The sequence below is a fragment of the Pseudomonas sp. MPR-R2A5 genome (assembly GCF_058793055.1).
In genome coordinates, this window is record NZ_JBXAFK010000017.1 from 1 (window position 1) to 115343 (window position 115343).

The following is a 115343-nucleotide window of genomic DNA, read 5'->3' on the forward strand; positions in this document are numbered from 1 at the left end:
CCTTTTGGTTACTTTTGGGGCTCTTTTCCAAAAGTGACCCGCCGTAAGGGCGGAACCGCCAGCCGCCGTTACCGCAGCAACGGATATGTACACCAACCCGCCAGTAACCATTACCACAGCAACCGCAATCCCCCCCGGTCAAACCAAAAACGCCGCCTCCAAAAGCTGCCGCGTATAAGCATGCTGCGGCTCAGCAAAAATCGCCGACGCCTCCCCCTGTTCCACCACCTGCCCATGCTTGACCACCATCAACTGATGGCTCAGCGCTTTCACCACCGCCAAGTCATGGCTGATAAACAGATACGTCAGGTTGTACTTGGCCTGCAAACTACGCAACAACTCCACCACCTGCCGCTGCACCGTTCGGTCCAGTGCCGACGTCGGCTCATCCAGCAAAATCAGGCGTGGCTTGAGCACCAACGCGCGGGCGATGGCGATGCGTTGACGCTGGCCCCCCGAGAACTCATGGGGATACCGATGCCGAGAGTCCGGGTCCAACCCGACTTCCTTGAGCGCCGCGATAATCGCCGCCTCCTGCTCCGCAGGCGTGCCCATCTTGTGGATGCGCAAGCCTTCGCCGACGATCTCGCTGACGCACATGCGCGGGCTCAGGCTGCCGAATGGGTCCTGGAACACCACCTGCATTTCCCGGCGCAATGGGCGCACTTGCTGTTGGCTGAGCCTGTCCAGTTGCTGGCCTTCGAAGCGAATCCCGCCTTTGCTGGCGATCAAGCGCAGAATCGCCAGGCCCAGGGTGGATTTGCCTGAGCCGCTTTCGCCGACGATGCCCAGGGTCTGGCCCTGGGGCAGGCTGAAGTTGATGCCGTCCACCGCCTTGACGTAATCGACGGTGTTGCGCAAAAAGCCTTTCTTGATCGGGAACCACACCTTGAGGTCGTCGACCTCCAGCAAGGGCGGCCCGATCGCCGTGCCGGCCGGTCCGCCGCTGGGTTCGGCGGCGAGCAGTTCCTGGGTGTAGGGGTGCTGGGGCGATTGGAACAGCGTCTCGCAATCGGCCTGCTCGACAATACAACCCTGCTGCATCACACACACGCGATGGGCGATGCGCCGCACCAGGTTCAAGTCGTGGCTGATCAGCAGCAAGGCCATGCCCAGCCGTGCCTGCAACTCCTTGAGCAGTTCAAGGATCTTCAACTGCACCGTGACGTCGAGGGCCGTGGTCGGCTCGTCCGCAATCAACAACTCCGGTTCATTGGCCAGGGCCATGGCGATCATCACCCGTTGGCGCTGGCCGCCGGAGAGTTCATGGGGCAGGGCCTTGAGGCGCTTGTGCGGCTCGGGGATGCCCACCAGTTCGAGCAGTTCCAGGGTGCGTCGGGTGGCGACCTTGCCGGTCAGCCCCTTGTGCAGGCCGAGCACTTCGTTGATCTGTTTCTCGATGCAATGCAGGGGGTTGAGCGAGGTCATCGGCTCCTGGAAGATCATCGCGATACGGTTACCGCGAATATGCCGGATGGTTTTTTCCTTGAGGGTCAGCAGGTCCTGGTCGGAATACTTGATGGTGCCGGACGGATGCCGTGCCAGCGGGTAGGGCAGCAGGCGCAGGATCGAGTGGGCGGTCACCGATTTGCCGGAGCCGCTTTCGCCGACCAGCGCCAGGGTCTCGCCGCGCTTGATATCGAAGCTGACGTTGTTGACCACGCGGTGGTGATGCTCGCCCGTGACGAACTCGACGGAGAGGTCGCGGATTTCGATCAGATTGTCCTGATTCATCTCATTTCCTCGGGTCGAAGGCATCGCGAGCGGACTCGCCGATAAACACCAGCAAACTCAGCATGATTGCCAGCACGGCAAACGCGCTCATGCCCAGCCACGGTGCCTGCAGGTTGGACTTGCCCTGGGCCACCAGTTCCCCCAGGGACGGCGAACCGGCCGGCAGGCCGAACCCGAGGAAGTCCAGGGCGGTGAGGGTGCCGATGGCGCCGGTGAGGATGAACGGCATGAAGGTCATGGTCGAGACCATGGCATTGGGCAGGATATGGCGGAACATGATCGCGCCATTCTGCATGCCCAGCGCTCGGGCCGCGCGTACGTATTCGAGGTTGCGCCCACGCAGGAACTCGGCGCGTACCACGTCCACCAGGCTCATCCAGGAGAACAGCAGCATGATCCCCAACAGCCACCAGAAGTTCGGCTGCACGAAGCTGGCGAGGATGATCAGCAGGTACAGCACCGGCAAGCCGGACCATATCTCCAGGAAGCGTTGCCCGGCGAGGTCGACCCAGCCGCCATAGAAGCCCTGCAGGGCTCCGGCGATCACGCCGATGATCGAGCTGAGCACGGTGAGGGTCAGGGCGAACAGCACCGACACGCGGAAGCCGTAGATCACCCGCGCCAGCACGTCGCGGCCCTGGTCATCGGTGCCCAACAGGTTCATCGACGAGGGGCGCGCGGGGGCGGGGACTTTCAGGTCGTAGTTGATGCTCTGGTAACTGAAGGGGATTGGCGCCCACAGTGTCCAGGCGTCCTTGGTCTTGAGCAGTTCCTGGATATACGGGCTCTTGTAGTTGGCCTCCAGGGGGAATTCACCGCCGAAGGTGGTTTCCGGGTAGCGCTTGAGTGCCGGGAAGTACCAGTCGCCGTCGTAATGGACCGCCAGCGGTTTGTCGTTGGCGATCAACTCGGCGCCCAGGCTCAATACGAACAGGATCAGGAACAGCCACAGCGACCACCAGCCACGTTTATTGGCCTTGAACCGCTCGAACCGGCGGCGATTGAGGGGGGATAGGTTCATCTCAATGCTCCCGGCTGGCGAAGTCGATGCGCGGATCGACCAGGGTGTAGGTGAGGTCGCCGATCAGTTTCACCACCAGCCCGAGCAGGGTGAAGATAAACAGCGTGCCGAAGACCACCGGGTAATCGCGATTGATCGCCGCTTCAAAACTCATCAGGCCCAGGCCGTCGAGGGAGAAGATCACTTCCACCAGCAAGGAGCCGGTGAAGAAAATCCCGATAAACGCCGACGGGAAGCCGGCGATCACCAGCAGCATGGCGTTACGGAACACGTGGCCATAGAGCACACGGTGGTTGGTCAGCCCCTTGGCCTTGGCGGTGACCACGTACTGTTTGTTGATTTCGTCGAGGAAACTGTTCTTGGTCAGCAGGGTCATGGTGGCGAAGTTGCCGATCACCAGGGCGGTAATCGGCAATGCCAGGTGCCAGAAATAATCGAGGATCTTGCCGCCCCAGCTCAGTTCGTCAAAGTTGTTGGAGGTCAGCCCGCGCAGGGGGAACCAGTCGAAGTAACTGCCGCCGGCAAACACCACGATCAGCAGGATCGCAAACAGGAACGCCGGGATCGCGTAGCCGACGATAATGGCCGAGCTGGTCCACACGTCGAAGTGGCTGCCATGGCGCGTGGCCTTGGCGATCCCCAGGGGGATCGACACCAGGTACATGATCAGCGTGCTCCACAACCCGAGGGAGATGGACACCGGCATTTTTTCCTTGATCAGGTCGATGACCTTGGCGTCACGGAAGAAACTGTCGCCAAAGTCCAGCCGGGCGTAGTTCTTGACCATGATCCACAAGCGTTCCGGCGCCGACTTGTCGAAGCCGTACATCTTTTCGATTTCCTTGATCAGCGCCGGGTCCAGGCCCTGGGCGCCGCGGTAGCTGCTGGAGCCGGCAACCGACACCTCCGCACCGCCGCCGGCAATGCGGCTGGTGGCGCCTTCAAAGCCTTCGAGCTTGGCGATCATCTGCTCCACCGGGCCGCCTGGGGCGGCCTGGATAATGATGAAGTTGATCAGCAGGATCCCGAACAGCGTGGGGATAATCAGCAACAGGCGGCGAACAATATAGGCCAGCATTTAATCGCCTCCGCTCGCCGGATCGGCGCTCGTATTCAGGGGGATCGCAGGTTTTTTGTCGGGTTTGGCCCACCAGGTCGAGGTGCCGACGTCATAGCGCGGCGAGACTTTCGGGTGGCCAAGATGGTCCCAGTACGCCACGCGGAAGGTCTTGATGTGCCAATTGGGGATCACGTAGTAGCCGAACTGGAGCACGCGATCCAACGCCTTGGCGTGGGCGATCAGGCTTTTGCGCGAGTCGGCGTCGATCAACTCTTCCACCAGTTGGTCGACAGCCGGGTCCTTGAGCCCCATGTAGTTGCGGCTGCCGGGCTTGTCGGCGCTGGAGGATTTCCAGAATTCGCGCTGTTCGTTGCCAGGTGAAGTGGACTGCGGAAAGCTGCCCACCAGCATGTCGAAATCCCGCGAGCGGATACGGTTGACGAACTGGGAGACGTCGACCCGGCGGATCACCAGGTCGATGCCCAGGTCTGCCAGGTTGCGCTTGAACGGCAGCAGGATACGCTCGAATTCAGTCTGGGCCAGCAGGAACTCGATGGTCACCGGTTTGCCCGTGGTGTCGACCATCTTGTCGTCGACGATACGCCAGCCGGCCTCCTGCAACAGCTGGTAAGCCTCGCGCTGTTGGGCGCGGATCATGCCGCTGCCGTCGGTTTTGGGCGGTTCGAACGCCTGGGTGAAGACTTCGGCTGGGATCTTGCCGCGCAGCGGTTCGAGGATCGCCAGTTCGTCCGGGCCGGGCAAGCCGGTGGCCGCCATTTCCGAGTTTTCGAAGTAGCTGCGGGTACGGGTGTAAGCCCCATTGAACAGCTGTTTGTTGCTCCACTCGAAGTCCAGCAACAGGCTGATGGCCTTGCGTACGCGCACGTCCTGGAACATGGGCTTGCGCGTGTTGAACACGAAGCCCTGCATGCCGGTGGGGTTGCCGTTGGGGATTTCTTCCTTGATCAACCGACCCTCGGCCACTGCGGGAATGTTGTAGGCGTTGGCCCAGTTCTTCGCGCTGAACTCCAGCCAGTAGTCGAACTGCCCGGCCTTCAACGCTTCCAGGGATACCGTGCTGTCGCGGTAATAGTCGGTGATGCGGTTATCGAAGTTGTAGAAGCCTTTGGTGACCGGCAGGTCCTTGGCCCAGTAGTCCTTGACCCGCTCATAGCGAATCATGCGCCCGGCCTTGACCTCTGCCACCTTGTACGGCCCGCTGCCCAGCGGAATTTCCAGGTTGCCCTTGGTGAAGTCGCGGGTCGCCCACCAATGTTTGGGCAATACCGGCAATTGGCCGAGGATCAGCGGCAATTCGCGGTTGTTGGTGCGCTTGAACTTGAACAGCACGCGCAGTGGGTCTTCGGCGACCACTTCGTCGACATCGGCGTAGTAGGTGCGGTAGAGCGGCGAGCCGTCTTTTATCAGGGCCTGGAAGGTGAACACCACGTCTTCGGCGCGGATCGGATGGCCATCGTGGAAGCGTGCTTCCGGGCGCAGGTAGAAGCGTACCCAGCTGTTGTCCGGGGCCTTCTCGATCTTGCCGGCCACCAGGCCGTATTCGGTGATGGGCTCATCCAGGCTTTGCATGGCCAGGGTGTCGTAGATCAGCGGCAGGTTGTCCGCTGGCACGCCCTTGCTGATGTAGGGGTTGAGGCTGTCGAAACCGCCCATCGCGGACTCGCGGAAAGTACCGCCCTTGGGCGCATCCGGGTTGACGTAGTCGAAGTGCTTGAAGTCGGCGGGGTATTTGGGTGGTTCGTTGTAGAGGGTCAGCGCATGTTGCGGGGCGGCATTGGCCGCAGTGCACAGCAACAGGCTGCCGAGCAGTGCAGTACGCAAAGACATCATTGGGCTTTCTCCGAAGCTTTCAGCCACCACGCGCTCAGGCCCAGGGTATAGGGCGGCGTGGTGACAAAGGCGAACCGGTTGCGGTACGCCAAGCGATGATAGTTGAGGTACCAGTTGGGAATGCTGTAGTGCTGCCAGAGCAGGACCCGGTCCAGGGCCCGGCCGGCGGCCAGTTGTTCTTCGCGGGTCTGCGCGGCCAGCAGTTGTTCCAGCAGATGGTCGACCACCGGGTTGGCGATGCCTGCGTAGTTCTTGCTGCCCTTGATCGTCGCCTGGCTGGAGTGGAAGTACTGCCACTGTTCGAGGCCGGGGCTGAGGGTCTGGTTGAGGGTGATCAGGATCATGTCGAAGTCGAACTGATCGAGGCGTTGCTTGTATTGCGCTCGGTCAACCGTGCGCAGGCGTGCATCGATGCCGACACTGATCAGGTTCTCGACATAGGGCTGCAGGATGCGCTCCAGGTTCGGGTTGACCAGCAGGATTTCAAAGCGCAGCGGTTGGCCATCCTTATTGAGCAACCGTTGGCCGGACAGCTTCCAGCCGGCTTCGCCGAGCAGGGCCAGGGCACGGCGCAGGGTCTCGCGCGGGATCCCGCGACCATCGGTCTGGGGCAGGCTGAACGGTTGGGTCAACAGGTTGGCTGGCAACTGGTCGCGGTAGGGCGAGAGCATCAGCCATTCATGCCCGACCGGAACGCCGGTGGCCGAGAATTCGCTGTTGGGGTAGTAACTCAAGGTGCGTTTGTAGGCACTGCTGAACAACGTTCGGTTGGTCCATTCGAAGTCGAACATCAGCCCCAGGGCTTCGCGCACCTTGGTCTGGCTAAAGGTCGGGCGCCGGGTGTTCATGAACAGGCCCTGGCTTTGGGTCGGGATCTGGTGGGCGATCTGCGCCTTGATCACGTCGCCGCGGTTGACGGCCGGGAAGTTGTAGCCATTCGCCCAGTTCTTGGCCTGGTGTTCGATATAGATATCGAACTCGCCGGCCTTGAACGCTTCGAAGGCCACGTCACTGTCGCGGTAGAACTCGACTTCGACCTTGTCGAAGTTATAGAAGCCCTGGTTGACCGGCAGGTCCTTGCCCCAGTAGTCCTTGACCCGCTCGAACACCAGTTGCCGCCCGGGGGTGACCTTGCTGATGCGGTACGGCCCGCTGCCCAGCGGTGGCTCGAAGGTGGTGGCCTTGAAATCCCGATTTTTCCAGTAGTGCTGGGGCAGCACCGGTAACTCGCCCAGGCGCAGGATCAGCAATGGGTTGCCGGCGCGCTTGAACACGAAGCGAATGCGGTGACGATTGAGGATGTCGACCCGCGCCACTTCCTGCAGGTTGGTGCGGTACTGCGGGTGGCCTTCGGTCAGCAGGGTGCGATAGGAAAACGCCACGTCATAGGCAGTGATTGGCTTGCCATCGTGGAAGCGTGCCTGGGGGCGCAGGTTGAACACCACCCAACTGCGGTCCTCGCTGTACTCCAGCGATTGGGCAATCAGGCCGTAGCTGGAGGTGGGCTCATCGCCGGATGGCGCGTATTGGCCAGTGCCGACCATCAATGGCTCGTTCAGCTCATTGACGCCGTATTGCAGGAAGTTGGGCGTGGAGACCGGGCTTGAGCCCTTGAAGGTGTAGGGGTTGAGGGTATCGAACGTACCAAAAGCCATGACCCGCAACGTCCCGCCTTTCGGCGCTGCGGGGTTTACCCAATCGAAGTGGGTGAATTTGGCTGGGTACTTGAGCGTGCCGAACTGCGTGTAACCGTGACTCTCGGTAATCGTCGCATTCGCAGCAAAGCTCAAGGCCAGACTTATTAGTAGAAGGAGGGGTCGCTTCAAGTCAGAGATCCGTTCCAGGCGGCTTGGGCTTTAAGCTCGGTACAGTAACAGCTTGTTCCGGTTGGAAAAAGCCGGTTGGAAACACTGGAGAACCAATGTGGGAGGGGGCTTGCCTCCGATATCGGTGGATCAGCCAATGAATCGGGTGGCTGACACACTGCTATCGGGGGCAAGCCCCCTCCCACATTGGTTCTACAGTGTTCTTGAGGTATCAGCGCGGCCCGGAAACCACCAGCATCTGCCCCGGCTTCAGCGCCTGGCCAGTGCGTGGGTTCCAGCGCTTGAGATGTTGCATCTCGACGTTGAAGCGCTTGGCGACGATGTACAGCGAGTCGCCTTTCTTGACCTTGTATTGCACGGGCTTCTTGCTGTCGACCTTGGCGACCAGCTTGCGCGTGTCCTGCATCACCAGGGTCTGGCCGACCTTGAGGGCCTGGCCATTGAGCTTGTTCCAGCGTTGCAGGTCGTGTACGTCGACCTTGTTGGCCTTGGCGATCAGCGTCAGGTTGTCGCCCGTGCGTACCTTGTAGGTGCGGGTACGGCCGGCCACCCGTGTGCTCTCGACTTCGTCGAACACCTGCTTCTTAGGACGCATCGCCAGCAATTCTTCCGGCTTCATCGTCGAAAGCGTGCTGGTGAGCAATTGTGCCTTCGAACTGGGTACCAGCAGATGCTGCGGGCCATCCAGGGTGGTGCGTTGCTTGAGCGCCGGGTTGAGCTGGAACAGTTCGTCTTCGTCGATCTCGGCCAGTGCCGCGACCCGGGACAGATCCATGCTTTGCTTGACCTCAACCACTTCGAAATACGGCGTGTTGGCGATCGGGTTCAGGTTGACGCCGTAGGCCTCCGGGGCCAGCACCACCTGGGACAGCGCCAGGAACTTGGGCACGTAGTCCTTGGTTTCCTGGGGCAGGGGCAGGTTCCAGTAGTCCGTCGGCAAACCGAGCTTTTCGTTGCGCTCGATGGCCCGGCTTACCGTGCCTTCGCCGGCGTTATACGCCGCCAGGGCCAGCAGCCAGTCGCCGTTGAACATGTCATGCAGGCGCGTCAGGTAGTCCAGGGCGGCGGTGGTGGAGGCGGTGATGTCGCGGCGGCCGTCGTAGGCGCGGGTCTGGCGCAGGTTGAAGTAGCGCCCGGTGGAGGGAATGAACTGCCACAAGCCAACCGCATCGCTGCGCGAATAGGCCATTGGGTTGTAGGCACTTTCAATCACTGGCAGCAACGCCAGTTCCAGGGGCATGTTGCGTTCTTCAAGGCGTTCGACGATGTAGTGAATGTAGAGACTGCCGCGTTCGCCGGCGTTCTCCAGGAAGGAAGGGTTGCTCGCGAACCACAGGCGTTGCTGTTCGATGCGCGGGTTGACGCCCAGGCCGTCCTGCAATTGAAAGCCCCGGCGCATGCGCTCCCAGACATCCTGGGGGGCTTCGGGGCTGGGCTTCTCTGAAAGCCAGATAGGTTTTTGCTTGATCTTGGCAGCAAGATTCGGTTTGGGTTGCACGGTGGATTGTGCAGCGAAATTTGTCGATTGGCAGCCCGCCAGAGTTGCGGAGACAGCCACCGCCACGGCTTGAGCCAGGCGGGTCAATGCGTCTGAATGGTTGGATTTACGAGTAGATGACGACATTGGCTGGAAGTAAGTTCCGGGCAAAAATGTCGGGCGATTCTAGAAAGCGCTTTGGTTCCGGTCAACCATTCAGAAATTACGTATCAGATTGCGTTGGCTTAGAACTTATCTTTCCATGCCCTCAAGCTAGCAAATACCTCGGCCCCAGAGCGGTTGTCGCGACCATTCCGTTCGTCCGCTTTTTGTTTAACGGATGTTTCAGAGGTGCGCAGGAAGGGGTTGGTACGCTTTTCCAGGGCCAGGTTGGAAGGCAGTGTGATCTCGCCACGGGCGCGCAGTTGGTTGACGCTTTCCACTCGTTCGGCGATATCGCGGTTGTGCGGTTCCACGGCCTGGGCAAACTTGAGGTTGCTTTGGGTGTATTCGTGGGTGCAGTACACCAACGTGTCGGCGGGCAGGGCCGCCAGGCGCTCAAGCGAGGCGTGCATCTGCTCGGGTGTGCCTTCGAACAGGCGACCGCAGCCGGCGGCGAACAGGGTATCGCCACACAGCAGCACGCCCGGGTGATAAAACGCGATGTGCCCCAGGGTATGGCCAGGCACGGCATACACGTCGAAATCCCAGCCCAGTACGCTGATGCGGTCGTTATCGTGCAGGTCGACGTCCCGCGCCGGGATCTGCTCGTTGGCCGGGCCATAGACCTTGGCGCCGGTCACACGTTTGATCTGCTCCACGCCGCCGACATGATCATGGTGATGGTGGGTGACCAGGATATCGCTGAGGTGCCACTCGGGGTTCTGCTTGAGCCAGGCCAGTACGGGAGCGGCATCGCCGGGGTCGACCACGGCGCAACGGTGGGTATGGGGGTCCTGCAACAGCCAGATGTAGTTGTCGGTGAAGGCGGGTAGGGCACTGATCTGTATCATTCTTTGATTCGCCAAGCTGAACACATTGGTGCATCTTAGAACGTCTAGGCGAGTTGGAGAATGCAATGACTGATAAAGCGTTCGCCCAGGCCGATCCTGAATGGCTGGCCCTGATCAGCGCAGCCCGGGAGTGGCTGTCGGGTCCGATCGGGCAATTTTTGCTGGACGAGGAACGGCGCATGCTCGAGGACGAGCTGGGGCGGTTCTTTGGTGGTTACCTGGTGCATTACGGTCCCTCGGCCCAGACGCCGCCTGCCGCGCCGCAGGTGCAACGCAATGTACGCCTGGGCGCGCCGTTGCCGGGGGTGGAGATTGTCTGCGAGGAACAGGCCTGGCCGTTGAGCGAGCACGCCGCCGATGTGGTGGTGTTGCAGCATGGCCTGGATTTCTGCCTGTCGCCCCACGGCCTGCTGCGTGAAGCCGCCAGCGCCGTGCGTCCAGGCGGCCATTTGCTGATTATCGGGATCAACCCCTGGAGCAGCTGGGGCCTGCGGCATGTATTCGCCCATGACGGGCTGCGCCAGGCACGCTGTATCTCGCCGTCACGGGTGGGTGACTGGCTGAACCTGCTGGGCTTCGCGCTGGAGAAACGCCGCTTCGGGTGCTATCGTCCGCCGCTGGCGTCGACCAAGTGGCAGGGCCGCCTGGCCGGCTGGGAACGTCGGGCGGGTGCCTGGCAATTGTCGGGTGGCGGCTTCTATTTATTGGTGGCGCGCAAGATCGTGGTGGGGCTGCGCCCGGTACGCCAGGTGCTACGCCAGCCCATGGGCAAGCTGGTGCCGATGCCGATGGCCAAGGTCAATCGCAAGCAAAGCGAACCGTAAAACTCTTTTTTGATTTCAGGCCGGGTCACTCGGCCTCGGGATACTGTCGGCCGATGGCCGGCAGCCCGTCTTGATGGATGCAACCGATGACCGATAGCGTAGAACTCTTCACCGATGGCGCCTGCAAGGGCAACCCCGGTCCCGGTGGCTGGGGCGCCTTGCTGGTGTGCAAGGGCGTGGAGAAGGAACTGTGGGGCGGCGAAGCCAACACCACCAATAACCGCATGGAGCTGATGGGCGCCATCCGTGGGCTGGAAGAACTCAAGCGTCGTTGCGACGTGCTGCTGGTGACCGACTCGCAATACGTGATGAAGGGCATCAACGAATGGATGGTCAACTGGAAGAAGCGTGGCTGGAAGACCGCCGCCAAGGAGCCGGTGAAAAATGCCGACCTCTGGCAATTGCTGGATGAGCAATGCAATCGCCATAACATTACCTGGAAATGGGTGCGTGGGCACATCGGCCATCATGGCAACGAACGCGCCGACCAACTGGCCAACCGTGGTGTCGATGAAGTGCGCGGCTACAAGCAGAGTTGAGGCTGGCTGACGTGTTAACATCGCCCACGTTGACTCACACCACACTGCATACCACACCGTTGAGAGCTGAACCCTGATGGCCATCCGATCTGTTGTACTCGATACCGAAACCACCGGCATGCCGGTGACCGACGGCCACCGGATCATTGAAATCGGCTGTGTCGAACTCATGGGTCGTCGCCTCACCGGTCGCCACTTCCATGTGTACCTGCAACCGGACCGGGAAAGTGACGAAGGCGCGATTGGCGTCCACGGCATCACCGATGAATTCCTCAAGGGCAAGCCGCGTTTCGCCGAAGTGGCCGATGAATTCTTCGAGTTCATCAACGGCGCACAGCTGATCATCCATAACGCGGCGTTCGACATCGGCTTCATCAATAACGAATTTGCCCTGATGGGGCAGACGGACCGTGCGGATATTTCCCGGCATTGCACGATCCTCGACACCTTGATGATGGCCCGTGAGCGTCATCCTGGGCAGCGCAACAGCCTCGATGCCTTGTGCAAACGCTATGGCGTCGACAACTCCGGCCGTGAACTGCACGGCGCGTTGCTCGACTCCGAGATTCTCGCCGACGTTTACCTGACCATGACCGGCGGGCAGACCAGCCTGTCCCTGGCTGGCAACGCCTCCGATGGTGCCGGTTCGGCGGAAGGCTCGGGCAACCGCCCTTCGGAAATCCGCCGTCTGCCGGCCGATCGCAAGCCAACCCCAATCATCCGCGCCAGCGAGCAGGACCTGGCCGAGCACGCGGCGCGGCTGGAAGCGATTGCAAAGTCGGCGGGTGCGCCGGCGTTGTGGACCCAGCTGATGTAGGCGCGGGCTTGCTCGCTCCCGCACAGGACGTTCGCAAGATCGTCCCCGAGCTTCTACCCTTGAGTGCATAGCCCTCAGGACTACAAGCCCTCATGTATAAAGACCTGAAGTTTCCCGTCCTTATCGTGCACCGCGACATCAAGGCCGACACCGTTGCCGGTGACCGGGTTCGAGGCATCGCCAGAGAGTTGGAGCAAGAGGGGTTCAGTATCTTTTCCGCGGTGGACTACGCCGAAGGCCGGCTGGTGGCGTCTACCCATCACGGCCTGGCATGCATGCTGATTGCTGCCGAAGGCGCCGGGGAAAATACCCACTTGCTGCAAAACATGGTCGAGCTGATCCGCCTGGCGCGGGTGAGGGCGCCCAACCTGCCGATCTTTGCCCTGGGCGAGCAAGTCACCCTGGAAAATGCACCGGCCGATGCGATGAGTGAGCTCAATCAACTGCGCGGCATCCTTTACCTGTTTGAAGACACCGTGCCGTTTCTCGCCCGTCAGGTCGCGCGCGCGGCGCGTACTTACCTTGATGGCCTGTTGCCGCCGTTCTTCAAAGCCCTGGTGCAGCACACCGCCGACTCCAATTACTCCTGGCACACGCCAGGCCATGGCGGCGGCGTGGCCTATCGCAAGAGCCCGGTAGGGCAGGCGTTCCATCAGTTCTTTGGGGAAAACACCCTGCGTTCGGACCTTTCTGTCTCGGTGCCGGAGCTGGGTTCGCTGCTGGATCACACCGGGCCCTTGGCCGAAGCCGAAGCCCGCGCCGCGCGCAACTTTGGCGCCGATCACACGTTCTTCGTGATTAACGGCACGTCGACCGCCAACAAGATCGTCTGGCATTCGATGGTCGGTCGCGATGACCTGGTGCTGGTGGATCGTAACTGCCACAAGTCGGTGTTGCATTCGATCATCATGACCGGTGCCATCCCCCTATACCTGTGCCCGGAGCGCAACGAACTGGGCATCATCGGCCCGATCCCCCTCAGCGAATTCAGCCCCGCGTCGATCCGCGCCAAGATCGACGCCAGCCCGCTGACCCGTGGCCGCCCAGCGAAAGTGAAGCTGGCTGTGGTCACCAACTCCACCTACGACGGCCTGTGCTACAACGCCGAGCTGATCAAGCAGCAATTGGGCGGGAGTGTCGAGGTGCTGCACTTTGACGAAGCCTGGTACGCCTACGCGGCGTTTCACGAGTTTTTCGCCGGGCGCTACGGCATGGGCACTTCGCGAACCCCCGACAGCCCGCTGGTGTTTACCACTCACTCCACGCACAAATTGCTGGCGGCGTTCAGCCAGGCCTCGATGATTCATGTGCAGGACGGCGGCGCACGACAGTTGGACCGCGACCGTTTCAATGAAGCGTTCATGATGCATATCTCCACTTCGCCGCAGTACAGCATCATCGCCTCGCTGGACGTGGCGTCGGCGATGATGGAGGGGCCAGCAGGGCGCTCGCTGTTGCAGGAAATGTTTGACGAGGCCCTGAGCTTTCGCCGTGCCCTGGCCAACCTGCGCCAGCATATTGCTGCCGAGGACTGGTGGTTTTCCATCTGGCAGCCGCCCTCGGTAGCGGGTATCGATCGCGTCGCCACGGCGGATTGGCTGTTGCAGCCTGAGGATGATTGGCACGGCTTTGGTGACGTGGCTGAAGATTACGTATTGCTGGACCCGATCAAAGTGACGTTGGTCATGCCCGGCCTCAACGCCGGTGGCGCGTTGAGCGACTGCGGGATCCCGGCAGCCGTGGTCAGCAAGTTTCTCTGGGAGCGTGGGCTGGTGGTGGAGAAGACCGGTTTGTATTCGTTCCTGGTCCTGTTTTCCATGGGCATCACCAAAGGCAAATGGAGTACCTTGCTCACCGAATTGTTGGAGTTCAAGCGCAGCTACGACGCCAACATCAGCCTGGCCAGTTGCCTGCCCTCGGTGTTTGCCCAAGGCCCCGCCCGTTATCAAGGCCTGGGTTTGCGCGACCTGTGCGATCAATTGCACGCCTGTTACCGTAGCAATGCCACTGCCAGGCACCTCAAGAGGATGTACACGGTGTTGCCGGAAATCGCGATGAAACCGGCCGACGCCTACGACCAATTGGTGAAGGGGGAAGTGGAGGCGGTTTCCATTGATGCCTTGCCAGGGCGCATCGCAGCCGTGATGCTGGTGCCTTATCCGCCGGGTATTCCATTGATTATGCCGGGCGAGCGTTTTACCGAATCGACGCGATCGATCATCGACTACCTGGCGTTTGCCCGGACATTTGATAGCAGTTTCCCTGGGTTTGTCGCGGATGTTCATGGATTGCAACACGAAGATGACGGCAACGGCCGTTGTTACACCGTCGATTGCATCAAGGGTTAAGGATGTTTATGCAAGCTGTAATGAACCCGAAGTATCCAGGGCTCAGTGTGCGGGTCGCCGACGAAGGCTTCGATGCCTACGTATGGGGCAATGATTTCAGTTTTGAGGTCAGCGCCTATGGTGTGCCCGAGATGGGCAAGCGGGTCGATCAATGGGCCGTGGAGCGTATCTTGCCGTACCGCAAGTGCTATGGCATCGACCCGGAAGAGTTCGCCAGCTTTCGCGATGCGCCGGACAGCGCGATCTTCATGGCCTTCCTGGATGACCGTGCGGTGGGGCATATCGTGGTCAGTACCAATTGGAATGGCTTTGCCCATGTCGACGAGTTGGCGGTGGCCTTGCCCGCCCGCCGTCATGGGGTGGCCAAGGCCCTGCTGGACGTGGCGCAGTTCTGGAGCCGCAAGAAAAACCTGCCGGGCATGATGCTCGAAACCCAGAACAACAACCTCGGTGCCTGCCGGCTGTACGAGCGCTGTGGGTACGTGATGGGCGGAATCGACCACCTGCGTTATCGCGGCATCGACCCACAAACCCGGGAGGTGGCGATTTTCTGGTACCGGTTGTTCAAGCAGTAGGCGCGAACGTGCTCGCGAAAAACACACCGGCGTCGCGTTAAGCCTGACTGCCTGCGCCAGCGTTGCAGGTCTTCGCGCGCAAGCTCGCGCCTACAGGGGTTTTGCCTCGCCAGAGAGAAGGCCTTCGGCTTTCTGCGTGACAATCTCCAGCAATGCATTCAACGCCGGTGAGGTTGCGCCATCCCTGAGTGTCAGTGCGTACAGGTTGACTAGGATCGGCGGCGACACCGGGCAGGTATCGAGCCCGGCCTCCCGCGCACCGAATGCGGTGAACGGATCGACAATCGCCAGGCCTTCACCGGCCTCCACCATGCTGCGCATCATCTGGTAGGTCTGTACCCGCGTCTGCACCACCGGCAGCGGGCGCAAGGCTTGCAGCTTGGCGTCCAGCAGGCGGCTCAGCGGGTCCTGGCCTTCCAGCCCGATCATCGACTGCCCGGCCAGGTCCTGTAGCGCAATGTACTTCTGCTTGGGTTTCAGCCAGCCATGGGGTGCGAGCAGTTGCAGCTTGCCCTGGGCCAATACGGTGCTTTGGATTTGTGGGTGTTCCGGGTCATGCAGGCTCAGGCCCACATCGGCTTCGTGCAGCAACAGGCTTCTGACGATTTCCCGGGTCGGCTGGCTCGACAGGTTGCACGGCGTGTCCTGGAAGCGGCGGCGCAGCACCGCGATGCTTTGCGGCAACAGTTGGTTGGCCAGCGGCGGAGTGCACAGGGCGCGCAGTGTGGGGGCGTGATGGTGCTTCAGGCGGCTGGCCAGGCGTTGTATGGGCTCCAGCGCTTCATAGAGGTGGGCGATTTCGGCCTGCAGTTCCAGGGTTTCCCGGGTTGCCTGCAGGCGCCCGCGTACACTGGCAAACAGCATGAAACCCATTTGCTGCTCGGCATCCTTGAGCGTGGCGTCCACATCGCCCACGGGGAGTTGCAACCATTCGGCGGCCGTGCCGAGGTGTCCGGTCTGCAAGATAGCCTGAATCACTTCGATATGACGTAAACGCATGGCCGGAGTCTAGGGTCAGCCGTGCAGGGATTCAATGGCCTGTCAAAAAACAGCGTGAACGTTGATTCGCGTCGACTAACGTTGGCCTTGCGCAACTGCAACAAGCAGGTCATATAACGAGCGTATCAACCGAGAGACAAGGGGGGCTCACCATGCCTGTAGCAATCGCAGTCGGCAATTTGCGCACCCATCGCGGCTTTACGCGGTGGGCGGTGCTGGTAGTACTGGTCATCATCGGCTTGCTGGCCCTGGCGTTGGGGCCGCGGCTGTTTGGGGAGGTGACCCTGATGGAAATTGCCACGGCCAAGGCCCAGGTCGCCGAGTTGGGCAAGGCTGTCGAACAGTTTCATAACGACACGGGGCGCTACCCGACGGATAAGGAAGGCCTGGAGGTGCTTGTCCAGCAGCCTGCAGGCGAGGTGAAGTGGAAGGGCCCTTACATCGACGAGGATCTGCTGAACGATCCCTGGGGGGTTGCCTATCAGTACCACTTTCCGCCGAGCCAGCCCCAGGTCTCGTTCGATCTGTTCTCATTCGGCAAGGACCGGACATTGGGCGGTGTCGGGGATAACAAGGATATTACCTACGGAGCCAACTGATTCATCTGGCATTACCCATCGACCTGATTAGAATGGCTCGTCTGATCACTAACGACCAATGCCGGTTACCCGGTACTTACAACAAAAACAGGTCTGGTCTCAAATGCCGATGCCCACGAAATTCCTCGGGGTAACGGCCAGGCAACTGCTGGTCATGGTGACCGTGGGGTGCGTGGCCGCTTATCTTTTCAGTAATCACGATGACGCCACGCCCGAAAGCCTTGCACGGGTTGCCTTTATCCGTTCACAGGAACAGGTGAGCGAACAAGTCGGGGCGATATTGGGCGTCACGCTGGTGCGGCAGGTGGTGGCGTATCCCGCGTACGGCTCGCCGGGCTACCAGCGCTTGATGTATGCCGTTGAGGGCGAGAAAGGGCAACTGATGGTGACGCTCAAGCAGATCGAGGGGGATCAGGGGATTGAAGTCACGGAGATTCGCCGTCCGTGATCGCCCGGCCCAGTCAATGCCGTCAATGGCCAGGACTGAGCAGGTACGCTCGGGTGATCAATCTTATGAGGCGAGGGTGGTTTGCGATTCGCGGACGATAATGGTCCCCGACTGGATCAGTTTGAATTCATCGCCTTCCAGTTTCTCTACACGGTCGCCAATGGCCAGCTTGTAGGTGGTGGTGGGTGCCGAGCCAGCCAGGTCGCCTTGCGCCGGGTTGGATTCCTGGAACTCATGCACCGAATACACACGTCCTTCTGCGTCTCTGGCATGAAACTGTCCGACTAATACTGCTGCCATCTGTTTAGAACCTCTGGAGATAAACACTCGATTTTCGGTTCTGTAGACCGTCGTAGAGCGGGGTAGTTTACCTATTGAAAAAAAATACTATTCGCTGATGTTTTCAGATGCGTCCTACGTAAGGAGCTACGAGGCAAACGCCTGGGGATTATCAAAACCCTCTGGTGAACCCGCCGCGAAGACTCTATAACTACAAGCTCCTTTAGTCAGACGTCGGGAAAACCTCAATGAGCAAGGTCTACACGATTGCCGTCCTGGTTGGCAGCTTGAGAAAAGAGTCGATCAACCGCAAGGTCGCCTTGGCCTTGGCCGAACTGGCCCCAGCCAACCTCACATTGAAAATTGTCGAAATTGGCGATTTGCCGCTCTACAACGAGGACATCGACGGAGCATCACCGCCCGCAGCCTACAGTACTTTCCGTCAACAGGTACGTTCATCCGACGCGGTGCTGTTCGTAACCCCGGAATACAACCGTTCCGTGCCCGCCCCGTTGAAGAATGCGATTGACGTGGGTTCGCGCCCTTACGGGCAAAGTGCCTGGAGCGGCAAGCCGGGGGCGATCATCAGCGTCTCGCCAGGGGCAATTGGCGGGTTTGGCGCCAACCACCATCTGCGCCAGTCCCTGGTGTTTCTCGATGTGCCGTGCATGCAGCAGCCGGAAGCCTATCTGGGTGGGGCTGGCAATGTGTTCGATGACGCTGGCGCGGTATCGGAAAAGACCAAGCCGTTCCTGCAGGCGTTTATCGATGCCTACGGCAAATGGGTAGAAAAACAGAGCGCTTGAATCGGCACTGATTATCCAATGTGGGAGGGGGCTTGCCCCCTCTCACAGTACTGGATCAGCGCAACCAGTTGGTCCGCGCCAACTCGATCACCTCATCCCCCCGTCCACTCATGACCGCCTTGAGCATGTACAGGCTGAAGCCCTTGGCCTGTTCCAGCTTGATGCTCGGTGGCATCACCAGCTCTTGCGTGGCGGTGACCACGTCCACCAGCACCGGGCCATCATGGGCCAGGGCGCGGCGCAGGGCCGGTTCCAGGTCTTCGGATTGCTCCACACGAATCCCCAGGATGCCCATGGCATTGGACATGGCCGCGAAGTCCGGGTTTTTCAGCTCGGTACCGGCATCCAGATAGCCGGCCGCTTTCATTTCCATGGCGACAAAACCCAGCGACGAGTTATCGAACACGATGACTTTCACTGGCAACTTCAGTTGCGCCAATGAAATGAAATCGCCCATCAGCATGGCAAAACCCCCGTCGCCCGACATCGAGATCACTTGCCGGCCGCGGAAGGCGGCCTGGGCGCCGATGGCCTGGGGCATGGCGTTGGCCATCGAGCCGTGGTTGAACGAGCCGATCAGGCGGCGCTTGCCGTTCATTTTCAGGTAGCGCGCCGCCCACACGGTCGGAGAACCGACATCGGCGGTGAAGATCGCATCGTCGTCGGCCAGCTCGCTGAGCAAGCGCGCGACGTATTGCGGGTGAATCGGCCGGCCGGCCTTGGACGGTTGCGCCAGGTCATCCAGGCCCTGGCGAGCTTTCTCGTAGTGCTTCAAGGAGGTCTCGAGGAAGCTGCGATCGGTCTTGCGGGCCAGGCGCGGCAGGAGCGCGCCGATGGTCTCGCTCACATCCGCCGCGATGCCCAGGTCCAGGGTGGCGCGACGCCCCAGCGCCTGCGGGTTGCGGTCGATCTGGATGATTTTCGCGTCAGTGGGGTAGAACTGGCGGTACGGAAAGTCAGTGCCGAGCATGATCAGCGTGTCGCAGTCGAGCATGGCGTGGTAGCCGGAGCTGAAACCGATCAGGCCGGTCATGCCCACGTCGAATGGGTTGTCCCATTCCACATGTTCCTTGCCGCGCAGGGCGTGTACGACCGGTGCGCCCAGAGCGTCGGCGAGCGCCACCACTTGGGCATGGGCGCCGGCACAACCGCTGCCGCACAGCAGGGTGACTTTCTGGCTGCTGGCGAGGATTTCGCCGAGGCGCTGCAGGTCTTGTTCCGCTGGCAAGGTGCGGGGTGCATGCAGGGCCGGCCAGGGCTTGAGCGTGTTCTCGACTTCCAGCAATGACACATCCCCCGGAATCACCACCACGGCCACGCCGCGATTGAGGATCGCCGAGCGCATGGCACGGTGCAGCACGTGCGGCATTTGCTCAGGGTTGGTCACCAGCTCGATAAAGTGGCTGCATTCCTTGAACAGCTCCTGGGGGTGGGTTTCCTGGAAGTAGTTCAGGCCAATCTCGGAAGACGGGATCTGGGCCGCGATCGCCAGCACCGGTACATGGTTGCGATGACAGTCGAACAGGCCATTGATCAAATGCAGGTTGCCCGGCCCGCAACTGCCAGCGCACACCGTCAATTCACCGGTGGCCGCCGCTTCGGCACCGGCGGCGAATGCGGCGACTTCCTCGTGGCGAACGTGCATCCACTCGATGCTGTCCATGGTGCGCAACGCATCGGTGAGGCCGTTGAGGCTGTCGCCGGTCAGGCCCCAGATGCGCTTGATGCCCGCCTGCTCAAGGGTGGTCGCCAGTTGCTGGGCCAGGTTGATTTTCGCCATGAAGAACTCCAATCGTCAGTGAGGGTAAAAGCTGCTGATCAGTAGAGGACAGTTCGATCACGGCGAATGCTCCGTCTTTAATGTGAAGATTGCGTCATGGCTGCGCGGTATTGCCGGGTGCGCCGCGCGATAAACCACTGGTCGCGCAGCAGCGCCAGCCAGGGGGCGACCTTGGCATCGGGCAGGCGGCCACGGCTCAGGCGGCGCATCTGGTCACGCACCACGGCCAGGGTGGCGAGGGCGGCCAAGGGTTTGCGCTGCCAACTGACGGGTTTGAGTTGCGGGTTGAGGTCGCGCCCCTCGTGCCAGTGTTTGATCAGTTGCGGTTCCAGGGTCAGGGCGGTAGCAATGCCGGCCATGGCGATACCGCTGTCCAGCACCTGTTGCACGATGGGCAGGCGGCGAATGCCGCCGGTGACCATCAGCGGCATCTTGGCGATGGTCGCCAGCTCTTTGGCAAACTCCAGGAAGTAGGCTTCACGGGCCAGGGTGCGACCGTCCCGCGCTTCGCCTTGCATGGCTGGCGCTTCGTAGCTGCCTCCGGACAACTCCAGCAGGTCGATGGGCAGGGGGTTGAGCATTTCCACCACTGCGCGAGCATCGGCCTCTGCGAATCCGCCGCGCTGGAAATCCGCCGAGTTGAGCTTTAGCCCGACGCAAAAGGACGGGCTGACGCTGGCACGAACCGCGTGGATCACCTCCAGCAGCAGGCGCGCGCGGTTCTCCAGCGAGCCACCCCAGCGGTCAGTGCGCTGGTTGCTCAACGGCGACAGAAACTGACTGAGCAGGTAGCCGTGCGCGCCGTGGATCTGCACCCCGGTGAACCCGGCTTTCTCGGCCAGGCGTGCGCTGGTGGCGAAGCGTTTGATCACGTCCTGAATGTCGTCCTCAGTCATCGCCTTGGGCTTGGCAAACATCTTCGAAAAGCTGCCCAGGTCCAGTGCAATCGCGGAGGGCGCCAGGGCTTGCTGGCCGAGGTTGGCCATGGTCTGGCGACCCGGATGACTGAGCTGTACCCAAAAGTGCACGCCCTTGTCGCGGGCCACGTCGGCCCATTCACGAAAGCTGTCCAGGTGTTGTTCGTCTTCGAGGGCAACGCCGCCGGGGCCGGTCATGGCGCGGCGGTCGATCATCACATTGCCGGTCAGCAGCAGGCCGGGCTCACCGTCCGCCCAGGTTGTGTACAGCTGCTTGAGTTCACGGGAAGGTGCTTGATCGGCGTCCGCCATATTCTCTTCCATCGCCGCCTTGGCGATGCGGTTGGCGAGGACCTGGCCATTGGGCAGTTGCAAGGGCTCAAAGGGTGACATGAGTTGACTCCGGAGTGGGGGAGGCCTCAGGCTAAGCTTAAAGTTAACTTTAATGTCAAGCGGGTGTTTTGATGAATATTGGTGAGCTGGCAAAGCGGAGTGGGTTGGCGGCGTCGCGTATCCGCTTTTACGAGTCCGAAGGTCTGATCAGCCAAGTGGGGCGCCAGGCCAATGGTTATCGACGCTATGCGCCCGATGCCTTGCAAACGCTGCAACTGATCCAGAGTGCACAACAGGCCGGGTTTACCCTGCAGGAACTCAAGGCATTGATGCCTGCGCCGGGGGAGCACAAGCGTGAGGAGTTAATAGAGGCGCTGGAGCGCAAGGTGGCGCAGATCGAGGTGATGCAGGCGCAGTTGGCTCATAGCAAGGCGCAGTTGCTGGACGTAATCGAGGCGGTACGGGCGCAGCCGGAAGGCGTGCCGTGCTCCATGGGACAGAAGCAGGTGCTGGCGTCGATCAAGATCGGTGCCTGAAAAAACTCCGATTTGCACCGCCAGGCAGACCCAAATGTGGAAAATCCCACTACCCCGTGGCGAGCGGGCTTGCCCCGCGTTGGGCTGCGCAGCAGCCCCAAAACACAGCCCCGGAGCTGCCTGGCACACTGCAGCGCTCTTATTGGGGCTGCTTCGCAGCCCAACGCGGGGCAAGCCCGCTCGCCACAGCCACAGCCACAAGAGTGCGGGCACACCGAGCCTGGGTGAGGTGCCGAGTGGTGGGGCAAGCCCCCTCCCACATTCAGCGCGGGGCATCCGTTAGAGAGTCGTCAGCTCACGGCAATCCCACATTTGAAGCTCAGCGCCGCCGGAACAGCGGCAGCGGCTCATCCGTTGCAGCCTGGTACGTCACCGAGAAGTCCTTGAGGCTTTCCAGCGCCGCGTACGGGTCTTTGTCGGCGCGCAAGGCGAAGGCATCGAACCCGCAGCGGTGCAGGTAGAACAACTGGTCGCGCAACACGTCGCCAATCGCCCGCAGTTCGCCTTTGTAACCGTAACGGTCACGCAGCAAGCGTGCGTTGGAGTAGTTGCGTCCATCGGTAAAGGCCGGGAAGTTCAGGGCGATGACCTGGAAATGCTCCACGTCGTCACCGATTTCCTCGGCTTCTTCATCGGCGTCCAGCCACACGCCCAGGCCGCCATCACGGGCCTTGAGGGCGTGGCCGTGTTCGCGCCACAGGGCCAAAGGCACGATCAGGTCGTCGCAATTGGAAATGCTGTCGAAGCTCGTGTCCTTGGGCAGCAGGTGCCAGGTTTCATCGATGACTTCGTTGTTCTTAATGATTCGCTGCATAGACGCGCTCCTTGAACAGGTCAATGCCGATGCGCTGGTAGGTGTCGATGAAACGCTCATCTTCGGTGCGCTGTTCGATGTAGACGTCGATCAGCTTGCCGATCACCTCGGGCATGGCTTCCTGGGCGAAGGACGGGCCGAGGATCTTGCCCAGGCTCGCATCGCGGCTGGCGCTGCCACCCAGGGACACTTGGTAGAATTCTTCGCCTTTCTTGTCCACGCCCAGGATGCCGATGTGGCCGACGTGGTGGTGACCACAGGCGTTCATGCAACCGGAGATGTTCAGGTCCAGCTCGCCGATGTCGAACAGGTAGTCCAGGTCGTCGAAACGGCGCTGGATCGATTCGGCAATCGGGATCGACTTGGCGTTGGCCAGGGAGCAGAAGTCGCCGCCCGGGCAGCAGATGATGTCGGTCAACAGGCCGATGTTCGGCGTGGCAAAACCGCTTTCGCGCAGCTCGCCCCACAGGGTGAACAACTGGCTTTGCTCAACGTCCGCGAGAATGATGTTCTGCTCGTGGGAGGTGCGCAGTTGGCCGAAGCTGTAGCGCTCGGCCAGGTCGGCCACGGCGTCCAGCTGCTTGTCGGTGATATCGCCCGGTGCAACGCCGGTCGGTTTCAGCGACAGGGTCACCGCCACATAGCCCGGCTTTTTGTGCGCCAGGGTGTTGCGGGTGCGCCAGCGGGCAAAGCCTGGGTGCTGCTGGTCGAGCGCTGCGAGCTCGGCGTCCTGATTGCTCAGGGCCTTGTACTCGGGGTCGACAAAGTGCTTGGCCACACGGTGCACTTCGGCGTCGGTCAAGGTGGTCTGGCCACCGCGCAGGTGCTCCATCTCGGCATCGACTTTCTGGGCGAACACCTCAGGGGTCAGCGCCTTGACCAGGATCTTGATCCGGGCCTTGTATTTGTTGTCACGACGGCCGTAGCGGTTGTAGACCCGCAGGATAGCGTCGAGGTAGCTCAACAGGTCCTGCCACGGCAGGAACTCGTTGATGAACGCGCCCACCACCGGGGTACGGCCCAGGCCGCCACCCACCAGTACACGGAAACCCAGCTCGCCGGCCGCGTTGTACACCGGCTCCAGGCCGATATCGTGTACTTCGATGGCTGCACGGTCCGAGGTCGAGCCATTGATGGCGATCTTGAACTTGCGTGGCAGGTAGGCGAATTCCGGGTGGAAGGTGGTCCATTGACGGACGATTTCGCACCACGGGCGTGGGTCGATCAGCTCGTCGGCGGCAACCCCGGCGAATTGGTCGGTGGTCACGTTGCGCAGGCAGTTACCGCTGGTCTGAATGGCGTGCATCTGCACGGTGGCCAGCTCAGCCAGGATATCCGGCACATCTTCCAGCGCCGGCCAGTTGAACTGCACGTTCTGGCGGGTACTGATGTGGGCATAGCCTTTGTCGTAGTCGCGGGCAATCTTGACCATCATGCGGGTCTGGCGCGAAGTCAGTTGGCCATAGGGCACGGCCACCCGCAGCATCGGCGCAAAGCGCTGAACATAAAGGCCATTTTGCAGGCGCAGAGGGCGGAACTCTTCTTCGCTCAGTTCACCTGCTAGGTAGCGTCGGGTCTGATCACGGAACTGCTTGACGCGGTCCTCGATGATGCGCTGATCGTATTCGTCGTATACGTACATATAGGTCCTGTTCTCGGCAAATCTGCGCGCACGGCCGCGCACTCCCAACGGAGCCGGCGCACGATACCAGTTTGCGTTTATGCGCAAAAGTGATGTTTGAGTATATGCAAATAACCAAATTGACTAATGAGAACCGTTATCGAGATACCCACATTTGTCATGCGGGCAATCGTGAACTTTACTGTGATCGTGTTTGAGTGCAATCACCTATAAAACTGACAAGAGGCGATGCAATGAGCAATCCGACAAAAGCCCGTAAACCTGACAGTACCGTTGATGCCTGGGCCATTCTGTTTTTGATCATTCTGGTGGTGGGAACTGCCGTGTTCTGGGTCAGCCACCAATAAAGGACCTTGATTGAGCCTCGATTGGTTTGGGCATTGCCACTATCATGGCGGCCTATTTTCGAGGCTCAAACATTCATGTTGAAGGTGTTGATTACGTGTGTCTGGTTGCTGGGATCGACGTATGGGGTGATGGCTCATGCAACGTCGGTGGTGTTTCTCAATCCGGGCATGTCCACGGAAACCTTCTGGGTCAGCTACACGCAATTCATGCAGGCCGCCGCCAAGGACCTCGGCCTGGAATTGCGCGTGCGTTATGGCGAGCGTAATGCCGACAACACGCTGCTCCAGGCGCGTGAGGTACTGCAAGGCAGCCAGCCGCCCGATTACCTGGTGCTGGTGAATGAGCAATACGTTGCACCGCAGATCCTGCGCATGGCTGAGGGCAGCGGCGTGAAGCTGCTGGTGGTGAACAGCGCGCTGACCCCCGACCAGGTGCAATTGCTGGGAACCCGCAGTAGCATCCGTTTGATCGGCAGCCTGGTCGCTGACGATGAAGAGGCTGGCTACCTGATGCTTCGCGACCTGTTGCGCCAGCATGGCCCGGTTGCGCCCGGTCAATCCCTCGACCTGTTGGCCTTTTCCGGCGTCAAGACCACGCCGGTCGCGCAGTTGCGTGAACAAGGCATGCGCCGAGCGCTGGCCGAGCATCCCGAGGTGCGCCTGCGTCAGTTGGTCTACGGGGAATGGAACCGCGAGCGCGCCTTCGAGCAAGCGACGCAGTTGTTCAAGCGCTACCCGCAGACGGCATTGGTGTGGTCGGCCAGCGATCAGATGGCGCTGGGCGCGATGCAGGCGCTCCAGGCCAGTGGGCGTTTACCGGGAAAGGACACGCTGTTCAGTGCCGTCAACAGCTCGCCGGAGATCTTGCAGGCGCGCCTGGACGGGCGTTTGTCGTCCCTGGTCGCCGGGCATTTCACCGTGGGCGGCTGGGCCATGGTGCTGATCCATGATGATGCAAAGGGCGTGGATATTGGCGCATACGGCGGGCGTGACCGTCAGTTGGCGTTATTCCAATTGATCGATGCCGGCCAGGCGCGGCGCTTGTTGGGGCCGACACCGTCGGTGAATTTTCGCGCGCTGTCTGCCCAGGGCAAGCCGGTGTCCTATCGCTACCCCTTCAGCCTGCGTCTGTTGCTGCGCTAGACGCCGGCCAGGTGCAGCACCAGCTTGACGATCCCAAACAAGGTCAAGGCAAACACCACCGTGAACAGGATGCCCAGAATCACAAAGTGGCTGGGCTTGCCGTGGGTAAAGTCGCGGGCGCGATTCTTGCCGCTCTGTACGCCAAAGGCGGCGGCCAGGACGCTGTGAAGCATCTGTAGAAACGTCGGTGGTTTATTGTTCGAATCGTCCATGAGCTGCCTCACGCACTGGGTTGAATAAGCCATTGCCAGAGCATAGCTCGGCTCTGTATTGGCGGTTAAGTATCTACCCCCAGGCCGCCGAACGGCCGTGATCTTCTGATGTGCTCTTAATGAGGTATCAGGAGTGACACCATGCCGGACCGTTCCAAGGGGCTTCATGTCCCGTTTATCAAGCGTCGTTTGCCTGACTGGACGCAGCACCTTCATAGCGCCCACCTGGAGGACATGACCGACACGCGCGATCTCGCGCAACGCTTTATCAGCGTCTACCCAGACCTGTTCGACCAGGCGTCGCCCATGCTGCGCCAGCGTTTGCTCGACAGCCAGGCCCGCAGCAACACCTCGATCCAGCAATTGGCCAGGACCCTCAAGGACTTCAAAGGCATCACCGAGTTCTGCAAGCCGCTGTTGATCGAGGCCATGCGCAAGAAATTCGGCCAGACGCCGGATGTCGTCAAGACCCATCTATACCATCTGCGCACGTCGAGCCCGGTCGATGCGCAGCCGCTGTTGCAAGCCGCGATGCGAAACTTCGAGGCGAACGAATCATTTGACGAAGTTTCCCTGCAGGAAACCAGTGCACTGGCTCCAGAGGGTTCGTTGGAAAGTGAACGCTATGACGAGACCGATAGGTACCCGTTTGGCAAAACCCGCTACCTCATCCGTAACAAGTTATCAATCAAGCCCGCGGATTTCGCTGGCCTGTGCCGAGAGCTGGATTTGGGCAAGCACTATCAGAACCATCTGCGTGCGGTGTTCCAAACCCCTGGTACGGCCGCCGTCGTGCGTCAGCGGACAATGACGGCAAGCAAGGACCGGCTGCGCGTACAAGCGCACATTGCCAGGATGAAGTTGGACATTGACGAGAGCGTGTACGTTTCGCTGTTGGCGTTCCTCGATGGCACAGGGCAAGCCCGATTTGATGGGAAACCCATGGTTTTCAGTCGCTTGAGTATTCTCGGTTCGACCTTGAGCGACGTGTTCATTATCGGTAACGACTCACGCCAGGCACGAATCGAGTTGCAAAACCCTTGGTACAACCTGATTCCCGGCGTGTGGGTCGCCAAAGGAAGACTGCCTCCCGAGCCCCGATTCGTGGTGTATATCCCTGGGGACCCGGTCAATCCCCTCAAGACTTACGCGTCGGTCAGTGCGTTCGCCAGCGAACTTGGGGTCAAGCTGCGGCACCCCCCTTATCAACGCTTGTTCGCAAGTCTGGTGCCTCATGGAGAGTCGCCAGGATTCCTGCGCCGCCTCAAGAACCAGCTGACGGTTTATCGCTGGAACCCGAATCCGGTCTATCCGGGCCCGCCGTACAATCCCGAAACCTATGCCAACGGGGTCTATGAGCAAGTCTGGAACACCGAGATGAACCTGGCCCTGGAGGAATCGGTCATCGACGGTGAGGTGTTCGGGGCCCGTTATGATTTCCACCTTGCCCGAATCAAATCCAACGCCGGGTTGCTGGCCCGGCCGACCGGTGTCGTAGACCGCGAGGCATGGATAGAGCGACTCCAGCACTACGCTGAATGGGGCATGAACCTGCTGAACGTAGCGGCCTTCTTCGTTCCGGGGCTGGGCGAGATGATGATGGGCGTCACGGCCGTGCAACTGGGCTACGAAGTCTTCGAGGGCGTGGAGGCCTGGAGCGCGGGCGACGCCGACGAAGCCTGGCAGCACTTCAAGTCGGTGTTGCAGAACGTGGCTTACATGGCTGCATTGGGGGCTGTCGCGAGCAAGGGGCCAGCGGTTCTGCCGTCCCGCTTTGTCAACAGCATGTCGAAGGTGACGACGCCATTCGGCAAGGTGCGTCTATGGCACCCGGACCTTGCGGCCTACAAAAGCAGTGCCTCGCTTGAGGGGCTCACCCCCAATGCGTTGGGGCAGTATCGGCTGGGGGGCAAGACCTATATCCGCATGGAGGGCAATGTCTTCGAAAAGACCTTCGATCCCGAGATCAAGCTATGGAGAATCCAGCACCCTACGGTGCACGATACCTACCAGCCCATTCTGAGACACAACGGCTTCGGGGCCTGGCGCCACACCTTGGAGCGTCCGTTGGGGTGGGATCGCGTCGCGTTGATGCGGCGGATGGGGCCGCATATGGAGCCCTTCACCGACGCGCAACTGGAGCAGATCGCCGACGTCAGCGGCGTCAATGACGATCACCTGCGCCGGTTACATACCGATCATCAGCCGCCGCCACCGGTACTGGCTGAGACCGTCCGGCTGTTCGAGCTGGATCGCCAGACGGACGAGGTGATCCGGGATATCCGCCAAGGTGCGTGCCGGGAGGGCCTGTGCCAGTTCATGGTGCCGCTGACGTTGGAGTTGCCGAATTGGCCGGTGGATGAAGTGTTGGAAGTCTTCAGCGGGCCGGAGCCCTGGGGGGGCTCGCAACGTTTCTCTGCGGCGGATGCAGCCGATACGGCAAGGCCCACCATCAAGATCACTCGGGCTGAAGTCGATGCCGGAAAACTGCCAGAGCGCGTGCTGGAAAACCTGGACGACGGGCAAATTGCACGCTTGCTGGGTAGCGAAAACCAGCAGCCGGATGCTGATCGCGTCCAGGTGTTCAGGGATCGTTTGGCCGACCATGCGCAGCGCCGCAGGAAGGCAGTATTCGATAACCTGATGAGCCGGCAAGCCGCCCCGGACGCTGACACGCAGATCCTTCAGCGCAGCTTTCCAACGCTGTCGCCCGAAGCGGCGCGGCAGGTGTTGAGCCATGCCAGCGACGAGGTGCTGGGGCAATTGCGCAGCACCCAGCGGGTTCCCCTGCGACTGGCCACGCAAATACGTGTGCATTTGCATGAAAGCGGCGTAAGCCGGGCATTGATCGGCCTGTCCGTGGAGAGCCTGGCGTCCTCGGCCAGCGATCGCCTGGCACTGCACTGCCTGGAACACCTGCCCGGTTGGTCGGCGGATACACGGGTGGAGGTGCGGTTGCACGGGGTGAGGGGGCCGCTGGTGGACAGCATCGGCGGCGAACAGGCCGCCACGCGCTACTGCCTGGTAAAGGGCGGCGATTTCATTCAAGCGTTCGATGCCCAGGGCAAGGCGTTGAACAGCGTGCCGGCGTCCGGGCGCAATCTGTTTGAATCGCTGCTGGAGGTCGTGCCCGCGCCAGTACGAGAGTCATTACAAGGCAAGCCGAGCGAGGCACTGCGCAAGCAGGTGGTCGACTACGCGCTCAGCCATCGTGACGACATGTCTCGGATCATCAAGCGCGACCCGCTCAAACGCGGCGGCGGGCGATTGTTGCGCCGCCCATCCGGCCGGTTCGGTTATGCGGCCAGCGGCGATGTTGCCGGTTTCGCCGATGAAGCCCTTGTCGCCAGGGTGCGGGCGATCTATCCCAATGTCACGGATCAACAAGCCTTGCAGTTTGTCAGGAGCCGCCTCAGCGCGGGTGATACGGACCAGCAGGTTTTTCATCTGTTGGAAAACCGACGCAGGGAGTTCGAAGGCTTGTGTTCCACATTGGATACCTGGGTTGAAGGTGTCTTGTCGCCTGATCCACGTGGTTCGATACGGACACACCTGCGGGGGATCGCCGATCGGATCATTGACTGCTGGAGAAACGGTCTGTACCGCGGACTGGCGCCAGCGTTCGAGCTGGACATCGCGAGTACATTGTCCGTGCCGAGGCTGGCCGCCGACTTTTCCCATGTGCGCAGGCTGCGATTGACCAGTCTACAGCTTGCCGGCAGCGACCTTGAGCGGATGTTTCCTGCGCTGAAAAGCCTTGAACTCAACATCAGACCCCTGCACATACCGATGTTGGCCGATCAACTTTCGTCGCTCCAGACCCTGACTGAGCTCAAGCTCACCTTTTCTGCCCAGGGCGTGGGCGATTCGCTCGCGTTGTCGCAAGCCTTGCAGGGGATGACGCAACTGGAGCGGTTGCATCTGGTCGGCAATATTCCTGAACTCGATTACAGCACGCTGCCTCGTTTGCGAGCCCTGACGCTGGCGGGGCCCATGGACCAATGGCCGACCGGGGTTCTAGCCCTGCCGGCCCTGGAGTCGCTGGATTTGTCCGGTGTCGCTGTTCAGTCTTTGCCGAACGAACTGTTCAGCGGGCACGAGGCGTTATGGCGCCGATTGCAGTTGAACTGGGGGGCGTTGGAGCCAGAACAATTCACGCGGGTGTTTGACTACGTGCACGATAACCCCGGCCATTTGGTCGAGGAGTCGCAGGTTATTGCACACCACTGTCACCAGCGCCTTGGGGCGTTGGTGCCCAATCATTGGCGCTTTGCTGGCGACGCTTTGGCCGCTTTACGCCGTGAAGGGCTGGAAGGGCGAGGGCTGCTGGATAAGGTTGTGGCATTGGAGCAAGAACACAGCGCTCTGGATGGGGCGCTGGAACAATGGCAGGCCACGCCGGTACGCGTCGACGGGCGGCCAGCATCGGTGCAGGGGCGCAGGGCGTGGGCTGACAGGGTGCGCGCCCTGTGGCGTGACGCGCTGGTTGCTCGCTACGGGGGCGGGGAGCCTGAGGCGGGGCCCTCCCGGCTCTTTGACGAGCCGCGTCGCACCGATCGATGGAGCTTGGGCGATACCAGTGGGCTGGGAGACCTGCCTGCGCTGGGCGATGTTCAGTTCACCCAGATACGTGTCCTGAGTCTGGCAAGGGCCAACCTTTCCACGGCGCAAGCCAATGATTTGCTTCTGCATTTTCCCAACCTGGAAGAACTCGATCTGAGTGGCAACCGGCTGACCGATCTACCCCAGGCCCTGGAGACGCAGCAGCGGCTCACCAAGGTGAACCTGTCTGGCAACGAACTGACGATCACCCCCTCGATACAAGCACGGCTCAATCGCCTGACGTCCCTGCAGGGGCTCGACCTGGCGGGCAATCGCCTCACCGGGCTTAGTGTGAATGCGCTGATGGAGTTGCAGTCTCTGAATGTCAGCCGCACCCAGCTCCGGGCATGGCCGGAAGGGGTGCTGGACCTGTCGAAACTGCGCTTTCTGGATTTGAGTTACAGCGCTATCACGGAGGTGCCCAATGCGCTGTGGACGGACCACGATATCCTCTTGGCGCACACCTCCTTGCGCGGTTGCCGATTGAGCCCGCAAGCCATCACTGCGGTGCAGGCGTTTGCTGACCGTACCGCCCCGGGCACACCGTCGGCGTTCCTCTATAGAAGCCCGCTGGGCATCGACCGGCCCGTGCTCGCTGCCGGCAGAACCGGAGGCGACCCGGAGTTTTTCCCGGAAGAAGTGTCGGAACAACCGGATTTGTTAGTGCCACTGCCTGTAGACGTGCCAGGGCAGTTACCGTTGACGTCGGCCGAACGGCTGCAACGTCTTGATCCCCAGCTTGGCGCGGGCCAAGCCGTTGAGCGGCTGGACGCCTGGTTGGGGCAGGGGGTGAGCGCGACGCAAATCGAGGATGCATTGCGGCTGTGGCAGGAGCAGCAGGTGCAAATGATCCAAGGTTTGAATCGCTGGATTGATAACCCTGCGGTGCGCAGTCGTGATGGGTGGGTCAACGCGCCTGATCGTCGTCGTGCCGCTGAGCGTTTGCTGGCGTGCTGGCGCGAGACCCTGCGCGAGGTGCGCAGCGCAGAGGCGGTCGCGAACGATTATGCCCTTGATTTGAGCGGTTTGACGGTGGGCGACCTACCGGCCCTGCCGATCACATTCAGGCATGTGGGAACGCTGGATCTGAGCAATGTCGGGCTCACGACCGCTTCGGATGCGTTTTTGCGCGCATTCCCCAGGCTGGAGAGCCTGATGCTCAACGGCAATGGCCTGGGCGCGCTGCCCGACGCGGTGACGGGGCTTGAGCGGCTGACCCGGCTGAGTGCCCACCACAATGAACTGAGCGATGCCCCGTTGCTGCAGCGCCAATTGCGCGCCTTGCCGCAACTGCAACAGGTCGACCTGGAAACCAACCACCTGGATAGTTTCGATGTGGCCGGCCTGGACCGGTTGCAGGTCCTCAACCTGAATTACAACAGGCTCAGCGACTGGCCCGCAGGTGTGCTGGAGGCGCCCGCGCTGACCACGCTGGGCCTGCGCAGCAACTACAACATAGAGACCATTCCGGTGGGGGCATTCTTGCCGGAACATAATGCGTTGATGGCTGGAACGGACCTGTCCGACAACATGTTGGAGGAGAGAGAGTTCCTGCGGTTGCAGGAGTATCAGCGCGAAACGGGCCGGGGCTTGGGTTTTACCCCCCACGACATCGACGAGTTGCTTGCAGGCTTCCATTCCGAAGCCGAGGACGATGAGCCTGGTCTTGCGCTTCACCCGGAGAACGAGACGCCGGAACAGGCCAAGGCCCGGTGGTTTACCGGCGGCGCCGCCGACTCCGAAAGGCAGGCGGTGTGGGACACGGTAATGGCACAGGACGCGAGGATGGTTCAGGAGGAGGGGGCGCCCGAGGGCACGCCAGGTGACTTGGCGACTATATTGGGACAACTGCGCCATACCCGGGATTTTCAGCTGGACCGCGCCAATCTCACGGAGCGGGTGTGGAACGTCCTGGAAGCGGCGTATGGCGATCAAGCGCTGCGCGAGCGTCTGTTGGGGATCGCCCGGGCGTCAAGGCATGGTGCGACATGTGGCGATGGCCGGATCTTATTGTTCAATGCGCTGGAGGTCGAGGTGTTTGAGTTCAATGCCTTGCGCGCCATCGACCCCGCCGACAAGGGCCGGGTCCTGCTGAAACTGTCCAGAAAGCTGTTTCGTCTGGCTCAGGTGGAAGCCCAGGCCGAAGCGCGCATCCAGCAGAACCCAGGCATAGATCCCGCGGAAATTCGCCTGGCTTATCGTATTGGCCTGGCCCAGCGCCTGGAGTTGCCGACCCAGCCCAGGAGCATGCTCTACAACAACCTGTCCCGTGTAATGGCGGCAGACTTGGATGCGGCCTATACGGCGATAATCGCCCAGGAACAAACCCCGGCGTTCATCGAGCAACTGACCGTGCGTCAATACTGGGTCAATTACCTACAGGAAAAGTACCCGGATAAGTTCTCGGCGGTGCAACAGACGCTGGATGACGCCCTCTCGACCTTGGAGGATCAATACGCCGAATTCAATCCGGCGTATTTCGAGGCGTTGCAGGCCCTGCAAAAAACCAATGAGTCGGCCCGGCGCAAACTGTTGAACGAGCTTTCAACCGGCGAAATAGCCGATTTGGGCGACTAACTGGTCGTCAGGCACCGGGCCGGGTCAGTTGTCATACCCCAGGTTCGGTGCCAGCCAGCGTTCGGTCACGGCAAGGTCCTGGCCTTTGCGCGCGGTGTAGCTCGCCACCTGGTCCTTGTCGATCTTGCCCACGGCAAAGTACTGCGCCTGCGGGTGGGCGAAGTACCAGCCGCTGACCGCCGCCGCCGGGAACATTGCGTAGTGCTCGGTGAGGAATACGCCGCTGCGGCCGGCGTGCATTTCGCGGGCTTCAGGGTCGAGCAATTGGAACAACTGGGCCTTCTCGGTGTGGTCCGGGCACGCCGGGTAGCCTGGGGCAGGGCGGATACCGCTGTACTGCTCCTTGATCAACGCGTCGTTGTCCAGTTGCTCGTCCTTGGCGTAGCCCCAGTGTTCCTTACGTACCTGCTGGTGCAGCCACTCGGCGCAGGCCTCGGCCAGGCGGTCGGCCAGGGCCTTGACCATGATCGAGTTGTAGTCGTCGCCGGCGTCCTGATAAGCCTTGGCGACTTCTTCGGCGCCGATGCCGGCGGTGGTGATGAAGCCACCGATGTAGTCGGTCACGCCGCTGTCCTTGGGCGCGACGAAGTCGGCCAGGGAGAAATTCGGCTTGCCGTCGGTCTTGATGATCTGCTGGCGCAGGTGGTGCAGCTTCGCAATCGGCTGGCCATCGTCGCCGTAGACTTCCAGGTCGTCGTCCTGCACCTGGTTGGTCGGCCAGAAACCGAACACCGCGCGGGCGCTGATGAGCTTCTCGTCGATCAGCTTCCTGAGCATTTCCCGGGCGTCGGCGTACAGCGCAGTGGCGGCTTCACCGACCACTTCGTCCTCGAGTATGCGTGGGAATTTGCCAGCCAGGTCCCAGGAGATAAAGAACGGCGTCCAGTCGATGTACTCGGCCAGGACGTTGAGGTCGATATTGTCCAGCACCTTGGTGCCGGTGAAGGTTGGCTTGACCGGTGTGTAGCTGCTCCAGTCGAACTGCGGCTTCTTGGCGATGGCCGCCGGGTAGCTCAGGCGCTCGGTGCGCGCGCTGCGGTTCGAGGTGCGTTCGCGTACATCGATGTATTCCAGGCGGGTCTTCTCGACAAAGCCGGCCTTCAACTCCTTGGACAGCAGTTGCGTGGCCACGCCCACCGCGCGGGAGGCGTCGGTCACGTAGATCACGGCATCGTTGCTGTACTTGGGCTCGATCTTCACCGCCGTGTGCGCCTTGGAGGTGGTCGCGCCGCCGATCATCAGGGGCAGGTGGAAGTCCTGGCGCTGCATCTCGCGGGCCACATGCACCATCTCGTCCAGGGACGGCGTGATCAGGCCGGACAGCCCGATAATGTCGCACTTCTGCTCCTTGGCCACCTGCAGGATCTTCTCTGCCGGCACCATCACGCCGAGGTCGACGATGTCATAGCCGTTGCAACCGAGCACCACGCCGACGATGTTCTTGCCGATGTCGTGCACGTCACCCTTTACGGTCGCCATCAGGATCTTGCCCTTGGCTTCCGGCTTGTCGCCTTTTTCCAGTTCGATGAACGGGATCAAGTGCGCCACGGCCTGCTTCATCACGCGGGCGGACTTCACGACCTGGGGCAGGAACATTTTACCGGCGCCGAACAGGTCGCCGACGATGTTCATGCCTGACATCAGCGGGCCTTCGATCACTTCGATCGGGCGCGCGAACGACTGCCGGGATTCCTCGGTGTCTTCGACGATGTGGGTGGTAATGCCCTTGACCAGCGCATGTTCCAGGCGCTTGTTCACGTCCCAGCCGCGCCATTCCTCGGTCTCGGCTTCCTTGACGCTGCCGTCGCCTTTGTATTTGTCGGCAATGGCCAGCAGGGCGTCGGTGCCGTCCGGCGTGCGGTTAAGTACAACGTCTTCCACTGCGTCGCGCAGTTCGGTGGGGATCTGGTCGTAGATCTCCAACTGGCCGGCGTTGACGATCCCCATGGTCAGGCCGTTGCGGATCGCATGCAGCAGGAATACCGAGTGGATCGCCTCGCGCACCGGGTTATTGCCACGGAACGAGAACGACACGTTGGACACGCCACCCGAGGTCAGCGCGTACGGCAGCTCGTCGCGGATATACGCACAGGCGTTGATAAAGTCGACGGCGTAGTTGTTGTGTTCTTCGATACCGGTGGCGACCGCGAAGATGTTCGGGTCGAAGATGATGTCTTCCGGCGGGAAGCCGACTTCATCGACCAGGATGTCGTAGGAGCGTTTGCAGATTTCCTTCTTGCGCGCTTCGGTGTCGGCCTGGCCGGCTTCGTCGAACGCCATCACCACCACCGCCGCGCCGTAGCGCTTGCACAGCTTGGCGTGGTGAATGAACTGCTCGACGCCTTCCTTCATGCTGATGGAGTTGACGATGCCCTTGCCCTGGATGCACTTGAGGCCGGCCTCGATCACTTCCCACTTGGAGGAGTCGATCATGATCGGTACGCGGGAGATATCCGGCTCGCCGGCAATCAGGTTGAGGAAGGTCACCATGGCCTTCTTCGAATCGAGCATGCCCTCGTCCATGTTGATGTCGATCACCTGGGCGCCGGCTTCCACCTGTTGCAGGGCGACTTCCAGGGCTTCGGTGTAGTTGTCTTCACGGATCAGGCGGGCAAAACGTGCGGAACCAGTGATGTTGGTGCGCTCGCCGACGTTGACGAACAACGACTGGCGGTCGATGGTGAACGGCTCCAGGCCCGACAGGCGGCAGGCCTTGGGGATGTCCGGGATCTGCCGTGGCGGGTAGCCGGCCACCGCCTTGGCAATGGCTTCGATATGCCCCGGCGTGGTGCCGCAGCAGCCGCCGACGATGTTGAGGAAACCGCTCTGGGCGAACTCCTCGATGACCTTGGCGGTTTGTGACGGCAGCTCGTCGTACTCGCCGAATTCATTGGGCAGGCCGGCGTTGGGGTGCGCGGAAACGTGGGTGTTGGCCTTGTTGGACAACTCTTCCAGGTACGGGCGCAGCTCGCTGGCGCCGAGGGCACAGTTCAGGCCCACGGAAATCGGCTTGGCGTGGCTGACGGAGTTCCAGAACGCTTCGGTGGTCTGGCCCGACAAGGTGCGGCCGGAAGCGTCGGTGATGGTGCCGGAGATCATGATCGGCAATTCGATGCCGAGCGCTTCGAACACCCCCTGCACGGCGAAGATCGCGGCCTTGGCGTTGAGGGTGTCGAAAATGGTCTCGATCAGGATCAGGTCGGCGCCGCCTTCGATCAGGCCCTTGGTGGCCTCGGTGTAGTTCTCCACCAGTTCATCGAAGGTGACGTTGCGGTAGCCGGGGTTGTTCACATCGGGCGACAGCGAGCAGGTGCGGCTGGTCGGGCCGAGTACACCGGCAACGAAACGCGGCTTGGCCGGGTTCTCGGCGGTCTTGGCATCGGCGATCTTGCGCGCCAGGCGTGCGCCTTCGACGTTCAGTTCATAGGCCAGCGCTTCCATGCCGTAGTCGGCCATGGAGATGCGGGTGGCGTTGAAGGTGTTGGTTTCGAGGATGTCGGCACCGGCATCCAGGTAAGCCTTCTCGATCCCGCCGATCACATCCGGGCGGGTGAGCACCAGCAGGTCATTGTTGCCCTTGACGTCGCTCGGCCAATCGGCGAAACGTTTACCCCGATAGTCTTGCTCCTCCAGCTTATAGCTCTGGATCATCGTGCCCATGCCACCGTCGAGGATCAGGATGCGTTCCTTGAGGGCTTGGTGAAGGGCTTGCAGGCGAGCGCTACGATCGGACATGGGACTACTCTGGTCAGGCATTACGGAGGGCGTGGATCATAACAAACCTGTGCGGATTTGGAGCATGCCAAGGTTTTGCATGAATATCGTTCATGTTGGCGCGGGTGGCGGATCGGTAGAATCCCCAGGTTTTTTTATTTTGGCTTCAGATCGGGACCAGGCTCATGCCGTATCGTTTCCTCATCAGCATTGCATTGATGCTGCTTGCCACTACCACCCAGGCCCAGGATCCCGCCCCGGCGATTTCCTACACCCGTGATATCCAACCGATTTTTACTGAGAAATGTGTGGCGTGCCATGCCTGCTATGACTCGGCCTGCCAGTTGAACCTGGGCAGTGGCGAGGGGGCCGCCCGTGGCGCGACCAAGGTGCTGGTCTACGACGGTGAGCGCAGCCAGGCGACCAAGCCGACGCGGCTGTTCTACGACGCCTTTGGCAAGGCCGCCTGGCAGCGCGAAGGCTTCAGTTCGGTGCTCGACGCCCAGGGCAGCCAGGCGGCCCTGATGGCGCGCATGCTCGAACTCGGCCAGCACCGCGCGCCGCTTGCACCCAATGGCAAGCTGCCGGATGACATCGTGCTGGGGCTGAACCGCGAGAACATGTGCCCCTTGCCCGGAGAGTTCGACGCTTATGCCGGCGCGCACCCCAACGAAGGCATGCCCCTGGCCGTGACCGGCTTGAGCGACCAGCAATACCACACCCTGCAACGCTGGCTGGCCTCGGGTGCGCCGATCGACCAGCAAGGCGTGGCGCCCAGTGCCCAGGAAGCGGCGCAGGTGCTGCAATGGGAGAACCTGCTCAATGCCCCCGGCGCCCGGGAAAGCCTGGTGGCCCGCTGGTTGTTTGAGCACCTGTTTATTGCGCATCTGTATTTCGAAGGCGGTGAGCCAGGGCACTTCTTCCAGTGGGTGCGCTCACGGACGCCCAGCGGCCAGCCGATTGACCTGATCAACACCCGTCGCCCCAATGACGACCCCGGCACTCGTGTTTACTACCGCCTGTGGCCAATACAAGGGGTGATCGTCCATAAGACCCACATCACGTACCCGTTGAGCGCGCAGAAAATGGCGCGGGTCAAAGCCCTGTTCTACAGCGGCGACTGGCAGGTCAGTGCGTTGCCGGGCTACGGCCCTGGCCGCCGCGCCAACCCGTTCGAGACGTTCGAGGCGATCCCGGCGCAGGCGCGTTACCAGTTCATGCTGGATAACGCCGAGTATTTTGTCCGCACCTTCATCCGCGGGCCCGTATGCCGGGGGCAGATTGCCACGGATGTGATCCGCGACAATTTCTGGGCATTGTTCCAGGCGCCCGATCATGACCTGTACATCACCGATGCTCGCTATCGCGGCCAGGCCACGCCATTGTTGGCGATGCCTGGGCAAAATGACGACGTGGGCAGTGTGCTCAGCCTATGGCTCAAGTACCGCGACAAGCGCAACCAGTACGAAGCCCTGCGTCGCGACAGCTATGCCGAACTGCCAGCACCGAGTTGGTCGACGCTGTGGGCTGGCAACGACAATGCGCTGTTGAGCATCTTCCGCCACTTCGACAGCGCCTCGGTCAACAAGGGCCTGATCGGTGAGGTGCCGCAGACGCTGTGGCTATTCGACTATCCGTTGCTCGAACGCACCTATTACCAACTGGTGGTCAACTTTGACGTGTTCGGTAATGTGTCGCACCAGGCCCAGACTCGCCTGTACTTCGACCTGATCCGCAATGGCGCCGAGCAGAACTTCCTGCGCCTGATGCCGGCGAACTCGCGGGATGATTTCCTCGACGATTGGTACCAGAACAGCGGCAAGGTCAAGCTGTGGCTGGACTATGAGTCGATCGACGACGATAAGCCCACCGGCCTGAAGCTTGATGAAAAGGACCCCAAGCGCGACTTCGCCAACCAGCTGCTGGCCCGCTATGGCGACCTCAATGCCGCCCCGGACCCGATCAATCGTTGTGCCGGCGCGTACTGCTCACGGCCGGGGATCGACCCGGCGTTGCGCGACGCCGAGCAGGCCCTGAGTCGCCTGACATCGCGCCCGGCGGCGGGGCTCAAGGTCATTGGGCAACTGCCTGAAGCGACGATGCTGCGCGTCGAAACCCGCAGCGGCCAGCGGGAGGTCTACAGCCTGCTGCGCAACCGTGCCCACAGTAATGTGGCGTTCATGCTGGGTGAGGCTTATCGCTATCAGCCGGGCCTGGATACGCTGACGATCTACCCAGGGGTGCTCGGCAGCTACCCGAACTTCATGTTCAACGTGCCAGCCGAGCAAGTGCCGGAGTTCGTCGCGGCCATGGAGGACGCCAGGGACGCCCAGGGTTTCGAGAAGATTGTCGACCGCTGGGGCATACGTCGCAGTCATCCGCAGTTCTGGCAGTACTTCCATGACCTGTCGACCTACATCCGCGAAACCACGCCGGTGGAAGAAGGGGTGCTGGATATGAACCGCTATGAAAACCTCTGACGTGGCTGTTGAGTCTTTTCCGACAAAATTACTGGGACTTTGTACCTGCGTAATATTTTGGCGTAAACTGCCGGCAAGCCTGTGAGGAGTTTCCATGACTGCCATAACCATTACCGACGCCGCCCACGATTACCTGGCCGACCTGCTGTCCAAGCAGAACACCCCAGGTATCGGTATCCGCGTCTTTATCACCCAGCCTGGCACCCAGTATGCCGAGACGTGCATTGCCTACTGCAAGCCCGGTGAAGAAAAGCCGGAAGACACCGCCCTGGGGCTGAAAAGCTTCACCGCGTATATCGATGCCTTCAGCGAAGCCTTCCTTGACGATGCCGTGGTGGATTACGCCACCGACCGCATGGGCGGCCAATTGACCATCAAGGCTCCGAACGCCAAGGTGCCGAACGTCAACGCCGACAGCCCGGTCAACGAGCGTATCAACTACTACCTGCAAACCGAGATCAACCCAGGGCTGGCCAGCCACGGCGGTCAGGTCAGCTTGATCGACGTAGTAGATGACGGCATTGCCGTGCTCAAGTTTGGTGGCGGCTGTCAGGGCTGCGGCCAGGCCGACGTGACGTTGCGCGAAGGCATCGAGCGCACCCTGCTGGAGCGGATTCCGGAGCTCAAGGGCGTACGCGACGTGACCGACCACACGCAGAAAGAAAATGCCTACTACTGAGTAAGGCGTTCACTGCGAACAAAAAAACGGCGCCCCGTGAGCGCCGTTTTTTATTCTTAAAATTCAGCTATTTACGCAATCTATCTAACGCTGAATATCAAGTGTGGGAGGGGGCTTTCCCCCGATAGCGGTGCCTCAGTCGCCTCATGAGCAGGCTGACACACTGCCATCGGGGGCAAGCCCCCTCCCACATTTTTTGCATTTATTCAGTTAAATCAGTGTGTTGTTGATGATTTGTGAATTAAAAAATCAAATTCGAATGCTGACGCTATCTCCCTGACAAGGAGGGTCAAATGTGGGAGGGGGCTTGCCCCCGATAGCGGTGCCTCAGTCGCTTCTTGAGCAGGCTGACACACTGCGATCGGGGGCAAGCCCCCTCCCAAATTTTTTTGCATTTGTTCATTTAAATCAATGCATTGTTTTAGTTTTATAAAGTGAATTATCAAGGTCGATAAAGGTGCGCATGCCCCGCCCGATACAACGACGACTCACTGAAACTGTCACTCGCCAGCACCCGGCCCACCACGATCAGCGCCGTACGCCGAAAGCCCTTGGCGGCGACTTTGTCGGCAATATCGCTGAGTGTGCCCACCGCCCAATCCTGATCCGGCCAGGTTGCCCGGTGCACCACGGCAATCGGGCAATCCGCGCCATAGTGCGGCAGCAGCTCTGCGACGATCTTCTCCAGGTGGTTGACCCCCAGGTGGATCGCCATGGTGGTGCCGTGGCGGGCCAGGCTGTCGAAGTCCTCGCCGGCCGGCATGCGGGTTTTATCGGCGTAACGGGTCAGGATTACGCTCTGGGCGATGTCCGGCAAGGTCAGTTCGGCCTCCAGCAGCGCGGCACAGGCGGCGACTGCGGTCACGCCCGGAATGATCTGGAACGGGATGCCCAGCTCGCGCAGATGACGAATCTGCTCGCCGATCGCCCCATACAGGCTCGGATCGCCGGAATGCACCCGCGCCACATCCTGGCCGTTGGCGTGGGCGGTCTTGATCAGCTCGATGATCTGCGCCAGGTGCAGTTCGGCGCTGTTGACCACCAGTTGCGCTTGATGCCCCTCCAGCACGGCCGCCGGTACCAGCGAACCGGCATAGATGATCACCGGGCAACTGCGGATCAGCCGTTGGCCTTTGACAGTGATCAATTCCGGGTCGCCGGGGCCGGCACCGATGAAGTAGACGGTCATGGAGGATTCCTGTCGAAAAACGGGCGAGCATGAAGATTGCTCATGATCGGAAGACGCAATTATCGATTTTTCAGCCGGCGCAGGCCAATGCAAAGGTGGCCTGGGCGGTTTTCTTGCGGGTGATCAGCAAGCGGGCAGGGCCTGGGGAGAGCTGTTCGGCCAGGGCCAGGGCGGCGCTTTCGGCGATGCCGTAACAGCCGGTGTGGGCAAAGGCGACCGCTGATTTATGGCTCAGACGGCCTTCATACGCGGCCAACTGTTCGGCGCTGAAGCACTGCAATGGCAGGTTCAACCTATGCGCCAGGGCCAGTAACCCCGGCTCGTCCTGTTTGCGGTCGAGACTCGCCAGTGCGGTGATGTGCTGGCGCTCGATACCCGCTTCGGCGAGGGCCGTGTCAAACAGCGCCAGCAGGGCGTGCAATTCGCAGCCCCGCTGGCAACCGAGGCCGACCGCGAGTTTCATGCCGAGTATTGATCGTCGCGGTTGCGGCGAAACAACCAGGCGCTGATCAGGCCGAGGGCCAGCCAGAAGGCGACGTTGGTCAACTGCGAGGCGATCTTGAATTGTGCTTCCAGTGCCTCTGGCGCCAGCATCGAATGCACTTGCGGCTGCGGGGCGCCGATTACGTGAGGCACCACGAGGATCGCCACGCCCAGCCCTTTAAGCAGCCAGTTGCCACCGAACACCAACAGCGCAATACCGGCCGCAGTGGAGGCGGCCGTGCCGATCCACCAGATCTGGCGTTGCGCCAGGTCGGCGGCGGCCGTGCCCGGCAGCTCGGGCGGCAGGCCCAGGGTCGGCGCCAACACAAAGGTCGCGTAGCCGGCCAGGCCCCACAGCAAGCCTTGGGCCGTGCGGGTCGGTGCGCGCAGGGTATAGAGGCCGGCCAGCATCAGGGCGAAGCCGACGGCGACCACCAGGTTGCCGCCGGTGGTCGACAGCACACGCTGCCAGCCGTCTTCCGGCTCCCAGGCTTCGGCGTCGTGGGTGTGCGCAGCGGCGCCAGCGGCATGCTCGTGCACGACTTCAGTCGCGGCCGGGGCCTTTTCGAAGGTTTCCGCCTGCAGAATCAGCGGAGCGACCCAGAAGCTTTGCAGCAGGGTCAGCAGCAGGGCGGCCAGCAAGCCGGTGAACCCTGCGGTTTGCGCAATACGTTTGATCATGTCGGCAGGTCTCAGTGGCACGGGAACGCGGCGCTGTGGCGAGTATCGTGGGCTGCGTTGTGCACCGCCTCGATATGCGAGAACCCGGCGAAATACACCAGGCACGCGCCCAGGATCGAGGCGCCGATGGCGGCGGTCAGGCGTTGGCTGAGGGTGGCGGTACTGCTGGCGGTGTGCGAAGTGCTGCTGATGATCGACATGGCGCGTCCCTATCGTGTTCAGGGTGAAACGAGCGCATGCAAACCCCGCGAGCCGGGCACGCAGGGTTTTAACAGCGCCCGCCCACCGCGGGTTTGTTATCTGATGTTATTCGGGCCGGTCTCCGGGCTTGCGAGGGACACTGGGTCTATAAAGCGTCGCCTTCCCATGCCGTACAGGCACAGTGGATCTGACGCTTCACTCGCTTACCGTTGCGGGGGCAGCACCGGACTGGTCATAAGGCTATGACTCACCGGTTTCCCGTTTCACCCTGTGAAGGGCACCCGAAACAAGGCGTGTAGGAAAGCATGCAGAGCGACGGTAGTCAAATTGACCGAGCCCCTGTAGCCTTGCACCTTCGAGGTTCTTCGGCCCAGGCCGAAGCTAAGAAGGGAACGCGGTTCAAGCCGCGGCTGCCCCCGCAACTGTGAAGGGTTTATCTGACTGCCACGCCACTGCCATTGCGGCGGGAAGGCGCAGCCAGCGCCGGTCGCAAGACCCGCAAGCCCCAAGCCAGGAGACCTGCCTCGCAACCGATTTTCCAATTCAACCGGGCGGGGTGATCCGGTGACGAAATCTGCTGCTGCGCGCCACGCAGGGCCTATCGTCCCGTATGCCCGCCCCCAAGGGCATCCGATGAAAACACTGGCCAAACTTCCCGTCACTATCGTTACCGGCTTTCTCGGCTCGGGCAAAACCACCTTGCTGCGCCACATGCTCGATAACGCCCAGGGCCGTCGCATTGCGGTGATCGTCAACGAATTCGGCGAGTTGGGCATTGACGGTGAGATCCTCAAGCAATGCTCGATCGGTTGCACCGAGGAAGAAGCCAACGGCCGCGTGTATGAACTGGCGAACGGCTGCCTGTGCTGCACCGTCCAGGAAGAGTTCTTTCCGGTGATGCGCGAACTGGTGGCCCGTCGCGGCGACCTCGACCATATCCTCATCGAAACCTCGGGCCTGGCCTTGCCCAAGCCCCTGGTGCAAGCCTTCCAATGGCCGGAAATCCGCAGCGCCTGCACCGTCGACGCGGTGATCACCGTGGTCGACAGCCCGGCGGTGGCCGCCGGCACCTTCGCCGCCTTCCCGGACCAGGTCGATGCCCAGCGCAAGCTTGATCCGAACCTGGACCACGAATCCCCGTTGCATGAACTGTTCGCCGACCAGTTGGCCAGCGCCGACCTGGTGATCCTCAACAAGTGCGACATGATCAGCCCCGAGGACCTGGCCCGCGTGCGCCTGGAAGTGGCCGAAGAGCTGCCACCCGCGGTGAAGATCGTCGAAGCCAGCAGCGGTCGCCTGCCCCTGGACGTGCTGATTGGCCTGGGCGCCGGCTCCGAAGAGCATATCGACGGCCGCCACAGCCATCACGATCATCACCACGACGGTGAAGACGACCACGACCACGACGCGTTCGACTCCATCTCCATCGACCTGCCCCAGGCCGATGAGGCACTGTTGCTCGACGCGCTGACCCAGTTGGTGGTGCAGCACGGCATCCTGCGTGTCAAAGGCTTCGCGGCGATTCCGAACAAGCCGATGCGCCTGCTGATCCAGGGCGTGGGCACGCGTTTCGACAAGCACTTCGACCGCGCCTGGGGGGCCGACGAGGCGCGTATCACGCGCCTGGTGCTGATCGGCCAGGCGCTGGACGCGGCCGGCCTCGAAGCGCAATTGCGCGCAGCGCTCAACGTTTAACCCATGCACCTGCTCAGGACTCAACCCGGCGGCTTCGTCGCGGACGACAATATCGCCGACCTGGGGCAAACCCCCGCCGAGCTGGTGATTCTGTGCAGCGGCGATTCCAGCCTGGCGCTGCTGGCCGAAGCCGCCCAGCAGTTGCCCGAGGACTACCCGAGCCTGCGCCTGGCCAACCCCATGCAGGTGCAGAACCACGCCTCGGTCGATCTGTATGTCGATGAAGTGCTGCGCCATGCCAAGGTCATCCTGATTTCGCTGCATGGTGGCATCGGGTATTGGCGCTACGGTATCGAGCGCCTGGTGGCGCTGGCCGAGCGCGGCGTCACGTTGATCCTGGTGCCCGGTGATGATCGCCCGGACCCGGAACTCAGTGGCCTCAGCACCGTGGCCGCTGAGGCACGCGACCGCTTGTGGCAGTACCTGCGCCAGGGTGGCCTGGGCAATGCCCTGGATTTTTATCGCTGCCTGGCCAGCGCTTATCTGCAGCGTGACTACGCCTGGGCCGAGCCACACACTCTGCCGCGCACTGCGATTTATCACCCGCATCAAGCCAATGCCCGCCTCAATGACTGGCAAATGGAGTGGCACCCGGAGTTTCCGGTGGCGGCGGTGCTGTTCTATCGCTCTCATTTGCAGGCGGCCAATACCGGCTTTATCGATGTGTTCTGCCAGCGTTTGCAGGCAGCGGGCCTTAACCCGTTGCCGGTGGCGGTGGCCAGTTTGAAAGAGCCCGGCTGCCTGGCGGTGGTCGAGGATTGGCTGGATGAAGTCAATGCGGCGGTGATTCTGAACACCACCGGCTTTGCCCAATCCAGCCCCGAAGCCCCCCATCTACGCCCGTTTCGCCGCAATATCCCGGTGATCCAGGCGATCTGCGCCCAGGACAACCAACCCGGCTGGCAAGCCAGCGAACAAGGCCTCGGCCCGCGCGACCTGGCGATGCACATTGCCTTGCCGGAGCTGGACGGGCGGATTATCAGCCGGCCGATCAGCTTCAAGGACCTGGCCTGGCGCAGTGAGCGCAGCCAGTCGGACGTGGTGTGCTACCGCGCCGCGCCGGAGCGTATGGACTTTGTTGCCGAACTGGCGCGGCGCTGGGTCGAACTGGCGCGGGTGCCGAATGGGGATAAGCGTATCGCGCTGATCCTGGCCAACTACCCGACCCGGGATGGCCGCATCGGCAACGGCGTGGGCCTGGATACCCCGGCCGCCGCGCTGAATATCCTGCGCGCCCTGCACAGCGAAGGTTACCCGGTGCCGGAGACGCTTCCCGACAGCGGCACGGCGCTGATCCATGAACTGCTCGGCGGTGTCACCAACGACCTGGACAGCCTCGACCTGCGCCCCTGCCACCAAAGCCTGGGGCTGGACGACTACGCGGTGATGTTCAGCCGCTTGCCCGAGGCCAACCGCCAAGCGGTACTGGCGCGCTGGGGCTCGCCCGACAACGACCCGATGTGTCGCGACGGCCGCCTGATGATTGCCGGCCTGCGCCTGGGCCAGACGTTCGTCGGTATCCAGCCCGCACGCGGCTACCAGGTGGACGCCAGCGCGGTGTATCACGACCCGGACCTGGTACCGCCGCATGCTTACCTGGCGTTTTACTTCTGGTTGCGCCACACCTACGGCGCCCACGGCGTGATCCATGTCGGTAAGCACGGCAACCTGGAATGGCTGCCGGGCAAGGGCGTGGGGCTGTCGGAAAACTGCTGGCCCGACGCGTTACTGGGCCCGCTGCCGAATATCTACCCGTTTATCGTCAACGACCCGGGCGAGGGCGCCCAAGCCAAGCGCCGCACCCAGGCAGTGATCATCGATCACCTGATGCCGCCGCTGACCCGTGCCGAAACCTATGGGCCGTTGCGCGACCTGGAGCTGTTGGCCGACGAATACTACGAGGCGCAATTGCTCGACCCGCGCCGCGCCCGTGAGCTGCAAAAAGACATCCTCAAGCTGGTGCGCGAAACCCGCATCGACCAGGAACTGGAACTGGACAGCGACGCCGACGCGGCGATCTGGTTGCCGCGCCTGGATACCTACCTGTGTGACTTGAAGGAATCGCAGATACGCGATGGTCTGCATGTGTTTGGCGAGTCGCCCGCAGGCCGCTTGCGTATCGATACCTTATTGGCGTTGCTGCGCATCCCGCGTGGCGACGGGCGTGGCCCGCAATCGAGTTTGCTGCGCGTATTGGCCAAGGCGTTCGAGCTGGGTTTCGATCCGCTGGACTGCGCCTTGGCCGAGCCGTGGACCGGTCGCCGGCCCCAGGTCCTGCAAACGATCGATCCACAGTCATGGCGTACCGCCGGCGACACCCGCGAGCGCCTGGAGCGCTACGCAGCGCGCTTGATCGAGCAGGCGCTGGAAGGCCCGCTCGAACAGTTGGAAGAACCGGGTTGGGAGGCTGTGAAAGCGGTCATCGAAAGCCTGCGCATCGTCGTGGCGCCGCGCCTGGATGCTTGTGGCCCCGCCGAAATGCGTGGCCTGCTGGATGCCTTGAGTGGTCGCTTTGTGCCCGCCGGGCCCAGTGGCGCGCCGAGCCGGGGGCGCCTGGACGTGCTGCCCACCGGGCGTAACTTTTTTACCGTGGACGTGCGTAACCTGCCGACCACCACAGCCTGGCGCATCGGTTTTCAATCGGCCAACCTGATTCTCGAGCGGCATTTGCAGGACCATGGCGACCACCTGCGCCAGCTTGGCCTGTCGGTGTGGGGCACCGCCACCATGCGTACCGGCGGCGACGATATCGCCCAGGCCATGGCGCTGATGGGCGTGCGCCCGGTGTGGGCCACGGGCAGCCAGCGCGTGGATGATTTTGAAATCCTGCCGATCAGCCTGCTGGATCGCCCGCGCGTCGACGTCACGCTGCGGGTCTCCGGGTTCTTTCGCGATGCCTTCGCTAACCTGATCCGCCTGTTTGATGCAGCGGTGCAGGCGGTGGCGGCACTGGATGAGCCGGACGACATGAACCCGCTGGCGGCCAAGGTGCGCAGCGAGCGTGCGGCGTTGCTTGAGTCGGGCCTGGACGAAGAGGCGGCGGCGAAGCAGGCTGGCTGGCGCATCTTTGGCGCCAAGCCCGGTGCCTATGGCGCGGGTGTGCAGGGTGCGATCGACGGCCGCCTGTGGCAAAGCCGCGAGGACCTGGCCGAGGTCTACCTGAACTGGGGCGGCTATGCCTACGGCGCTGGCGATGAAGGCACCGCCGCCCGCGAGCAGTTCGCCCAGCGCCTGAGCCAGGTGCAGGCGGTGTTGCAGAACCAGGACAACCGCGAGCATGACCTGCTCGATTCAAATGACTACTACCAGTTCCAGGGTGGCATGCTTGCCGCCGTGGAAACCCTGAGTGGCGACAAGGCCGCCAGCTACCATGGCGACCACAGCCAGCCGGATTTGCCCAGGGTGCGTACCTTGAAGGAAGAGCTGAACCGGGTGATCCGTTCCCGCGCCGCCAACCCCAAGTGGATCGAAGGCGTGAAGCGCCACGGCTATAAAGGTGCGTTCGAGATGGCGGCGACCGTGGACAACCTGTTTGCCTTCGACGCCACCACCGCGTTGATCGACGATCACCAATACGCCTTGCTCGCCGACGCCTACCTGCTCGACCCCGATACCCGGGCGTTTGTGCAGCAGCACAACCCGGATGCCCTGCGCGACATGACCGAGCGCATGCTCGAAGCCCAGCAGCGGGGCATGTGGCAGGCGCCGGGGGCGTACCGTGAAGCCCTGGAAAACCTGTTGCTGGATATAGAAGAAGACAGTTAGAACACGAGATGCCCTTGCTGTGGCAAGCCAGGCTGTTGTGGCAATCGGGCTTGTTGTGGCGAGCGGGCTTGCCCCGCGTTGGGGCGCGAAGCGGCCCTGACAGGTTCGCCGCGCCCTGCCAGGGATAACGCCGTGTTATTTAGATGGGGGCGGCTTTGCCGCCCCAACGCGGGGCAAGCCCGCTCGCCACAAGGTGCCTGCACAGCAGAATTAATAGAGAGCCCGGATGACTGATATTCCCCATTTCCCGCTGTCCGCCGTGGTCGGCGCCGAAAACCTGAAACTGGCGCTGTGCCTGACCGCCATCGACCCCAGGATTGGCGGCGTGCTGATCGAAGGCCCGCGTGGCATGGCCAAGTCCACCCTGGCCCGTGGCCTGGCAGACCTGTTGGCCAGCGGTCAGTTTGTCACCTTGCCCCTGGGCGCCACCGAAGAACGGCTGGTGGGCACCCTGGACCTGGACGCCGCACTGGGCGAAGGTCGCGCGCAGTTTTCCCCTGGCGTGCTGGCCAAGGCCGATGGCGGTGTGTTGTATGTCGATGAAGTCAACTTGTTGGCTGATCATCTGGTCGACCTGCTGCTGGATGTGGCGGCCAGCGGCACCAACCTGATCGAACGCGATGGTATTTCCCACCGGCATTCGGCGCGCTTTGTACTGATCGGCACCATGAACCCGGAGGAGGGCGAGCTGCGTCCGCAGTTGCTCGACCGCTTCGGTTTCAACGTGGCGTTGAGCGGGCACACCTTGCCGGCCGAGCGCGGGCAGATCATCCGCCGTCGCCTGGATTTCGACAGCGATCCCGCTGCGTTCTGCGCACAGTGGGCTGAACCGCAGGCAGCCTTGCGCGAGCGTTGCACCCAGGCGCGGGCGCGGCTCGACAGTATCCCACTGGATGACCAGGCGTTGGCGCAGATTACCGAGCGCTGTTTTGCCGCCGGGGTCGATGGCCTGCGCGCCGACCTGGTGTGGCTGCGTGGCGCACGGGCCCATGCGGCGTGGCGTGGGGCCTCCGCCATCGCCGAGGAAGATATCGACGCCGTGGCCGAATTTGCCTTGCGCCATCGTCGCCAGGGGCCATCCGCACCGGCCAGCCCACCCCATGAAGGTCCGTCAGCAAGCCACACGGACACCGCACCCGGCCAAGGTCAATGGGGCGACATGCCTGCACCGGCCCTGCCCACAGGCGCTCGCCGAGAAGTACCCACCTGGCCAAAAAAGCCCTAGGCATCCGCCCTCGACCTGGCACGGGGGCGGATGCGCGACCCAAGGCGGGGCGACTGGAGAAAGGCCGGCACGGCAAGGCGCGCGCCGCCAGGCAGGGCACGATCAACTGGCCGGGCACCTTGCTCGGTGGTCGGCCGCAGTGCCGTGACGACCTGCTGTTTCACCTGCGCAGCCGTTCGGCCCATGAGTTGTGGCTGGTGATCGTCGATGCATCGGCCTCCACTCGGCGGCACCGCGCGTTGACCGATGCCAAGGGCTTGCTGGCGCAACTGTTTGATGACGCTTATCGACAGCGCGCACGCATGGCATTGCTGACGGCCAGCGGGCAGTCGCCCAAATGGCAGGTGCAGGGGCTCAAGGCGGCGAAAAGCCTGGCAGGCTGGTTGGAGCAATTGGGGGCAGGCGGGGGTACGCCGTTGCTGGCGGCGTTGACCGAGGCCAGGCATTGGCTGATGGCGCGGCGCAAGCGTTATCCGGCTGAGCAGCAGCGCGTGCTGGTGATCACGGATGGGCGACTCAAGGACATTACTGGGTTGCCGTTATTGGCGTGTGCGGGGTTGCTGGTGGATATCGAGCGCGGGCCGATCAGGTTGGGGCGCGCCCAGGAGTTGGCGGTGGGGTTGCAGTTGGAGTATCGGCATATCGATAGGTTGTAGTGCCTGGGTCGCCGCTATCGGGGGCAAGCCCCCTCCCACATTTGACCGAGTACAGGCATTTGGAATGCGGTCAGTGTGGGAGGGGGCTTGCCCCCGATGAGGCTCTCACAGACACCCCCCAATCTATCCGCCAGCCCCCGGCACATTCGGCCAAAGATCCGCCACCAGAAACAAGCGCTCGGCTTCCTCCCAATCCTCTCCGCTCTGCACCAGCCGTACCAGCAACTGCGCCGGTGCCATCGGGTTGAGGTCCGTCAGCCATCCCTGCATCTGTTCCTCGCTCCATACCTCACTCGCAGGGTAATGCGCCGGCGCCAGCCACGCGTGCCGGGGCAGGGGTTGCCAGCGGCCGGGTGGGCGGGTGCTGATAAAGTCGCGCCAATCGCGCTGGTGCAGCCAACGCCCACGCAGATGCTGGGGGTGGGCGCCGCGGGGCGGTTCGGCCTGGCCCGGCCAGGGATACAGCAGGTAGCCGCCGAGCCATAAATGCGCATCGAACTGCTGGATATCCAACGCCGCCAACGCTTGGCGGCTTTCCGGCCGTGCCGAGATCGGCAATTGATGCTGGGCCAGGTGCGCCAGCTTGCGGTCCAGCCGATCATGACAGCCTGGGCCCAACCATTGCGCGGTGTCCAGGCCATCGCCGTCCTGCGGGCCGAGGTAGAGCTTGATCGCCAGTTCCAAGTGGTGCACGCCTTCGCGGTCGCGCAGCAGCATGTCCAGTTCGCCCAGGGTATGCCCGGCGCGGCGGATCGGCAGGTTGGCGGCGAGCAGTTCCACGCCCGGCGCATGCTGCACGGCGAACTGCCACAGACGCTCGTAGTACAAGCCCAGGCGCCGGGTGCGTGACAGGTTCAACCAATGCTGCAAGGCGCTGCTGTCCTGGTCCAATTGCCGCAGCCACTGTTCGAGGCGGTCGGGCGCCTGCACCCAGTCACTGCCCGCCAGCGGATGGCGTTGCGGCCAAGGCGTTTGCGCGAGCATCGGCGGGGCGAGCATCACCCATGCCAGGTCGCGCACCTCGGGGTGGCGCAGCTGGCGGGGCAGGTTGTGCAAGTCGGGGAACAGAGTCATGGTCCGAGCATAGCCTTTTACGCTGGGTCAGGTGGCTGAGAAGCGTTGTCATCAAGGCTTCACGGCGACAAAGGATTTTGCCTGAAGCAGCCTTTCGCCCATAATCGTTCTTTTTTGCCACACCCCAAGCCCGCAGGAGCCCCATGGAGCAATTTCGCAATATCGGCATTATCGGTCGCCTGGGCAGTACCCAGGTGTTGGACACCGTCCGCCGGCTGAAAAAATTCCTGCTGGAACGCCACCTGCATGTGATCCTCGAAGACACCATCGCTGAAATCCTCCCCGGCCACGGCCTGCAGACCTCGTCGCGCAAGATGCTTGGCGAAGTGTGCGACATGGTCATCGTGGTCGGCGGCGACGGCAGCTTGCTCGGTGCCGCCCGGGCGTTGGCGCGGCATAACGTGCCGGTGCTGGGGATCAACCGTGGCAGCCTGGGTTTCCTGACCGATATCCGCCCCGATGAACTGGAAGTGGAAGTGGCCAAGGTGCTCGATGGCCATTACCTGGTGGAAAACCGCTTCCTGCTGCAAGCCGAAGTGCGCCGCCACGGCGAAGCCATCGGCCAGGGCGATGCCCTCAATGATGTGGTGCTGCACCCCGGCAAGTCCACGCGGATGATCGAGTTCGAGCTGTATATCGACGGCCAGTTCGTCTGCAGCCAGAAGGCCGACGGCCTGATCGTCGCCACGCCCACCGGTTCTACCGCCTATGCACTGTCGGCGGGCGGCCCGATCATGCATCCCAAGCTCGACGCCATTGTGATCGTGCCGATGTACCCCCATATGTTGTCCAGCAGGCCGATTGTGGTCGACGGCAACAGTGAGCTGAAAATCGTGGTTTCCAAAGACATGCAGATTTACCCGCAAGTCTCCTGTGACGGGCAGAACCATTTCACCTGCGCCCCCGGTGACACCATCACCGTGAGCAAAAAGGCGCAAAAGCTGCGGCTGATCCACCCGCTGGACCACAACTACTATGAAGTGTGCCGTACCAAGTTGGGCTGGGGCAGCCGCTTGGGGGGTGGAGGCGACTGATGCTCGATCCCGCGCGTAGCTACGACCTGATTGGTGACGTGCACGGTTGCGCTCATACCCTTGAGCACTTGCTCGACCTGTTGGGCTACCACAAACAGGCTGGCACCTGGCGCCATCCGTCGCGTATGGCGGTGTTCCTCGGCGATATCATCGACCGTGGCCCACGCATTCGCGAGGCGTTGCATATCGTCCATGACATGACCGAGGCCGGCCAGGCGTTGTGCATCATGGGCAACCACGAATTCAATGCGCTGGGCTGGACCACGCCGGCGCCACCCGGCAGTGGCAAACAGTTCGTGCGCGAGCACAACCCACGGCACGAGCGGTTGATCCACGAGACCCTGACCCAATTCGAGCATCACCCCGCCGACTGGCATGACTTCCTCGGCTGGTTCTATGACATGCCGCTGTTTGTCGACGCCGGGCGTTTCCGCGTGGTGCATGCGTGCTGGGACGATGGGTTTATCCAGCCGCTGCGCGCAACGTTCCCCGACGGCTGCATCGACCAGCACTTCCTGCAGGCCGCGGCCGTGCCGGGCAGTTTTGCCTGCAACGCGTTCGACCGCCTGCTGCGCGGTACCGACATGCGCCTGCCGGATGGCTTGACCCTGACCGGCGGCGACGGGCTGACACGTTCGTTCTTCCGCACCAAATTCTGGGAGGACGACCCTAAGACTTACGGCGACATCGTGTTCCAACCCGATGCCTTGCCAGAGCCAGTGGCACGCACACCGTTATCGTCCAGCCAAAAGAACTCCCTGCTGCGCTACGGCGTCGACGAACCCTTGCTGTTCGTCGGCCATTACTGGCGCAGCGGCAAACCGGCGCCGATCCGCCCGAACCTGGCTTGCCTGGACTACAGCGCGGTGCTGTACGGCAAGCTGGTGGCCTACCGCCTGGACCAGGAAACCCGCCTGGATCCAGGTAAATTCGTATGGGTGGACGTTGAGCGACCCGAGGTGATTGTATGAGTGCCGTGCCCGTATTGCGCTTGCCCCTGAGCGTCGACCTGGGCGGTTTCGTCAAACTGCTGCAACGCATGCAGGTGCCCCATCGCGTCAGCGAAGAAGCCGGCGAGCAGGTGTTGTGGGTGCCCGAGACCATCAGCGACGACGTGCGCGTGCTCTACGAACGCTTTCCTGCGGGCGACCCGGACCAGCAATTGGATATTCCTGAGCAGGCGCCGGTTTCGCGCCCAGGCTTTGTCCAGCAATTGCGGCATAGCCCGGTCACCGCCTTGGTGCTGCTGGCAAGCATCATTGTCGGCGCGGTGACCTTGCTCGGTGAAAACCTGCAAGCCATGAGCTGGCTGACGTTCCTGCCTTTCCGGGTGACGGGCGAGTACATCCAGTTCACGCCATTGGCCGATTCATTGGCTTCCGGCCAGTGGTGGCGGTTGATCACGCCAATGCTGATCCACTTCGGCATCCTGCACCTGGCCATGAACGGCATGTGGTACTGGGAGCTGGGGCGGCGCATCGAAGTGCGCCAGGGCGGCATCAACCTGTTGGGCCTGACCCTGTTGTTCAGCCTGGTCTCCAACTACGCGCAATACGCCTATGGCGGCCCTGGCCTGTTTGGTGGGTTGTCCGGCGTGTTGTATGGTCTGCTCGGGCATTGCTGGATCTTTCAATTGCTCTCGCCCAACCCGGCTTATCGCTTGCCCCGTGGGGTGCTGGTGATGATGCTGGTGTGGCTGGTTCTGTGCCTGTCGGGGCTGGTCTCGATGATCGGTTTCGGTGAAATCGCCAATGCTGCCCATGTTGGCGGCCTGGTTATCGGTTGCCTGACGGGTTTGCTGGGCGGCTTGTACAGCCGTCGCAAATCTTCTATTTGATAAGGAAGAGCCTCATGTCCTCTTTTGCTGAAATGATCGAAAACATCACCCCGGATATCTACGAGAGCCTCAAGCTCGCCGTGGAAATCGGTAAATGGTCCGATGGCCGCAAGCTCACTGCAGAACAGCGTGAACTGTCCCTGCAAGCGGTGATCGCCTGGGAAATCCAGAACCTGCCCGAAGACCAGCGCACCGGCTACATGGGCCCGCAGGAATGCCAGTCGAAGTCGACCACCGTGCCGAACATCCTGTTCAAGTCGGATGCGATCCATTGATTGAAATCGGTCGCGGTGCAGTCAGCAAAATGTCGGCGCAACTCGGTGAGCCGACCGTTCAATATGCGTTTCGGCTAGGCGATACCGAGGTGCCGGTCAACCCGTTGATCGGCACCCATGTACGCCTGGAGTATCTCGGCGCCATCCATTGCAGCCATTGCGGCCGCAAGACCAAGACCAGCTTCAGCCAGGGTTATTGCTACCCGTGCATGACCAAGCTGGCCCAGTGCGACCTGTGCATCATGAGCCCCGAGCGTTGCCATTACGACGCCGGCACCTGCCGTGATCCCAGCTGGGGCGAACAGTTCTGCATGACCGACCATGTGGTGTACCTGGCCAATTCGTCGGGGATCAAGGTCGGCATCACCCGCGCCACCCAACTGCCCACCCGTTGGCTCGACCAGGGCGCCAGCCAGGCGCTGCCGATCATGCGGGTTGCAACACGCCAGCAGTCCGGTTTCGTCGAGGACCTGTTCCGCAGCCAGGTCGCCGACAAGACCAACTGGCGTGCGTTGCTCAAGGGTGATGCGCAATCGGTCGACCTCAAGCAGGTACGCGACGAGCTGTTTGCGTCCTGCGCCGAAGGCCTGCTGGGTTTGCAGGAACGCTTTGGTTTGCACGCCATCCAAACCATTGCCGACATCGAACCGATCGAAATTCGCTACCCGATCGAGCAGTATCCGACCAAGATCGTCAGCTTCAACCTGGACAAGAACCCGATTGCCGAAGGTACGCTGCTGGGGATCAAGGGTCAGTACCTGATCTTCGACACCGGCGTCATCAATATTCGTAAGTACACGGCCTACCAGCTCGCCGTGCATCAGTAAAAGGATCCCCTCATGCGCACCGAACAACCGAAGATGATTTACCTGAAGGACTATCAGGCGCCGGATTACCTGATCGAAGAGACGCACCTGACCTTCGAGTTGTTCGAGGACCACAGCCTGGTCCACGCGCAACTGGTGATGCGCCGTAACCCCGAGCGCGGTGCCGGCTTGCCGCCGCTGGTACTCGATGGCCAGCAGTTGGAGCTGCTGAGCGTGAATCTGGGCGACCGTGAACTGGCCGCGGCCGACTACCAACTGACCGATAGCCACCTGACCCTGCAGCCGACCGCCGAGACGTTCACGGTCGACACCAGCGTGCGCATCCACCCGGAAACCAACACCGCGCTGGAAGGCCTGTACAAATCCGGCAGCATGTTCTGCACCCAGTGCGAGGCCGAAGGGTTCCGCAAGATCACCTACTACCTCGACCGCCCGGACGTGATGAGCACCTTCACCACCACGGTGATCGCCGAGCAACATCGCTATCCGATCCTGCTGTCCAACGGTAACCCCATCGCCAGCGGCCCCGGCGAGGATGGCCGCCACTGGGCGACCTGGGAAGACCCGTTCAAGAAGCCGGCCTACCTGTTCGCGCTGGTAGCCGGTGACCTATGGTGTGTCGAAGACACCTTCACCACCATGACTGACCGCACCGTGGCGCTGCGTATCTACGTCGAGCCGGAAAATATCGACAAGTGCCAGCACGCCATGACCAGCCTGAAAAAGTCCATGCGCTGGGATGAAGAAACCTACGGCCGTGAGTATGACCTCGACATCTTCATGATCGTGGCGGTCAACGACTTCAACATGGGCGCCATGGAGAACAAGGGCCTCAATATCTTCAACTCCAGCGCCGTGCTGGCGCGCGCCGAAACCGCCACCGACGCCGCGCACCAGCGGGTCGAGGCGATCGTCGCCCACGAATATTTCCACAACTGGTCGGGCAACCGCGTGACCTGTCGCGACTGGTTCCAGCTGTCGCTGAAAGAAGGCTTTACCGTATTCCGTGATTCGTGCTTTTCCGCCGACATGAACTCGGCCACGGTCAAGCGCATCCAGGACGTGGCTTACCTGCGTACCCACCAGTTCGCGGAAGACGCCGGCCCCATGGCCCATGCCGTGCGCCCGGACAGCTTTATCGAGATCTCCAACTTCTACACCTTGACCGTGTACGAAAAAGGCTCGGAAGTGGTCGGCATGATCCATACCTTGCTCGGCGCTGAAGGCTTCCGTAAAGGCAGCGACCTGTATTTCGAACGCCATGACGGTCAGGCCGTGACCTGCGACGATTTCGTCAAGGCCATGGAAGACGCCAACGGTGCCGACCTCAGCCAGTTCAAACGCTGGTACAGCCAGGCCGGCACGCCACGCCTGGCGGTCAGCGAGTCTTACGACGCCGCGGCAAAAACCTACAGCCTGACCTTCCGTCAGAGCTGCCCGGCCACCCCAGACAAGGTGGAAAAACTGCCGTTTGTGATTCCAGTGGAATTGGGCCTGCTGGACGGGCAGGGCGCCGGTATCGCGTTGCGCCTGGCCGGTGAGGCGGCGGCGAGCGGTACTTCGCGTGTGATTTCGGTGACCGAAGCCGAGCAGACCTTCACCTTCGTTGATATCGCCGAACAGCCGTTGCCGTCGTTGTTGCGTGGCTTCTCGGCGCCGGTGAAACTGAGCTTCCCGTACACCCGCGATCAACTGATGTTCCTGATGCAGCACGACAGCGACGGCTTCAACCGCTGGGATGCCGGCCAGCAACTGTCGGTGCAGGTGTTGCAGGAACTGATCGGCCAACATCAGGCGGGGCAGCCGCTGAAGCTGGATCAACGCCTGATCGATGCACTGCGCAGCTTGTTGAGCGATGACAGCCTGGACCAGGCGATGGTCGCGGAGATGCTCTCGCTGCCGGGTGAAGCCTACTTGACCGAAATCAGTGAAGTGGCCGATGTCGACGCCATCCACGCCGCCCGCGAGTTTGCCCGCAAGCAACTGGCCGACCAACTGTTCGAAGGGCTGTGGCTGCGTTACCAGGCCAACCGTGAGCTGTCCAAGCAAACCCCGTACGTGGCTGCAGCCGAGCATTTTGCCCGTCGCGCCTTGCAGAACATCGCGCTGTCGTACCTGATGCTCAGCGGCAAGCCCGAAGTGCTGGCGGCGACGCTGGACCAGTTTGATACCAGCGACAACATGACCGAACGCTTGACCGCGCTGGCGGTGCTGGTGAATTCGCCATTCGAGGCGGAAAAAACCAAGGCGTTGGCGGTATTCGCTGAAAACTTCAAGGACAACCCGCTGGTCATGGACCAATGGTTCAGCGTGCAGGCCGCCAGCGTCTTGCCCGGCGGGTTGGCGCGGGTCAAGGCGTTGATGGAGCACCCGGCGTTCACGATCAAGAACCCGAACAAGGTGCGTGCACTGATTGGCGCGTTTGCCGGGCAGAACCTGATCAACTTCCATGCGGCGGATGGCTCGGGCTATCGCTTCCTGGCGGACCTGGTGATCCAGCTGAATGCGTTCAACCCACAAATCGCTTCGCGCCAGTTGGCGCCGTTGACTCGCTGGCGTAAATACGACAGCGCGCGGCAGGCGCTGATGAAGGCGGAGCTGGAACGTATTCGTGGTTCGGGTGAATTGTCCAGTGATGTGTTTGAGGTGGTCAGCAAGAGCCTGGCGTAACGCGCGGGTTGGTTGACGAAAACGGCCCACCGATTGCTCGGTGGGCCGTTTTTTTTGCGTGCGGTCGAGTGGGCTGAAGGGCTGTTGGTTTGAATGTGGGCACTGAGTATTGGCTGACACACGCTGTCCAGGCCGCCCCACAGCTTATGGGTCAGTCGGTTTTCTGCAGGGTCAGCACTTCGAACCCGTCCCGTGTCACGGCGACGGTATGTTCCCACTGCGCCGACAGGCTGTTGTCCTTGGTCACCACCGTCCAGCCGTCTTTCAGGCTGCGCACTTTGGCGCTGCCCTGGTTGAGCATCGGCTCGATGGTAAACACCATGCCTTCTCGCAGTTCCAGCCCGGTACCGGGGCGGCCGAAGTGCAGGACCTGTGGCTCTTCATGCATCTGCCGGCCAATGCCGTGGCCGCAGTATTCACGCACCACGCTGTAGCCGTTGGCTTGCGCGTGGCTTTGGATCGCATGGCCGATATCGCCCAGGCGCGCGCCTGGCTTGACTTGGCGGATGCCGGCCCACATGGCTTCGAAGGTCACTTCAACCAGGCGCCGAGCCTTGGGGGGGACGTTGCCAATCATGTACATCTTGCTGGAGTCGGCGATGAAGCCGCCTTTTTCCAGGGTGATGTCGATGTTGATGATGTCGCCGTCCTTGAGGATGTCCTTGGCACTGGGCATGCCGTGGCACACCACTTCGTTGATCGAGGTGTTGATGGAGAAGGGGTAGTCGTATTGTCCGAGGCTGGCCGGGCGGGCCTTCAAGTCGTTGCGGATGAAGGCTTCGACCGCCGCGTCCAGCTCCAGGGTGGAACGGCCGGCGATGACAAAACCATCGAGCATGCTGAACACCTGGGCCAGCAGGCGACCGGCTTCGCGCATCACGGTCAGTTGGGCAGGGGTCTTGATCATTGGCTGCGGCCTCGGATCAGGTCGGGCTTGTCCAGCAACAGTTTGTTGATCAGCTCGTTGTACGGCAGGCTGGGGTTGAGCTCGGCCAGCAGGCCGATCTTGATCCAGAACTCGGCCTGGGCGTTGATGGAACGATCCATCGCGGCGCTGGCCAGGCGCAGTTGTTCGTGCAATTGGTCGGTGATCTTGACGATGCCCATGGTGTTCACTGTGTTGATTGAATATATGAAGCGTATACGTTTCGTATATTATGAGTAAACCCCCACGCGCTAAATGGTGTTGGGCCATTGACTTGCCCTGCACCCGCCGGGTAATTTCGATACATGACATTTCAAACTTTCCGCAGCCAGCCAAGCATTATTACCGCCATTCCTCATTTGGCGGGATAGCGCACGGCTGTACCCAAACCCGCCCTAGAGGCGGGTTTTGTTTTTCCGTCTCCAGGGCCCTTTAAGCAAGCCAGGAGACACCCATGAGCACCTGCACAGCGCCCCACACTGCCGACACGGGATTGCTTGAGCACTATGTGAAGAAGATCCTCGCCGCCCCGGTCTATAATCTGGCGCTGCGCACGCCGCTGCAAGCCGCCCCGGCGTTGTCGGCATTGCTGGGCAACCAGGTGCTGCTCAAGCGCGAAGACTTGCAGCCGACCTTTTCCTTCAAGATTCGCGGTGCCTACAACAAGTTGGTGCAACTGAGCGATGAGCAGAAGGCTCGCGGCGTGGTGACCGCTTCGGCGGGCAACCACGCCCAGGGTGTCGCCCTGGCAGCGCGCGAGCTGGGGATCCAGGCACGCATCGTCATGCCGTGCAGTACGCCGGAATTGAAAGTGCTGGGTGTGCGCTCCCGGGGCAGCGAAGCGGTGCTGCATGGTGCGAGCTTTCCATTGGCCCTGGCCCATGCGCTGCAACTGGCCGAGACGTCCGGTTGCACCTTTGTCTCACCGTTCGATGACCCGGACGTCATCGCTGGCCAGGGCACCGTGGCCATGGAGATCCTGCGCCAGCAGCAGGGCGCGTTGGACGCGATCTTCGTGCCGGTGGGCGGCGGTGGCCTGATCGCCGGGATCGCGGCATACGTCAAATACCTGCGGCCACAGGTGCGCATCATCGGCGTCGAGCCGGAAGGTTCGAGTTGCCTGTTGGCCGCCCTGCGCGCGGGCGAGCGGGTGGTGCTGCCCAGTGTCGACGGGTTTGCCGACGGCACTGCCGTGGCGCAGATCGGCGCATATGGCTATGAAATCTGCCGGGATTGGGTGGATGAAGTCATCACTGTCAGCAACGATGAACTGTGCAGTGCGATCAAGTTGATCTATGACGATACCCGGTCCATCACCGAACCCTCCGGCGCGTTGGCCGTGGCGGGTATTCGTCACTATGTCGGCCAAAACGGCGTGCGTGGGCAGACGCTGGTGGCAATCAACTCGGGCGCCAATATCAACTTTGATAGTTTGCGATATGTTGCTGAAAGAGTGGCTGCGCAGGCGGCTGTTTAATCCGAAGGCCAGGGTTAAACGTTTAATCGAAGCTGTTCGGCGATGATCTAACTCGTGCGATCCGGACTTGCACAAAGTTATACAAAATGGCGCCTTGCTTATGAGGAAAGGTTACAACGGCATTGGATTTTGCCGAGTACGCTTGGAAGTTGTAAGCGTCTGCCAGGGTTGGCAAGACGTGGCAGGCACGCGCCTGCCAGGCCTATAACAATTGTTGGCAGTCTCATAAAAAGGAGAGGTTGGCCATGCTTTCAGATTTAGAACTTCGCAGCATTATTGAAGGAAGTTTTCTGCCTAAACGGTGTGAATGTATCAAAGCCGAAGATGCTTCGTTGACGATCAAGGTCTATGACGACCGCGACCGCGACCGCGTGGACCTGGAAGTCAAAGGTATAAACGCCGACAAACTCGACAGCAGTCGCGCAATTTGCAATCTGATTACTGGATTACGCGAAGACCTGAAGCAGTCACAGGCACCGGTCCTGCAAAGAGCCGCTGGGCGCAGTCACTTCTGATAGTTGGACATGAACGCTGGGCCTGGTGATTGCCAGGCCCAACGCTGTTTATGCCCGCCCATCAATTCTGGAAGTCGCAGGCTTCGGACAGTTTCCGATAGCTGACATCTTCGACTTTGCCCGCCTTGTCCACGAACTTGATATCCGCGTCGATGACCTTGCAGTCATCGGTCGGGGCTTCGTTCATGGCCAGGACCTTGGCGATGTTCATCGGCATGCCGTAATGGTAAGGCACGGGTTTGGCCGCGGCGTCTTGATCGTCGGCCTGGGCCAGACCCGACACCGCTGCCAGCGCCAGTGCGCCGCCGAGCATGAAGGTACGCAGTTTCATGGTGGTTCTCCGCAAGTGGATACACCGTTACCCTCGGCTTGCGGGATTAACCATCGATTAATTTCTACTTCGCTGACAAAACCTTCATGAATGCGTGGTTCAGCCCAGTTGGTGGCGATACGGCAGGTCCGGCCCGGTCTTGCCGCAGGTCAACGCTGCGGCGCGGATGGCGAAGCCGAGCATGGCGTCGATCTGCGCGCGGGTCAGCTGTTGCAAGCCCTCGACCGAATCCAATTGCTGTTCGGTCAGCCAGGCAATCAGCGCGGCCTGGAAGGTATCGCCAGCCCCCACGGTATCGGCCATCACCACCTTGACCGCCGGCGCGGACCAGTTGCCATGCTGGCGGCTGAACACGCTGGCGCCATCGCCGCCACGGGTCAGGAACACCAACTGGCAACGGTGTTGCAGCCAGCCTTGCAGCACGCTTTCCGGCGATTGGTCGGGGTAGAGCAGGTGCAGGTCTTCATCGCTGACCTTGATCAGGTCGGCGTACTTGACCAGTTCCGCCACGCGTTCGCGCCAGAGCTGGATGTCGGGCTGCGGGTTAAGCCGCACATTCGGGTCGAGGCTGATTAGGCGCTTGCCGCTTTCGCGCTTGACCAGGCTCAGCAGGGTATCGCCAATCGGCTGTACCACCAGGGAGAACGAGCCGATATGCAGGCCGCGCACCTCATCGTCGAGGACCGGCAAATGCGCGACTTCCAACAGCCGGTCCGCGCAGCCTTCACCCCGAAAGTTGTACTGCGGTGAGCCATTGGCGCCCACCGCGACCATCGACAGGGTGGTCGGCGCGGCGAATTCCACCAGGAACTGTTCGCTTACGCCTTCGTCTTTCAGCACCTGCAATAAGCGCCGGCCGAGGAAGTCGGTGGACAGCCCGCCAAACAGCCCGGCCTCGATGCCCAGGCGGCGCAAACCCACCGCCACGTTGAACGGCGAACCGCCAGCAATCGCCTGGTAATTGACCCTGGAAGCCTGCCCGCTGGCATCCTCCTCACTGAAAAAATCAAACAGCGCCTCACCGCACACCAGATACATAGTCGTTCGCTCTTAAAGGGTTGCCACATGCTGTTGATAGCGTTCGTAAGCCTGTTGGTAGGCGCTGACACTGGCGGCCACCGGCAGGGTACGGCTGGCCGGATCGACACTCACGCATTTGTCGCACAGGCTGGCCAGGGATTCGCCGGACTGGCTCCACGCCGCCTGGATCGCCGCGCCCAGGGCGGCGGCTTCGCTTTGTTCGGTGCAGATGACTTCGGTGTTCATGATATCGGCGACCATCTGCCGCCACACCGGACTTTTCGAACCACCGCCGATCAGGCGGATGCTTTGGCTTTGCAGGCCGGTCTGACGCAGCAGGTCGAGGCCGTAGCGCAGGCCGAAGGTGGTGCCCTCGACGACGGCGCGGCACAGGTTGGCGCGGGTCAGGTTGGTCATGGTCAGGCCGTGCAGGCTGCCCGTGGCATGGGGCAGGGCGGGCACGCGTTCGCCGTTGAGGAACGGCAGCATGCTGACGCCGTCGGCGCCGATGGGCGCCTGTTCGACCAGGGCGTTGAACGTGGCCAGGTCGAGATCGAACAGTTCGCGAATCACCCCGGTGGCATTGGTCAGGTTCATGGTGCAGATCAATGGCAACCAGCCGCCGCTGGATGAGCAGAAGGTTGCGACCGACGCCTGCGGGCTCACATTGGGCTGGTCGGCAAAGGCATACACGGTGCCCGAGGAGCCCAGGCTCATGGTGATCACGCCGGGCGCGATATTGCCGGTGCCGATGGCGCCCATCATGTTGTCGCCGCCGCCGCTCGAAACGATGGCCTCGGGGTTGATGCCCAGGCGTTCGGCGATGGCGGGGAGGATCGTGCCAATGGTGTGGTCGGCTTCGATCAGTTCCGGCAAGGCCGCTTCCAGGCGCCCGCTGGGGTCGATGTGCTTGAGCAACGCCACATCCCATTCACGGGTGCGCACGTTGAAGTAACCGGTGCCCGAGGCGTCGCCGTATTCCGCGACGGCGCGGCCGGTGAGCCAGTAGTTGAGGTAGTCGTGGGGCAGCAGGACGTGGGCGATGCGCGCGAAGATGTGCGGGTGCTGCTCAAGGGTCCACAGCAGTTTCGACACGGTGTAGCCCGGCGCAATCGCCACGCCCAGGCGTTCCAGCGAGCCGCTCTCGCCGCCCAGGTAGGCCAGCAGGCGCTGGTTCTCCGGCGCGGTTTCGGTGTCGCACCACAGCTTGGCCGGGCGCAGCACCTGGCCGCTGTCATCCAGCAGCACCAGGCCGTGCTGCTGGCCGGACACGCCGATGCCGAGGATGTCCTGGCCGTCCACGCCGGCCTGTTGCAGGGCGCGGTGGGTGGCCTCGGTAAAGGCGTCGAGCCACTCCTGGGTGTGCTGTTCGCGACGGCCATTGGCGCCGCTGATCAGCGTATGTGCGGCGGCGCCCAGGCCCAGGACCTTACCGCTGGAGGCGTCGAGGACGATCGCCTTGGTGCCTTGGGTGCCGCAGTCGATGCCGAGGAACAGGTTTTGCTGGGTCATGATGGTTTGCTCAGCATTATTGTTGGATTGTAAATGCGCTTTAAATATGGGAGGGGGCTTGCCCCCGATGGCGGTGTTTCAGTGTAAATGTTCTTTACTGACCCAGCGCTATCGGGGGCAAGCCCCCTCCCACAGTTTTAAGCCGGTTGCTTCAGAAGCTGTTGCAGGGTCGCGGTGACGCCGTGGTCGCGCAGGCTCCCATAGCACCGCTCGAACGCTGCCACAAATTCAGGCGAGTTGGGAATAGCCTTGCCGAAAATCTCCTCCACGCCCAGCAACCGCTGACTGATCAGCCCCTCGTCACTCACCAGGCCTTGGCAGAACTCCGCGCGCGGATCCGGGATCTTGTAGCTCACCCCATTCTCATCCACGCCCTTCAAATACAAGGCCCAGGCAGCGACGACCAGCGCCGCGCGCTCCGTCTCGCGCCCATCGGCAATCAGGCGGTTGATGGTCGGCACGGTGAACTTGGGAAATTTCGACGAGCCGTCCGAACACACCCGTTCCAGCTGATCGGCAATCGCCTGGTTGGAGAAACGATCCACCAGGGTCTGCTTGTACTCGGTCAGGTCGATCCCCGGCACCGGCGCCAGGTTCGGCGTGACGTCGAGGTCCATGTACGTGCGCATATACGCGACGAACAGCGGGTCATTCATGGTCTCGTGCACAAACCGATAGCCTTTGAGAAAACCCAGGTAGGTCAAGGCCAGGTGGCTGCCATTGAGCAGGCCGATCTTCATTTCCTCATAGGGCGTCACGTCGTCGGTGAACTGGACGCCGACCTGTTCCCAGGCCGGGCGGCCGTTGACGAACTTGTCTTCCAGCACCCACTGCACAAAGGGTTCGCACACCACTGGCCAGGCATCGTCGATGCCGTGCTCGTCGTGCAGTTGCAGGCGGTGGGCGGTGCTGGTCATTGGCGTGATGCGGTCGACCATGGCATTCGGGAAGCTCACGTTGGCCTTGATCCAGTCATGCAGTTCGGCGTCGTGCAGGGCGGCGAACGCCAGCAGGGCCTTGCGCGTCACGGCGCCGTTGTGCGGCAGGTTATCGCAGGACATCACCGTGAAGGCTGGCGTGCCGCTGGCACGGCGTTGGGTCAGCGCGGCGCAGATAAAGCCGAACACGGTTTTCGGCGCTGTCGGGTGGGCCAGGTCGTGCTGGATCTGCGGCAAGTGGGCCATGAACTCGCCGTTGCTGTCGTCAATGCAGTAGCCGCCCTCGGTGATGGTCAGCGACACGATACGAATGGCTGGGCTGGCCAGTTTGTCGATCAGCGCCTGGGCACCGTCTTCGGCCAGCAGCATGTCGCTGAGGGAACCGATCACACGCACTTCGGTGTCGTCGGTATCGCCCAGTTCATACAGGGTGAACAGGTAGTCCTGGCCGGCCAGGTCGTCGCGCGCCTTGCGGTCCTCGGCGCGCAGGCCGACACCGCAGATGCTCCAGTCCAGGCCAACCCCGGTGTTCATCAGCGCATCGGTGTAATACGCCTGGTGCGCGCGGTGGAAGCCGCCGACGCCAATGTGCGCGATGCCCTGGGTGGTGCTGGCAATGTCGTAGGTCGGCAGTTTCACGTGTGGCGCCAGCCGGTTGAGGTTCTGTTTGTTCAGCTTCATAACGAAATACTCGCGAAATCAGGCGGCAGCGCGCAGTGGGCGGGCCACGGCCACGCCATCGGTGTCGAACAGGTGGCAGTGCGCCGGGTCGAGGTGCAGGTGCAGGGTCTCGCCATATTGGCTGGCCATGTCACCGCGAATCCGCATGGTCAGCGGTTCGCCGTTGGTGGTGTTGACGTGGCAGAAGGTGTCACTGCCCAGGCGTTCCCCGACATCGGCGGTGACGGTCAGGCCGGTCTGGCCCGGCGTGGCGATTTCCAGGTGCTCCGGACGAATACCCAGGGTCACCGCACTGCCTACGCTCAGGCTGGCGCCGCTCAGGGGCAGGCTGATCAGGGTGCCGGCATCCAGTTGCACGTCGCAGCCCTGGCCGTCGACGCGAGTGACCTTGCCCTTGAGAAAGCCCATCTTCGGTGTGCCGAGAAAGCCCGCCACAAACAGGTTGGCCGGCTGGTGGTAGAGCTCCAGCGGCGAGCCGACCTGTTCGATGCGGCCACTGTTGAGCACCACGACCTTGTCGGCCAGGGTCATGGCCTCGACCTGGTCGTGGGTCACGTAGATCATGGTCGCTTGCAGTTCTTTATGCAGGCGCGCCAGTTCCAGGCGCATCTGTACGCGCAGCGCGGCGTCGAGGTTGGACAGCGGTTCGTCGAACAGGAAGATCTTCGGGTTACGCACAATCGCCCGGCCAATCGCCACGCGCTGGCGCTGGCCGCCGGACAGTTGCTTGGGCTTGCGCTCCAGCAACGGGCCCAGCTCCAGGATGCGCGCCGCTTCGTTGACCTTGCTCTCCACCAGCTTCTTGTCGACGCCGGCCAAATCCAGGGCAAACGACATGTTCTTGCGCACGCTCATGTGCGGGTACAGCGCGTAGGTCTGGAACACCATCGCCAGGTCGCGCTTGGCGGGGGTGACTTCGGTGATGTCGCGGCCATCGAGTTCGATGGTGCCTTCGCTGACTTCTTCCAGGCCGGCGATCAGGCGCAGCAGGGTCGATTTACCGCAGCCCGAGGGGCCGACGAAGACCACGAATTCCTTGTCGTGCACTTCCAGGTCGATGCCCTTGATGATGGAGAAGCCTTCGAAGCCTTTTTGCAGATTCTTGATTTTCAGGTTGGCCATGGGATGGGCCTCCTCTTTTAATTTTTATGGAAACCGTTATTTCACGGCGCCGAAGGACAGGCCGCGCACCAGCTGTTTCTGGCTGATCCAGCCGAAGATCAGGATCGGCGCACAGGCCAGGGTCGACACGGCAGACAATTTGGCCCAGAACAAGCCTTCGGGGCTGGAGTAGGAGGCAATCAGCGCGGTCAGCGGCGCGGCACTCGACGAGGTCAGGTTCAACGACCAGAACGCCTCGTTCCAGCACAGGATCAGCGACAGCAGCACGGTGGAGGCCAGCCCGCCCTTGGCGATCGGCAGCAGCACCCGCACCATTTCCTGCCACAGGGTGGCGCCATCGAGGCGGGCGGCTTCGAGGATGTCTTTCGGGATGTCCTTGAAGTAGGTGTAAACCATCCACACCACGATCGGCAGGTTGATCAGGGTGTAGATGATGATCAGCGCGATGCGCGTATCCAACAGGCCAAAGCTCTTGGCCAGCAGGTAGATCGGCATCAGTACGCCTACCGGGGGCAGCATTTTGGTCGACAGCATCCACAGCAGGGTGCCTTTGGTGCGCTGGGTTTCATAGAACGCCATGGAGTAGGCGGCCGGTACCGAGATCAGCAGGCACAGGGCCGTGGCGCTGAATGAGATCACCACTGAGTTCCAGGCGTAGGCGAAGTAGTTGCTGCGTTCGTTGATGTGCAGGTAGTTCTCCAGCGTCGGCGTGAAGATGAACTGCGGCGGCGTGGCGAACGCGTCGATTTCGGTCTTGAAGCTGGTCAGCACCATCCAGAAGATCGGGAAGAAAATCAGGATCGCGATGGCCCAGGCCAGGGTGCCGAGCAACAGGCTTTGCAGGCGGCGGGATTGTTGGAGTGTCATGGCGCGGCCCTCAAGGCTTGTCAGTCAGGTTTTTGCCGATCATCCGCACCAGGATGATCGCCGCGATATTGGCGATGACCACGGCAATCAAGCCGCCGGCCGAGGCCATGCCGACGTCGAACTGCACCAGCGCCTGGTTGTAGATCAGGTAGGCGAGGTTGGTCGAGGCGTAGCCGGGCCCACCGTTGGTGGTGGTGAAGATTTCGGCGAATACCGAAAGCAGGAAGATGGTCTCGATCATCACCACCACCGCAATCGGGCGGGCCAGGTGGGGCAGGGTCAGGTGCCAGAAGATCGCGATGGCGCCGGCCCCGTCCAGGCGCGCCGCTTCCTTTTGTTCCTGGTCGAGGGACTGCATGGCGGTCATCAGCAGCAGGATCGCGAAGGGCAGCCATTGCCACGACACAATGATGATGATCGACAGCAGCGGATAGTGCGCCAGCCAGTCCACCGGCTCGGCGCCGAAGAACTTCCACACGGCCGCGAGAATCCCCGACACCGGGTGGAAAATCAGGTTCTTCCAGATCAGCGCACCGACGGTGGGCATGATGAAAAACGGCGAAATCAGCAGCACCCGGACAATGCCACGCCCCAGGAACTCACTGGCCTCCAGCAGGGCACTGATCAGCACGCCGAACACCACGCTGATCAGCAGCACGCTGCCTACCAGCAACAACGTATTGGTAGCGCCGGGCAGGAAGCCCGAGTCGGTGATGAAGTAAGTGAAGTTTTCCAGCCCCACGAACTGGTTTTCGCCAGGGTAGAGCAGGTTGTAGCGGATCAGCGAAAAGTACAGGGTCATGCCCAGCGGCACGATCATCCACAGCAGCAGCAAGGCCACCGAGGGGCTGACGAGAAACCAGCCGGGGTTGGCCAGGCGGTTTTTGGTGGGTGTATTCATGGTGATCAGGACCGATTAGAGACGGGGGCGCAAAACCCCTGTAGGAGCGAGCTTGCTCGCGAAGGTATTTCAGGCGCATTGCGGCGTCGGATGTACCTTTTTCGCGAGCAAGCTCGCTCCTACAGGATCGGGGGTTACTTGGGGTAACCGGCCCGCTTCATTTCACGCTCGGTGGTGGTCTGCGCGGCGGTCAGTGCGGCATCGACCGTTTGCTGGCCGGTCAACGCGCCCGAGAAGAACTTGCCGACCTGGGTACCGATCGCCTGGAACTCAGGAATGGTCACCAGTTGGATACCGATATACGGCACCGGCTTGAGGGTCGGCTTGGTCGGGTCGGCGACTTTCAGCGACTCCAGGGTCACCTTGGCGAACGGCGCGGCCTTCATGTACTCGTCGCTGTAGGTCGACTTGCGGGTACCTGGCGGTACGTTGGCGATGCCGTCGGTCTTGGCCACCAGTTGGCTGTATTCCTCGGAAGTCGCCCAGGTGGTGAAGGTCTTGGCGGCGTCCTTGGCCTTGGAACTGGTCGGGATGGCCAAGGACCAGGAGTACAGCCATGAGGTGCCTTTGTCGGTTTTTTCGTGCGGGGCAAAGGTGAAGCCCACATGATCGGCCACTTTGCTTTGGGTCTTGTCGGTCACGAACGAGCCGGCGACGCTGGCGTCGACCCAGATTGCACACTTGCCGCTGTTGAACAGCGCCAGGTTTTCGTTGAAACCGTTGCTGGAAGCACCCGGAGGGCCGGATTTTTTCATGTTGTCGACGTAGAAGGTCAGCGCCTCCTTCCACTCAGGGCCATTGAATTCCGGCTGCCACTTCTCATCGAACCAGCGCGCGCCGTAACCGTTGGCCAGCGTGGTGATCAGCGCCATGTTCTCGCCCCAGCCGGCTTTGCCGCGCAGGCACAGGCCGTATTGCTCTTTGCTCTTGTCGGTGAGTTTGGCCGCGTATTCGCCGATCTGGGTCCAGGTCGGATGCTCAGGCATGCTCAGCCCGGCATTTTTGAACAGGTCGGTGCGGTAATAGGTGATCGAACTTTCGGCATAGAACGGCAGGGCATACAGCGAGCCCTTGACGGACAACCCGTCACGCACGGAAGGGAACACATCGTCCAGGTTGTAGGAGGCCGGAAGGTCTTTCATCGGTTCCAGCCAACCCTTGGCGCCCCACAGTGCAGCTTCGTACATGCCAATGGTCAATACATCGAACTGCCCGCCTTGGGTGGCGATGTCGGTGGTCAGGCGTTGGCGCAACACGTTTTCTTCCAGCACGACCCAATTCAGCTTGATCTCCGGGTGCGCGGTCTCGAAGGTTTTCGAGAGCTTTTGCATGCGGATCATGTCGCTGTTGTTGACGGTGGCAATGGTCAGGGTTTGCGCGCCGAGGCTGACGGCGCTGAGGGTCATGCAGGTAGTCATGCAAGTGGAGACAAGCAGTGCTTTTGCTGGGAACTTCATCGCGCACTCCATTTCTGCGCCCAGGGGCTACAGAAGGACAGTTATTGTTGTTGTGTCTTCCCGCAAGGAGCCAGGAAGAGTGTGCGTTGATTACAGCCCTCAAACGGGGTGGTGACAAATCCTTGGGAACACTGGGACTGATACTTTTTTGCACTCGATCTCGGCCTGGCCGTTGAGCCGGACACTTTTACGGAGTCCTGGCACTGCGCATTGCGCAACAGTGCCAGGTACTGGGCATTAAGAGGTCACGCTCGCAGCGGGCGTTTTTGGAGCGTGGTCAGCTCGTAGATCCATTGTGGGTACGTTGGGTTACGCCAACCTTTGTTGGTGTAGATTTTCAGACCGTTTGCGTGCCACTCGGACATCTTTTTCCTCAGCCGCCCGGTGTACTCGGACGCCTTGCATGAAATGTCGGCCCAAGGGTCTACGATCCAGGCATCTTTCCATTCGGCCTGTGAAAAATTGACGGTGCTTTTGCCTGCTGAAGGGGGGCCTCCGACTACCGTAAACACATGGTCCCCACCCTCGACATACCACGCTTGTGCTGTACCTCCGCTTTTTTTGATGATTTGAGCTGCCGATTCAGCCATTTCGTGACAGTTTCCAGCGCCGAACTTCAGACTGGATTCAACCGCCGGCCGATGGTTGTCGCGCATCCAAGAGATGATGGTATTGGCGACGTCTTCTCGGTACCGATCATTAAGGTCGTTGGGCGTGTGCTTGTTAGCGGAGCCGATGGCTGTGGCGTTGAAATGTGAGTCCACGGTTTTTTTTGCGTTTTCGGCATAAAACCGGTTTTGCTCCTCGACAGGCAGGTTCGCAAAATTCTCCGCTTTGGTTAATGGTTCGATGCTCGTCGCTTTGAGCACGACCGTGTCGTTGGCGTTTTTCAGCCTATTGATGAGTTGATAGACAAATTCGCGTTTTTTCTCCGCGCTGAACGTCGCAATAGTCGTTCTCAGTTTTGTGGCTTCGGCGTGTGTATAGCCGGCGGCTTCGAGTTTTGCGAAAGCCGAGTCCAGGGTGGGTAACGCGACGAACGCTTTATTCAAGGGCGCGCCAGTCAGTTTGAGCAAGTTTTCGGTTTCCGCAGTGTGTGCCTTGATCAGCACGTTTTCAAAAGCCGATGCCTGTTGGCCGATTTTTTTGAAGTTGAGCACCGTCGAGGTTGCATCAAATTCGCTGTAGTAAAACGTTAGAGGATCCGCTTCTACAGTGAGGTAACGCTTGGGTCCTCCCGACTGCGTTGCCAGCAGGGAAATCGTTCCACGCAGCTCGCGCTGGTCGTTGCTCAGGCTGCTGATCGGGCCGAGTTTGACAATTCGCGTATTTTGCTCAAGGTTCGCCAGGGTGCTGGTTCCGGGAAAACCAAAGTGCGGGTCCTTGATGATTGTGCCGCGTGTCACTGGTAGATAATCGACAGGTAGTTGCAATGTTCGTGGCGTCAGGGAATGGACACCGTCTTGTTCTACTACGTCGAATAAACGGCGTTCAAAAACGATCGTTGGGCTTTTTCCGGCGATAGCGGGTGAAGGGTAGAGACGTTTGTGTTCAAGGGCTTGAACCAACTTGGCGGTGTTACCGCTGAAGTCCGAGACGATGTTTGAAAAACACAGATCATTTGTCCCACGTTTGACTCTTGGCCCTGCCGGGCAAAAGGCTTCCATGTCTTGTGGGGTGTTGAAATGATCCGCTGATTCAAGATCGGTAATGACATCAGGTTTCTTGGGGTCAAAGCGATACACCCTGTCCCCAACCCTCAGGTCGGTGTGGGTCGCTCTGTTAATCACCTGTGGGTTTTCTGAAAGGAGCGCTTCAGGTATCAAGATGCTTTCGCCGTCAGGCGAAGTCTCGCGCTTCAGTACGATGGATGTGTCCGAGCGGAAATCTGATAGTGCTGGCCCGTAGGCTGACAGGGTTTTGGGGTCGTAGGCATGCCATTGGCCATCCTGGAATAGCGCAGTCGCCTTGATCTGTTGTTCTGCGGTGCCGGTTCGCGTCACTGCGCCATCGGCCAGGTTGGCCGCTCTGCCAGACATCCCGGCCGAGGCCTCGGCAAGGTGGCTGCCCTGCATGCGGGCGAGTGCGCTGAGGGATGCCGAGGTGTTGGCGGCGGTCATGTCCTTGAGTGCGATGCTTTCGGCGCCTTCAGCGCCAAACTTTCCAATGAACTTGGCAGAGGTTTTGGCCGCCGCCCACGCCGCGCCGGATTTAGCGACGCGCCACAATTTCCCGGCACCTTCAGTGGCTGCGTAGAGGGCGACATCAACAGCCAGGTCACCTGCGGCTTTTACAAATTCACCGTGGTAAAGGTCTTCCAGGCTGGAGCCGCCAGGCAGGGCACGTAAAATGCCCTTGAAGAAGTCACTGGGTTCTACGCCGTTCTCAACGGGATTGTTAAATCCTCGGTGGAAGCTGATGAAATCACTTTTGTGCAGGTACACCGCGTCAGTCAACGCCGTGGCCACGGCCTCCATTCTTCTGTTGCTGTAGGGGGGAGATGATTCCTGGCTGGGGCTCTCCTCGTCGAACGTGATTTCACGCAACAAGGGGTTCTTATCGGTGTCGTCAGGCACCACCTGGATGAAGGGTTTAATGGCCGTCAGTGCAACGTTGGCGGTGGCACCTGGTTTGGGGGCGGTGCCGTTTTTTAACGCGTCCACATCAATGCCAAGTTCAACTGTGTGGCCCTGTTTCGTTGAAGGATTGATGTTTGGAATCTTGACGATTTGCCCGGTTGCCGGATAGACCGCGAAATACCTTCTTACGCCCTTGTGGTCGGACGTTATCACCACGCCGTTGCCGACGCCTTCCACCTTCAAAAAGTCCAATGTGCCGAATTGGAGGCTATTGCGCTCGTCAAAAGGCAGCTTGCTGAGCATGTCTTTGAACAGGGAAATCGTATTGAGCCTGCGCGGGGTAAAGTCTTCCTGGATGGCTTTGTCGAATTGCGCGTTGATGTCCGGCAACTCGTGGGCTCTGTTGCGCAGGTCGTCAACGTTCAGGGCTGTTTTGTAGGTACTCCAGCTTTCACCCAGACGGCCCGCCTCATAGACCTCGACGATGCTCGCGTTAATTCCGGAAAAGAGCCCGCCAGCCACCTTTTCCCATAGGACCGGGCTCTCAAAGTCGATGGCTGAGCCAAACGTTTCTCTCAATGCCGCCAGGGCCATGGCCCTTCTGCTCGGCGGCGTGAAGGTTCGCAGATAACGCTTGGCTTGCGAGGTCTCGTTGATCTGTGCGTTGAGTTTTTCTTGGCTGTCGTTCAGCTGTTCGAGGCTGTATTGGTCGCTGTCATTTTTTACCAGGTGATTATTGATGATTGCCCAATCAATTATCGGGTTCAGTTGGGCAATGGCCTGCAACTGGGTTTCAGACGGTGAAATAGGATTGATCTTGTGGAGCTCCATGACTTTCTGGAAGGTCATGCTCGCGGTAGCGCCCGCGGCGATCCGTTCGATCCGGTTGACGGCTGTGTTAAAGCCGACCCACTCGGGGGAACCCAGGGTGAGGGTCTGCGGCACGTCTTTTACCAGCAGGTGCGGTGCTGCCCCCGCTAACAACACCTTAGCCATGGCCGGTGCGAGGCTGGCCGGGACCTGCTTGGTGTCAATCAAGTGTTGCTTGAACTGCTCGACAATGGTGTCGGTGCCATGCCCCCAGTTCCCAGAGGCCATGAGGTCGAAACCCGCCACGCTATTGCGCTGGGTGCCGGCCGTGGGGGCAAGCTCCAGCACCAGCGCAGTCAATAGCCATTGCTTCAGGCTGGTAGAGGTTTCAGCGCTTTTCATCTCGGTTTGCAGGCGGGTGGCAAACTCGAGGGCGGTGTCACTGGAAAGCAGCTGTTCTCGCGCTTGGTCAGGGTCGCTGCTCAGGTTCGGGACACTGGCACTCAAGAAACCGGCCAGGGAACCATGGCTGCCAATGGACTTTTTCACGAACTCGGTTACCGCCACACGCTGCTCAGTACTCAACGGTATGTCTGTGGACAGGAAACCCCATAGATTGCCAAAGGACGGCGCCTGCGGAATTTCGGTCTGCAAGGCCCGCAACAAGTTATCGACCTGTGCGGCCGATATGGCGCCGTACCAGCCTTGGTCCGAAAGAAACGCCTGGACGGTCGTGGTGCCCTTGGGCTGGTGGGAGGAGTCCGGGTCCACCGTGAAGCCCGTGGTCTGGTCGTTATCGACATTCCCGTGTTTGAGCTGATGGATCAGCGCATATCGATCGTTACTGTTGCCCAGTGCGGTTCTCTGGCGGTTCAGCCAGTTCACGACTTTCTGCGGGTTTTCAACCGGTGTTGGAAATTGCTGCGTGCGGCCCATCAGCTCCGTGTGTCGTGCGAACGCCTGGCTGCTGTAGTCGTTGCTGATGCCATAAAAACTGCCCACCCATTCGAAGGGCATGCTGTTGTCGGGCTGGTTCAGCGCGATGGTTTTTCCAGGGGGGCTGAATGCGGCCGCAGCGTTCAATACCGGTGCAAGCACATCGAAATGCTCAGGGTACTTTTGCGCGAAGTCAGTGGCGGTAAAGCGCTGCTCAAGGCCATTGACCTTACCGATCAAGGCGTTGTCCGTGGGGTCAAAGCGCAGGGAGGTCAGGTCGATGTTCTGTTTTTGGGCCCATTCGGTAAACCCACGTCCCTTCAGGGCCTTGTCCAAGTAAGCCCGCCACTGTCCGATCAGGCTGTTGGCCGGGATCGATTCAAGCATTTTCGACTCTGCTTGGCTCGAGTCGCTCTTGAGCTCAAGCATTACGCCATGCACCGCGACAGCCAGTGCTCTTTCGGTGCTGGCCAAGGTGTCTTCGGGCGTGTCCGGGCTGTGTGCGGGGGGCGCGAGGGGCGTAGCGCTGTCGTTTTCCTGCAGGCGGGCCTTGACCTCGACCGCCAGGGTTTCAAGTGGCGAAAGGTTCAGCGTCTTTGCGCTGAGCGGTAGGGCGACTGCCTGCTGCTTCTCCCGCACGCTACGCGAGCGAGCATCGTCAGCCGAGGGGGAGACCAGCGCCTTGAAGCCGTTGTCTCGGATGATTTGCGCACTTCTGCTCAGATTGGCTGCACGTGATCGTTGTTGCCAGCCATCCTGAGGGAAGCCATGGGGTGGCAGTGGTTCTTCGCCGTAGAAACGCAGTACTTCCGGCAGCGTTACAGGGTTCGCACCGGGGTAATCAACGTAGTCGCCCGAGCCTGTCGCCATCTGCTTTACCGCGGGTTCCACGTCTTGCCAGACAGAGGCCCAATCTGAAATGGCGTTGACAGGGAAGGTGGTGTCGACACCCTTGACTTTACCCTTCAAGGTCCCGTCGTCCGAGTTGATTTGGATGCTCGACAGGTCAAGGTTGTTCGCGCGTACAAACGTGGTAAAGGCGCTGCTGTTCAGTGCGTCCTTGAGGTTATTGCGGGCCAGGTTAAAGGTCGAGTACTCGGGCAGTTCGTCTATCGTGTACGCAAACGCCTGCCCCAGTGCCTGGCTGCACAGGCGGGCCAGGGCCTGATCGGCGTCCTTGACCTTTTGTATCGCCGGCACCGACACGGGTATGAAGCCTGCCAGCAGCCGGTTCAACTGTGGCGTGGGCAGCTCCGCAACCTGTTGCTTGGCCTCTCTTTGGCGCTGCTGAACCGGGGCGAATTGCGCCGCGTAGTAACTGTCGGTGTTACTGATCGAACTGAAGTTTTGCTCTTTGAGCAATTGGTCGATCGTGAATAATCGGTCGTCACTGTTGAAGCGGCTTTTGCGCACTAAATAAAAGGCCGCGACATCCTCCGCGGGTGCATGCCCGCGGTCGTGGAAACGGATGTCCCCGCCCAGTTTTTTGGCCGCGGCTAAAACGGCCGATGAAGCGGCGGCCCAATCGGGATCTTGCGCCAAAGAAAAGCTGACGGTTTGCTTGTTCTGTAACCCGCTCAGGTCTCCGTTGGTGTTGATGACCAGGCTGGAAACATCAATACCCTTGGCTTGGGCAAAGGTCTTGAACGGTTGCGCGTCGAGCGCGTCAGCCAACGCGTTCCAGGCCAGGCCGAATGTTGAACCGGGCGGGACGGCAATCTTTTCCTCTCCAAAGCCGGAGCTTCGGGTTGCATCGACCCATCGGCGGATCAAATGATTGGCGAAATTGATCGACAATTGCCGGTCGCCGTCTTCAACCAGGGCATTGGCGAACTGAGTGGTTGAGGTGTTGTCGGTGTGTTGCGCGGGATCTGGGTTCTGCAGTTCCCGACGTGCTCGTGACACCACAGGGGAAGGGAGCGAGGCGGGTTGCGATGGGGTTTGGAGTATGTCGTGAATGAGCTGGGCGTAGGTTTTCTGCGGATTCAGTGCGCTGGGCTGGTTCAGGTGTCGCTCGACTTCATCGTGCAGTATTTCGCCTGTGAGGGGCGGACGGCTGTTGTTTATCAACTGGCTGATCTGCGCGGCCAGGCTCGGTCGTTCTTCTGTCATCGCGTAGCTGAGCAGGTGCACGATGCGCTGCCGGGCGTGTGGCGGTATATCGCCGGCCTGCACGGGCGCGAGGAGAGCCTGGTGGCTGTTCATCTGATTATTAAACAGCGGGATGACTTGCGAGGCCATTGAGTACGCAGGTTTTGCGGCGGCGCTCATGTCGTTTGAGCCGGTGATGGTGGCGGGAGCAGGTAACCGCTGAACGTTGATCATGAGTAGCCCTTTTACCTTTGCGTTGATAGACAAGGCATCACCCATCGAGTGAAAGAGGAGCGATGTCTTCGCTAAGTGGCCAGGGGCTTGGTCCAGTTCCAGTGACAGGGTGTGGAGGGATTACTTCAAGGGATTGCTGTGTAATCGTTTGTCGATGCGCAAAGAGCTCAAGCCAGGTTTTGTTCGGTGAGCCGCTGCACCGCCAGGCGACGGTAGTGGGAGGGGGTCATGCCCTTGAGCTGTTGGAAGCGTCGATTGAAGTTGGAGATGTTATTGAAGCCGGATTCGAAACACACATCCGTGACGGCTTTATCGCCATCGGCCAGTAACTCGCAGGACTTGCTGATACGCAAGCGATTGACGAACTCGATAAACGTGCGACCGGTGGCCTGCTTGAACACCCGGGAAAAATACGTCGGCTTCATGCCCAGGTGTTCCGCCACTTCCTCCAGCGGCAACTCCCGCGCGTAGTGGGCAAAGATGTAGTCCACCGCGCGGTTGGTGCGGTCGATGCTGTGCTCATCGGCCAGTTGCGGCGTGGTCACGCCGGACAACAACTGGTAGTCCTCGCACGCGCTCAGCACGTCCAGCAGGATAAAGAAGTGCCCCAGGCGCGCCATGCCTTGGGCGTCCTCAATGCGTTGCATCAGGGTCATGGCCTGGGCGATGGTTTTTTTGCAACGAAACTCGATGCCGGACTGCGCCCGTTCCAGCAGCGGTGCCAGGGTCTTGAGTTCGGCGAAAATAGGGCTGCCGTTCTCAAACAGTTCATCGGTGAAGTTCACCAACATGTCGCGCTTGGGCACCACCTCGTCTTCCTCCACCTGGCTGATCCAGTTGTGGGGCAGGTTAGGGCCGGTGAGGAACAGGCTTTCCGGGTAGAAATTGCCGATGTAGTCGCCGATGAACACTTTGCCGGAGCTGGCGATAATCAAGTGCAGCTCGTACTCCTTATGGAAGTGCCAGCGTACCAACGGGCAGGGGAAACCATGCTGGCGATAGATGATGGACAGGCCGTTGTGATCGTCCATCAGCTCGTAGGAAGGGTCGGTGATTCGCGTTGCTCGGGTCATGCTGCCGTCGCTTTATTGTGGTTGCGATTCGAATAATGCCCCCTTGTGTGTTGTCGCTGCCAGCGGCAAGTTGATCGGAGCATCTCTGAATGCCGTTTTTGGTGATTGGCTACTTAATATATTTAACTGGGCTGTGATATTAACAAAAGCGTTTGCAGGCAGCCGTTGTGCTGATCGAGAGCGGCATGGCCGCTGGGATCAAAGAAGATTTTTATGTGAAACAGAGCACGAGTGAGGGTGTGGTTATGATTCGTGATGCACTACCCAAGGACGCGAAGAGCATCGCCAATGTTCATGTCAGTAGCTGGCAACACGCTTATCTCAGTCTGATGCCGGCTGATTTTTTGTCCTCGCTTACTGCAACGTTGCCTAAGAGGGAAGCTTATTGGGCTCATGCAATTGAAAGCAAAGAGTCTGACGTTTTAGTTTCAGAGGTGGATGGGAACGTTATTGGTTGGATTTCAGTGGGGCCTTGCCGTGATGAAGATAAGTCTGGCGCCGAAGCGGGAGAGGTCATGGCTATCTACGTCTTGGCAGAATACTGGGGCAAGGGTATAGGCGCCCAATTATGGGCGTCAGGTTTAAAGCGTTTGGTTGATCAGGGTTACAAGCTTGTTACCTTATGGGTTTTAGCTGAAAACGAAAGGGCTGTGCGCTTCTATCAAGGGCTCGGAGGGCAGGAGGAGCTTGGCAGCCGTCGCACGCTCGTCCGTGGCGGGGTGTCCCTGGAGGAGGTGAGGTACGTCTGGGCGCGTTAGGGGGCAGGGATGCCCGATTCAACTTGCCGCGCAGCGGCGGCAAGTCAGAGTCACGATGTTCATGTTCTTTGCGCTGCTCGATTCCCTAGAGGTTGCGGTTCTTCGCCTCGATCCACTGGGACATGTACTGCGTACTTTTATGCGCGTGATGGCGCAGCATGCTGCCGGTAAAGTTGTCGCGGCGATGGGCCGCAAGGTTGCGGCGGCATTGCTCCAGGCATGCCACCAAGGCCGGTCCGTGGAGGGCCTGGTCATAGCGCCGGGCCAGGAGCTGGCGCCCCTGTTCCTGGGCCTGGGTCCAACGCTCGCGGTCCTGATAAAGGGCCACGGCGGCGGCGGCCAGGGCCGGGGCGTTCTGCTCGATCGCGCCGGGCCAGGGCTGATCGTCGCCCATCGCTTCGGCGCCGATCGGTGTGGTGACATTCGGCGTGCCACACAGCATCGCATCCGCCAGCTTGCCCTTGATCCCGGCGCCAAAGCGCAGGGGGGCCAGGCAGATACGTGCGGCACTCATCACCTGCAACGCATCTTCGGCCCAGTTCATCACATGAAACCCCTGGGCCGCGTTGTGCAGGGCGGTGGCCTTGGGCGGGGTGTAGGCCCCGTAGATATGCAGTTGGGCGCCCGGCAGTTGCTGGCGGATCAGCGGCCACACGCTGTTTTTCATCCACAACACCGCATCCCAGTTCGGCGCGTGACGGAAGTTACCGATACTGAGGAAGTGCGCGCGGTCTTCAAAGGGCGCGAAGGCTGCGGTCGGTGGCTGCATCATCAACGGGCACCAGTGGAGCAGGGCGGCGGGCACCTTGAACTGTTCGATGAGCAGGCGGATTTCCACGTCGGAAATCATCAGGCTGATATCGCAGCGGTAAATCGCCGCGATTTCACGCTTGGCCAGGTCGGTGTCGGCCATCAACTGGAATTCCTGTTTCAGCGCCGGGGTAAACAGTGCACTGAAGTCTTCGCCGTCGGGATGGGCCTTGAGGTGGTCCCTGAGGCGCTGGTGGCGCGCGTCGCGCAGGCTTTGCAGGTCGGAGGTCTCCAGCACGCGCAGGGCGTGGGGGCAGCACTTCTCCACGCGCCAACCAAACTGTTCTTCCATCATGAAACGGTCGAACAGCACGATGTCCGGGGCCAATTCGCAAATAAAATCGTCGAAGCTGCTGTTATTGAGCTCAATCGCGCATTCGGCGATGCCCAGCGCAGCCAGGTCGGCTTTGTGCTCGCCCAGCGCTGCGGGGCTGCTGAAGGTTATATCCCAACCTTGCGTAAGAAAAGTCTCGAGGATCTGCATCATATGCCCGCCCGCTGCCGAGGAGCGTGGCTCCGGCCAGACATAACCAATGACCAGGACTTTGGTGGCGGGCTGATTCATTAACAACGGTTTCCTTGGAGGGCAGGCGCAAAGCGCGCAATTAAACCACAACCGCGAGACATGACAATTTGTGTCTGGCGGTAGGTAGCCACAGTACTTTGTGGTTAACTTCCGCCTCTCGAATTCGTTTAATCAAACCCAGCATAAGGATTCCGTCCATGGCTCAAGTCACCCTTCGTGGTAACCCCGTCCAAGTTGAAGGCGAACTGCCGCAAACCGGCTCCAAGGCGCCAGACTTCACCCTGACCGCCGGCGATCTGTCGGATGCGACCCTGGCCACCTTCGCCGGCAAACGCAAAGTGCTGAACATCTTCCCAAGCGTCGACACCCCGACCTGCGCCACCTCGGTACGCAAGTTCAACGCCCAGGCCAACGAGCTGAACAACACTGTCGTGCTGTGCATCTCCTCCGACCTGCCGTTTGCCCAGAAGCGTTTTTGCGGCACCGAAGGCCTGGACAACGTGCAGAACCTGTCGGACTTCCGCAACGCTGATTTCGCCGTTGACTACGGCGTTTCGATTGCTGACGGCCCCCTCCGGGCCCTGACCGCCCGTGCCGTCGTCGTGTTGGATGAAAACGACACTGTGCTGCACAGCGAATTGGTCCCTGAAATCGGCCAGGAGCCAAACTACGAAGCAGCCCTGGCTGTTTTGAAGTAACTGTTTCGGCGCATTACTGTCGTTACGCAGTAACACGCGCGGCACATAATTGCGGCCTGGCCTAGTCCAGGCCGTTTTTATTTGCACGTCAGATGCTTAGGGAAATAGCCGGCGGACTAAGCTCAAAAGTTAAAAGATGTAAGCCCAAGGTAAATAGCCGGTAAAGGCGCTTTTCTTAACGCGCCCCAGTGCTTATCTTTCAGCCTCCCAAAGAAGAAGCTCTCGCGCCCAATGGTTGATCACTCCATGCAATCCACCCCCCGTAACTCCCGACGCTGGCTGTTCGGCCTGCTTGTGCTGCTGGTTATCGCCGGCCTGTGCTGGAAATTCTGGCCGGGTGGCGCTGCCCATAAAGATGCGCCGGCCGCGCGCACCAGCAAGACGGGCATGGCACGCCCAGGCTTCGGTGGTTCCACTGGGCCGGTGCCGGTGCGCGTGGCACCGGCGGTGCTGGGGGAATTCCCGGTGTACTACAAGGCATTGGGTACGGTCACCGCGCTCAACACCATCAATGTACGCAGCCAGGTGGGCGGCCAGTTGGTGAAGATCGCCTTTGAAGAAGGGCAGATGGTCAAGGCCGGCGACCTGTTGGCGGAAATCGACCCGCGCAGCTATCAGAACGCCTTGCTCCAGGCCCAGGGCACGCTGATGCAGAACCAGGCCCAGTTGAAGAACGCCCAGGTCGACGTCCAGCGTTACCGCGACCTCTACGCCCAGGACAGCATCGCCAAGCAGACCCTCGACACAGCCGAAGCGCTGGTCCTGCAATACCAGGGCACGGTCAAGACCAACCAGGGCGCGGTGGACGACGCCAAGCTCAACCTCGAATTCACCAGGATCCGCGCGCCGATCAGCGGGCGCGTCGGCCTGCGTCAGCTCGACGTCGGTAACCTGGTGGCCGCCAACGACACCACGGCGCTGGCGGTGATCACCCAGACCCAACCGATCAGCGTGGCCTTCACCCTGCCGGAGAGCACCCTGGAAACCGTGCTCGCCCGTTACCACGCCGGCAACAAGCTGCCCGTGGAGGCCTGGGACCGTGGCGATGCGAAGCGCCAGGCCACCGGCGTGCTACAGAGCCTGGACAACCAGATCGACGTCACCACCGGTACCCTGAAGTTCAAGGCACGTTTCGATAACAAGGACCAGGTACTGTTCCCCAACCAATTCGTGAATGTGCATCTGCTCGCCGATACCCTGCACAACGTGGTACTGGCGCCGTCGGCCGCGATTCAGTTCGGCAACAACGGCACCTTTGTCTACAAGCTCGATGGCGATAAGAAGGTCAAGGTCCAGCCGTTGGTGGTGGGTGACAGCGATGGCGATAACACCGTGATCAAGGAGGGCCTGGTCGCCGGCGACCGGGTGGTGCTTGAAGGCACCGACCGCCTGAAGGACGGCAGCGAAGTCGAAGTGGTCAACGACAGCAGCCAGGTACCGACCACGCCGACCGAGCACCTGCAAGGCAAGCCTGCTGCGAAAGGGGAGACCGGCGCTGACGCCGGCAAGGCGCAAAAGGTCGGTTCATGAACCTCTCGCGGCTGTTTATCCTTCGCCCGGTCGCCACCACGCTGAGCATGCTGGCCATTGTCCTGGCCGGCATCATCTCGTACCGCCTGCTACCCGTCTCGGCCTTGCCCCAGGTGGATTACCCGACCATCCGCGTGATGACCCTGTACCCTGGCGCCAGCCCGGACGTGATGACCAGCGCCGTCACCGCGCCCCTGGAGCGCCAGTTCGGGCAAATGCCCGGCCTGACCCAGATGGCGTCCACCAGCTCCGGCGGCGCCTCGGTGCTGACCCTGCGTTTCAACCTCGACATCAATATGGATGTCGCCGAGCAACAGGTGCAGGCCGCGATCAACGCCGCCACCAACCTGCTGCCCAAGGATTTGCCGGCACCGCCGGTGTACAACAAGGTCAACCCGGCGGACACCCCGGTGTTGACCTTGGCGATCACCTCCAAGACCATGCTGCTGCCCAAGCTCAATGACCTGGTCGATACGCGCATGGCGCAGAAGATCGCGCAGATCAGCGGCGTCGGCATGGTCAGCATCGCCGGCGGCCAGCGCCAGGCGGTGCGGATCAAGGTCAACCCCGAGGCCCTGGCGGCCAACGGCTTGAACCTGTCGGACGTGCGTACCCTGATCGCCGCGTCCAACGTCAACCAGCCCAAGGGCAACTTCGACGGCCCGACCCGGGTGTCGATGCTCGATGCCAACGACCAGTTGGTCTCGCCCCAGCAATACGCCGAACTGATCCTGGCCTACAACAATGGCGCACCGCTGCGCCTCAAGGATGTGGCGCAGATCGTCGATGGTGCGGAAAACGAACGCCTTGCTGCCTGGGCCAATGAAAACCAGGCCGTGTTGCTGAACATCCAGCGCCAGCCGGGCGCCAACGTGATCGAGGTGGTGGACCGTATCAAGGCCCTGCTGCCGAGTATCACCGATAACCTGCCGGCCGGCCTGGACGTCACGGTCCTGACCGACCGCACCCAGACCATCCGCGCGTCGGTCACCGACGTGCAGCACGAACTGCTGATCGCCATTGCCCTGGTGGTGATGGTGACCTTCCTGTTCCTGCGCCGGGTCAGCGCCACGATCATTCCCTCCATTGCCGTGCCGCTATCGCTGGTCGGCACCTTTGGGGTGATGTACCTGGCCGGTTTCTCCATCAACAACCTCACGCTGATGGCCCTGACCATCGCCACCGGCTTCGTGGTGGACGATGCCATCGTGATGCTGGAGAACATTTCCCGCTACATCGAGGAAGGCGAGACCCCGCTCGTAGCCGCGCTCAAGGGCGCCAAGCAGATCGGGTTCACCCTGATTTCCCTGACCCTGTCGCTGATCGCCGTATTGATTCCGTTGCTGTTCATGGCTGACGTGGTCGGGCGCCTGTTCCGCGAATTCGCGATTACCCTGGCGGTGGCGATCCTGATTTCCCTGGTGGTGTCCCTGACCCTGACGCCAATGATGTGCGCGCGGCTGCTCAAGCGGGAACCCAAGGAAGAAGAACAAAGCCGTTTCTACAAGGCCAGCGGCGCCTGGATCGACTGGCTGATCGGCGCCTACGGGCGCAAATTGCAGTGGGTGCTCAAGCACCAGCCGCTGACCCTGCTGGTGGCCATCGCCACCCTGGGCCTTACGGTAGTGCTGTACCTGGTGGTGCCCAAGGGCTTTTTCCCGGTGCAGGACACCGGGGTGATCCAGGGCATTTCCGAAGCGCCGCAGTCGATATCCTTTGCGGCCATGAGCCAGCGCCAGCAGGAGCTGGCCAAGATCATCCTGGCCGACCCGGCGGTGCAAAGCCTGTCGTCCTACATTGGCGTGGATGGCGATAACGCCACCCTCAACAGCGGCCGCTTGCTGATCAACCTCAAGCCCCACGGCCAGCGCGACCTGAGTGCCGCCCAGGTGATCACCCGCCTGCAACCGGAAATCGACAAGCTGGTGGGCATCCGCCTGTTCATGCAGCCGGTGCAGGACCTGACCATTGAAGACCGCGTCAGTCGAACCCAGTACCAGTTCAGCATGTCCTCGCCGGATGCGGAGTTGCTGGCCCTGTGGAGCGGCAAGCTGGTGCATGCCCTCCGCCAGTTGCCGGAGCTGACCGACGTCGCCAGCGACCTCCAGGACAAGGGCCTGCAGGTGTACCTGGTGATCGATCGTGATGCGGCCTCGCGCCTGGGTGTCAGCGTGTCGACCATTACCGATGCGCTGTACGACGCCTTCGGCCAGCGGCAGATTTCCACCATCTACACCCAGGCCAGCCAATACCGCGTGGTCTTGCAGGCCCAGTCGGGCGAAACCCTGGGGCCGGATGCGCTGAACCAGATCCATGTGAAGACCACCGACGGCGGCCAGGTCCGCCTGTCGAGCCTGGCCCGTGTCGAACAGCGCCAGGCCCAGTTGGCGATTGCGCATATCGGCCAGTTCCCGGCGGTGATGATGTCATTCAACCTGGCGCCCGGCGTGGCGCTGGGCAAAGGCGTCGAGCTGATCAACCAGGTGCAGAAGGACATCGGCATGCCGGTGGGCGTGCAGACCCAGTTCCAGGGCGCCGCCCAGGCGTTCGAGGCGTCGTTGTCGAGCACCTTGCTGCTGATCCTGGCGGCGGTGGTCACCATGTATATCGTGCTCGGCGTGCTCTATGAGAGTTACATCCACCCGATCACCATCCTTTCGACCCTGCCGTCGGCAGCGGTGGGGGCCTTGCTCGCGTTGCTGCTCAGTGGCAATGACCTGGGCATGATCGCGATCATCGGCATCATCCTGCTGATCGGCATCGTGAAAAAGAACGCGATCATGATGATCGACTTCGCCCTGGATGCCGAACGCAACCAGGGGCTGGACCCGCAGACCGCGATCTACCAGGCGGCGCTGTTGCGCTTCCGGCCGATCCTGATGACCACCCTGGCGGCGCTGTTCGGTGCGGTGCCGTTGATGCTGGCCACCGGCTCCGGCGCAGAACTACGCCAGCCCCTGGGCCTGGTGATGGTTGGCGGTTTGCTGGTGAGCCAGGTGTTGACCCTGTTCACCACCCCGGTGATCTACCTGTACTTCGACCGTCTCGGTCGTCGCTGGCGCAAAGAGCCGCAAAGCCTGGAGCCGGTTGAGTCATGAACCTGTCCGGACCTTTCATTCGCCGGCCGGTCGCCACCATGCTGCTGAGCCTGGCGATCCTGTTGCTGGGCGGTGTCAGCTTTAACCTGCTGCCGGTGTCGCCGCTGCCGCAGATCGATTTCCCGGTGATCGTGGTCTCGGCCAGCTTGCCCGGCGCGAGCCCCGAGGTGATGGCGTCGACCGTGGCCACGCCGTTGGAGCGCTCCTTTGGCGCGATTGCCGGCATTACCACCATGAGCAGTTCGTCGAGCCAGGGCTCCACCCGGGTGATCCTGGCGTTCGACTCCGACCGTGACATCAACGGCGCGGCGCGGGAAGTGCAGGCGGCCATCAACGCTTCGCGCAACCTGCTGCCCAGCGGCATGCGCAGCATGCCCACCTACAAGAAAATCAACCCGTCCCAGGCACCGATCATGGTGTTGTCGCTGACCTCGGACGTGTTGCAGAAAGGCCAGTTGTACGACCTGGCCTCGACCATCCTCTCGCAAAGCCTGTCCCAGGTGCCCGGCGTGGGCGAAGTGCAGATCGGCGGCAGCTCCCTGCCGGCGGTGCGTATCGAACTTGAACCCAAGGCTCTCGACCAGTACGGCGTGGCCCTGGACGATGTGCGCAACACCATTGCCAACGCCAACCAGCGGCGCCCCAAGGGCTCCCTGGAAGACAGCGAGCGCAATTGGCAGATCCAGGCCAATGACCAGTTGGAAAAGGCCAAGGACTATGAACCGCTGCTGATTCGCTACCAGAACGGCGCGGCCCTGCGCCTGAAGGATGTGGCCACGATCACTGATGGCGTGGAAGACCGCTACAACAGTGGTTTCTTCAACAACGATTCCGCGGTGCTGCTGGTGATCAATCGCCAGTCCGGCGCCAACATCATCGAGACCGTGAGGCAGATCAAGGCCCAGCTGCCGGCATTGCAGGCGGTGCTGCCGTCCAGTGTCAAGCTGAGCCTGGCGATGGACCGCTCGCCGGTGATCACCGCGACCTTGCATGAAGCCGAGATGACCCTGCTGATTGCCGTGGGCCTGGTCATCCTGGTGGTGTACCTGTTCCTCGGTAACTTCCGCGCCTCGTTGATTCCGACCCTGGCGGTGCCGGTGTCGCTGGTGGGAACGTTCGCGGTGATGTACCTGTACGGGTTTTCGTTGAACAACTTCTCGCTGATGGCGCTGATCCTGGCGACCGGCCTGGTGGTGGACGATGCCATCGTGGTACTGGAGAACATTTCCCGACATATCGACGAAGGGGTGCCACCGATGAAGGCGGCGTACCTGGGCGCCCAGGAAGTCGGCTTTACCTTGTTGTCGATGAACGTGTCGCTGGTGGCGGTGTTCCTGTCCATCCTGTTCATGGGCGGCATCGTCACCAACCTGTTCCGCGAGTTTTCCATCACCTTGTCGGCGGCGATCATTGTGTCGCTGATTGTCTCGCTGACCCTGACGCCGATGCTCTGCGCCCGCTGGCTCAAGCCCCATGTCAAAGGCCAGATGACCGGTTTGCAGCGCTGGAGCCAGAAGATCAACGACCGCATGGTCGCCGGCTACGCCACCAGCCTCGACTGGGTGCTGCGCCACCGCCGACTGACCCTGCTCAGCCTGTTGCTGACCATCGGCATGAACGTGGCGTTGTATGTCGTGGTGCCGAAAACCTTTATGCCGCAGCAGGACACCGGCCAGTTGATCGGCTTCGTGCGCGGGGATGACGGGCTGTCGTTCAGCGTGATGCAGCCGAAGATGGAGACCTTCCGCAAGGCGGTGCTCAAGGACCCGGCGGTACTCAGCGTGGCCGGGTTTATCGGCGGGAGCAACGGCACCAACAACGCGGTGATGCTGGTGCGGCTCAAGCCTATCAGCGAACGCAAGGTCTCGGCGCAAGCGGTGATCGAGCGCTTGCGCAAGGATGTGCCGCTGGTGCCGGGTGGGCGCCTGTTCCTCATGGCTGACCAGGACCTGCAATTCGGCGGCAGCCGTGACCAGACCACTGCACAGTATTCCTACATCCTGCAAAGCGGTGACTTGGCCGCGCTGCGCCTGTGGTACCCGAAAGTCGTGGCCGCCCTGCGTGAGCTGCCCGAGCTGACCGCCATCGATGCCCGCGAAGGCCGCGGCGCTGCCCAGGTCACGCTGATCGTTGACCGCGACCAGGCCAAGCGCCTGGGCATCGACATGAACATGGTTACGGCAGTCTTGAACAATGCCTACAGCCAGCGGCAGATTTCCACCATCTACGACAGCCTCAACCAGTACCAGGTGGTGATGGAGGTCAACCCGAAATACGCCCAGGACCCGATTACCCTGAACCAGATGCAGGTGATCACGTCCAGTGGCGCGCGGGTGCCGTTGTCGACCATTGCCCACTATGAAAACAGCCTGGCGGACGATCGCGTCAGCCATGAAGGCCAGTTCGCCTCGGAAAACATTGCCTTCGACATGGCGCCCGGTGTCACGGTGGAGCAGGGGACGGCCGCCATCGAGCGAGCGATCGCCAAGCTCGGCTTGCCTGAGGATGTGATTGCCAAGATGGCCGGCACCGCCGACGCCTTCGCGGCGACGCAGAAGGGCCAGCCGTTCATGATTCTCGGCGCGCTGGTGGCGGTGTACCTGGTGCTGGGCATCCTCTATGAAAGCTATATCCACCCGCTGACGATCCTCTCGACCCTGCCGTCGGCCGGGGTCGGTGCGATGCTCGCCATCTACCTGACGGGCGGCGAGTTCAGCCTGATTTCCTTGCTGGGCCTGTTCCTGCTGATCGGCGTGGTGAAGAAGAACGCCATCTTGATGATCGACCTGGCCTTGCAGTTGGAGCGTAACGACGGCATGGACCCGCTGGAGTCGATTCGCAGTGCCTGCCTGCTGCGCTTGCGGCCGATCCTGATGACCACCCTGGCCGCCATTCTCGGCGCCTTGCCCTTGCTGCTGGGCGCTGGTGATGGCGCGGAAATGCGCCACCCACTGGGCTTGACCATCATCGGCGGCCTGGCCTTCAGCCAGATCCTGACCCTCTACACCACCCCGGTGGTTTACCTTTATCTAGACCGCGCGCGCCACCGTTTCAACGCCTGGCGTGGCGTGCGTACCGATGCTGCCCTGGACACTGCGCTATGACCGATTCAACCCACACCCATGCACGGCGGGTTTCCGACACGGCACCCACCCCTGTAGGAGCGAGCTTGCTCGCGAAAAAACGGCAGGCCCCGCGTTCATTCAGGCTCGGCGCGTTATCGTTAACGACCTTCGCGAGCAAGCTCGCTCCTACAGTGGGGTTGGCGTTGTTGCTCAGCGCCTGCGCCGTCGGGCCTGACTACCATCGCCCGGAAGTCATCGAGCCGGCGCAGTTCAAGGAGGCCCAGGGCTGGCGCCAGGCCACGCCGAGCGACTCCCTGGCCCGTGGCGCCTGGTGGGAGCTGTACGGTGATCGTCAACTCAATGACCTGGTGCAGCGCCTGAACAGCTCCAACCAGACCGTGGCCCAGGCCGAAGCACGTTTTCGCCAGGCCCAGGCCCTGGTGCGCAGTTCCCGTGGCGCGTTTTACCCCACCGTTGACCTGAGCGTCGGAAAAACCCGCGCGAGCCAGGGCTCTGGTAGCAGCAGCGCGAGCCTCAGCAGTTCCAGCAGCGGCATCCGCAACACCCTCAACGCCCAGCTGGGCGTGAGCTGGGAAGCCGACATCTGGGGCAAGTTGCGCCGCGGCCTGGAGGCCAACGAAGCCAGCGCCGAAGCCAGCTCGGCCGACCTGGCCGCGATGCGCTTGAGCCAACAGTCGGAACTGGTGCAAAGCTACCTGCAATTGCGGGTCATGGACGAGCAGACCCGTCTGCTGCAAGCCACCCTGGACACGTACCAACGCTCCCTGCAAATGACCGAAAACCAATACCGCGCCGGTGTCTCCGGCAAGGAAGCGGTGGCCCAGGCGCAAACCCAGCTCAAGACGACCCAAGCCAGCCTGATCGACCTGATCTGGCAGCGCGCGCAACTGGAAAACGCCATCGCCGTGTTGATCGGTGAGGCACCCGCCAACTTCAACCTGGCGGTGAGCAAGGACATCCCGGCATTGCCGCAGATCCCGGTCAGCCTGCCTTCGCAATTGCTCGAACGTCGCCCGGACATCGCTTCGGCCGAGCGCTCAGTGATCGCCGCCAACGCCAATATCGGCGTGGCCAAAGCTGCCTATTACCCGGACCTGAGCCTCAGCCTGGCCGGGGGCTACTCCAGCAGCACCTATGCCGATTGGATCAGCCTGCCGAACCGCTTCTGGTCGGTCGGGCCGAAACTCGCCATGACCCTGTTCGACGGCGGCCAGCGCTCGGCGGAAGTGGACCGCACGGTGGCTTCCTACGACGAAACCGTGGCCAAGTACCGCCAGACCGTACTGGACGGGTTCCGCGAAGTGGAAAACTACATGGTCCAGCTCAAGGTGCTGGAAGACGAGGCCGTGGTCAGCAAGGAAGCCCTGGAAGCCGCGCGGGAATCGTTGCGCTTGACCCAGAACCAATACAAGGCGGGGCTGATTGCCTATCTGGATGTGGTCACTGTGCAGGCCACCGCTTTGAGTAACGAGCGCACTGTGTTGACCTTGCTGCAGTCGCGATTGGTGGCGAGCGTGCAACTGATCGCCGCACTGGGCGGTGGCTGGGATGGGCAGACGTCGATTGCCGAGAAGGAGTGAGTGCGCAAGGCAGGACAGTGAGCCGCATTTTGGCAGCGATAATGTGGAGGCTAAGCAGTAGGCATGACGGCAAGAATCGATCGGCGTTGAGCCGGTAGATTGGCGTCAAAATGCCACTGATGGCTCTCTGATAATTAATCGAGTACCCAAGAATTATTCTCGCTACAATCGCCCGCTTTGCCACTTGGCACGGGCCTCTCCGGCCCGTTGCGCACGAGAAATTGCATGCTTGTCGGTAGTTATTCCCCCTCCCTGGTTGTGATCTCCCTGTTCGTTGCGATCCTCGCGTCCTATACCGCGCTGGACCTCAGTGGCCGCATCGCCACGGCCAGCGGGCGCGCGGTTTATCTATGGATAGCGGGCGGGGCGCTGGCCATGGGCGTGGGGGTGTGGTCCATGCACTTTATCGGCATGTTGGCGCTGCGCCTGCCGTTTGCCCTGGGATTTGACCTGGGCATTACCGCGCTGTCGCTGTTGATCGCGGTGTTGTCCAGCGGTTTTGCCTTATGGCTGGTGAGCCAGCAGCACCTGCCCGCCTGGCAGCTGGTGTTTGGCGCGCTGGTCATGGGGATGGGCATCGCCAGCATGCATTACACCGGCATGGCCGCGATGCGCATGACGCCGGGCATCGACTACGACCCCGGCTTGTTTGGCGTGTCGTTGCTGATAGCGGTGGTGGCGTCCGGCGCGGCACTTTGGATCGCCTTTAACCTTCGGCGCAATACTCCCTACGTACGCCTGGTACGTGGCGGGGCGGCGGTGGTAATGGGGTTTGCCATTGTTGGCATGCATTACACCGGTATGGCCGCGGCACGCTTTGCCGATGACAGTTTTTGCGGCGCCGCCTTGACCGGCTTGAGTGGCAAGGGCCTGGATAACCTGGTGCTGGTGACGACCTTGGCCGTGCTTGCCATTGCATTGCTGACCTCGCTGCTTGATGCGCGCCTGGAAGCCCGCACCGCCATACTCGCCGACTCCCTGACCCTGGCGAACCAGGAACTGACCCACCTGGCCCTGCACGACATGCTCACCGGCCTGCCCAATCGCACCTTGCTCGCAGACCGTATTCAGCAGGCGATGCAGGCGGTTAAGGAGCAGGGCGGTTGCTTCGCCCTGATGTTTATCGACCTGGATGGCTTCAAACCGGTCAACGATGCCTTCGGCCACCACTTGGGGGATCAGTTGCTGCGCGAGGTCGGCCAGCGCCTGCGTGAAGACCTGCGCAGCCAGGACACCCTGGCGCGTATCGGCGGGGATGAGTTCGTACTGCTGGTGCAACTGACGCAGCCGGATGATGCCCTCGGCCTGGCTGAACGCCAGGTGTCGTTGATCAATCGCGCGTTCCAGGTGGCCGAGCATGCGTTGAAAATCTCCGCCAGCGTCGGCATTGCCCTGTACCCCGGCAACGGCGGTAACCCCCAGGAGCTGCTGATGAACGCCGATGCCGCGATGTACCACGCCAAGGGCATGGGCAAGAACGGCTACAGCTTCTTCGATGTGTCGATGAACACTAACGCGCGCAAGCAGCTGCAGTTGTTGCAGGACCTGCGCAATGCCCTCGAACACCAGCAGTTCCGGTTGTATTACCAGCCCAAATTCGACGCCGTCAGTGGTCTCCCGGTAGGGGCCGAAGCGTTGCTGCGCTGGGAGCATCCGCAGCACGGTTTGCTGTTGCCCGACACGTTTATCGAATTGGCGGAAAAGACCGGGCTGATCATCCCGATGGGGGAATGGGTGCTCAATGAAGCCTGCCGCCAGATGCGCGAGTGGTACGGCCAGGGCTACGAGGGGTGGCGCATTGCCGTTAACCTCTCGGCGTTGCAGTTCTGCCATGGGGGGCTGGTCCAGAGTGTGGCGGCGGCCTTGGAGCGTCACCAGTTGCCAGCCAACAGCCTGACCCTGGAGATCACCGAGACCACCGCCATGCGCGATGCCGATGCGAGCATGACGGTGTTGCAGCAGCTTTCCGACATGGGGGTCGATCTGTCCATCGATGACTTTGGCACCGGCTATTCCAGCCTGATGTACCTCAAGCGCCTGCCGGCCAACGAACTGAAGATCGACCGTGGGTTTGTACGCGACCTGGAGCACGACAGCGACGATGCCGCCATCGTCTCGGCCATTGTCGCCCTGGGCCAGGCCCTGGGCCTGCGGATCGTCGCCGAAGGCGTGGAAACCGATGCGCAGCAGCGTTTCCTGACCCGCCTGGGCTGTGATTCCCTGCAAGGTTATCTGCTCGGACACCCGCTGCCGGCTGACGGCTTCATGGTCGGCATCCAGCGCGTCGAAGACGCGTTGGCGCCTGACAAAAGCCGTAGGTGACAGTTAGTATTGGATTCATGCATAAACATCAGGTTGAAACAGGGGACCGCACGCATGGACAAAGTCGTCATCATCACCGGGGGCAGCCGTGGGATTGGCGCCGAGACGGCATTGCTGGCCGCTCGCGAGGGCTATCGCATCTGCATCAATTACCAGTCCGACGAAGACGCCGCGCACCGCGTGCTTGAACAGGTTCGGGCCCTGGGCGCCCAGGCGATTGCCGTGCGGGCGGATGTCAGCATCGAAGATGAAGTGATCGCACTGTTTCATCGCGTCGATGCTGAACTGGGCCGGGTCACGGCGTTGGTCAACAATGCTGGCACCGTGGGGCATAAATCGCGGGTGGACGAAATGTCCGAGTTTCGCATCCTGAAAGTCATGAAGACCAATGTGCTTGGCCCGATCCTGTGTGCCAAGCATGCCGTGCTGCGCATGTCGCCCAAGCATGGCGGGCAGGGCGGCAGTATCGTCAACGTGTCGTCGGTGGCCGCGCGGCTCGGCTCACCGGGCGAGTATGTCGATTACGCAGCCTCCAAGGGCGCGCTCGATACCTTCACCATTGGCTTGTCGAAGGAAGTCGCGGGCGAAGGCATTCGTGTCAACGCGGTGCGCCCCGGCTATATCTTTACCGACTTCCATGCCTTGAGCGGTGACCCGAATCGGGTCAGCAAGCTGGAGTCTGGCATCCCCATGGCCCGGGGCGGGCGCCCGGATGAAGTGGCGGAAGCGATTATCTGGTTGTTGTCGGATAAGGCTTCTTATGCCACGGGCACATTTGTCGACCTGGGCGGTGGCCGTTAAGCGTCAGCGCAATCAGCTCGGAAGTCGGCGCAGGTTCATTACTCCGCCGGGTTCCAGCTCAGAATGACCTTACGATCCGGCCCAACGTCTCCATCGCCTTTTCCGACGCCTCGGTCCATGGGCTGCCATAGTTCAAGCGAATGCAATTGCGGAAACGCTGGGTTGCCGAGAAAATCGGTCCCGGCGCAATGCTGATGCCCTGGGCCAAAGCCATCTGGAACAATTTCAACGAGTCTGTCTGCTCTGGCAGTTCCAACCACAGGAAGTAGCCGCCGGCCGGCTGGCTGACCCGTGTCTGCGCCGGAAAGTAGCGTGCAATGGCGGCAAGCATGGCGCTTTGCTGTTCTTCCAGGGCATAACGCAATTTGCGCAGGTGCCGATCATAGCCGCCGTGTTGCAGGTAGTCGGCGATGGCTGCCTGGGCCGGCATCGACGGGCAGAGCGAGGTCATCAGCTTCAAGCGCTCGACCTTCTGCGCATAACGCCCGGCCGCGACCCAACCAACCCGGTAACCCGGGGCCAGGCTCTTGGCGAATGAACCGCAGTGCATCACCAGGCCCTCGGTGTCGAAGGCCTTGGCCGGTTTCGGTGCCTGTTGCCCGTAGTACAGCTCGGCGTAGACGTCGTCTTCGATCAGCGGCACCTGGTGACGGCGCAACAGCTCCACCAGTTCCTGTTTCTTCGACTCTGGCAGTGTGGCGCCCATGGGGTTCTGGAAGCTGGTCATGGTCCAGCAGGCCTTGATCGGGTAGCGCTCAAGGCTTTGCGACAACGCGTTAAGGTCAATGCCATCGCGTGGATGCACCGGGATCTCCACCGCCTTGAGCTTCAGGCGTTCCAGTACTTGCAGGCAGGCATAGAACGCGGGGGCTTCAATGGCCACCAGGTCACCCGGCTCGGTGACGGCCTGCAGGCACAGGTTCAGGGCCTCCAGCGCCCCGTTGGTGATCAGCAGTTCTTCCATGGGCAGCATCAGCCCGCCGACCATGTAGCGCAGGGCAATCTGGCGTCGCAATTGCGGGTTGCCCGGCGACATGTCGGTGACCACCAGGCGCGGGTCCATCTCACGGCTGGCGCTGGCCAGGGAGCGGGCCAGGCGTGGCAGCGGGAACAGCATCGGGCTGGGGAAGGCCGAACCGAAGGGTACGGTGTTCGGGTCCTTGATGGAGTCGAGTACCGAGAACACCAGTTCGCTCACATCGACCTCGGTGGACTCGTGGACCTGCTCGCTCACCACCGGCTCGGAAAACGGGCTGGGTGCATGGGTATTGACGAAGTAGCCGGAGCGCGGACGCGCACGGATCAGGCCCCGGCGTTCCAGCAGGTAGTAGGCCTGGAAGACGGTGGATGGGCTGACGCCGTAGGTCTGGCTGGCATAGCGCACCGAGGGCACCCGTTGGCCGGGGCCGAGGACGCCGGAGCGGATCAGTTCGGCAATGTCGTCGGCGAATTTTTCGTAGCGTTTCATTTTGGCCTTAAACACGTGTTTTATATGAGTGGAGATCCGATTGGGAGAGCCCTGATGCCGTACATCGCCTTCTGTAGGAGCGAGCTCGCTCGCGAAAAACGTCAACGATAACGCGTGCTTCCTGAATCAACGCGGCGCCTTTAAGTTCTTCGCGAGCAAGCTCGCTCCTACAAAAAAGCCCACCTCCCACATTTGATCTTTATCATTTTCGATACCGGGGTCTCAGCGGTTGAGCGGCGCCACGAAGCGGCTATCGGCCGCACTGTAGATCCAGGGTTCATCCACATCCGACACCTTGAACCGCAACGTCTGCGAACTGCTCGCCGGCTTGTCGGCCAGCAATGCCACCGATACCGGCACATCGCTGATTTCCCCGGGTGCCAGGCTGATCTCGGTCTTGCCCTGCAGTTGGAAGCCCTCGGCGTCCACCAGCTCCAGGCGGTAATCCTGGCGTTGCTGCGTCTTGTTGATGACCTTGAGGCTGTAGATGTTTTCGATCAAGCCCTGGGCGTTCTCGCGGAACATGCCACGGTCCTTGGTAACGTCCAGCGACACCATCGGCCGTTGCACCAACGCCACCACCAGCGCCGCGATCATCACCAGCAGCACGGCACTGTAGCCGATCAGGCGCGGCCGCAGCAGGTGAGTCTTGCCACCTTGCAGTTGATGTTCGGAGGTGTAGCTCACCAGGCCACGGGCATAGCCCATTTTGTCCATGATCGAATCGCAGGCGTCGATGCACGCCGCGCAGCCGATGCACTCCATTTGCAGGCCGTCGCGGATATCGATGCCGGTGGGGCAGACCTGCACGCACAACTGGCAGTCGATACAGTCGCCCAGGCCGACATCCGCCGGTTTCACCTCGCGTTTGCGTGGGCCACGGCTTTCGCCACGGGCCACATCATAGGAGATGGTCAGGGTGTCTTTGTCGAACATCACGCTCTGGAACCGGGCGTAGGGGCACATGTGCATGCACACGGCTTCGCGCAGCCAGCCGGCATTGATGTAGGTGGCTGCGGTGAAAAACAGGACCCAGAACAGGCTCACGCCCCCCATCTGCCAGGTCAGCAGTTCGGTGGCCAGCGGGCGAATGGGGGTGAAGTAGCCGACAAAAGTCAGCCCGGTCAGCACACTGATGCCCAGCCACAAGGTATGTTTGGCCGAGCGCCGCGCCAGTTTATTCAGGCTCCAGGGGGCCGCTTGCAGCTTGATGCGTTGGTTGCGTTCGCCTTCGGTGATTTTTTCGCACCACATGAACAACCAGGTAAAGGAGCTTTGCGGGCAGGTGTAGCCGCACCATACGCGGCCGGCAAACACAGTGATCGCAAACAGGCCGAAGGCGCAGATCATCAGCAGCGCGGACAGCAGGATGAAGTCCTGGGGCCAGAAGGTCGCGCCAAAGATATGGAATTTGCTTTCAGCCAGGTCCCACAGCACGGCCTGGCGACCGCCCCAGTTCAGCCACACGGTGCCGAAGAAGGCCAGGAACAGAAAGCCTGCACCGCTCACGCGCAAGGTACGAAACAGGCCGGTAAAGCTGCGGGTGTGAATCAGGTTGTCGCTGGATGCGGCCTTCACCTTCTTTGGGTGCGCAGGTGCATGGGGTTCCACGGTTCGGACGGGGATTATTTCGCTCATGGTCATTCGCTCATCAGCCTCCATCAGGCGGATGAACTATGCCCGTCGCTCTGTTTGCATAACAGACTCAGGTATGGCGATAAAAAGCGGATCAGATGCGTTGGTGTCCAAGCGCTGCGACAATGTGCTGCACCCCGTGGCGCCTGGGGTGCAGGCTTGATTTGGCGATGCTGACGCAGATCAATTAAATCAGCGAACCAGGCTCTTCGGCCTTGACGTGGTTGCGTGCATCCGTTGCACCCTCGACCGTCAGGGCGTCGGCCTCGGCTTCGGTGATATAGATCCGCTGGCCGGCCAGGTCCACGTAAGACATGGCTTTGTCGTTGTCGGTGAGGACCTTGACTCGGGTAGCCGGCACGCTTTGTTCCTGGCCGTTTTCATCGAGCATGAAATAGCACAGATGGTTTTCGATACGTACGGTCATGCTGATCTCCCTTTTCATAGGCTATGAAGGTTAGGGGCATGCCATCGGCGGTGGTTCCAGGCAACTGACTGGCGGTCGCTGCGGTCCATGCTTTATCGACCCCTATACAGGACAGTTTCCATGGACGCTTGGTGGCACGAAGTCTGGCAAACCCTGCAAGCCGAATTCGCCGATATTACCGATGCGAAGCAACTCACCCAGATCACCGTACGCTTGTTGATCGCCGCGCTCCTGGGCGGGATCCTCGGTTTTGAACGTGAGCACAAGGGCAAGGCGGCCGGGGTGCGCACGCACATGCTGGTGGCCCTGGGCGCCGCGCTGTTCGTGTTGGTGCCACAGATGTCCGGCAACCAGGCGGATGCCATGAGCCGGGTGGTGCAGGGGGTGATTGCCGGGATTGGGTTCCTGGGGGCGGGCACTATCCTCAAAGGCAAGGAGGACGAGGAGGGCCAGCACGTCAAGGGCCTGACCACCGCCGCCGGGTTGTGGATGACCGCCGCCATTGGGGTGGCGGCGGGGATGGGGCGCGAGTCGACGGCGGTGCTCAGTACGTTACTGGCCCTGGCGGTGTTCAGCGTGATGCCGAGGATCGTCAAGGTCTTTGAGAAGGATCAATGACCACCGCTCAGCTCAACAGGTCGGTTTCCTTCAATTGCCCAAATATCTTTGCGACAAACGCCGGCTCCGACGGGTTACCTGAAATCACGAGAACGCTCGTGTTGGTGGTGGGGGAGTACTTCAGCTGCATTTCCCCACTGGCCCCGGATAGTTGGTGGACCCATTGCAATGGTTTATTGAGTTGTCTGCGAATACCTGAAACATCCAGTTTGTCTTGACCGTGCACGAAATCCCGGACTTCGCTGGGGGCGTCGAGGGAAGACTCCTGGATGCTGGTGTAACGGTAGATATTGGGCCGAACCGTGCACGGTTTGTGGGGTGTGTCAGTGGGTATGCGATTCTCCAGATCAGTGGGGTGTGGGAACTTCAACGACCCGATTGCTTTTCTCACCAGCGCGGAAATGGAACACAGGGACGTCGCCCTGGCATTTGCTTGAGCAAGGTTGTCCTGGATATCCAGCAAAGGCTCGTGCTTTTTACTGGCAAAGCGGCGCACGAGATCAAATCGGCTTTCAAGCGGGGCGGTCATTAATCTGTACTTCAGGTCGAACAGGGCCGACTCGACATGGTTCCGATAGCTGTCGACCTGCTCAGCCTCGAAGGGAGACAGGACAGTGTCGATCGCATCTTTGCTCAATTGAGATTCGACCTTCTCGAGGACCTTGACGTTGTCGTTTGCATCGGGCCCGGACAATAAGGTGCTGATCTTGTCGGTCGTCAATAGCGTGCCAATTTTGTTGAAGGTGTCTATAGACCCTCTGGATGTTGGATCACGCAGCATGTGTTCAACCGTGCTTCGGTTTACCTGGGCACCCAGGTCAGTGAGGCTTTGCTTCATCGTTGCCGTGCTTGAAGGGGCCGGCTCGGGGTTGTCGGGTCGCTTGGGTTGCCTGGCGTGGTTCGGGCCTGAGCGGAGCAGGGCCTCCAGGGCTTGCGTGGTTACGACTGAAGACGCGGGAGGGAGGCCCCGTTCCGCACGATGCTGGCTTGGAGGGAGTGCGGAGTGGGGCGTCGGTATTTGATGGATGGCTGACATAATGTGTCCTCGCGAGTGCTTGGGTAAGCGAGTCGTCTTGGGATGACGTCTATGCGCGGTCAGTATCACCAATGTCCATTCAGACGAAGTAAGGACTTCACCGTTCGAGCCAGTAGGGTATTTCGCTTGTTAAGGTCAGTTCCCAGAGGTACTCGACATCACGGGGGCGATCGTCGTCGGTGGCTCCTCCACCGGCGGTGGCTCGTTTTCAGGTGGTTCTTGTTCTGGAATGGGCTCAGGCTCTGTGGGCGGCAGCGTCGGGTTATCGATATTCGGGTCGGGTGTTTCAGCCGGGATCGGGATATTCATCGGTATGGCCTCGTTTGTGCTTTGCTCTAGCGGTGGACATCGGGTGGGGGGAATTGATTCCCCGCCCAATGGCGGCATATCCGCCTGAACTTTTAACCAGGGTGCAGGCTCGGACCTTATACGGCCCTGCTCAGGGAGAGCGGCGCCGTATCAGAATTCGGATCAAGCAAAGAGCGTCCACAGGGCGTAAGGGGAAGATGCTCGATGACTGCTGAAACACTGGCTCCAAAGGAATCCTTATTGCCGTTGTCCCAGGCGCTGTTGTTGCCCAGGATCGCGATTGAAAGCACCACCCCCGTGATTGATGGCGGCGAATTTGCCGTAAAGGCCGTGGTGGGCCAGCGTGTCAATGTCACCAGCAAGGTGTTCGCCGATGGGCACGACAAGCTCGCCGTGCTGATCCGCTGGCGCGCGTTGCACGAAGAAAGCTGGCACAGCGTGGTCATGGCCGATGTGGGCAACGATGGCTGGGAGGGTGCTTTTAGCGTCGTCCAGCAGGGGCCCCACGAGTATTGCATCGAAGCCTGGATCGATACCTTCGCCAGCTTCTGCTACGAACTGCGCAAGAAACACGAGGCCGGGGTGCCGGTCAGCCTGGAGTTGCAGGAAGGCCGCAGCCTGGTGTTGCAGGCCGCCGAACGCAGCGACAACGAGCTGCGCGACCGCCTGATGTTGCTGCACCACGAACTCTCCGGCCTGCTGGAAACCGAGCAGGTCGCGCTGTTTTTGCACGAAGACAGTGCGCATCTCATGACCCAGGCCGATCACCGCGCCTACTTGAGCATCAGCACCGTATACCCGATCGATGTGGAGCGCGAAGCCGCACAATTTGCCAGTTGGTACGAACTGTTTCCCCGTTCGATCACCGACGATCCCGCACGCCACGGCACCTTCAATGATGTGCACTCGCGGCTGTCGATGATCCATGACATGGGCTTCGATGTGCTGTACTTCCCGCCGATCCACCCCATCGGCCGCAGCCACCGCAAGGGCAAGAACAACGCGCTCACGGCCGGCCCGGATGATCCGGGTAGCCCCTACGCGATCGGCAGCGAGGAGGGCGGCCACGAAGCCATCCACCCGCAACTGGGCAGCCGCGATGACTTTCGCCGCCTGGTCAAGGCCGCCGCCGAGCATGGCTTGGAAATCGCCCTGGACTTTGCCATCCAGTGCTCCCAGGACCACCCCTGGCTCAAGCAGCACCCGGGCTGGTTCAACTGGCGCCCGGACGGCACGATCAAATACGCGGAAAACCCGCCGAAAAAATACCAGGACATCGTCAACGTCGACTTTTACGCCGCCGATGCCATCCCCGGCCTATGGACCGAGCTGCGGGACATCGTGGTCGGTTGGGTGGAAGAGGGCGTGAAGACCTTTCGCGTCGACAACCCTCACACCAAGCCGCTGCCGTTCTGGCAATGGTTGATCAGTGATGTCAGGGCCAAGCACCCGGAAGTGATCTTCCTCGCCGAAGCTTTCACCACCCCCGCGATGATGGCGCGCCTGGGCAAGGTCGGATACTCCCAGAGCTACACCTATTTCACCTGGCGTAACACCAAGGCCGAACTGAGCGAGTACCTGACGCAGTTGAACCAGTCACCGTGGCGCGAATGCTACCGGCCGAACTTCTTCGTCAATACGCCGGACATCAACCCAGGCTTCCTGCATGAGTCCGGGCGTCCGGGCTTCTTGATCCGCGCCGTGTTGGCCAGCATGGGCTCGGGGCTGTGGGGCATGTATTCAGGTTTTGAACTGTGCGAAGCCGCGCCGGTACCGGGCAAGGAAGAGTACCTGGACTCGGAGAAGTACGAGATCCGCCCACGGGACTTCACCGCGCCGGGCAACATCATTGCCGAGATCGCCCAGCTCAATCGCATCCGCCGACAGAACCCGGCGTTGCAGACCCACTTGGGCCTGAAGCTGTACAACGCCTGGAACGACAACATCCTGTACTTCGGCAAGCGCAGCGAGGACGGCAGCAACTTCATCCTGGTGGCAGTCAACCTCGACCCCTTCAACGCCCAGGAAGCCCATTTCGAGTTACCGCTCTGGGAGCTGGGCCTGCCGGACGATGCGCAGATCCAGGGTGAAGACTTGATGAACGGCCATCGCTGGACCTGGTACGGCAAGAACCAGTGGACGCGGCTGGAGCCGCAGATGCCGTTCGGGATCTGGCGTATCACCACCTCCTGAGCCTGGCGAAGATCAACAGCTGGGAGGGGGCAAGCCCCTCCCACCTTGACCGCGTTCAGTTTGCAAGAATTTCAGTATTTCAGGAGTTTCCAATGGCGAAGAAACCCAAGGCTGCCACCTTTATCAAAGACCCGCTCTGGTACAAGGACGCGGTGATTTACCAGGTTCACGTCAAATCCTATTTCGACTCCAATAACGACGGCATCGGTGACTTTCCCGGGCTGATCGCCAAGCTCGACTACATCGCCGACCTCGGTGTGAACACCATCTGGCTGCTGCCGTTCTACCCTTCGCCACGCCGTGATGACGGCTATGACATCGCTGAATACCGTGGGGTGCACAGCGACTACGGGACCATGGCCGACGCCAAGCGCTTTATCGCCGAAGCCCATAAGCGCGGGCTGCGGGTGATCACCGAGCTGGTGATCAACCACACCTCCGACCAGCACCCCTGGTTCCAGCGCGCGCGCAAGGCCAAGCCCGGCTCGGCGGCTCGCGACTTCTACGTATGGTCCGATGACGACCAGAAATACGATGGCACGCGGATCATCTTCCTCGACACCGAAAAGTCCAACTGGACCTGGGACCCGGTCGCCGGCCAGTACTTCTGGCACCGCTTCTATTCCCATCAGCCGGACCTCAACTTCGACAACCCGCAGGTCATGAAGGCCGTGCTGTCGGTGATGCGTTACTGGCTCGACATGGGGATCGACGGCCTGCGCCTGGACGCCATCCCGTACCTGATCGAGCGTGACGGCACCAACAATGAAAACCTGCCGGAGACCCACGACGTCCTCAAGCAGATCCGCGCCGAAATCGACGCCCATTACCCTGACCGCATGCTGCTCGCCGAAGCCAACCAGTGGCCGGAAGACACCCAACTGTACTTCGGTGACAAAAAGGGCGATGACGGTGATGAATGCCATATGGCCTTTCACTTTCCATTGATGCCGCGCATGTACATGGCCCTGGCCCAGGAAGACCGCTTTCCGATCACCGACATCCTGCGCCAGACCCCAGAGATCCCCGCCAACTGCCAATGGGCGATCTTCCTGCGCAACCACGATGAGCTGACGCTGGAGATGGTCACCGACAAAGAGCGCGACTACCTGTGGAACTACTACGCAGCCGACCGGCGTGCGCGGATCAACCTGGGCATTCGCCGGCGCCTGGCGCCCTTGATGGAGCGCGATCGCCGTCGTGTCGAGTTGCTCAACAGCCTGCTGTTGTCGATGCCCGGCACGCCGACCCTGTATTACGGCGATGAAATCGGCATGGGTGACAACATCTACCTCGGTGACCGCGATGGCGTGCGCACGCCGATGCAGTGGTCCATCGACCGCAATGGCGGCTTCTCGCGCGCCGACCCGGCCAGCCTGGTGCTGCCGCCGATCATGGACCCGCAATACGGCTACCTGTCGGTCAACGTCGAAACCCAGGCCCAGGACCCCCACTCATTGCTCAACTGGACCCGGCGCATGTTGGCGGTGCGCAAGCAGTCCAAGGCGTTTGGCCGCGGCAGCTTGAAGATGCTCTCGCCGAGCAACCGCCGCATCCTCGCCTATACCCGTGAATTCACCGGCGACGATGGCCGCACGGAAATCATCCTGTGCGTGGCCAACGTATCGCGTAGCGCCCAGGCCGCCGAGCTGGACCTGTCGGCCTTTGCCGGCATGGTGCCGGTGGAGATGCTCGGCGGGAATGCCTTCCCTCCGATCGGCCAGCTTAATTTCCTGCTGACCCTGGCGCCGTATGGCTTCTACTGGTTTGTGCTGGCAGCGGAAAACCAGATGCCCAGCTGGCACGTGGAACCGGCGCAGAGCATGCCGGACTTCACCACCCTGGTGCTGAAAAAACGCATGGAAGAATTGCTGGACGCCCCTTGCCGCGCCAGCCTTGAACAACAGGTGCTGCCGGCCTGGCTGCCGAAACGGCGTTGGTTCGCCGGCAAGGACACGGCCATCGACAGCGTGCATATCGCCTACGGCGTGCGTTTCGGCGACCCGGAGCACCCGGTGTTGCTCAGCGAGATCGATGTGACCAGTGGCGGCCAGGTCAGCCGTTACCAGTTGCCGTTCGGCTTCCTCGGCGAAGACCAGTTCACCAGCGCCTTGCCGCAGCAATTGGCCCTGGCCCGTGTACGCCGGGTGCGCCAGGTGGGACTGGTCACCGATGCCTTCAGCCTGGAGCACTTTATTCGCGCGGTGATCCAGGGCCTGCAGGCCGGCAGCGTGCTCAACTCCAGCGAGGGCGACCTGCGCTTCGAGGCCACTTCCCATCTGGCACCCTTGCAGTTGGCCGAGGACGCCCAGGTACGCTACCTGGCCGCCGAGCAGTCCAACAGCTCGGTGGTGGTCGGCGAGAGCCTGGTGCTCAAGCTGATCCGTAAAGTCAGCGCCGGGGTACACCCGGAGCTGGAGATGAGTGCCTACCTGACCGCCGCCGGATACCCGAATATCTCGCCGCTGCTGGGGTCGGTGATTCGCCGCGATGCGGCCGGTGACGACAACCTGCTGATGATTGCCCAGGGTTACCTGAGCAATCAGGGCGATGCGTGGAGCTGGACCCAGAATAATCTGGAGCGCGCGATTCGCGACGAACTCGCCGAGGCCATCTCCGAACAGGAGCAGCACTACAACGCCCTGGGTGAACTGGCGGACTTCGCCGGGTTGCTCGGCAAGCGCCTGGGGGAAATGCACCTGGTACTGGGAGCGCCCACCACGAACAAGGACTTCAAGCCCGAAGCCACCACGGTCAAGGACACCCAAGCCTGGGCCAAGGATGTGGGGGCGCAGATCGACCGCGCCCTGCAATTGCTCAAGCTGCATCAACACCAATTGAACCCGGCCGATCAGGCGCTGGTCAGTGCTTTGCTGGACCACAAAAAAGCCATCGCCAGCCACGTACAGACCCTGGCCAAGGCCACGGTGGGCGGCCTGCGGATCCGCGTGCATGGTGACTTGCACCTGGGCCAGGTGCTGGTGGTCAAGGGCGATGCCTACTTGATTGACTTTGAAGGGGAGCCGGCGCGGCCGCTGCATGAACGCCGCGGCAAGCACAGCCCCTATAAGGATGTGAGTGGCGTACTGCGGTCGTTTGATTACGCAGCGGCCATGGCCCTGAATGGACAGGGGGTCGATCACTCGCCCGAAGCGGATACCGCCCGCAAGCGGGTGACCGACCGTTACCTGAACGAGGCGCGCCAGGCATTTATCCAGGCTTATCAGGCAGCCACGGCTACACTGGGCCATGACTGGCAGGATGCCAAAGGCCAGGACGCGGCGCTGACGTTGTTCAGCCTGGAGAAGGCCGCGTACGAAGTGGCCTACGAAGCGGAAAACCGCCCGACCTGGTTGCCGGTGCCCTTGCAGGGCTTGCATGGCCTGCTGAGTGGGCTTACACCTAAATCGAAAACTGCACGCGGTGGGGAGACGTCATGAGCTTTACGAGTAAAGAACCGCTGCAACCGAAGTTGACAGCAATGCCGGCGTCCAAGGACGTCGAAGCGCTGGTGCGCGCCGAGCACCACGACCCCTTTTCCATTCTGGGGCCCCATGATGACGAGCAGGGCGGGCAGTTTATCCGCGCGTTCCTGCCGGACGCCTTGAGCGTCCAAGTGTTGAGCAAAGAGGGCGGCGAGCCCCTCGCCACTCTGGAGGCGAACCAGGTGCCTGGGTTGTTCGTCGGGCATCTCGCGACACGCCAGCCTTATGTGCTGAAGATCCAGTGGGCCGGCGGTGAGCAGATCACCGAAGACCCGTACAGCTTCCAGCAATTGCTGCTGGGGGAAATGGACCTGTACCTGTTTGCCGAAGGTAATCACCGCGACCTCAGCAGTTGCCTGGGCGCCCAGGTGACCACGGTCGATGGCGTGCCGGGCGTGCGCTTCGCCGTATGGGCACCCAACGCGCGGCGTGTCTCGGTGGTGGGCGACTTCAATATCTGGGACGGTCGCCGCCACCCGATGCGCCTGCGTCATCCGTCGGGCGTGTGGGAGATTTTTATCCCGCGCCTGCAAGCGGGTGCGGCGTACAAGTACGAGATCCTCGGCGCCCACGGTATCTTGCCGCTCAAGGCTGACCCGATGGCCCTGGCCACCCAACTGCCGCCCGACACCGCGTCCAAGGTCGCCCCGCCGTTGCAGGTGGATTGGCAGGACCATGAGTGGATGCAGGCGCGCACAGAGAAGCAGCAGCCCACCGCGCCGCTGTCGATCTACGAATTGCATGTGGGCTCCTGGCAGTGCGAGCTGGACGAAGCCGGTGAAGTGGCGCGTCAGTACGGTTGGCGCGAGCTGGTCGAGCGTTTGATTCCGTATGTGCAGCAACTGGGGTTCACCCATATCGAACTGATGCCGATCATGGAGCACCCGTTTGGCGGTTCCTGGGGCTACCAGGCGTTGTCGCAGTTCGCACCGAGTGCCCGATTTGGTTCGCCGGAAGATTTCGCGTATTTCGTCAACGCCTGTCACCAGGCCGATATCGGCGTGATCCTCGATTGGGTGCCGGCGCATTTTCCGACCGATACCCATGGCCTGGCGCAGTTCGACGGCACCGCCCTGTACGAGTACGCCAACCCGCTGGAAGGCTTCCACCAGGATTGGGACACGCTGATCTATAACCTGGGCCGCACCGAAGTCCACGGCTATATGCTGGCGTCGGCGCTGCACTGGCTCAAGCATTTCCACGTCGATGGCCTGCGCGTGGATGCGGTGGCCTCGATGCTCTACCGCGACTATTCGCGCAAGGCCGGCGAGTGGGTGCCCAACCGCCATGGCGGCCGCGAGAACCTGGAAGCCATCGACTTCCTGCGCCACCTCAACGACGTGGTGGCCCTGGAAGCTCCGGGGGCACTGGTGATTGCCGAAGAGTCCACCGCCTGGCCCGGTGTCAGCCAGCCCACCCAACAGGGCGGCCTGGGGTTCAATTACAAATGGAACATGGGCTGGATGCATGACTCCCTGCATTACATTCAGCAGGACCCGGTGTACCGCGCCCATCATCACAACGAGCTGAGCTTCGGCCTGGTCTACGCCTGGTCCGAACGCTTCATCCTGCCGATCTCCCATGATGAGGTGGTACACGGCAAGCACTCGCTGATCGACAAGATGCCCGGCGACCGCTGGCAGAAATTCGCCAACCTGCGCGCCTACCTGAGTTTCATGTGGATGCACCCAGGCAAGAAGCTGTTGTTCATGGGCTGCGAATTCGGCCAGTGGCGCGAGTGGAACCACGATCAGCAACTGGATTGGTACCTGCTGCAATACCCGGAACACCGGGGGGTACAGAAGTTGGTGGGCGACTTGAACCGCCTGTACCGTGAGGAGCCCGCGCTGCACGAGCAGGATGACGCGCCCCAGGGGTTCCAGTGGCTGATCGGCGATGACGCGATCAACAGTGTGTACGCCTGGCTGCGCTGGAGCAAAGACGGCAAGCCTGTGCTGGTGGTGGCCAACTTCACCCCGGTGCCACGTGAGGGATACAAGGTGGGCGTGCCGTTTGCCGGGCGTTGGAGCGAAGTGATCAACAGCGATGCCGACACTTACGCCGGCTCCAATTACGGCAATGGCGGTGGCGTGTTTACCGAAGATGAACCGCGCCACGGACAACCGGTGTCGTTGTCGTTGAATCTGCCGCCGTTGGGGGTGCTGATTTTGCGTCCGCAAGCCAGTTAAAGGCTCTACCGCACTGGATTCAGTTGTCCGCGCTAGTGGCAGGATGCCACAATGGCATCTTTGTTGCGGCAGTCGAATCGGGCGGGTTTCATGAATGGCCTTGGGCGTAGTCAGGACGAGGATTGCTTTATAGAAGAGCAGGTGCGAACTGACCGTTTGCACCAGCTGTTTCGCCAATCTTTTGCTGCGATTTTCGGCAGTTACTTCGCTGCCGTCATGCTCTGCTGGGTGTGCTGGGATCGCTTCGATCATCAGGTCATGATGGTCTGGCTGCTGGTGTTGGCGGCTTCGTCGCTGCTGCGGGTCAAGATGTTCATGGACTGGTTTCGCTGCCCCGGCAGCGAACGCACCCCGGACCGCTGGGAGCGGCGTTATTGGATCACCCTGTGCCTGTCTGCCGGCGTCTGGGGCCTTGGAGCCTTTGCGGTGATGCCCACCGACGATCGGCTGTCCCAGACCCTGGTCATCCTGTTTACCGTGGGCATGTCCGTCAGCGCCGTGTCCTGTTACTCGGCCTATCGCTACATGACCATGGCCTCGGTTGGCCTGGTACTGTTGCCGTCGACGCTGTGGCTGCTGTTCCAGCCATCGCCGATGCAGGTGGGGATGGCGCTGGCCGTGCTGGTGTTCTCATCGTTTGTGGTCAGCGCCACGCGTAAAATGTCCGACGCCCTGGAGAAAGCCTTTCGTCTCACCCGCGAGATGGAGCGCGCCCACACGATTTCCACCCACGCCGCACAGACCGACGAATTGACCGGCCTGATGAACCGTCGCGCATTCTTCGAACATGCCCAACAGTTGTACGCGCAGTGCCGGTATCACCAGCAGCCCCTGTGTGCGCTGATGCTGGACATGGATCACTTCAAGCAAATCAACGACACCTATGGCCACCAGGCGGGGGACCAAGTGTTGCGCCAGATCGGTGGGGTGATCAGCGCCTCGTTTCGCCAGGCCGACGTCTATGGTCGGCTGGGCGGGGAAGAGTTTGCGGTGCTGCTGCCCAACACGTCATTGGAAACCGCGCTGGATATCGCCGAGCAGTTGATCAAGGCGATCGCCGGCCTGGCATCGGACCCGGTCCAGGGCTTGACCGCCAGCCTCGGGGTGGCGTCGACCCACAACCAGGATCAGGACCTGCACGGCCTGATGAATACCGCTGACAAGGCGCTGTACCGCGCCAAGGCCCTGGGCCGCAATCAAGTGGCCGTGGCGGAGTAGGGCTCAGTCCTTGAGCATGGCCTTGGCCAGCACTTGCGCCACTTGGTCGGCGGAGTAGGGCTTGGCCAGGAATGCAAACCCTTCATAGCCGTTGTCTGCCAGCTCGTCGCTGTAGCCAGAGGTGAGCACCACGGGCAAGTCCGCGCGGCGCTGACGCAAGACCTTGGCCATCGCCACGCCGGTCATGCCGGGCATGACCACATCCGAGAAAATCGCATCGAATGCCCTGGCATCCGGGCCGGCCAGGGCCAATGCCTGTTCGGCATCGGTGACCCAGGTGGTCTGGTAACCCAGGTCCTGAAGGATCTGGTTGGCGAAACGGCCAACCTCCAGGTTGTCCTCGACAATCAGGATATTGCGCAGGGTGCTGGTGTCGAAGGGTGTCGGCTCGGCGGGTGCGGGCTCGTTCCCGGTCAGCTGCGGTTCCGCTTCGGGCAGGTAAAGCGTAAATACCGTGCCCTCGCCAAGGGTGCTGGCCACATCGACGTTACCGCCGGACTGCTTGGCGAAACCGAACACCTGTGACAAACCGAGGCCGGTGCCTTTGCCGACGGCCTTGGTGGTAAAAAACGGCTCGAAAATGCGCTCCAGAGTGTCGCCGGCAATACCGCTGCCCGTGTCGGCCAGGGACACCGCCACAAACGGCTGGCGCGATTCGGCATCGCCGCGGATACGCGGCAAGGCGGGCAGGCGCGCGACGCTCAGGGTCAGGGTGCCTTGGCTGTCCATGGCATCGCGGGCGTTGAGGGCGATATTGATCAATGCCGCTTCAAACTGGCTGGAGTCCACCCGCACATGGCAAGGCTGCTCGGGCAGGTTGACGCGAACCTGAATGCGCGCGCCGGTCACGCTTTCCAGCATTTCAGCGATGTTCTGCACACGCTGGCCTACGTCGAAGACTTCCGGGTTCAACGGTTGGCGGCGGGCAAAGGCGAGCAGCTGGCTGGTCAGCTTGCTGGCGCGTTCCACCGTGTCGGAAACCGCGCTCATATAGCGTTGGCGGCGTTCCTCGGAGAGCCCGGGTTGGCGCAGAAAGTCCACCGACGAACGAATGATGGTCAATAGATTGTTGAAGTCATGAGCGACACCCCCCGTCAATTGGCCGATAGCTTCGAGCTTTTGCGACTGACGCAGGGCGGCTTCGGTTTGCGTCAACAGCCGTGTACGTTCTTCCACCCGTTGTTCCAGGGTGGCGTTGAGCTCTGTGAACGCGGCCAGGCCTTCGCGCACGGCGGCGTTGGCGCGTACGCGTTCGATATGCGCCCACGAACGCTCGGTTACCTCGCCCAATAACGCCAGGTCATAGGCTGACCAGTCCCGCTCGGTCTTGTTGTGCACGGCCATCAGGGCGGTCAAGCGACCGTTCTTGATCAGCGGCATGCAGATCGTGGCCGCTACGCCCAGCGCCTGGAAACTCAGGGATTCATGGGCGGGCAGTTCGACCAGGTGATTGCGGATCACCAGCGGCTCACCGGCGCGCAGATGCTTGACCGCCGTGTGCCCGAACGCTTTGAGGCTGTAGTGCCCGGTGATGCTGGGCGAACCGGGTGCGGTCCAGTTGTCGCGGATGGTGAAGCCGTCTTCGTCGGCGTCCATATCGGCGTAGGCACAAATGGACACCTGCAGGTGCTGCGCTAGCAGGCGGGTGGTGGCCGTCATGATGGTTTCGGCGTCGGTGGCGTTGGCCACCGCGTTGCCGATGGCATCCAGCACCGTCAGGCGGCGAGAGAGGAACACCGTTGCGGTGGTTTCCGTCACGGTGTCGAGCATCCCCACGACCCGCCCCTTAGGGTCACGGATCGGGCTGTAGCAGAACGTGAAATAGGCCTGTTCCGGCGTGGCGCTGCGCTCGATCACCAAGGGGAAGTTTTCGATATAGGTGGCATGGCCCTCGAAGGCGGCGTCGGCGATGGGACCGATCTCATCCCAGGCTTCGCTCCAGATTTGGCTGAACGGGCGGCCCAAGGCATAGGGTTTATTGCCGAGTATGGGGACAAACGCGTCGTTATAGAGCGTGATCAACCGAGGCCCCCAAATGATGGCTTGGGGGAAGCTGGAAGCGAGGCACAGGGCAACGGTGGTCTTCAATACATCCGGCCACAGCTCAATTGGCCCGAGGGTCGTACTGGCCCAATCATGCTGGCGAATCCGCTCAGCCATGTCGCTGCTGCTTTGCAGCCAATTCATCATTGGGAAAACACCTTGTCTGCCAGAGTCTTATAGCGCGCCCGAACGTGACAGGCGCCAAGCTACTGACCCGGTTAATCGCCGCCAGTTCAGCGCAAGTATCCCTTAGATGGCGATTTGATGCTGCCCCTGTTTGAACGCGGCACGAGCGTCGGCGGGGGCCGTTGCCCAAACCTTATTGCGAGCCGAATAAACCGGTCCAGTAAATCCCGGCATCGCTCTTCGGATCCATCGCATAGGCGGCGCCCAGTTCGCGAAACTGCGGGTTCATCAGGTTGGCGCAATGGCCGGGGCTGGCGAGCCAGCCATCCACCACCTTGCGCGGCGTGTCGAGGCCGGCGGCGATGTTTTCCCCGATGTTCTTCGCGATATACCCGGCCAGTTCGGCGCGGTCGCCTGGGGTGCGGCCGTCAGGGTCGAGGTGATCGAAGAAATTGCCGTTGGCCATGTTGCGTGCATGGCTGTTGGCCGCATCGGCGAGGTTGGCGTTCCACGACAACGGGGTGGTCGCGTTAAAGGCCTGGGTGCCACACTGGCGCGGTTGTTCACGGGCGGCGTTGATCAGGTTCAGCAGTTGCTTGCCCTCGGTCTGCCAATCGCCCCGGCCGCTGGACAGCAGGGGGCGGGCGAGGACGATGCGCCAATCCTGGCCGTTGTTGCTCACGCCGATGTCGACGAACTGCGGGTCCAGGACCACGCGGCAGAAGCTTTCACGCACAGCCTTCATGGCCGCCTGGGCATCCTTGGGGCCGGACAGGCTGATGGCTTGCACATTCACCATCGGGTACGCCGCCCGTGCCAGCGCCTGTTGCAGGTCGCCGACATTGCTGGCGGGCAACACCAGCCGCGTATCGTTGGCCAGCGGCGGCAGTTCCTGGGAACCCTGGTCACCGCAGCGTTGCACCTGGCTGCGGTACGCGTTGATCTGTTGTACCAACTGACTTTCTTCATTCGCCATCGCGCTGGCGCAGAACACTACACTGGCGGCCAGCGTCGTAAGACCCATCATCAATGACAGAACGCGCATGGACGTTACCCTTGAACTTGAAAGTGCCCATGATGCGCGATGTGGGGGCGTCCATGCACCCGTTGGTCCGAACTTTTTTCCTCAGTTTTTGAATGCCGAGTGTTTACGACCCTGGTCGCACAAGGCAAACACCACCACCAGCAGCGCGGAAATAGCGAGGATAATCACCACGCCATCGGTGGAGTGGGTCGCTGATGCTGCCACCATAGACAGTGCGCCCAGCGGGGCCAGGCCGCCCGCGATGGCGGTGCCGATTTCGCGCCCGGTACCGAAACCCGAAGAGCGGGTCTGGGTGGGGAACTGTCGGCTCAGGAACGAGCCCTGAGGTGCAAACATCATGGGCGCGAGGAGGCCGGTACCGACGCCGATGGCGATGTAGATCATCAGGTTTTCACCTGTGTTGAGCAGGGCCAGGAACGGGTAGGCGAACAGCAGCGAGAGCAACCCGCCCAGTATCAGCACGGTCTTGCTGCTCCACTTGTCGCACAGCCAGCCGAAGCAGGGCACGGCGACGATGGCAATCAGGCTGGCAATGGTCACCGACAGCGAGGTGACGTGGACATCCACGCCCTTGAACTGGGTCAGGTACGCCAGGGAGAAGGTCTTGAAGATGTAGCTCAGGGCGTTGTAGCCAATGGCCACGAAAAACACCACGGCCAGGCCCTTCAGGTCGTTCTTGAACAAGGCTTTGAGAGGCGACGCCTTGGCCTTGCTCGCTTCCTGGCTCAGTTCCTTGAACTGCGGGGTTTCCGGAATGCTGTTACGCACCCACAGGCCCACACCCACCAGGACGATGCTGCAGATGAACGGAATGCGCCAACCGCCGGCCAACAGGAACTCGTTGCCGTTGATCGTCAGCAGGTACACGGTGAGCGACGACAGCAACAAGCCGAGGTTCAGGCCCAGGGCCGGCCAGGCGCCCTGGCTGCCGCGTTTACCCTGCGCCGCGTGTTCATAGGAGGTGACCGCCGCCCCTGACAGCTCGGCGCCTGCGCCCAGGCCCTGGATGATGCGGATAAACACCAGCACGATCGGCGCCCAGATGCCGATGGAGGCATAGCTGGGAATCAGGCCGATCAGCGTGGTGCACACGCCCATCAGGCAGAAGGTCAGCACCAGCACTTGCTTGCGGCCGAACTTGTCGCCCAGGTAGCCAAACAGGATGCCGCCAAACGGGCGAGCGATGAAGCCGATGGCAAAGGTGGAGAAGGCCATCAGCGCGGCGGCTTTAGGGTCGCTGTTATCGAAGAAGATCTTCGAGAACACAATCGCCGCCATGGTGGCGTATAGGTAAAAGTCGTACCACTCCAGCATCGAGCCAAAGATGGTGGCGGCGGCGACTTTGCGCAGGCGCTTGCGGGTTTGTGCGGGCGTTTCGGTGCCGGGGATGGAGGCAGATGCCGTCATGCTGGACTTCCTTCTGGGTCTTTGTAGTTATTGTCAAATGGACGTGTATTGCAGGGGTTACTCGGGCTTGAACAGGCGGTCGGCGATCATGGCGCCGATTGGCATGGCTGACGTGGCGGCCGGCGAGGGCGCGTTGCAGACGTGGAGCATTCGTGGGGTCTGGGCGAACAGGAAGTCGTGCACCAGGCTGCCGTCGCGCATCACTGCCTGGGCGCGGATGCCGGCCTCGTAGGGCAGCAGGTCGTCGAGGGTCAGCGATGGGCAGTACTTGCGGCACTGCTCCAGGTAGCCGGACTTGAACAAGGAATTCTTCATCTCGGCGGTGCCTGAACCGAGGTTTTGCCAGAGGGTTTTCCAGAAACCGGGGAAGCTGGCGTACTGCGCCACGTCACGCCAGTTCACCGAGAACTTGCGGTAGTTCTCACGGCCCAGGCCCAGCACCGCATTGGGGCCGACGGTCACACTGCCGTCGATCATGCGCGTCAGGTGCACACCGAGGAACGGCAGCTCCGGGTCGGGAATCGGGTAGATCAGGTGGTTGACGATGTTGTTTTTCGCCGCCGGCAGACGAAAGTATTCGCCGCGAAACGGGATGATCTGGTGGTCGATCCTGACCCCGGCCAGGCGCGCCAGGCGGTCTGACTGCAAGCCTGCGCACACCACCAGATGGCGTGCTTGCCAGGTTTCGCCGCGGGTGCTGACGGTGACTTTGTCGCTGTCCTCGTGGATGGCCGTCACGGTGCGCTCCAGGCAGATCTCCCCCCCGCTGCGGCGGATGACCTGGGCCATGGTCTCGCATACCTGGCGGTAATCGACGATGCCGGTGGCGTCAAGAAACAGCCCCCCCAGGCCGACGATGTTCGGTTCGCGTTGGCGCAACTGGTCCGCGTCCAGGCGCTCGACCTTCATGCCATTGAGTTGGGCGCGGGCATACAAGGCTTCCATCCGCTGCATTTCCAACGGGCTGGACGCCACCAGCAGCTTGCCGCATACCTCGAACTTGATCCCGTGTTCGGTGCAGAACTGTTTGGTGGCTTCGGCGCCGCGCTTGCACAGGTCAGCCTTGAGGCTGCCCGACGCGTAGTAAATGCCTGCGTGGATCACGCCGCTGTTATGGCCGGTCTGGTGTTTGGCCAGCACGGGCTCTTTTTCCAGGATCACCAAAGACGCGCCGGGCTGGCGCTTGAGCAGCTCCATTGCCGTGGCCAGGCCGACGATGCCGCCGCCGATGATGCAAAAGTCGTGAATCATTGCGTGGGGGACCTCACAGTGCACATTTCAGTCTGCTTATCAGGTTGTCAGACTAATGTTTTTGTTAAAAAAATGGCGTGTCGAGGACACGCTATAAACGGGGTGGAATCGGTCAGTTGGTGGTGGGCAATTCCAGGCTCAGGCGCCCGGCCGCAGCGCGCAGGTGGGCCTCGGCACTGGCGGCGGCGCGTTGAGCGTCACCGTCGGCAATGGCTTGATAAAGCAACTGGTGTTCCTGGGTCGCATCCGCGGAGCCGGTGACAAAACGCGAGGCCGAGTTTTCCCAGGCTGTCTTGCGTGCGCTGGCCAACTGGCTGCGTAAAAAGTCATGGAAGGCCACGAAGTAGTCATTCTTGCTGGCGTCGGCGATGGCGCGGTGGAATTCCACATCGGCCAGGGCGGCTGCTTCGAAGTTGTCGCGATGCTCCTGCATGGCCTGCAAGGCGCGTTGCATGCGTTGCAGGTCGGCGTCGTCGCGGCGCCGGGCGGCAATTGCGGCGGCCTGGGTCTCGATCCACAGGCGCACCTCGAACATCTGCGCCAGGTCGGGAAGACGGCCATTCGGCTGCGGAAAACGGAACACCGTGCCGGCCGGGGTTTGCGAAATGAACGAGCCCAGCCCGCGGCGCGCGGTGATGACGCCGTCGGCCTTGAGCTGGGCGATGGCCTCGCGCACCACCGAGCGGCTGACGTTGAGTTGCTCCGCCAATTGCTGTTCGGTGGGCAAGCGCGATTCGGGCGGCAATTGGCCGGAATCGATTTCTGCGCGGATGGCGCTGACAACCCGTACGACAAGCGAATCGGGGCGCTGGAGCTCAAGCATGGGACAACCTTGGTAGTCAGGTTGTCAGACAATAGTCGTTACGATTTTATCTTGTCAACAGGTGAGCGCGGTCGACACCGCGCCACCCTGCAATCGCACAGGCCAGCAGCATGAGGCCGGCGGCGACGAAAAAGGTCGCATGCAGGCCCTCCGTCACCGATTGCACGGTCCCATGGACAACGTCGGGGGTCGCCCGCGCGAATACCGCGCCCAGGGCCGAGGCACCGAAGATCAGCCCGAGGTTGCGTGACAGGTTGAGCAGGCCCGAGACCGTACCGCGGCGCGCGCTTTCCACACCGCTCATCACTGCGGTGTTGTTGGCGGCCTGGAACAGGCTGTAGCCCGCCGTCAAAATCACCAGTGAGCCCAGGTAGGCGACCAGTCCCGACGCCAGTGACAGCAGCAGGGCGCCACCGAGCAGAGTGCCCAGCCCCGCGAGCGTCATGCGCTGGCTGCCCAGGCGGTCGGTGAGTTGGCCTGCCGGTACACCGGTGAGCGCTGCGACACAGGGGCCGACGGCCATGGCCAGGCCCATCGACTCAGGGGGCAGCCCCAGGCCAAGGGACAGGTAAAAAGGGCCGACCACAAAGGTCGCCATGATCACCGCGGCGACCAACGCACTCATCGCCAGGCCGGCACACAACGCCCCGGCTTTCAATGACGACCCTGCGCTGGCGGCTGGCCGCGCCCGTTGCTGATCAGCCGGCAAGTAGCGCCAGGCGAGGGCGGCCGCCAGTAACCCCAGGGGCGCACCCACCAGGAACAGGGCCTGCCAGCCCCACACGCTGAGCAACATGCCGCCGACGCTGGGGCCCATGGCCGTGCCCACCGCCGACATCGTGCCGAGCAAACCCATCGCGCGTCCGGTGCGTTCCGCGGGCACCGTATCGCCGACCAGGCCCAGGGTCATCGCCATCATGATCGCCGCGCCCAGCCCCTGCGCGACCCGCGCGGCAATCAACCCATGCAGGTCGGGCGCGACACCGCACAGCCCGCAGGCGAGCGCAAACAACAATAACCCGGCGAGCAACAACCGCTTGCGGCCCAGGCGATCGCCCAGGCGTCCGGCGCTGACAATCACCGCGGTGATCGCCATCAGGTAGGCCAGCACCACCCATTGCACGGCATGGAATGACGCATCGAACGTTTGCGCCAGGCGCGGCAGGCCGACATTGGCAATGCTGGTGCCAAGGGACGCGAGCAACATGGACAGGGACAGGCTGGTAAGACCGCCACGTGAGGAAGTGTGCATGGGAGATTCCTTGAATGAACGCAACTGTCACAAATCTACGGCGTGGCCTAACATGGCGGAAGACGCATGAGTTGCACTGAATACCTGCGTCAAACGCCTGATAGGAGCGCTGATGCCCGACCTCAACTTGCTGGTCACCCTGGATGTGCTGCTGGCCGAAGGCAGCGTCGCCCGCGCGGCCCAGCGCCTGGGCCTGAGCCCTTCGGCCATGAGCCGCGCCTTGGCGCGCCTGCGGCAAACCACGGGCGACCCGTTGCTGGTCCGCGCGGGCCGAAGCCTGGTGCCGACGCCACGGGCGCTGGAGTTGCGTGAACAGGTCGGCCGCCTGGTGCAGGACGCCCAGGCCGTGTTGCGCCCCGTGCAGTCCCTGGACATGGGCCAGGTGACACGTACGTTTACCTTGCGCACCAGCGAGGAGTTTGTTGAAAGCTTTGGCCCGGCGCTGCTGGCCCGTCTCGATCAGCAAGCCCCGGGTGTGCGCCTGCGCTTCGTCAACAAGACCGATAAAGACAACCTCTTGCTGCGCGAAGGCAGCG

The 115343-nt window shown here is 61.5% G+C and carries 83 protein-coding genes and 2 riboswitches (1 of these 85 running past the window's edge); of the genes, 39 read left to right on the plus strand and 44 right to left on the minus strand.

The features are described 5' to 3' along the window. Window positions 1-138: 138 nt before the first annotated feature. The 7 genes from AC1Q6I_RS14030 to gloB all read right to left on the minus strand — a co-directional run bounded on the left by AC1Q6I_RS14030 (window position 139) and on the right by gloB (window position 9982). Complete coding sequence (locus tag AC1Q6I_RS14030; RefSeq protein ID WP_102625203.1) at window positions 139-1734, minus strand: ABC transporter ATP-binding protein; 1596 nt, start codon at window positions 1732-1734, stop codon at window positions 139-141. Window position 1735: 1 nt separating this feature from the next. Continuing rightward, window positions 1736-2755 (minus strand): ABC transporter permease, encoded by a 1020-nt coding sequence (locus AC1Q6I_RS14035; protein WP_102625202.1) that lies wholly within the window; start codon window positions 2753-2755, stop codon window positions 1736-1738. Between the two features lies 1 nt (window position 2756). Continuing rightward, on the minus strand, window positions 2757-3833 hold the full coding sequence (locus AC1Q6I_RS14040) for a microcin C ABC transporter permease YejB (RefSeq protein ID WP_024075100.1): 1077 nt from the start codon (window positions 3831-3833) through the stop codon (window positions 2757-2759). After that, a complete protein-coding gene (locus tag AC1Q6I_RS14045; RefSeq protein WP_024075101.1) occupies window positions 3834-5666 on the minus strand; it encodes an extracellular solute-binding protein in 1833 nt (610 codons plus the stop codon). It abuts the gene before it with no gap. Next, the gene (locus AC1Q6I_RS14050) at window positions 5663-7492 is read right to left on the minus strand and encodes an extracellular solute-binding protein (protein ID WP_102625201.1); all 1830 of its coding nucleotides are present in this window, start codon (window positions 7490-7492) and stop codon (window positions 5663-5665) included. Before AC1Q6I_RS14050 ends, AC1Q6I_RS14045 begins: the two co-directional genes overlap by 4 nt. Window positions 7493-7703: 211 nt before the next feature. Then, window positions 7704-9116 carry a lytic transglycosylase domain-containing protein gene (locus AC1Q6I_RS14055; protein WP_102625200.1) on the minus strand — a complete coding sequence of 471 codons (1413 nt, stop codon included), beginning with the start codon at window positions 9114-9116 and terminating at the stop codon, window positions 7704-7706. A 98-nt stretch (window positions 9117-9214) separates the two neighbouring features. Further along, window positions 9215-9982, minus strand: coding sequence for a hydroxyacylglutathione hydrolase (gene gloB / locus AC1Q6I_RS14060; RefSeq protein WP_024075104.1), 768 nt, complete (start codon window positions 9980-9982; stop codon window positions 9215-9217). A 65-nt stretch (window positions 9983-10047) separates the two neighbouring features. On the opposite strand from gloB, the gene AC1Q6I_RS14065 reads away from it, so the two are divergent. The 5 genes from AC1Q6I_RS14065 (at window position 10048) to AC1Q6I_RS14085 (ending at window position 15085) form a co-directional block, all read left to right on the plus strand. After that, window positions 10048-10806: a class I SAM-dependent methyltransferase gene (locus AC1Q6I_RS14065; protein ID WP_024075105.1), complete on the plus strand. Its 759-nt coding sequence runs from the start codon at window positions 10048-10050 to the stop codon at window positions 10804-10806. A gap of 86 nt (window positions 10807-10892) precedes the next feature. Continuing rightward, window positions 10893-11345 carry a ribonuclease HI gene (rnhA, locus tag AC1Q6I_RS14070; RefSeq protein WP_069075857.1) on the plus strand — a complete coding sequence of 151 codons (453 nt, stop codon included), beginning with the start codon at window positions 10893-10895 and terminating at the stop codon, window positions 11343-11345. Window positions 11346-11427: 82 nt separating this feature from the next. After that, window positions 11428-12162: a DNA polymerase III subunit epsilon gene (dnaQ, locus tag AC1Q6I_RS14075; RefSeq protein ID WP_168233117.1), complete on the plus strand. Its 735-nt coding sequence runs from the start codon at window positions 11428-11430 to the stop codon at window positions 12160-12162. 92 nt (window positions 12163-12254) lie between these two features. Further along, window positions 12255-14510 (plus strand): Orn/Lys/Arg family decarboxylase, encoded by a 2256-nt coding sequence (locus AC1Q6I_RS14080; protein WP_024075108.1) that lies wholly within the window; start codon window positions 12255-12257, stop codon window positions 14508-14510. A gap of 20 nt (window positions 14511-14530) precedes the next feature. Next, window positions 14531-15085 carry a GNAT family N-acetyltransferase gene (locus AC1Q6I_RS14085; protein ID WP_041160917.1) on the plus strand — a complete coding sequence of 185 codons (555 nt, stop codon included), beginning with the start codon at window positions 14531-14533 and terminating at the stop codon, window positions 15083-15085. Window positions 15086-15175: 90 nt separating this feature from the next. Here the strand turns inward: AC1Q6I_RS14085 and AC1Q6I_RS14090 are convergent, their stop codons facing one another. Then, complete coding sequence (locus tag AC1Q6I_RS14090) at window positions 15176-16084, minus strand: LysR substrate-binding domain-containing protein (protein ID WP_069075858.1); 909 nt, start codon at window positions 16082-16084, stop codon at window positions 15176-15178. A 152-nt stretch (window positions 16085-16236) separates the two neighbouring features. On the opposite strand from AC1Q6I_RS14090, the gene gspG reads away from it, so the two are divergent. Beyond that, window positions 16237-16683, plus strand: coding sequence for a type II secretion system major pseudopilin GspG (gene gspG / locus AC1Q6I_RS14095; RefSeq protein WP_069075859.1), 447 nt, complete (start codon window positions 16237-16239; stop codon window positions 16681-16683). 103 nt (window positions 16684-16786) lie between these two features. Continuing rightward, window positions 16787-17131: a hypothetical protein gene (locus AC1Q6I_RS14100; protein ID WP_069077388.1), complete on the plus strand. Its 345-nt coding sequence runs from the start codon at window positions 16787-16789 to the stop codon at window positions 17129-17131. A gap of 63 nt (window positions 17132-17194) precedes the next feature. Here the strand turns inward: AC1Q6I_RS14100 and AC1Q6I_RS14105 are convergent, their stop codons facing one another. Beyond that, window positions 17195-17431 (minus strand): hypothetical protein, encoded by a 237-nt coding sequence (locus AC1Q6I_RS14105; protein ID WP_027606489.1) that lies wholly within the window; start codon window positions 17429-17431, stop codon window positions 17195-17197. 227 nt (window positions 17432-17658) lie between these two features. Here AC1Q6I_RS14105 and AC1Q6I_RS14110 point away from each other — a divergent pair, with 227 nt between their 5' ends. After that, a complete protein-coding gene (locus tag AC1Q6I_RS14110) occupies window positions 17659-18216 on the plus strand; it encodes an NADPH-dependent FMN reductase (protein ID WP_024075114.1) in 558 nt (185 codons plus the stop codon). A 55-nt stretch (window positions 18217-18271) separates the two neighbouring features. Here the strand turns inward: AC1Q6I_RS14110 and poxB are convergent, their stop codons facing one another. Beyond that, complete coding sequence (gene poxB, locus AC1Q6I_RS14115) at window positions 18272-19996, minus strand: ubiquinone-dependent pyruvate dehydrogenase (protein WP_069075860.1); 1725 nt, start codon at window positions 19994-19996, stop codon at window positions 18272-18274. A 77-nt stretch (window positions 19997-20073) separates the two neighbouring features. Next, window positions 20074-21306 (minus strand): NADH:flavin oxidoreductase/NADH oxidase family protein, encoded by a 1233-nt coding sequence (locus tag AC1Q6I_RS14120; RefSeq protein ID WP_024075116.1) that lies wholly within the window; start codon window positions 21304-21306, stop codon window positions 20074-20076. Between the two features lie 71 nt (window positions 21307-21377). Between AC1Q6I_RS14120 and AC1Q6I_RS14125 the strand changes: the two genes are divergently transcribed. Then, the gene (locus AC1Q6I_RS14125) at window positions 21378-21782 is read left to right on the plus strand and encodes a MerR family transcriptional regulator (protein WP_069075862.1); all 405 of its coding nucleotides are present in this window, start codon (window positions 21378-21380) and stop codon (window positions 21780-21782) included. A 319-nt stretch (window positions 21783-22101) separates the two neighbouring features. Here AC1Q6I_RS14125 and AC1Q6I_RS14130 read toward each other — a convergent pair whose 3' ends face one another. Together AC1Q6I_RS14130 and AC1Q6I_RS14135 are read right to left on the minus strand one after the other, a co-directional pair. Beyond that, a complete protein-coding gene (locus AC1Q6I_RS14130) occupies window positions 22102-22596 on the minus strand; it encodes a DUF934 domain-containing protein (protein ID WP_024075118.1) in 495 nt (164 codons plus the stop codon). Continuing rightward, complete coding sequence (locus AC1Q6I_RS14135) at window positions 22580-24238, minus strand: nitrite/sulfite reductase (RefSeq protein WP_102625399.1); 1659 nt, start codon at window positions 24236-24238, stop codon at window positions 22580-22582. Before AC1Q6I_RS14135 ends, AC1Q6I_RS14130 begins: the two co-directional genes overlap by 17 nt. 422 nt (window positions 24239-24660) lie before the next feature. Here AC1Q6I_RS14135 and AC1Q6I_RS14140 point away from each other — a divergent pair, with 422 nt between their 5' ends. Beyond that, the gene (locus AC1Q6I_RS14140) at window positions 24661-25728 is read left to right on the plus strand and encodes an ABC transporter substrate-binding protein (protein WP_069075863.1); all 1068 of its coding nucleotides are present in this window, start codon (window positions 24661-24663) and stop codon (window positions 25726-25728) included. Here AC1Q6I_RS14140 and AC1Q6I_RS14145 read toward each other — a convergent pair. Continuing rightward, window positions 25725-25940 (minus strand): DUF2970 domain-containing protein, encoded by a 216-nt coding sequence (locus AC1Q6I_RS14145; RefSeq protein WP_024075121.1) that lies wholly within the window; start codon window positions 25938-25940, stop codon window positions 25725-25727. The genes AC1Q6I_RS14140 and AC1Q6I_RS14145 overlap by 4 nt on opposite strands. A gap of 141 nt (window positions 25941-26081) precedes the next feature. On the opposite strand from AC1Q6I_RS14145, the gene AC1Q6I_RS14150 reads away from it, so the two are divergent. Continuing rightward, window positions 26082-33119 carry an NEL-type E3 ubiquitin ligase domain-containing protein gene (locus AC1Q6I_RS14150; protein ID WP_102625398.1) on the plus strand — a complete coding sequence of 2346 codons (7038 nt, stop codon included), beginning with the start codon at window positions 26082-26084 and terminating at the stop codon, window positions 33117-33119. Window positions 33120-33143: 24 nt separating this feature from the next. Here the strand turns inward: AC1Q6I_RS14150 and metH are convergent, their stop codons facing one another. Continuing rightward, complete coding sequence (gene metH / locus AC1Q6I_RS14155) at window positions 33144-36854, minus strand: methionine synthase (protein WP_069075865.1); 3711 nt, start codon at window positions 36852-36854, stop codon at window positions 33144-33146. A gap of 164 nt (window positions 36855-37018) precedes the next feature. On the opposite strand from metH, the gene AC1Q6I_RS14160 reads away from it, so the two are divergent. Both AC1Q6I_RS14160 and nfuA read left to right on the plus strand, forming a co-directional pair. After that, complete coding sequence (locus AC1Q6I_RS14160; protein WP_102625397.1) at window positions 37019-39313, plus strand: fatty acid cis/trans isomerase; 2295 nt, start codon at window positions 37019-37021, stop codon at window positions 39311-39313. Between the two features lie 94 nt (window positions 39314-39407). Then, a complete protein-coding gene (nfuA, locus tag AC1Q6I_RS14165) occupies window positions 39408-39992 on the plus strand; it encodes a Fe-S biogenesis protein NfuA (protein WP_003190728.1) in 585 nt (194 codons plus the stop codon). A 442-nt stretch (window positions 39993-40434) separates the two neighbouring features. On the opposite strand, the gene cobM is transcribed toward nfuA, so the two are convergent. The 4 genes from cobM to AC1Q6I_RS14185 all read right to left on the minus strand — a co-directional run bounded on the left by cobM (window position 40435) and on the right by AC1Q6I_RS14185 (window position 42545). Then, complete coding sequence (gene cobM / locus AC1Q6I_RS14170) at window positions 40435-41181, minus strand: precorrin-4 C(11)-methyltransferase (RefSeq protein ID WP_102624235.1); 747 nt, start codon at window positions 41179-41181, stop codon at window positions 40435-40437. A gap of 70 nt (window positions 41182-41251) precedes the next feature. Then, window positions 41252-41644 carry a cobalamin biosynthesis protein gene (locus tag AC1Q6I_RS14175; protein ID WP_024075126.1) on the minus strand — a complete coding sequence of 131 codons (393 nt, stop codon included), beginning with the start codon at window positions 41642-41644 and terminating at the stop codon, window positions 41252-41254. Further along, entirely contained in the window at window positions 41641-42345 is a 705-nt protein-coding gene (locus tag AC1Q6I_RS14180; RefSeq protein WP_041160918.1) for a CbtA family protein, read from the minus strand. Before AC1Q6I_RS14180 ends, AC1Q6I_RS14175 begins: the two co-directional genes overlap by 4 nt. 11 nt (window positions 42346-42356) lie before the next feature. Beyond that, complete coding sequence (locus tag AC1Q6I_RS14185; protein WP_024075128.1) at window positions 42357-42545, minus strand: CbtB domain-containing protein; 189 nt, start codon at window positions 42543-42545, stop codon at window positions 42357-42359. 96 nt (window positions 42546-42641) lie between these two features. Further along, a riboswitch (cobalamin riboswitch) is annotated at window positions 42642-42846 on the minus strand. Between the two features lie 41 nt (window positions 42847-42887). Then, a riboswitch (cobalamin riboswitch) is annotated at window positions 42888-43087 on the plus strand. Window positions 43088-43179: 92 nt separating this feature from the next. Here AC1Q6I_RS14185 and cobW point away from each other — a divergent pair. The 4 genes from cobW to AC1Q6I_RS14205 all read left to right on the plus strand — a co-directional run bounded on the left by cobW (window position 43180) and on the right by AC1Q6I_RS14205 (window position 49887). Further along, window positions 43180-44241, plus strand: coding sequence for a cobalamin biosynthesis protein CobW (cobW, locus tag AC1Q6I_RS14190; protein ID WP_024075129.1), 1062 nt, complete (start codon window positions 43180-43182; stop codon window positions 44239-44241). A gap of 3 nt (window positions 44242-44244) precedes the next feature. Further along, window positions 44245-48006 (plus strand): cobaltochelatase subunit CobN, encoded by a 3762-nt coding sequence (gene cobN / locus AC1Q6I_RS14195; protein ID WP_024075130.1) that lies wholly within the window; start codon window positions 44245-44247, stop codon window positions 48004-48006. Between the two features lie 226 nt (window positions 48007-48232). Next, a complete protein-coding gene (locus AC1Q6I_RS14200; protein WP_102624234.1) occupies window positions 48233-49231 on the plus strand; it encodes a magnesium chelatase ATPase subunit I in 999 nt (332 codons plus the stop codon). A 53-nt stretch (window positions 49232-49284) separates the two neighbouring features. Further along, complete coding sequence (locus AC1Q6I_RS14205) at window positions 49285-49887, plus strand: vWA domain-containing protein (protein ID WP_102624237.1); 603 nt, start codon at window positions 49285-49287, stop codon at window positions 49885-49887. A gap of 123 nt (window positions 49888-50010) precedes the next feature. Here AC1Q6I_RS14205 and AC1Q6I_RS14210 read toward each other — a convergent pair whose 3' ends face one another. Beyond that, window positions 50011-50961: a DUF1853 family protein gene (locus AC1Q6I_RS14210; protein ID WP_102624233.1), complete on the minus strand. Its 951-nt coding sequence runs from the start codon at window positions 50959-50961 to the stop codon at window positions 50011-50013. A 143-nt stretch (window positions 50962-51104) separates the two neighbouring features. Here AC1Q6I_RS14210 and AC1Q6I_RS14215 point away from each other — a divergent pair, with 143 nt between their 5' ends. Genes AC1Q6I_RS14215 through pepN form a run of 6 tightly spaced genes read left to right on the plus strand, consistent with a single transcriptional unit; the run spans window position 51105 to window position 57604 of the window. Beyond that, window positions 51105-51995, plus strand: a complete 891-nt coding sequence (locus tag AC1Q6I_RS14215; protein ID WP_003217892.1) for an NAD(+) kinase — start codon at window positions 51105-51107, stop codon at window positions 51993-51995. After that, on the plus strand, window positions 51992-52966 hold the full coding sequence (locus AC1Q6I_RS14220; protein ID WP_162163607.1) for a metallophosphoesterase: 975 nt from the start codon (window positions 51992-51994) through the stop codon (window positions 52964-52966). The genes AC1Q6I_RS14215 and AC1Q6I_RS14220 overlap by 4 nt, the downstream gene beginning before the upstream one ends. Next, window positions 52963-53832, plus strand: coding sequence for a rhomboid family intramembrane serine protease (locus tag AC1Q6I_RS14225; protein WP_024075135.1), 870 nt, complete (start codon window positions 52963-52965; stop codon window positions 53830-53832). Before AC1Q6I_RS14220 ends, AC1Q6I_RS14225 begins: the two co-directional genes overlap by 4 nt. Before the next feature lie 14 nt (window positions 53833-53846). Beyond that, on the plus strand, window positions 53847-54107 hold the full coding sequence (locus tag AC1Q6I_RS14230; protein WP_017528545.1) for a YeaC family protein: 261 nt from the start codon (window positions 53847-53849) through the stop codon (window positions 54105-54107). Continuing rightward, window positions 54104-54934 carry a DUF2797 domain-containing protein gene (locus tag AC1Q6I_RS14235; RefSeq protein WP_024075136.1) on the plus strand — a complete coding sequence of 277 codons (831 nt, stop codon included), beginning with the start codon at window positions 54104-54106 and terminating at the stop codon, window positions 54932-54934. The genes AC1Q6I_RS14230 and AC1Q6I_RS14235 overlap by 4 nt, the downstream gene beginning before the upstream one ends. A gap of 12 nt (window positions 54935-54946) precedes the next feature. Continuing rightward, window positions 54947-57604 (plus strand): aminopeptidase N, encoded by a 2658-nt coding sequence (pepN, locus tag AC1Q6I_RS14240; protein WP_102624232.1) that lies wholly within the window; start codon window positions 54947-54949, stop codon window positions 57602-57604. A 151-nt stretch (window positions 57605-57755) separates the two neighbouring features. Here pepN and map read toward each other — a convergent pair whose 3' ends face one another. Beyond that, window positions 57756-58511, minus strand: coding sequence for a type I methionyl aminopeptidase (gene map, locus AC1Q6I_RS14245; protein WP_102624231.1), 756 nt, complete (start codon window positions 58509-58511; stop codon window positions 57756-57758). Further along, window positions 58508-58711, minus strand: a complete 204-nt coding sequence (locus AC1Q6I_RS14250) for a ParD-like family protein (protein WP_024075139.1) — start codon at window positions 58709-58711, stop codon at window positions 58508-58510. Before AC1Q6I_RS14250 ends, map begins: the two co-directional genes overlap by 4 nt. Window positions 58712-58983: 272 nt before the next feature. On the opposite strand from AC1Q6I_RS14250, the gene ilvA reads away from it, so the two are divergent. Both ilvA and AC1Q6I_RS14260 read left to right on the plus strand, forming a co-directional pair. After that, window positions 58984-60006, plus strand: coding sequence for a threonine ammonia-lyase, biosynthetic (ilvA, locus tag AC1Q6I_RS14255; protein WP_024075140.1), 1023 nt, complete (start codon window positions 58984-58986; stop codon window positions 60004-60006). Window positions 60007-60251: 245 nt separating this feature from the next. Further along, a complete protein-coding gene (locus AC1Q6I_RS14260; RefSeq protein ID WP_024075141.1) occupies window positions 60252-60521 on the plus strand; it encodes a DUF1652 domain-containing protein in 270 nt (89 codons plus the stop codon). Window positions 60522-60582: 61 nt separating this feature from the next. Here the strand turns inward: AC1Q6I_RS14260 and AC1Q6I_RS14265 are convergent, their stop codons facing one another. From AC1Q6I_RS14265 to AC1Q6I_RS14310, 10 genes are all read right to left on the minus strand, one after another. Further along, window positions 60583-60852: a DUF2790 domain-containing protein gene (locus AC1Q6I_RS14265; protein ID WP_024075142.1), complete on the minus strand. Its 270-nt coding sequence runs from the start codon at window positions 60850-60852 to the stop codon at window positions 60583-60585. 99 nt (window positions 60853-60951) lie between these two features. Next, window positions 60952-61890 carry a carbohydrate kinase family protein gene (locus tag AC1Q6I_RS14270; RefSeq protein WP_102624230.1) on the minus strand — a complete coding sequence of 313 codons (939 nt, stop codon included), beginning with the start codon at window positions 61888-61890 and terminating at the stop codon, window positions 60952-60954. A 12-nt stretch (window positions 61891-61902) separates the two neighbouring features. Further along, window positions 61903-63384: a xylulokinase gene (gene xylB, locus AC1Q6I_RS14275; protein WP_024075144.1), complete on the minus strand. Its 1482-nt coding sequence runs from the start codon at window positions 63382-63384 to the stop codon at window positions 61903-61905. Window positions 63385-63521: 137 nt separating this feature from the next. After that, on the minus strand, window positions 63522-65003 hold the full coding sequence (locus tag AC1Q6I_RS14280) for a mannitol dehydrogenase family protein (protein ID WP_024075145.1): 1482 nt from the start codon (window positions 65001-65003) through the stop codon (window positions 63522-63524). A gap of 18 nt (window positions 65004-65021) precedes the next feature. After that, window positions 65022-66125 (minus strand): ABC transporter ATP-binding protein, encoded by a 1104-nt coding sequence (locus AC1Q6I_RS14285; RefSeq protein WP_069075875.1) that lies wholly within the window; start codon window positions 66123-66125, stop codon window positions 65022-65024. Between the two features lie 36 nt (window positions 66126-66161). Then, on the minus strand, window positions 66162-66992 hold the full coding sequence (locus AC1Q6I_RS14290; protein WP_005788583.1) for a carbohydrate ABC transporter permease: 831 nt from the start codon (window positions 66990-66992) through the stop codon (window positions 66162-66164). 10 nt (window positions 66993-67002) lie between these two features. Further along, window positions 67003-67893, minus strand: coding sequence for a carbohydrate ABC transporter permease (locus AC1Q6I_RS14295; protein WP_024075147.1), 891 nt, complete (start codon window positions 67891-67893; stop codon window positions 67003-67005). Between the two features lie 134 nt (window positions 67894-68027). After that, window positions 68028-69311 carry an ABC transporter substrate-binding protein gene (locus tag AC1Q6I_RS14300; RefSeq protein WP_168233115.1) on the minus strand — a complete coding sequence of 428 codons (1284 nt, stop codon included), beginning with the start codon at window positions 69309-69311 and terminating at the stop codon, window positions 68028-68030. A gap of 284 nt (window positions 69312-69595) precedes the next feature. Then, a complete protein-coding gene (locus AC1Q6I_RS14305) occupies window positions 69596-76000 on the minus strand; it encodes a hypothetical protein (RefSeq protein ID WP_146015758.1) in 6405 nt (2134 codons plus the stop codon). 167 nt (window positions 76001-76167) lie between these two features. After that, a complete protein-coding gene (locus AC1Q6I_RS14310) occupies window positions 76168-77073 on the minus strand; it encodes an AraC family transcriptional regulator (protein ID WP_024075150.1) in 906 nt (301 codons plus the stop codon). 245 nt (window positions 77074-77318) lie between these two features. Between AC1Q6I_RS14310 and AC1Q6I_RS14315 the strand changes: the two genes are divergently transcribed. Next, complete coding sequence (locus AC1Q6I_RS14315; protein WP_041161187.1) at window positions 77319-77831, plus strand: GNAT family N-acetyltransferase; 513 nt, start codon at window positions 77319-77321, stop codon at window positions 77829-77831. Between the two features lie 85 nt (window positions 77832-77916). Here AC1Q6I_RS14315 and AC1Q6I_RS14320 read toward each other — a convergent pair whose 3' ends face one another. Next, entirely contained in the window at window positions 77917-79206 is a 1290-nt protein-coding gene (locus AC1Q6I_RS14320; protein WP_024075152.1) for a glycosyltransferase, read from the minus strand. Window positions 79207-79364: 158 nt separating this feature from the next. On the opposite strand from AC1Q6I_RS14320, the gene tpx reads away from it, so the two are divergent. The 7 genes from tpx to AC1Q6I_RS14355 all read left to right on the plus strand — a co-directional run bounded on the left by tpx (window position 79365) and on the right by AC1Q6I_RS14355 (window position 92282). Further along, a complete protein-coding gene (gene tpx / locus AC1Q6I_RS14325; RefSeq protein WP_024075153.1) occupies window positions 79365-79865 on the plus strand; it encodes a thiol peroxidase in 501 nt (166 codons plus the stop codon). A 231-nt stretch (window positions 79866-80096) separates the two neighbouring features. Then, window positions 80097-81395, plus strand: coding sequence for an MdtA/MuxA family multidrug efflux RND transporter periplasmic adaptor subunit (locus AC1Q6I_RS14330; protein ID WP_069075878.1), 1299 nt, complete (start codon window positions 80097-80099; stop codon window positions 81393-81395). Further along, the gene (locus AC1Q6I_RS14335; protein WP_102624228.1) at window positions 81392-84493 is read left to right on the plus strand and encodes an MdtB/MuxB family multidrug efflux RND transporter permease subunit; all 3102 of its coding nucleotides are present in this window, start codon (window positions 81392-81394) and stop codon (window positions 84491-84493) included. Before AC1Q6I_RS14330 ends, AC1Q6I_RS14335 begins: the two co-directional genes overlap by 4 nt. Next, window positions 84490-87597, plus strand: a complete 3108-nt coding sequence (locus tag AC1Q6I_RS14340) for an efflux RND transporter permease subunit (RefSeq protein WP_102624227.1) — start codon at window positions 84490-84492, stop codon at window positions 87595-87597. The genes AC1Q6I_RS14335 and AC1Q6I_RS14340 overlap by 4 nt, the downstream gene beginning before the upstream one ends. Beyond that, on the plus strand, window positions 87594-89159 hold the full coding sequence (locus AC1Q6I_RS14345) for an efflux transporter outer membrane subunit (protein WP_102624226.1): 1566 nt from the start codon (window positions 87594-87596) through the stop codon (window positions 89157-89159). The genes AC1Q6I_RS14340 and AC1Q6I_RS14345 overlap by 4 nt, the downstream gene beginning before the upstream one ends. 225 nt (window positions 89160-89384) lie before the next feature. Continuing rightward, window positions 89385-91481 (plus strand): putative bifunctional diguanylate cyclase/phosphodiesterase, encoded by a 2097-nt coding sequence (locus AC1Q6I_RS14350; protein WP_024075158.1) that lies wholly within the window; start codon window positions 89385-89387, stop codon window positions 91479-91481. A gap of 54 nt (window positions 91482-91535) precedes the next feature. Next, on the plus strand, window positions 91536-92282 hold the full coding sequence (locus AC1Q6I_RS14355; protein WP_024075159.1) for an SDR family oxidoreductase: 747 nt from the start codon (window positions 91536-91538) through the stop codon (window positions 92280-92282). A 58-nt stretch (window positions 92283-92340) separates the two neighbouring features. Here AC1Q6I_RS14355 and mapR read toward each other — a convergent pair whose 3' ends face one another. The 3 genes from mapR to AC1Q6I_RS14370 form a co-directional block, all read right to left on the minus strand. Then, window positions 92341-93750 (minus strand): GntR family transcriptional regulator MpaR, encoded by a 1410-nt coding sequence (gene mapR / locus AC1Q6I_RS14360; protein WP_024075160.1) that lies wholly within the window; start codon window positions 93748-93750, stop codon window positions 92341-92343. 222 nt (window positions 93751-93972) lie between these two features. Beyond that, a complete protein-coding gene (ccoG, locus tag AC1Q6I_RS14365; protein WP_102624236.1) occupies window positions 93973-95388 on the minus strand; it encodes a cytochrome c oxidase accessory protein CcoG in 1416 nt (471 codons plus the stop codon). A gap of 184 nt (window positions 95389-95572) precedes the next feature. Next, complete coding sequence (locus tag AC1Q6I_RS14370) at window positions 95573-95812, minus strand: DUF3203 family protein (protein ID WP_024075162.1); 240 nt, start codon at window positions 95810-95812, stop codon at window positions 95573-95575. Window positions 95813-95932: 120 nt separating this feature from the next. On the opposite strand from AC1Q6I_RS14370, the gene AC1Q6I_RS14375 reads away from it, so the two are divergent. Then, window positions 95933-96430, plus strand: coding sequence for an MgtC/SapB family protein (locus tag AC1Q6I_RS14375; RefSeq protein WP_069075883.1), 498 nt, complete (start codon window positions 95933-95935; stop codon window positions 96428-96430). 7 nt (window positions 96431-96437) lie between these two features. Here AC1Q6I_RS14375 and AC1Q6I_RS14380 read toward each other — a convergent pair whose 3' ends face one another. Further along, the gene (locus AC1Q6I_RS14380; RefSeq protein ID WP_051448884.1) at window positions 96438-97268 is read right to left on the minus strand and encodes a M10 family metallopeptidase C-terminal domain-containing protein; all 831 of its coding nucleotides are present in this window, start codon (window positions 97266-97268) and stop codon (window positions 96438-96440) included. 333 nt (window positions 97269-97601) lie between these two features. Continuing rightward, window positions 97602-97775, minus strand: a complete 174-nt coding sequence (locus AC1Q6I_RS14385) for a hypothetical protein (protein WP_168233082.1) — start codon at window positions 97773-97775, stop codon at window positions 97602-97604. A gap of 204 nt (window positions 97776-97979) precedes the next feature. Between AC1Q6I_RS14385 and AC1Q6I_RS14390 the strand changes: the two genes are divergently transcribed. The 4 genes from AC1Q6I_RS14390 to AC1Q6I_RS14405 all read left to right on the plus strand — a co-directional run bounded on the left by AC1Q6I_RS14390 (window position 97980) and on the right by AC1Q6I_RS14405 (window position 106860). Continuing rightward, entirely contained in the window at window positions 97980-99968 is a 1989-nt protein-coding gene (locus AC1Q6I_RS14390; protein WP_024075165.1) for an alpha-1,4-glucan--maltose-1-phosphate maltosyltransferase, read from the plus strand. Between the two features lie 92 nt (window positions 99969-100060). Continuing rightward, complete coding sequence (treS, locus tag AC1Q6I_RS14395; RefSeq protein ID WP_024075166.1) at window positions 100061-103408, plus strand: maltose alpha-D-glucosyltransferase; 3348 nt, start codon at window positions 100061-100063, stop codon at window positions 103406-103408. Further along, window positions 103405-105642: a 1,4-alpha-glucan branching protein GlgB gene (gene glgB, locus AC1Q6I_RS14400; protein ID WP_102624225.1), complete on the plus strand. Its 2238-nt coding sequence runs from the start codon at window positions 103405-103407 to the stop codon at window positions 105640-105642. The genes treS and glgB overlap by 4 nt, the downstream gene beginning before the upstream one ends. A gap of 51 nt (window positions 105643-105693) precedes the next feature. Beyond that, window positions 105694-106860, plus strand: coding sequence for a GGDEF domain-containing protein (locus AC1Q6I_RS14405; RefSeq protein WP_102624224.1), 1167 nt, complete (start codon window positions 105694-105696; stop codon window positions 106858-106860). A gap of 3 nt (window positions 106861-106863) precedes the next feature. On the opposite strand, the gene AC1Q6I_RS14410 is transcribed toward AC1Q6I_RS14405, so the two are convergent. From AC1Q6I_RS14410 to AC1Q6I_RS14435, 6 genes are all read right to left on the minus strand, one after another. Beyond that, window positions 106864-109050, minus strand: coding sequence for a GAF domain-containing hybrid sensor histidine kinase/response regulator (locus AC1Q6I_RS14410; protein ID WP_102624223.1), 2187 nt, complete (start codon window positions 109048-109050; stop codon window positions 106864-106866). Window positions 109051-109222: 172 nt separating this feature from the next. Further along, on the minus strand, window positions 109223-110074 hold the full coding sequence (locus AC1Q6I_RS14415) for a CAP domain-containing protein (RefSeq protein ID WP_024075170.1): 852 nt from the start codon (window positions 110072-110074) through the stop codon (window positions 109223-109225). An 81-nt stretch (window positions 110075-110155) separates the two neighbouring features. Then, entirely contained in the window at window positions 110156-111481 is a 1326-nt protein-coding gene (locus tag AC1Q6I_RS14420) for an MFS transporter (protein ID WP_102624222.1), read from the minus strand. Window positions 111482-111538: 57 nt separating this feature from the next. Next, the gene (lhgO, locus tag AC1Q6I_RS14425; protein ID WP_102624221.1) at window positions 111539-112732 is read right to left on the minus strand and encodes an L-2-hydroxyglutarate oxidase; all 1194 of its coding nucleotides are present in this window, start codon (window positions 112730-112732) and stop codon (window positions 111539-111541) included. Between the two features lie 112 nt (window positions 112733-112844). Next, entirely contained in the window at window positions 112845-113555 is a 711-nt protein-coding gene (locus AC1Q6I_RS14430) for a FadR/GntR family transcriptional regulator (RefSeq protein ID WP_024075173.1), read from the minus strand. Window positions 113556-113601: 46 nt separating this feature from the next. Beyond that, window positions 113602-114807, minus strand: coding sequence for an MFS transporter (locus AC1Q6I_RS14435; protein ID WP_102624220.1), 1206 nt, complete (start codon window positions 114805-114807; stop codon window positions 113602-113604). A 112-nt stretch (window positions 114808-114919) separates the two neighbouring features. Here AC1Q6I_RS14435 and AC1Q6I_RS14440 point away from each other — a divergent pair, with 112 nt between their 5' ends. Continuing rightward, window positions 114920-115343, plus strand: the 5' portion of a protein-coding gene (locus tag AC1Q6I_RS14440) for a LysR family transcriptional regulator (protein ID WP_102624219.1). 479 nt of this gene lie beyond the right edge of the window; the window shows 424 of its 903 coding nt (coding positions 1-424); it begins with the start codon at window positions 114920-114922; the stop codon falls past the right edge of the window.

Coding starts and splice junctions, on each gene's coding strand:
- AC1Q6I_RS14030 (WP_102625203.1), bottom strand. CDS start 1,734: ATGAATCAGGACAATCTGATCGAAATCCGCGACCTCTCCGTCGAGTTC.
- AC1Q6I_RS14035 (WP_102625202.1), bottom strand. CDS start 2,755: ATGAACCTATCCCCCCTCAATCGCCGCCGGTTCGAGCGGTTCAAGGCC.
- AC1Q6I_RS14040 (WP_024075100.1), bottom strand. CDS start 3,833: ATGCTGGCCTATATTGTTCGCCGCCTGTTGCTGATTATCCCCACGCTG.
- AC1Q6I_RS14045 (WP_024075101.1), bottom strand. CDS start 5,666: ATGATGTCTTTGCGTACTGCACTGCTCGGCAGCCTGTTGCTGTGCACT.
- AC1Q6I_RS14055 (WP_102625200.1), bottom strand. CDS start 9,116: ATGTCGTCATCTACTCGTAAATCCAACCATTCAGACGCATTGACCCGC.
- gloB (WP_024075104.1), bottom strand. CDS start 9,982: ATGATACAGATCAGTGCCCTACCCGCCTTCACCGACAACTACATCTGG.
- AC1Q6I_RS14065 (WP_024075105.1), top strand. CDS start 10,048: ATGACTGATAAAGCGTTCGCCCAGGCCGATCCTGAATGGCTGGCCCTG.
- rnhA (WP_069075857.1), top strand. CDS start 10,893: ATGACCGATAGCGTAGAACTCTTCACCGATGGCGCCTGCAAGGGCAAC.
- AC1Q6I_RS14080 (WP_024075108.1), top strand. CDS start 12,255: ATGTATAAAGACCTGAAGTTTCCCGTCCTTATCGTGCACCGCGACATC.
- AC1Q6I_RS14085 (WP_041160917.1), top strand. CDS start 14,531: ATGAACCCGAAGTATCCAGGGCTCAGTGTGCGGGTCGCCGACGAAGGC.
- AC1Q6I_RS14090 (WP_069075858.1), bottom strand. CDS start 16,084: ATGCGTTTACGTCATATCGAAGTGATTCAGGCTATCTTGCAGACCGGA.
- gspG (WP_069075859.1), top strand. CDS start 16,237: ATGCCTGTAGCAATCGCAGTCGGCAATTTGCGCACCCATCGCGGCTTT.
- AC1Q6I_RS14100 (WP_069077388.1), top strand. CDS start 16,787: ATGCCGATGCCCACGAAATTCCTCGGGGTAACGGCCAGGCAACTGCTG.
- AC1Q6I_RS14105 (WP_027606489.1), bottom strand. CDS start 17,431: ATGGCAGCAGTATTAGTCGGACAGTTTCATGCCAGAGACGCAGAAGGA.
- AC1Q6I_RS14110 (WP_024075114.1), top strand. CDS start 17,659: ATGAGCAAGGTCTACACGATTGCCGTCCTGGTTGGCAGCTTGAGAAAA.
- poxB (WP_069075860.1), bottom strand. CDS start 19,996: ATGGCGAAAATCAACCTGGCCCAGCAACTGGCGACCACCCTTGAGCAG.
- AC1Q6I_RS14120 (WP_024075116.1), bottom strand. CDS start 21,306: ATGTCACCCTTTGAGCCCTTGCAACTGCCCAATGGCCAGGTCCTCGCC.
- AC1Q6I_RS14125 (WP_069075862.1), top strand. CDS start 21,378: ATGAATATTGGTGAGCTGGCAAAGCGGAGTGGGTTGGCGGCGTCGCGT.
- AC1Q6I_RS14130 (WP_024075118.1), bottom strand. CDS start 22,596: ATGCAGCGAATCATTAAGAACAACGAAGTCATCGATGAAACCTGGCAC.
- AC1Q6I_RS14135 (WP_102625399.1), bottom strand. CDS start 24,238: ATGTACGTATACGACGAATACGATCAGCGCATCATCGAGGACCGCGTC.
- AC1Q6I_RS14140 (WP_069075863.1), top strand. CDS start 24,661: ATGTTGAAGGTGTTGATTACGTGTGTCTGGTTGCTGGGATCGACGTAT.
- AC1Q6I_RS14145 (WP_024075121.1), bottom strand. CDS start 25,940: ATGGACGATTCGAACAATAAACCACCGACGTTTCTACAGATGCTTCAC.
- AC1Q6I_RS14150 (WP_102625398.1), top strand. CDS start 26,082: ATGCCGGACCGTTCCAAGGGGCTTCATGTCCCGTTTATCAAGCGTCGT.
- metH (WP_069075865.1), bottom strand. CDS start 36,854: ATGTCCGATCGTAGCGCTCGCCTGCAAGCCCTTCACCAAGCCCTCAAG.
- AC1Q6I_RS14160 (WP_102625397.1), top strand. CDS start 37,019: ATGCCGTATCGTTTCCTCATCAGCATTGCATTGATGCTGCTTGCCACT.
- nfuA (WP_003190728.1), top strand. CDS start 39,408: ATGACTGCCATAACCATTACCGACGCCGCCCACGATTACCTGGCCGAC.
- cobM (WP_102624235.1), bottom strand. CDS start 41,181: ATGACCGTCTACTTCATCGGTGCCGGCCCCGGCGACCCGGAATTGATC.
- AC1Q6I_RS14175 (WP_024075126.1), bottom strand. CDS start 41,644: ATGAAACTCGCGGTCGGCCTCGGTTGCCAGCGGGGCTGCGAATTGCAC.
- AC1Q6I_RS14180 (WP_041160918.1), bottom strand. CDS start 42,345: ATGATCAAACGTATTGCGCAAACCGCAGGGTTCACCGGCTTGCTGGCC.
- AC1Q6I_RS14185 (WP_024075128.1), bottom strand. CDS start 42,545: ATGTCGATCATCAGCAGCACTTCGCACACCGCCAGCAGTACCGCCACC.
- cobW (WP_024075129.1), top strand. CDS start 43,180: ATGAAAACACTGGCCAAACTTCCCGTCACTATCGTTACCGGCTTTCTC.
- cobN (WP_024075130.1), top strand. CDS start 44,245: ATGCACCTGCTCAGGACTCAACCCGGCGGCTTCGTCGCGGACGACAAT.
- AC1Q6I_RS14200 (WP_102624234.1), top strand. CDS start 48,233: ATGACTGATATTCCCCATTTCCCGCTGTCCGCCGTGGTCGGCGCCGAA.
- AC1Q6I_RS14210 (WP_102624233.1), bottom strand. CDS start 50,961: ATGACTCTGTTCCCCGACTTGCACAACCTGCCCCGCCAGCTGCGCCAC.
- AC1Q6I_RS14215 (WP_003217892.1), top strand. CDS start 51,105: ATGGAGCAATTTCGCAATATCGGCATTATCGGTCGCCTGGGCAGTACC.
- AC1Q6I_RS14225 (WP_024075135.1), top strand. CDS start 52,963: ATGAGTGCCGTGCCCGTATTGCGCTTGCCCCTGAGCGTCGACCTGGGC.
- AC1Q6I_RS14230 (WP_017528545.1), top strand. CDS start 53,847: ATGTCCTCTTTTGCTGAAATGATCGAAAACATCACCCCGGATATCTAC.
- pepN (WP_102624232.1), top strand. CDS start 54,947: ATGCGCACCGAACAACCGAAGATGATTTACCTGAAGGACTATCAGGCG.
- map (WP_102624231.1), bottom strand. CDS start 58,511: ATGATCAAGACCCCTGCCCAACTGACCGTGATGCGCGAAGCCGGTCGC.
- AC1Q6I_RS14250 (WP_024075139.1), bottom strand. CDS start 58,711: ATGGGCATCGTCAAGATCACCGACCAATTGCACGAACAACTGCGCCTG.
- ilvA (WP_024075140.1), top strand. CDS start 58,984: ATGAGCACCTGCACAGCGCCCCACACTGCCGACACGGGATTGCTTGAG.
- AC1Q6I_RS14260 (WP_024075141.1), top strand. CDS start 60,252: ATGCTTTCAGATTTAGAACTTCGCAGCATTATTGAAGGAAGTTTTCTG.
- AC1Q6I_RS14265 (WP_024075142.1), bottom strand. CDS start 60,852: ATGAAACTGCGTACCTTCATGCTCGGCGGCGCACTGGCGCTGGCAGCG.
- AC1Q6I_RS14270 (WP_102624230.1), bottom strand. CDS start 61,890: ATGTATCTGGTGTGCGGTGAGGCGCTGTTTGATTTTTTCAGTGAGGAG.
- xylB (WP_024075144.1), bottom strand. CDS start 63,384: ATGACCCAGCAAAACCTGTTCCTCGGCATCGACTGCGGCACCCAAGGC.
- AC1Q6I_RS14280 (WP_024075145.1), bottom strand. CDS start 65,003: ATGAAGCTGAACAAACAGAACCTCAACCGGCTGGCGCCACACGTGAAA.
- AC1Q6I_RS14285 (WP_069075875.1), bottom strand. CDS start 66,125: ATGGCCAACCTGAAAATCAAGAATCTGCAAAAAGGCTTCGAAGGCTTC.
- AC1Q6I_RS14290 (WP_005788583.1), bottom strand. CDS start 66,992: ATGACACTCCAACAATCCCGCCGCCTGCAAAGCCTGTTGCTCGGCACC.
- AC1Q6I_RS14295 (WP_024075147.1), bottom strand. CDS start 67,893: ATGAATACACCCACCAAAAACCGCCTGGCCAACCCCGGCTGGTTTCTC.
- AC1Q6I_RS14300 (WP_168233115.1), bottom strand. CDS start 69,311: ATGACTACCTGCATGACCCTCAGCGCCGTCAGCCTCGGCGCGCAAACC.
- AC1Q6I_RS14305 (WP_146015758.1), bottom strand. CDS start 76,000: ATGATCAACGTTCAGCGGTTACCTGCTCCCGCCACCATCACCGGCTCA.
- AC1Q6I_RS14310 (WP_024075150.1), bottom strand. CDS start 77,073: ATGACCCGAGCAACGCGAATCACCGACCCTTCCTACGAGCTGATGGAC.
- AC1Q6I_RS14315 (WP_041161187.1), top strand. CDS start 77,319: ATGATTCGTGATGCACTACCCAAGGACGCGAAGAGCATCGCCAATGTT.
- AC1Q6I_RS14320 (WP_024075152.1), bottom strand. CDS start 79,206: ATGAATCAGCCCGCCACCAAAGTCCTGGTCATTGGTTATGTCTGGCCG.
- tpx (WP_024075153.1), top strand. CDS start 79,365: ATGGCTCAAGTCACCCTTCGTGGTAACCCCGTCCAAGTTGAAGGCGAA.
- AC1Q6I_RS14330 (WP_069075878.1), top strand. CDS start 80,097: ATGGTTGATCACTCCATGCAATCCACCCCCCGTAACTCCCGACGCTGG.
- AC1Q6I_RS14335 (WP_102624228.1), top strand. CDS start 81,392: ATGAACCTCTCGCGGCTGTTTATCCTTCGCCCGGTCGCCACCACGCTG.
- AC1Q6I_RS14340 (WP_102624227.1), top strand. CDS start 84,490: ATGAACCTGTCCGGACCTTTCATTCGCCGGCCGGTCGCCACCATGCTG.
- AC1Q6I_RS14345 (WP_102624226.1), top strand. CDS start 87,594: ATGACCGATTCAACCCACACCCATGCACGGCGGGTTTCCGACACGGCA.
- AC1Q6I_RS14350 (WP_024075158.1), top strand. CDS start 89,385: ATGCTTGTCGGTAGTTATTCCCCCTCCCTGGTTGTGATCTCCCTGTTC.
- AC1Q6I_RS14355 (WP_024075159.1), top strand. CDS start 91,536: ATGGACAAAGTCGTCATCATCACCGGGGGCAGCCGTGGGATTGGCGCC.
- mapR (WP_024075160.1), bottom strand. CDS start 93,750: ATGAAACGCTACGAAAAATTCGCCGACGACATTGCCGAACTGATCCGC.
- ccoG (WP_102624236.1), bottom strand. CDS start 95,388: ATGAGCGAAATAATCCCCGTCCGAACCGTGGAACCCCATGCACCTGCG.
- AC1Q6I_RS14370 (WP_024075162.1), bottom strand. CDS start 95,812: ATGACCGTACGTATCGAAAACCATCTGTGCTATTTCATGCTCGATGAA.
- AC1Q6I_RS14375 (WP_069075883.1), top strand. CDS start 95,933: ATGGACGCTTGGTGGCACGAAGTCTGGCAAACCCTGCAAGCCGAATTC.
- AC1Q6I_RS14380 (WP_051448884.1), bottom strand. CDS start 97,268: ATGAAGCAAAGCCTCACTGACCTGGGTGCCCAGGTAAACCGAAGCACG.
- AC1Q6I_RS14385 (WP_168233082.1), bottom strand. CDS start 97,775: ATGAATATCCCGATCCCGGCTGAAACACCCGACCCGAATATCGATAAC.
- AC1Q6I_RS14390 (WP_024075165.1), top strand. CDS start 97,980: ATGACTGCTGAAACACTGGCTCCAAAGGAATCCTTATTGCCGTTGTCC.
- treS (WP_024075166.1), top strand. CDS start 100,061: ATGGCGAAGAAACCCAAGGCTGCCACCTTTATCAAAGACCCGCTCTGG.
- glgB (WP_102624225.1), top strand. CDS start 103,405: ATGAGCTTTACGAGTAAAGAACCGCTGCAACCGAAGTTGACAGCAATG.
- AC1Q6I_RS14405 (WP_102624224.1), top strand. CDS start 105,694: ATGGCATCTTTGTTGCGGCAGTCGAATCGGGCGGGTTTCATGAATGGC.
- AC1Q6I_RS14410 (WP_102624223.1), bottom strand. CDS start 109,050: ATGATGAATTGGCTGCAAAGCAGCAGCGACATGGCTGAGCGGATTCGC.
- AC1Q6I_RS14415 (WP_024075170.1), bottom strand. CDS start 110,074: ATGCGCGTTCTGTCATTGATGATGGGTCTTACGACGCTGGCCGCCAGT.
- AC1Q6I_RS14420 (WP_102624222.1), bottom strand. CDS start 111,481: ATGACGGCATCTGCCTCCATCCCCGGCACCGAAACGCCCGCACAAACC.
- lhgO (WP_102624221.1), bottom strand. CDS start 112,732: ATGATTCACGACTTTTGCATCATCGGCGGCGGCATCGTCGGCCTGGCC.
- AC1Q6I_RS14430 (WP_024075173.1), bottom strand. CDS start 113,555: ATGCTTGAGCTCCAGCGCCCCGATTCGCTTGTCGTACGGGTTGTCAGC.
- AC1Q6I_RS14435 (WP_102624220.1), bottom strand. CDS start 114,807: ATGCACACTTCCTCACGTGGCGGTCTTACCAGCCTGTCCCTGTCCATG.